Origin of the sequence: Pandoraea pneumonica (genome assembly GCF_902459645.1) — a bacterium.
Lineage (GTDB): Bacteria > Pseudomonadota > Gammaproteobacteria > Burkholderiales > Burkholderiaceae > Pandoraea > Pandoraea pneumonica.
This window is the reverse complement of record NZ_CABPSK010000002.1, coordinates 971,467-1,084,162: the sequence shown is the minus strand read 5'-3', so window position 1 is coordinate 1,084,162 and position 112,696 is coordinate 971,467. Positions and strand designations below refer to the sequence as shown.

Annotated in this window: 112 protein-coding genes (2 of these 112 running past the window's edge); 56 read left to right on the top strand and 56 right to left on the bottom strand. The window is 61.7% G+C overall.

Going from position 1 to position 112,696, the window contains the following annotated elements:
* The 7 genes from PPN31114_RS14060 to PPN31114_RS14030 form a co-directional block, all read left to right on the top strand.
* A protein-coding gene (locus PPN31114_RS14060; RefSeq protein WP_150680076.1) for an ABC transporter ATP-binding protein crosses the window boundary here: on the top strand, window positions 1-66 show its end. Its footprint begins 693 nt before the window's first position; 66 of the gene's 759 nt are visible here — the last part of the coding sequence; the start codon falls outside the window, past its left edge; it ends in the stop codon at window positions 64-66.
* Window positions 67-78: 12 nt separating this feature from the next.
* Entirely contained in the window at window positions 79-861 is a 783-nt protein-coding gene (locus PPN31114_RS14055) for an ABC transporter permease (RefSeq protein ID WP_150680075.1), read from the top strand.
* 3 nt (window positions 862-864) lie between these two features.
* Window positions 865-1,623: an ABC transporter permease gene (locus PPN31114_RS14050; protein WP_150680074.1), complete on the top strand. Its 759-nt coding sequence runs from the start codon at window positions 865-867 to the stop codon at window positions 1,621-1,623.
* 16 nt (window positions 1,624-1,639) lie between these two features.
* Window positions 1,640-3,178, top strand: a complete 1,539-nt coding sequence (locus tag PPN31114_RS14045; RefSeq protein ID WP_174988029.1) for an FAD-dependent monooxygenase — start codon at window positions 1,640-1,642, stop codon at window positions 3,176-3,178.
* Between the two features lie 12 nt (window positions 3,179-3,190).
* On the top strand, window positions 3,191-4,054 hold the full coding sequence (locus PPN31114_RS14040; protein WP_150680072.1) for an SDR family oxidoreductase: 864 nt from the start codon (window positions 3,191-3,193) through the stop codon (window positions 4,052-4,054).
* 196 nt (window positions 4,055-4,250) lie between these two features.
* A complete protein-coding gene (locus PPN31114_RS14035) occupies window positions 4,251-5,297 on the top strand; it encodes a porin (RefSeq protein WP_174988026.1) in 1,047 nt (348 codons plus the stop codon).
* A gap of 471 nt (window positions 5,298-5,768) precedes the next feature.
* On the top strand, window positions 5,769-6,107 hold the full coding sequence (locus tag PPN31114_RS14030; protein ID WP_150680070.1) for a hypothetical protein: 339 nt from the start codon (window positions 5,769-5,771) through the stop codon (window positions 6,105-6,107).
* Window positions 6,108-6,236: 129 nt separating this feature from the next.
* On the opposite strand, the gene PPN31114_RS14025 is transcribed toward PPN31114_RS14030, so the two are convergent.
* Both PPN31114_RS14025 and PPN31114_RS26625 read right to left on the bottom strand, forming a co-directional pair.
* On the bottom strand, window positions 6,237-7,148 hold the full coding sequence (locus tag PPN31114_RS14025) for a TniQ family protein (protein ID WP_150680069.1): 912 nt from the start codon (window positions 7,146-7,148) through the stop codon (window positions 6,237-6,239).
* Between the two features lie 3 nt (window positions 7,149-7,151).
* Window positions 7,152-7,496, bottom strand: a complete 345-nt coding sequence (locus tag PPN31114_RS26625; protein ID WP_150680068.1) for a helix-turn-helix domain-containing protein — start codon at window positions 7,494-7,496, stop codon at window positions 7,152-7,154.
* A 380-nt stretch (window positions 7,497-7,876) separates the two neighbouring features.
* On the opposite strand from PPN31114_RS26625, the gene PPN31114_RS14015 reads away from it, so the two are divergent.
* The 4 genes from PPN31114_RS14015 (at window position 7,877) to PPN31114_RS14000 (ending at window position 13,066) form a co-directional block, all read left to right on the top strand.
* Entirely contained in the window at window positions 7,877-8,674 is a 798-nt protein-coding gene (locus PPN31114_RS14015) for a PDDEXK family nuclease (protein WP_150680067.1), read from the top strand.
* Between the two features lie 98 nt (window positions 8,675-8,772).
* Entirely contained in the window at window positions 8,773-10,677 is a 1,905-nt protein-coding gene (locus tag PPN31114_RS14010; RefSeq protein WP_150680066.1) for a hypothetical protein, read from the top strand.
* Between the two features lie 32 nt (window positions 10,678-10,709).
* Window positions 10,710-12,146: an AAA family ATPase gene (locus PPN31114_RS14005; RefSeq protein ID WP_150680065.1), complete on the top strand. Its 1,437-nt coding sequence runs from the start codon at window positions 10,710-10,712 to the stop codon at window positions 12,144-12,146.
* A 164-nt stretch (window positions 12,147-12,310) separates the two neighbouring features.
* A complete protein-coding gene (locus PPN31114_RS14000; protein WP_150680064.1) occupies window positions 12,311-13,066 on the top strand; it encodes a hypothetical protein in 756 nt (251 codons plus the stop codon).
* Window positions 13,067-13,236: 170 nt separating this feature from the next.
* Here the strand turns inward: PPN31114_RS14000 and PPN31114_RS13995 are convergent, their stop codons facing one another.
* From PPN31114_RS13995 to PPN31114_RS13975, 5 genes are all read right to left on the bottom strand, one after another.
* Window positions 13,237-14,031, bottom strand: coding sequence for a hypothetical protein (locus PPN31114_RS13995; protein WP_246182541.1), 795 nt, complete (start codon window positions 14,029-14,031; stop codon window positions 13,237-13,239).
* 134 nt (window positions 14,032-14,165) lie between these two features.
* Window positions 14,166-14,447 (bottom strand): hypothetical protein, encoded by a 282-nt coding sequence (locus PPN31114_RS13990; RefSeq protein ID WP_150680062.1) that lies wholly within the window; start codon window positions 14,445-14,447, stop codon window positions 14,166-14,168.
* Window positions 14,448-14,908: 461 nt separating this feature from the next.
* Window positions 14,909-15,736: an HpcH/HpaI aldolase/citrate lyase family protein gene (locus PPN31114_RS13985; protein WP_150680428.1), complete on the bottom strand. Its 828-nt coding sequence runs from the start codon at window positions 15,734-15,736 to the stop codon at window positions 14,909-14,911.
* A gap of 11 nt (window positions 15,737-15,747) precedes the next feature.
* Window positions 15,748-16,926: a CaiB/BaiF CoA transferase family protein gene (locus PPN31114_RS13980; RefSeq protein WP_150680061.1), complete on the bottom strand. Its 1,179-nt coding sequence runs from the start codon at window positions 16,924-16,926 to the stop codon at window positions 15,748-15,750.
* A 40-nt stretch (window positions 16,927-16,966) separates the two neighbouring features.
* Entirely contained in the window at window positions 16,967-18,337 is a 1,371-nt protein-coding gene (locus PPN31114_RS13975) for a 2-hydroxycarboxylate transporter family protein (RefSeq protein WP_174988023.1), read from the bottom strand.
* 210 nt (window positions 18,338-18,547) lie between these two features.
* Here PPN31114_RS13975 and PPN31114_RS13970 point away from each other — a divergent pair, with 210 nt between their 5' ends.
* From PPN31114_RS13970 to PPN31114_RS13960, 3 genes are all read left to right on the top strand, one after another.
* Window positions 18,548-19,537: a LysR substrate-binding domain-containing protein gene (locus tag PPN31114_RS13970; RefSeq protein WP_150680426.1), complete on the top strand. Its 990-nt coding sequence runs from the start codon at window positions 18,548-18,550 to the stop codon at window positions 19,535-19,537.
* 106 nt (window positions 19,538-19,643) lie between these two features.
* Window positions 19,644-22,013 carry a mechanosensitive ion channel family protein gene (locus PPN31114_RS13965; RefSeq protein WP_150680060.1) on the top strand — a complete coding sequence of 790 codons (2,370 nt, stop codon included), beginning with the start codon at window positions 19,644-19,646 and terminating at the stop codon, window positions 22,011-22,013.
* Window positions 22,014-22,315: 302 nt separating this feature from the next.
* Window positions 22,316-22,870 (top strand): hypothetical protein, encoded by a 555-nt coding sequence (locus tag PPN31114_RS13960; protein WP_150680059.1) that lies wholly within the window; start codon window positions 22,316-22,318, stop codon window positions 22,868-22,870.
* Window positions 22,871-22,904: 34 nt separating this feature from the next.
* Here the strand turns inward: PPN31114_RS13960 and PPN31114_RS13955 are convergent, their stop codons facing one another.
* Complete coding sequence (locus PPN31114_RS13955) at window positions 22,905-23,798, bottom strand: LysR family transcriptional regulator (protein ID WP_150680058.1); 894 nt, start codon at window positions 23,796-23,798, stop codon at window positions 22,905-22,907.
* A 99-nt stretch (window positions 23,799-23,897) separates the two neighbouring features.
* Here PPN31114_RS13955 and PPN31114_RS13950 point away from each other — a divergent pair, with 99 nt between their 5' ends.
* From PPN31114_RS13950 to PPN31114_RS13940, 3 genes are read left to right on the top strand one after another with little or no spacing between them, the layout of a single operon-like run.
* Entirely contained in the window at window positions 23,898-25,196 is a 1,299-nt protein-coding gene (locus tag PPN31114_RS13950) for a CitMHS family transporter (RefSeq protein WP_150680057.1), read from the top strand.
* 31 nt (window positions 25,197-25,227) lie between these two features.
* A complete protein-coding gene (locus PPN31114_RS13945; protein WP_150680056.1) occupies window positions 25,228-26,586 on the top strand; it encodes an acyclic terpene utilization AtuA family protein in 1,359 nt (452 codons plus the stop codon).
* Window position 26,587: 1 nt separating this feature from the next.
* Window positions 26,588-26,908, top strand: a complete 321-nt coding sequence (locus PPN31114_RS13940) for an AtuA-related protein (RefSeq protein ID WP_150680055.1) — start codon at window positions 26,588-26,590, stop codon at window positions 26,906-26,908.
* Here PPN31114_RS13940 and PPN31114_RS13935 read toward each other — a convergent pair.
* Genes PPN31114_RS13935 through PPN31114_RS13910 form a run of 6 tightly spaced genes read right to left on the bottom strand, consistent with a single transcriptional unit; the run spans window position 26,905 to window position 31,286 of the window.
* Window positions 26,905-27,312: a RidA family protein gene (locus PPN31114_RS13935; RefSeq protein ID WP_150680054.1), complete on the bottom strand. Its 408-nt coding sequence runs from the start codon at window positions 27,310-27,312 to the stop codon at window positions 26,905-26,907. The genes PPN31114_RS13940 and PPN31114_RS13935 overlap by 4 nt on opposite strands.
* Before the next feature lie 6 nt (window positions 27,313-27,318).
* A complete protein-coding gene (locus PPN31114_RS13930; RefSeq protein ID WP_150680425.1) occupies window positions 27,319-28,047 on the bottom strand; it encodes an amino acid ABC transporter ATP-binding protein in 729 nt (242 codons plus the stop codon).
* 26 nt (window positions 28,048-28,073) lie between these two features.
* Entirely contained in the window at window positions 28,074-29,045 is a 972-nt protein-coding gene (locus tag PPN31114_RS13925) for an agmatinase (protein ID WP_150680053.1), read from the bottom strand.
* Window positions 29,046-29,090: 45 nt separating this feature from the next.
* Window positions 29,091-29,753 carry an amino acid ABC transporter permease gene (locus tag PPN31114_RS13920; RefSeq protein WP_150680052.1) on the bottom strand — a complete coding sequence of 221 codons (663 nt, stop codon included), beginning with the start codon at window positions 29,751-29,753 and terminating at the stop codon, window positions 29,091-29,093.
* On the bottom strand, window positions 29,743-30,423 hold the full coding sequence (locus tag PPN31114_RS13915) for an amino acid ABC transporter permease (protein WP_150680051.1): 681 nt from the start codon (window positions 30,421-30,423) through the stop codon (window positions 29,743-29,745). Before PPN31114_RS13915 ends, PPN31114_RS13920 begins: the two co-directional genes overlap by 11 nt.
* A gap of 11 nt (window positions 30,424-30,434) precedes the next feature.
* On the bottom strand, window positions 30,435-31,286 hold the full coding sequence (locus PPN31114_RS13910; RefSeq protein ID WP_150680050.1) for a substrate-binding domain-containing protein: 852 nt from the start codon (window positions 31,284-31,286) through the stop codon (window positions 30,435-30,437).
* 163 nt (window positions 31,287-31,449) lie between these two features.
* Between PPN31114_RS13910 and PPN31114_RS13905 the strand changes: the two genes are divergently transcribed.
* Window positions 31,450-32,322 carry a LysR family transcriptional regulator gene (locus PPN31114_RS13905; protein WP_150680049.1) on the top strand — a complete coding sequence of 291 codons (873 nt, stop codon included), beginning with the start codon at window positions 31,450-31,452 and terminating at the stop codon, window positions 32,320-32,322.
* 9 nt (window positions 32,323-32,331) lie between these two features.
* Here the strand turns inward: PPN31114_RS13905 and PPN31114_RS13900 are convergent, their stop codons facing one another.
* A complete protein-coding gene (locus tag PPN31114_RS13900; RefSeq protein ID WP_150680048.1) occupies window positions 32,332-32,793 on the bottom strand; it encodes a GNAT family N-acetyltransferase in 462 nt (153 codons plus the stop codon).
* A gap of 72 nt (window positions 32,794-32,865) precedes the next feature.
* On the bottom strand, window positions 32,866-33,774 hold the full coding sequence (locus PPN31114_RS13895) for a LysR substrate-binding domain-containing protein (RefSeq protein ID WP_150680047.1): 909 nt from the start codon (window positions 33,772-33,774) through the stop codon (window positions 32,866-32,868).
* Window positions 33,775-33,996: 222 nt separating this feature from the next.
* Between PPN31114_RS13895 and PPN31114_RS13890 the strand changes: the two genes are divergently transcribed.
* Window positions 33,997-34,542 (top strand): GlcG/HbpS family heme-binding protein, encoded by a 546-nt coding sequence (locus PPN31114_RS13890; protein WP_246182540.1) that lies wholly within the window; start codon window positions 33,997-33,999, stop codon window positions 34,540-34,542.
* Window positions 34,520-36,130, top strand: coding sequence for an MFS transporter (locus tag PPN31114_RS13885; protein WP_150680046.1), 1,611 nt, complete (start codon window positions 34,520-34,522; stop codon window positions 36,128-36,130). The genes PPN31114_RS13890 and PPN31114_RS13885 overlap by 23 nt, the downstream gene beginning before the upstream one ends.
* Here the strand turns inward: PPN31114_RS13885 and PPN31114_RS26180 are convergent.
* Window positions 36,127-36,555, bottom strand: coding sequence for a cupin domain-containing protein (locus PPN31114_RS26180; RefSeq protein ID WP_174988020.1), 429 nt, complete (start codon window positions 36,553-36,555; stop codon window positions 36,127-36,129). The genes PPN31114_RS13885 and PPN31114_RS26180 overlap by 4 nt on opposite strands.
* Before the next feature lie 123 nt (window positions 36,556-36,678).
* Between PPN31114_RS26180 and PPN31114_RS13875 the strand changes: the two genes are divergently transcribed.
* Both PPN31114_RS13875 and PPN31114_RS13870 read left to right on the top strand, forming a co-directional pair.
* Window positions 36,679-37,578 carry a LysR family transcriptional regulator gene (locus PPN31114_RS13875; protein WP_174988017.1) on the top strand — a complete coding sequence of 300 codons (900 nt, stop codon included), beginning with the start codon at window positions 36,679-36,681 and terminating at the stop codon, window positions 37,576-37,578.
* Between the two features lie 118 nt (window positions 37,579-37,696).
* Complete coding sequence (locus PPN31114_RS13870; RefSeq protein WP_246182539.1) at window positions 37,697-38,572, top strand: VOC family protein; 876 nt, start codon at window positions 37,697-37,699, stop codon at window positions 38,570-38,572.
* Between the two features lie 12 nt (window positions 38,573-38,584).
* Here PPN31114_RS13870 and PPN31114_RS13865 read toward each other — a convergent pair whose 3' ends face one another.
* A complete protein-coding gene (locus tag PPN31114_RS13865; protein WP_150680043.1) occupies window positions 38,585-39,532 on the bottom strand; it encodes a 2-hydroxyacid dehydrogenase in 948 nt (315 codons plus the stop codon).
* Window positions 39,533-39,992: 460 nt separating this feature from the next.
* Between PPN31114_RS13865 and PPN31114_RS13860 the strand changes: the two genes are divergently transcribed.
* Window positions 39,993-41,312: an MFS family transporter gene (locus tag PPN31114_RS13860; RefSeq protein WP_150680042.1), complete on the top strand. Its 1,320-nt coding sequence runs from the start codon at window positions 39,993-39,995 to the stop codon at window positions 41,310-41,312.
* A gap of 248 nt (window positions 41,313-41,560) precedes the next feature.
* Window positions 41,561-42,586, top strand: coding sequence for a MerR family transcriptional regulator (locus PPN31114_RS13855; RefSeq protein WP_150680041.1), 1,026 nt, complete (start codon window positions 41,561-41,563; stop codon window positions 42,584-42,586).
* Window positions 42,587-42,627: 41 nt separating this feature from the next.
* On the opposite strand, the gene PPN31114_RS13850 is transcribed toward PPN31114_RS13855, so the two are convergent.
* The 11 genes from PPN31114_RS13850 to PPN31114_RS13800 form a co-directional block, all read right to left on the bottom strand.
* A complete protein-coding gene (locus PPN31114_RS13850; RefSeq protein WP_150680040.1) occupies window positions 42,628-43,539 on the bottom strand; it encodes a LysR family transcriptional regulator in 912 nt (303 codons plus the stop codon).
* A 37-nt stretch (window positions 43,540-43,576) separates the two neighbouring features.
* Window positions 43,577-44,158: a Holliday junction branch migration protein RuvA gene (ruvA, locus tag PPN31114_RS13845; protein WP_150680039.1), complete on the bottom strand. Its 582-nt coding sequence runs from the start codon at window positions 44,156-44,158 to the stop codon at window positions 43,577-43,579.
* An 82-nt stretch (window positions 44,159-44,240) separates the two neighbouring features.
* Window positions 44,241-45,203, bottom strand: a complete 963-nt coding sequence (locus tag PPN31114_RS13840; RefSeq protein ID WP_150680038.1) for an amidohydrolase family protein — start codon at window positions 45,201-45,203, stop codon at window positions 44,241-44,243.
* Window positions 45,204-45,288: 85 nt separating this feature from the next.
* Window positions 45,289-46,227 (bottom strand): VOC family protein, encoded by a 939-nt coding sequence (locus PPN31114_RS13835; RefSeq protein WP_150680037.1) that lies wholly within the window; start codon window positions 46,225-46,227, stop codon window positions 45,289-45,291.
* Window positions 46,228-46,252: 25 nt separating this feature from the next.
* Window positions 46,253-47,173 (bottom strand): fumarylacetoacetate hydrolase family protein, encoded by a 921-nt coding sequence (locus tag PPN31114_RS13830; RefSeq protein ID WP_150680036.1) that lies wholly within the window; start codon window positions 47,171-47,173, stop codon window positions 46,253-46,255.
* Between the two features lie 47 nt (window positions 47,174-47,220).
* Window positions 47,221-47,622 (bottom strand): RidA family protein, encoded by a 402-nt coding sequence (locus tag PPN31114_RS13825; protein ID WP_150680035.1) that lies wholly within the window; start codon window positions 47,620-47,622, stop codon window positions 47,221-47,223.
* A gap of 31 nt (window positions 47,623-47,653) precedes the next feature.
* Window positions 47,654-48,727 (bottom strand): Ldh family oxidoreductase, encoded by a 1,074-nt coding sequence (locus PPN31114_RS13820; RefSeq protein WP_150680034.1) that lies wholly within the window; start codon window positions 48,725-48,727, stop codon window positions 47,654-47,656.
* The gene (locus PPN31114_RS13815) at window positions 48,717-49,139 is read right to left on the bottom strand and encodes a cupin domain-containing protein (protein WP_217426947.1); all 423 of its coding nucleotides are present in this window, start codon (window positions 49,137-49,139) and stop codon (window positions 48,717-48,719) included. The genes PPN31114_RS13820 and PPN31114_RS13815 overlap by 11 nt, the downstream gene beginning before the upstream one ends.
* Before the next feature lie 84 nt (window positions 49,140-49,223).
* The gene (locus tag PPN31114_RS13810; protein ID WP_150680033.1) at window positions 49,224-49,994 is read right to left on the bottom strand and encodes an ABC transporter permease; all 771 of its coding nucleotides are present in this window, start codon (window positions 49,992-49,994) and stop codon (window positions 49,224-49,226) included.
* Complete coding sequence (locus tag PPN31114_RS13805; RefSeq protein WP_150680032.1) at window positions 49,982-50,818, bottom strand: ABC transporter ATP-binding protein; 837 nt, start codon at window positions 50,816-50,818, stop codon at window positions 49,982-49,984. The genes PPN31114_RS13810 and PPN31114_RS13805 overlap by 13 nt, the downstream gene beginning before the upstream one ends.
* The gene (locus PPN31114_RS13800) at window positions 50,815-51,846 is read right to left on the bottom strand and encodes an ABC transporter substrate-binding protein (RefSeq protein WP_150680031.1); all 1,032 of its coding nucleotides are present in this window, start codon (window positions 51,844-51,846) and stop codon (window positions 50,815-50,817) included. The genes PPN31114_RS13805 and PPN31114_RS13800 overlap by 4 nt, the downstream gene beginning before the upstream one ends.
* Window positions 51,847-52,454: 608 nt before the next feature.
* On the opposite strand from PPN31114_RS13800, the gene PPN31114_RS13795 reads away from it, so the two are divergent.
* Entirely contained in the window at window positions 52,455-53,201 is a 747-nt protein-coding gene (locus PPN31114_RS13795; protein ID WP_174988014.1) for a GntR family transcriptional regulator, read from the top strand.
* 12 nt (window positions 53,202-53,213) lie between these two features.
* On the opposite strand, the gene PPN31114_RS13790 is transcribed toward PPN31114_RS13795, so the two are convergent.
* On the bottom strand, window positions 53,214-54,164 hold the full coding sequence (locus tag PPN31114_RS13790; RefSeq protein ID WP_150680029.1) for a LysR family transcriptional regulator: 951 nt from the start codon (window positions 54,162-54,164) through the stop codon (window positions 53,214-53,216).
* Between the two features lie 191 nt (window positions 54,165-54,355).
* Between PPN31114_RS13790 and gtdA the strand changes: the two genes are divergently transcribed.
* From gtdA to PPN31114_RS13760, 6 genes are all read left to right on the top strand, one after another.
* Window positions 54,356-55,393, top strand: coding sequence for a gentisate 1,2-dioxygenase (gtdA, locus tag PPN31114_RS13785; protein WP_150680028.1), 1,038 nt, complete (start codon window positions 54,356-54,358; stop codon window positions 55,391-55,393).
* Window positions 55,394-55,455: 62 nt separating this feature from the next.
* On the top strand, window positions 55,456-56,154 hold the full coding sequence (locus PPN31114_RS13780; protein ID WP_150680027.1) for a fumarylacetoacetate hydrolase family protein: 699 nt from the start codon (window positions 55,456-55,458) through the stop codon (window positions 56,152-56,154).
* A 13-nt stretch (window positions 56,155-56,167) separates the two neighbouring features.
* Entirely contained in the window at window positions 56,168-56,809 is a 642-nt protein-coding gene (gene maiA / locus PPN31114_RS13775) for a maleylacetoacetate isomerase (RefSeq protein ID WP_150680026.1), read from the top strand.
* A gap of 46 nt (window positions 56,810-56,855) precedes the next feature.
* A complete protein-coding gene (locus PPN31114_RS13770; protein ID WP_150680025.1) occupies window positions 56,856-58,073 on the top strand; it encodes a 3-hydroxybenzoate 6-monooxygenase in 1,218 nt (405 codons plus the stop codon).
* A 175-nt stretch (window positions 58,074-58,248) separates the two neighbouring features.
* Window positions 58,249-59,592: an MFS transporter gene (locus tag PPN31114_RS13765; RefSeq protein ID WP_150680024.1), complete on the top strand. Its 1,344-nt coding sequence runs from the start codon at window positions 58,249-58,251 to the stop codon at window positions 59,590-59,592.
* Between the two features lie 189 nt (window positions 59,593-59,781).
* Entirely contained in the window at window positions 59,782-60,690 is a 909-nt protein-coding gene (locus PPN31114_RS13760) for a 2-hydroxyacid dehydrogenase (RefSeq protein WP_174988116.1), read from the top strand.
* Between the two features lie 17 nt (window positions 60,691-60,707).
* Here the strand turns inward: PPN31114_RS13760 and PPN31114_RS13755 are convergent, their stop codons facing one another.
* The 3 genes from PPN31114_RS13755 to PPN31114_RS13745 form a co-directional block, all read right to left on the bottom strand.
* Window positions 60,708-60,959 carry a zinc ribbon domain-containing protein gene (locus PPN31114_RS13755; protein WP_150680022.1) on the bottom strand — a complete coding sequence of 84 codons (252 nt, stop codon included), beginning with the start codon at window positions 60,957-60,959 and terminating at the stop codon, window positions 60,708-60,710.
* A 46-nt stretch (window positions 60,960-61,005) separates the two neighbouring features.
* On the bottom strand, window positions 61,006-61,659 hold the full coding sequence (locus PPN31114_RS13750; RefSeq protein WP_246182538.1) for a hypothetical protein: 654 nt from the start codon (window positions 61,657-61,659) through the stop codon (window positions 61,006-61,008).
* A 157-nt stretch (window positions 61,660-61,816) separates the two neighbouring features.
* Complete coding sequence (locus tag PPN31114_RS13745) at window positions 61,817-62,788, bottom strand: AraC family transcriptional regulator (RefSeq protein ID WP_150680021.1); 972 nt, start codon at window positions 62,786-62,788, stop codon at window positions 61,817-61,819.
* A gap of 356 nt (window positions 62,789-63,144) precedes the next feature.
* Here PPN31114_RS13745 and PPN31114_RS13740 point away from each other — a divergent pair, with 356 nt between their 5' ends.
* Window positions 63,145-64,194, top strand: coding sequence for an aldo/keto reductase (locus PPN31114_RS13740; RefSeq protein ID WP_150680020.1), 1,050 nt, complete (start codon window positions 63,145-63,147; stop codon window positions 64,192-64,194).
* A gap of 30 nt (window positions 64,195-64,224) precedes the next feature.
* Here the strand turns inward: PPN31114_RS13740 and PPN31114_RS13735 are convergent, their stop codons facing one another.
* The 6 genes from PPN31114_RS13735 to PPN31114_RS13710 form a co-directional block, all read right to left on the bottom strand.
* On the bottom strand, window positions 64,225-65,367 hold the full coding sequence (locus tag PPN31114_RS13735; RefSeq protein ID WP_370865872.1) for a porin: 1,143 nt from the start codon (window positions 65,365-65,367) through the stop codon (window positions 64,225-64,227).
* Between the two features lie 122 nt (window positions 65,368-65,489).
* Window positions 65,490-66,830: an MFS transporter gene (locus tag PPN31114_RS13730; protein ID WP_150680019.1), complete on the bottom strand. Its 1,341-nt coding sequence runs from the start codon at window positions 66,828-66,830 to the stop codon at window positions 65,490-65,492.
* Window positions 66,831-66,927: 97 nt separating this feature from the next.
* Complete coding sequence (locus PPN31114_RS13725) at window positions 66,928-67,674, bottom strand: class II aldolase/adducin family protein (RefSeq protein ID WP_306439721.1); 747 nt, start codon at window positions 67,672-67,674, stop codon at window positions 66,928-66,930.
* A gap of 75 nt (window positions 67,675-67,749) precedes the next feature.
* Entirely contained in the window at window positions 67,750-68,613 is an 864-nt protein-coding gene (locus PPN31114_RS13720; protein WP_150680419.1) for a VOC family protein, read from the bottom strand.
* A gap of 222 nt (window positions 68,614-68,835) precedes the next feature.
* Entirely contained in the window at window positions 68,836-69,756 is a 921-nt protein-coding gene (locus PPN31114_RS13715; RefSeq protein WP_150680418.1) for a LysR family transcriptional regulator, read from the bottom strand.
* A 161-nt stretch (window positions 69,757-69,917) separates the two neighbouring features.
* A complete protein-coding gene (locus PPN31114_RS13710) occupies window positions 69,918-70,814 on the bottom strand; it encodes a LysR substrate-binding domain-containing protein (protein ID WP_150680018.1) in 897 nt (298 codons plus the stop codon).
* Window positions 70,815-70,993: 179 nt separating this feature from the next.
* Between PPN31114_RS13710 and yfcF the strand changes: the two genes are divergently transcribed.
* A complete protein-coding gene (yfcF, locus tag PPN31114_RS13705; RefSeq protein ID WP_150680017.1) occupies window positions 70,994-71,665 on the top strand; it encodes a glutathione transferase in 672 nt (223 codons plus the stop codon).
* Here yfcF and PPN31114_RS13700 read toward each other — a convergent pair.
* Window positions 71,662-72,015 carry a hypothetical protein gene (locus PPN31114_RS13700; protein WP_150680016.1) on the bottom strand — a complete coding sequence of 118 codons (354 nt, stop codon included), beginning with the start codon at window positions 72,013-72,015 and terminating at the stop codon, window positions 71,662-71,664. The genes yfcF and PPN31114_RS13700 overlap by 4 nt on opposite strands.
* Window positions 72,016-72,359: 344 nt before the next feature.
* Here PPN31114_RS13700 and PPN31114_RS13695 point away from each other — a divergent pair, with 344 nt between their 5' ends.
* A complete protein-coding gene (locus PPN31114_RS13695) occupies window positions 72,360-73,457 on the top strand; it encodes a branched-chain amino acid aminotransferase (RefSeq protein ID WP_150680015.1) in 1,098 nt (365 codons plus the stop codon).
* 171 nt (window positions 73,458-73,628) lie between these two features.
* Window positions 73,629-74,276: a YitT family protein gene (locus PPN31114_RS13690; protein WP_150680014.1), complete on the top strand. Its 648-nt coding sequence runs from the start codon at window positions 73,629-73,631 to the stop codon at window positions 74,274-74,276.
* Here the strand turns inward: PPN31114_RS13690 and PPN31114_RS13685 are convergent.
* A complete protein-coding gene (locus tag PPN31114_RS13685; protein ID WP_150680013.1) occupies window positions 74,261-75,160 on the bottom strand; it encodes a LysR substrate-binding domain-containing protein in 900 nt (299 codons plus the stop codon). The two genes, PPN31114_RS13690 and PPN31114_RS13685, sit on opposite strands and share 16 nt — an antisense overlap.
* 180 nt (window positions 75,161-75,340) lie before the next feature.
* Between PPN31114_RS13685 and PPN31114_RS13680 the strand changes: the two genes are divergently transcribed.
* The 3 genes from PPN31114_RS13680 (at window position 75,341) to PPN31114_RS13670 (ending at window position 79,389) form a co-directional block, all read left to right on the top strand.
* The gene (locus PPN31114_RS13680; RefSeq protein WP_150680012.1) at window positions 75,341-76,366 is read left to right on the top strand and encodes a DUF1338 domain-containing protein; all 1,026 of its coding nucleotides are present in this window, start codon (window positions 75,341-75,343) and stop codon (window positions 76,364-76,366) included.
* Window positions 76,367-76,518: 152 nt separating this feature from the next.
* Window positions 76,519-78,018 (top strand): L-piperidine-6-carboxylate dehydrogenase, encoded by a 1,500-nt coding sequence (gene amaB / locus PPN31114_RS13675; protein WP_150680011.1) that lies wholly within the window; start codon window positions 76,519-76,521, stop codon window positions 78,016-78,018.
* 165 nt (window positions 78,019-78,183) lie between these two features.
* The gene (locus PPN31114_RS13670; RefSeq protein WP_150680010.1) at window positions 78,184-79,389 is read left to right on the top strand and encodes an aminotransferase-like domain-containing protein; all 1,206 of its coding nucleotides are present in this window, start codon (window positions 78,184-78,186) and stop codon (window positions 79,387-79,389) included.
* 345 nt (window positions 79,390-79,734) lie between these two features.
* Here PPN31114_RS13670 and PPN31114_RS13665 read toward each other — a convergent pair whose 3' ends face one another.
* On the bottom strand, window positions 79,735-81,189 hold the full coding sequence (locus PPN31114_RS13665; protein ID WP_150680009.1) for a 2-hydroxymuconic semialdehyde dehydrogenase: 1,455 nt from the start codon (window positions 81,187-81,189) through the stop codon (window positions 79,735-79,737).
* Window positions 81,190-81,381: 192 nt separating this feature from the next.
* On the opposite strand from PPN31114_RS13665, the gene PPN31114_RS13660 reads away from it, so the two are divergent.
* The gene (locus tag PPN31114_RS13660; RefSeq protein ID WP_306439720.1) at window positions 81,382-82,143 is read left to right on the top strand and encodes a GntR family transcriptional regulator; all 762 of its coding nucleotides are present in this window, start codon (window positions 81,382-81,384) and stop codon (window positions 82,141-82,143) included.
* A gap of 21 nt (window positions 82,144-82,164) precedes the next feature.
* Here PPN31114_RS13660 and PPN31114_RS13655 read toward each other — a convergent pair whose 3' ends face one another.
* The 3 genes from PPN31114_RS13655 to PPN31114_RS13645 form a co-directional block, all read right to left on the bottom strand.
* Window positions 82,165-83,331: a M20 aminoacylase family protein gene (locus PPN31114_RS13655; RefSeq protein WP_150680008.1), complete on the bottom strand. Its 1,167-nt coding sequence runs from the start codon at window positions 83,329-83,331 to the stop codon at window positions 82,165-82,167.
* Between the two features lie 63 nt (window positions 83,332-83,394).
* A complete protein-coding gene (locus PPN31114_RS13650) occupies window positions 83,395-84,600 on the bottom strand; it encodes a diaminopropionate ammonia-lyase (protein ID WP_150680007.1) in 1,206 nt (401 codons plus the stop codon).
* Between the two features lie 52 nt (window positions 84,601-84,652).
* Window positions 84,653-85,966, bottom strand: a complete 1,314-nt coding sequence (locus PPN31114_RS13645) for a Zn-dependent hydrolase (protein ID WP_150680006.1) — start codon at window positions 85,964-85,966, stop codon at window positions 84,653-84,655.
* 172 nt (window positions 85,967-86,138) lie between these two features.
* Between PPN31114_RS13645 and PPN31114_RS13640 the strand changes: the two genes are divergently transcribed.
* On the top strand, window positions 86,139-86,612 hold the full coding sequence (locus tag PPN31114_RS13640; RefSeq protein ID WP_150680005.1) for an Lrp/AsnC family transcriptional regulator: 474 nt from the start codon (window positions 86,139-86,141) through the stop codon (window positions 86,610-86,612).
* 46 nt (window positions 86,613-86,658) lie between these two features.
* Here PPN31114_RS13640 and PPN31114_RS13635 read toward each other — a convergent pair whose 3' ends face one another.
* Entirely contained in the window at window positions 86,659-87,624 is a 966-nt protein-coding gene (locus PPN31114_RS13635; RefSeq protein ID WP_150680004.1) for a GlxA family transcriptional regulator, read from the bottom strand.
* Between the two features lie 138 nt (window positions 87,625-87,762).
* Here PPN31114_RS13635 and PPN31114_RS13630 point away from each other — a divergent pair, with 138 nt between their 5' ends.
* Window positions 87,763-88,704: a PLP-dependent cysteine synthase family protein gene (locus tag PPN31114_RS13630; protein WP_150680003.1), complete on the top strand. Its 942-nt coding sequence runs from the start codon at window positions 87,763-87,765 to the stop codon at window positions 88,702-88,704.
* Between the two features lie 15 nt (window positions 88,705-88,719).
* On the opposite strand, the gene PPN31114_RS13625 is transcribed toward PPN31114_RS13630, so the two are convergent.
* Window positions 88,720-89,691 (bottom strand): bifunctional helix-turn-helix transcriptional regulator/GNAT family N-acetyltransferase, encoded by a 972-nt coding sequence (locus tag PPN31114_RS13625; RefSeq protein WP_150680002.1) that lies wholly within the window; start codon window positions 89,689-89,691, stop codon window positions 88,720-88,722.
* Window positions 89,692-89,901: 210 nt separating this feature from the next.
* Here PPN31114_RS13625 and PPN31114_RS13620 point away from each other — a divergent pair, with 210 nt between their 5' ends.
* Window positions 89,902-90,606 (top strand): response regulator, encoded by a 705-nt coding sequence (locus PPN31114_RS13620; RefSeq protein WP_150680001.1) that lies wholly within the window; start codon window positions 89,902-89,904, stop codon window positions 90,604-90,606.
* Window positions 90,607-90,660: 54 nt separating this feature from the next.
* Entirely contained in the window at window positions 90,661-91,776 is a 1,116-nt protein-coding gene (locus PPN31114_RS13615) for an ATP-binding protein (RefSeq protein WP_150680000.1), read from the top strand.
* Between the two features lie 26 nt (window positions 91,777-91,802).
* Here PPN31114_RS13615 and PPN31114_RS13610 read toward each other — a convergent pair whose 3' ends face one another.
* Complete coding sequence (locus tag PPN31114_RS13610) at window positions 91,803-92,597, bottom strand: SDR family NAD(P)-dependent oxidoreductase (RefSeq protein WP_246182537.1); 795 nt, start codon at window positions 92,595-92,597, stop codon at window positions 91,803-91,805.
* A gap of 123 nt (window positions 92,598-92,720) precedes the next feature.
* On the opposite strand from PPN31114_RS13610, the gene PPN31114_RS13605 reads away from it, so the two are divergent.
* The 6 genes from PPN31114_RS13605 to PPN31114_RS13580 all read left to right on the top strand — a co-directional run bounded on the left by PPN31114_RS13605 (window position 92,721) and on the right by PPN31114_RS13580 (window position 97,638).
* The gene (locus tag PPN31114_RS13605) at window positions 92,721-93,167 is read left to right on the top strand and encodes a MarR family winged helix-turn-helix transcriptional regulator (protein WP_150679999.1); all 447 of its coding nucleotides are present in this window, start codon (window positions 92,721-92,723) and stop codon (window positions 93,165-93,167) included.
* Window positions 93,168-93,262: 95 nt separating this feature from the next.
* Window positions 93,263-93,895 carry a class I SAM-dependent methyltransferase gene (locus PPN31114_RS13600; RefSeq protein ID WP_150679998.1) on the top strand — a complete coding sequence of 211 codons (633 nt, stop codon included), beginning with the start codon at window positions 93,263-93,265 and terminating at the stop codon, window positions 93,893-93,895.
* A 66-nt stretch (window positions 93,896-93,961) separates the two neighbouring features.
* Window positions 93,962-94,750, top strand: a complete 789-nt coding sequence (locus tag PPN31114_RS13595) for a hypothetical protein (protein WP_150679997.1) — start codon at window positions 93,962-93,964, stop codon at window positions 94,748-94,750.
* 133 nt (window positions 94,751-94,883) lie between these two features.
* A complete protein-coding gene (fmdA, locus tag PPN31114_RS13590; protein WP_150679996.1) occupies window positions 94,884-96,122 on the top strand; it encodes a formamidase in 1,239 nt (412 codons plus the stop codon).
* A 25-nt stretch (window positions 96,123-96,147) separates the two neighbouring features.
* Window positions 96,148-96,492: an FmdB family zinc ribbon protein gene (locus tag PPN31114_RS13585; protein ID WP_150679995.1), complete on the top strand. Its 345-nt coding sequence runs from the start codon at window positions 96,148-96,150 to the stop codon at window positions 96,490-96,492.
* A 111-nt stretch (window positions 96,493-96,603) separates the two neighbouring features.
* Entirely contained in the window at window positions 96,604-97,638 is a 1,035-nt protein-coding gene (locus PPN31114_RS13580) for a dienelactone hydrolase family protein (protein WP_150679994.1), read from the top strand.
* 46 nt (window positions 97,639-97,684) lie between these two features.
* On the opposite strand, the gene leuB is transcribed toward PPN31114_RS13580, so the two are convergent.
* Window positions 97,685-98,767 carry a 3-isopropylmalate dehydrogenase gene (leuB, locus tag PPN31114_RS13575; protein ID WP_150679993.1) on the bottom strand — a complete coding sequence of 361 codons (1,083 nt, stop codon included), beginning with the start codon at window positions 98,765-98,767 and terminating at the stop codon, window positions 97,685-97,687.
* A gap of 210 nt (window positions 98,768-98,977) precedes the next feature.
* Here leuB and PPN31114_RS13570 point away from each other — a divergent pair, with 210 nt between their 5' ends.
* Genes PPN31114_RS13570 through PPN31114_RS13560 form a run of 3 tightly spaced genes read left to right on the top strand, consistent with a single transcriptional unit; the run spans window position 98,978 to window position 100,507 of the window.
* On the top strand, window positions 98,978-99,499 hold the full coding sequence (locus tag PPN31114_RS13570) for a helix-turn-helix domain-containing protein (protein ID WP_150680415.1): 522 nt from the start codon (window positions 98,978-98,980) through the stop codon (window positions 99,497-99,499).
* A complete protein-coding gene (locus PPN31114_RS13565; protein WP_150679992.1) occupies window positions 99,496-99,912 on the top strand; it encodes a VOC family protein in 417 nt (138 codons plus the stop codon). The genes PPN31114_RS13570 and PPN31114_RS13565 overlap by 4 nt, the downstream gene beginning before the upstream one ends.
* Before the next feature lie 34 nt (window positions 99,913-99,946).
* Window positions 99,947-100,507 (top strand): sugar O-acetyltransferase, encoded by a 561-nt coding sequence (locus PPN31114_RS13560; protein WP_150679991.1) that lies wholly within the window; start codon window positions 99,947-99,949, stop codon window positions 100,505-100,507.
* Between the two features lies 1 nt (window position 100,508).
* On the opposite strand, the gene chrA is transcribed toward PPN31114_RS13560, so the two are convergent.
* From chrA to PPN31114_RS13535, 5 genes are all read right to left on the bottom strand, one after another.
* Window positions 100,509-101,696, bottom strand: a complete 1,188-nt coding sequence (gene chrA / locus PPN31114_RS13555) for a chromate efflux transporter (protein WP_150679990.1) — start codon at window positions 101,694-101,696, stop codon at window positions 100,509-100,511.
* On the bottom strand, window positions 101,696-104,044 hold the full coding sequence (locus tag PPN31114_RS13550; protein ID WP_150679989.1) for a patatin-like phospholipase family protein: 2,349 nt from the start codon (window positions 104,042-104,044) through the stop codon (window positions 101,696-101,698). Before PPN31114_RS13550 ends, chrA begins: the two co-directional genes overlap by 1 nt.
* A 118-nt stretch (window positions 104,045-104,162) precedes the next feature.
* Window positions 104,163-104,867: a polysaccharide deacetylase family protein gene (locus PPN31114_RS13545; RefSeq protein ID WP_150680414.1), complete on the bottom strand. Its 705-nt coding sequence runs from the start codon at window positions 104,865-104,867 to the stop codon at window positions 104,163-104,165.
* Between the two features lie 27 nt (window positions 104,868-104,894).
* Window positions 104,895-106,031 carry a glycosyltransferase family 4 protein gene (locus PPN31114_RS13540; protein ID WP_150679988.1) on the bottom strand — a complete coding sequence of 379 codons (1,137 nt, stop codon included), beginning with the start codon at window positions 106,029-106,031 and terminating at the stop codon, window positions 104,895-104,897.
* A 167-nt stretch (window positions 106,032-106,198) separates the two neighbouring features.
* Window positions 106,199-107,077, bottom strand: coding sequence for an endo alpha-1,4 polygalactosaminidase (locus PPN31114_RS13535; RefSeq protein ID WP_150679987.1), 879 nt, complete (start codon window positions 107,075-107,077; stop codon window positions 106,199-106,201).
* Window positions 107,078-107,256: 179 nt separating this feature from the next.
* Here PPN31114_RS13535 and PPN31114_RS13530 point away from each other — a divergent pair, with 179 nt between their 5' ends.
* The 3 genes from PPN31114_RS13530 (at window position 107,257) to PPN31114_RS13520 (ending at window position 109,541) form a co-directional block, all read left to right on the top strand.
* Window positions 107,257-107,826: a TetR/AcrR family transcriptional regulator gene (locus tag PPN31114_RS13530; protein WP_150679986.1), complete on the top strand. Its 570-nt coding sequence runs from the start codon at window positions 107,257-107,259 to the stop codon at window positions 107,824-107,826.
* A 166-nt stretch (window positions 107,827-107,992) separates the two neighbouring features.
* Window positions 107,993-108,859, top strand: coding sequence for an SDR family NAD(P)-dependent oxidoreductase (locus PPN31114_RS13525; RefSeq protein WP_150679985.1), 867 nt, complete (start codon window positions 107,993-107,995; stop codon window positions 108,857-108,859).
* A 4-nt stretch (window positions 108,860-108,863) separates the two neighbouring features.
* Entirely contained in the window at window positions 108,864-109,541 is a 678-nt protein-coding gene (locus PPN31114_RS13520; protein ID WP_150679984.1) for a Rossmann-fold NAD(P)-binding domain-containing protein, read from the top strand.
* Window positions 109,542-109,638: 97 nt separating this feature from the next.
* Here PPN31114_RS13520 and PPN31114_RS13515 read toward each other — a convergent pair whose 3' ends face one another.
* Both PPN31114_RS13515 and PPN31114_RS13510 read right to left on the bottom strand, forming a co-directional pair.
* A complete protein-coding gene (locus PPN31114_RS13515) occupies window positions 109,639-110,157 on the bottom strand; it encodes a single-stranded DNA-binding protein (protein WP_150679983.1) in 519 nt (172 codons plus the stop codon).
* Window positions 110,158-110,187: 30 nt separating this feature from the next.
* Window positions 110,188-111,351, bottom strand: a complete 1,164-nt coding sequence (locus PPN31114_RS13510) for an MFS transporter (RefSeq protein WP_150680413.1) — start codon at window positions 111,349-111,351, stop codon at window positions 110,188-110,190.
* Window positions 111,352-111,900: 549 nt separating this feature from the next.
* Here PPN31114_RS13510 and uvrA point away from each other — a divergent pair.
* On the top strand, window positions 111,901-112,696 hold the 5' end (the start) of the coding sequence (uvrA, locus tag PPN31114_RS13505) for an excinuclease ABC subunit UvrA (RefSeq protein WP_150679982.1). Its footprint extends 2,069 nt past the window's final position; 796 of the gene's 2,865 nt are visible here — the first part of the coding sequence; its start codon is at window positions 111,901-111,903; the stop codon falls past the right edge of the window.

The following is a 112,696-nucleotide window of genomic DNA, read 5'->3' as shown; positions in this document are numbered from 1 at the left end:
GATCCCAAAGTACTTGAATATCGCGCACATCTCGGAAATCTCGTGCGCCACGCGGCCACCAACTGACTGGAGTCCGCGATGAAGAAGAGAATTCAACGGAAAACAAACGAGCTGTGGGGCGTAACGTTCGGCTTCATTGCGTTTCTCCTGATCAGTTGGGAGTTCGCGAGTCGGCGACTCGGTGCCCCCGAATATCTCCTAGGTCCTTGGGAAATTGTTGGGGCCACTTTCTCAAGCATTACGCAGACAGATGTGCTGGAGCAATCGGGGCAAAGCCTAGCGCGGATTTTCACGGGTTTCCTGATCGGCAGCTCGATTGGCGTTCTCCTGGGCCTGCTTTCGGGGGTGTCACGCGGAGTGAGAGATTTCTTTGATGTCCCTCAATCGTTCCTGCATGCGGTACCCAAGATTTCGCTATTCCCGGCGATTGCTCTGTGGTTGGGGTTTTCGGACGCTTCGCGAATTCTTGTGATTGCGCTGAGCTGCTTCTTTCCAGCGTATCTCAGTTCCATGAGCGGCGCTCTCGGGATGAATCCAAGGTACCTATGGCTTGCCAAGAACAACGAGATTGGGCGAATCAAGACGTTCACACAAGTCGTTTTGCCCGCCAGCCTTCCTCGTACGATGGTCGGGTTGAGAATCAGCTTGATGGTGGGATTCATCCTTATGGTTTCAACGGAGGTTGTTGGGCATGCGTCCGGTGTAGGGGCAGCAGTGATGCTTTCCTACCAAGACGGTGATTACCGAAATATGTACTCGGGAATATTGATAATTGCCTTAATGGGATTCTTTTCAAACCTCGCTCTCACGAGGCTCTCCAACTGGCTTTGTCGCGGCCACAACCTTGATTTTGGGGCGTAAATCGTGCCGAGTTTTAATAGAGGAGTCATCAAGGTCGCGGGGTTGGCAGCGGTTGTTGTTGCCTGGCAGGTGGTTGCAATAGCGAGTGATAGTCGGATGCTCCCCGGTGTAGGGGCAATCCTCACACAGCTCTTCGAACTGCTGCGGAGCAACGAGCTACTCACAAACGCACAGGCGACACTAACAAAAGGTTTTGCCGGCCTGACGTGCGCGATTATGGCGGGTTCCGTCGCTGGTATAGCGTGCGCTCGAAATAAGGTGATCGATGCTGCTCTTCACCCCTTAGTGTCGGTGCTATATCCAATTCCAAAATTGTCACTATATCCGGTAGTAATCCTAATTTTTGGATTAGGAGCATCTTCAAAAATTGTGCAGGTTTCGATGGAGTGCTTTTTCCCGATATTCGTCCAGATGTATGCGGGAGCAAGAGCCGTACCGAGAAACATGATGTGGTTGGCGGCAAACAATGAGGTTGGGCATCTGCGCTTAGTGACGGACGTGTTACTGCCGTCCATGCTGCCCTACTTGCTCACAGGCGTTCGTGTTGCTACGCCGATCATGCTGATCGTGATGTGCGTCACTGAGTTTGTAGGAGAGTCGCAGGGACTTGGATACTTGATCGTGCGATTTTCCTCCTACTTTGACGCGGCGTCCGCGTTTGCCGTCGTGCTGTTCTTTGGCCTACTAGGTCTTGCAGCGGACCGCCTAATTGTTTATGCGAGATCACGCCTGGTGTTCTGGGAATCAGGCGCGAATATTTGATTTTGAAGGAGATGAAATGAGCACGAAAAATCATGATGTTGTTATTGTCGGCGCCGGGTTGGCGGGGCTGTCGACTGCAGTATTCCTCGCACTCAACGGCGTTCGGCCATTGGTGATTGAACGCAACGCGACGACATCAATCCTGCCGAAGGCGCGCGGACAGAATCCGATCACGATGGAAGCAATGCGAGTGGCCGGAATTACAGAGGCGATTTATGCGGCTAAGCCCCCTGGCAAGCCGGGTATTACCTCCATGGTCTCCGAGAGCTTAACTGGACGAATTATTTACGATCATGTCGCTCACCGACCAGACTTCTCGAAGTTCTCTCCGGAACGCCCTGGAATGGCGAGTCAGGCGCGAGCTGAGGAAGCGCTGCTTCAACGTGCAAGTGAATTGGGCGTGGAGATCAGATTCAATTGCTCATGCGAAGAGATTCGAGAGCTTGCTGATGAGGTCCAGATGAAGCTGAAGGATCTCGTCTCCCAGACTGACTATGCAATTACCGCCAAGTATGTCGTCGCTGCCGATGGTATTCGAGGCGGAATTGCGCCGCAGGTTGGGATCGGTTCACACGGCGTTGGACACCTCAAGGCCGTCACCGCAGTACGTTTTACCGCTGACCTTTCAAAATGGTGCGGCGACAATGCTATGACGATTCACTACGTCAAGAATGAGGGCCTGCCTGACGGTTCCGGGATTCTTGTGAGCACAGACTATGAGAATCAGTGGGTTGGGAACTTTTCGGCGGATCCGTCTCGGTCCGAAGAGACGACGCGAGAGCTGATCAAGATTCTTGTCGGAGTGCCGGATCTTCAGTTCGAGATCACGGGTGAACAAACGTTCAACTACTCGCATCGGATCGCCGATCAGCTTAGCACCAAGCGAGTGTTCCTCACGGGCGATGCAGCCCACGTAATGCCGCCGACGGGCGGCCAAGGTGGCAATACGGCCATGCAGGATGGCTACTATCTGGGATGGAAGCTCGCCTACGTTGTGCGAGGGCTCGCAGGCCCTAGCCTTCTCCAAACATATAACACCGAGCGGGCTCCATACGCCGAGATCGTTTGCACATGGCAAGCCGCCAACCTCGCGGAACGCCGAGACATGAAGAATCTCGCCACGCTAATCGGTGAGCCGATTGACCACGCGAAAATGATGTTTGGATATGTCTGCGCAGAAGGGGCATTCGTGCGCTCGTCTAACGATAAGGTCCTGCCGAATAAGGACCCGTTTGATGATCCAGCAGATCCGTCGGGTGTTCCTGGCTCCCGTATTCCATATGTGAATCTAGTCGCAGGTGGCGCGGAAATTAATACCCGACGTGTACTTGGCTCACACTTCCAAATCTACACAGAATCAGAGGACTTCGCGAGCGCGGCAGGAGCCGTCGCTGAGGCACTGGGCGTTCCGCAAAACGTGACGATTGTTGAATCGACAAAACCTCTTCGCACCTCCGAGTCTGTATTGGTTCGCCCCGACGGAATTATCGCCTGGAGAGGTGGGGACGCTGGCGAGCTAAAAGCGGCCTATCAGAAAATCTTGGCCGTCAACTGAGGCGCGCCCGCTATGTCCAAGATATTGGTTACCGGCGCCGATGGCCGGGTTGGTCATCAAGTGACGCGACACCTCGCTTCCCGGGGCGCGGAAATTCGCTTGCATTTCCAAGGGGCTCCAGCGGCGACTACTCGCGAGCAATACGAAACGGTCAGTGGCGATTATGGCGACTTGGAAGCGATGTCCCGCGCTTTTGACGGTGTCGAAAGCGCATTTCTGTATGCGCCCGACAGTCGCATTAGCGCAGCGCTGTTCAAAGCTGCAAAAGCGCGAGGCGTAACCAAAGTCGTGCTTCTTTCTTCCGCATCCGTAGTAAAGGCTCCGCCAGGGAACAATCCAATCGTTGAGCGGCATCGAACTGCCGAAATCGAAGTTGCATCGGCTGGCCTCGATTGGACGTTCATTCGCCCGGACATTCTGGCCTCGAACTGCCTTCAATGGGCTGATTCGATAAAGCGGAGTGGGTCTGTATTCACGCCATTCCCTCATTCTCTCAGGAGTCCGATTCATGAGTCAGATGTTGGATTGGCAATCTCCGTTGCCTTGTTTGACGCCAGGACCAATCAACAGGCGTTCAACATTACGGGACTGAGTCTGATCTCAATTAGGGAGCAGGTGGAGAGCATCGCAAAGTATCTCGGACGCTCGATCAAATGCGTTGAAATTTCCGATAGTGAGGCGGTCCAGCAAATGGCAGAGACGGCACCAAATCTGACGTTGGAGGCACGTCAGAAGCTAGTCGACTACTTGAGAAAGTGTGTCGATACGCCGCCACCGCTGACCGAGGATTTTGAGCGGCTGGTTGGACATTCGCCTCGACATTTCGACGAGTGGGTTTCGGACAACATTATGTCCTTTAGTGGCTCACCGAGATAGCCGGACGGCAAGCCTGGGCGGCAGGTTCGCTCGGGCATGTCATCAAGTGGCGACCCAATTGGAGAACTAAAAAAAACATGTAAGCAGAATCCGCCGCGGCCCTCCCCGTTCCACCTCAAAGAAGAGGAACTTCCGTCCTATGGCAGATGCGAGGCTGCAAGGATGGGCGCGTTCGCCCTCGCTACGGATAAATCCAATGAAAATTACACACCCGCTTGTACTCGGAGCGCTTATGGTATCCGCATCTTCCGCTATCGCGCAATCGAGCGTTCAAATGTACGGAATAGTGGATGCGATGGTCTATAAGAAGCAGTACGCCGGAGACGCAAGCTCCACAGCCCAGGTGTCGAGCGGAGGACTGAATACGTCGTTTTGGGGAATGCGCGGTAAGGAGGATCTTGGCGGAGGACTAAGTGCGTTGTTTGAACTCACGTCGTTCTTTCGCGTAAATTCCGGCGCTTCTGGTCGGTACGATACCGACCCACTTTTTTCAAGATCTAGCTGGGTCGGGCTTCAATCGCAATGGGGCACAGTGCGCATCGGGCGACAAAGCTCGCTGGCGTTCTTCAATACGGGCAGATTCAGTGCGTTCGGAACCTCGCTAAATTTTAGCCCGAGCTTCTTACAAAACTATCAGTCCAGTGCAACGCAACCGTTGATAACAGGAAGCGGTGCCGCCGACTCGGTCTGGAATAACGTATTTAGTTATACGACGCCCAACATAGTGGGATTTACGGGCGCGGCCTACTACGCGCCGAAGGATTCAACATCTTCCGGTCAACGTATGGGGGCCAGTCTGCTGTACGCGAACGGGGGATTTGCAGCCGGGGCCGTTTTTGAGAGCATCAAAAGTATGTCTCTGAACTACGCGAAGCCACCTGGCAGTCTGATAATGAACGAATCTCAACTGTGGAACGTCGGCGCGTCATATGACTTCAGAATCGTGAAGCTCTTCGCCCAGGCCACCGGGACACAACTGAGCAATCCGACCACTAGAGCTGACTTCCTAACCTACAATGTCGGAGCATCGATTCCCATTGGACCCGGACATGTATTGCTGTCATACGGGGTCGAGTCAAAAGAGCAGACGCGTCTTCCCGACGCTCATCGAAAGACGTTGGTGGCGGCGTACGACTACAGTCTCTCGAAGCGAACTGATCTTTATGCGGCGGTGATACACGATCGGGCCACGGCTATGTCAAGCGGCACCGGCTTTGCCACGGGGGTACGCCACCGCTTTTAAGACATGTTGAGCGTGCGGCCGTGCGGCAAGCGCTTGCCGCAGGTCGTGTGCACGAAATAACCAGGGCGAATTGCTGCACGTTGAGTCGGCCGTCTTCCGAACAAGGGCCGGAAACAACTCGACGTGCCCCCCCCAATTGTCAGCACCACTTGGCTTTAATACTTGTTTCGCCGTTTGATTCCAGACGTGGCTTGCTGGTGTTAGTCCGTAGAATGATCCTCGGACGTTCGTGGTCATGTTCTTGCCGCTAGGCTTCGATCACCACCTTGAAATGCAACAGGCTAGTGGGCCAGTGCTCGTTCAAGCACTCGTCACGGAAGCGCGTCTTAACGAACGAGATCCGATGGGTGACGTGCACGGATGGCTTCAGCGGATAGGAGAGATGTCGTAACCACCTCGCGAACCATACGGGAAGCGGCCGGCTGGACTATCCTTGGGGGGTAGAGCACCATCTCCCAAGGCGGTCATCACATGGCAATAGATCAAAAAATGCGTCTTCTCGGCAATTTCATGCCGATGGGTTTTCACACTTTTGAGCGCAACGGGCAATGCTATATTCCGTTGACGTGCATTCCCTATGAATGGTCCGAGATCCTCCCTCGGTGGCTGCTGTTACAGCCTGGCCGCCTCGAACATGACTCGCCGGACTGTGATCTCATGGAAATCGAGCCCGGCGACAGCAGCGCAGGTATGGCGTTGACAGAGAACGCATGGGGCGACTTCATCTGTTGGATGTCAAGTGTCGCTCGTGAACGCCTGGTCGATCTCGAGGCAAGAGCTTATAACGGGGAACACATCGGACCGCTATGAGCCCGGGAGATACGCACCAGCGCATACTTTACAGGTCTGTCACTTTGATGTGAGTTTGCTCCCAGTACTACGGCTTGTGCTATCGCCATGCCCCATCGACTAAGTCAGCAGCATGCAGGAAATTGCAAGCTAGGAACTCAGTTCCGAAACACTCGAAAAAAGGAAAGCCATGCACAAGGTGACGCCTCGACCGCTTGCCTGAGAGCGCCAAGGCTCATCACGGTCTATATCGGGATGGTAAACCGGGTCGGTGCCCAAGAATAAGTTGGGGAAACTTGCACGCAACCATCTTTCAGGAAAGTCCTGATGAATGTGAGTACTGATTGTCTTTGCATGCGGACAACGCCTCCCCTTGTACTGAGCATAGACAAACTCCACTCCGACTTCATACTTCCTTGCCTCCACCAGTTGTCCGAGACCGACATCCATGGCTCGATCGCGATAAAGCATATATCGGGCGAACTGCGCGTATCGCAACACCATCGGATGGTCGACATGCTCATGCAGATATGGCAGCGCCAATCCCGACGATAGAACTTTATGCGGCGCGGCAAAAAAGCTCTCCAGCCCCCTCACGAAAAGCAATGGCTCTCCGTGGACAAAACAAGCACAGATGCCGCCCAGTTGGTGGTCTCGTCGCCACCAAGAAAAACCATGTTCGCGCACATCCCCTGTGGCGCAACTCGCGCAAAACTTGGCGATGTTCATGTCCGGTCCGTCAATCAATCCACGAAACTTTAAAGTACTTCTCCGAACAGCGCCTGCGTCGTCTTCTGAATGTCCATCGAGGCCCTCCCATTCCAGCCCTCTACGCGCAGGAATAAGCGTGTGTTTTTCGATGTAATCGCTCAAAGTTATGTTCGTTCGGTGCGCAACGAACTCGACATGCTGCAGACCAAAATGCGGCTCGGTATAGCCCATGCCAGATCGTCGCAACCATCGTTGAAAATCGTTAAGCGATGCAAATCCGCCAAAAAATCTTGAAAACCGGCCAGCATGGCCGAGCCCGATTTCATCATTCATTGGGTCGACGGCAATCAATTTTTACCTCCTGGACGACTCACTTTTTCGCGGAAACGCCCTCAAACTTCGAATGACCCTGGCTATCGCAGATGCGTGGGCCTCTGATCCGTCCCACACGTCCGCCAACGCCTGCATCAAGGTGTCGTTGGTTCGAGGACTCCGACGACGCGCGTCGGGGGAGATGCGGTCGGCAAACAAGAGCAGCGCATCGAAACTCTCCGTCCGCCGGGTTACCTTCCCAGAGAATATTCGACTCACTTGGGATTGAGAAATCCCGAACCTCGCTGCGATTTCCGTCTGCGTCATCCCAGCACGCCGCAGTTTCTGCCCAATTTTGATTCCAATTGAAGAATTATCTTCGCTCATTTTTATTCCATTATGTGCATAACAGCATAGTACAAAATTCCTTTCTTCCTTGATGTTTTTCGTTGACGGCCTATATTCGTCAGAAGGGAAGAGCGAAGATCAGGAAAACACCCACCTTGCCGCCGTACGTGTCCAGCGATAGCAAGGTTCGTGCGTCAACTGAGACGACTGCTGTGGGGAAGACAGCGATGAATCATCGAATAGCGACATACGCTCGTCGTTGGTCCGAGCGACAGTCGGAGGGTGGGATACGAGAGAAATACGAACCGGTCATTCGAGCGGTAAGAGGGGAAGCCCCTTCTATTTCCCGCTGTATGACGCTGCAGGCTCCGACCTTAGGTCGACGCGTACATGCACTTAGCGGAGCCGAGATAAGTGCGATGCTTTTCGCGCTGTACCACCCTGCATTGATAGATATTCAGGAGCAACGGGGACTGCCGTTAGACACTGCGGCCAACCCAATCGGGGCATATCGCACGCTACGCCCTACTGAGCCGCAAAACCAGACCGGCACGATTTTCATTGCCGAAGATCTTGGTGACGTTTCAAAGCATCCAATGTTTCTTGCTGAGATTCCCGACCCAGTCTCCGGCTCAGTTAGAAGAACGTGGTCTGCACTGCCCTTAACGGGTGATCTTCTTCTGATTCTTCGCTCGGACGTTGATGATATCTATGCCGTCAATTGGACTATCAAGAACAACGCCGAGGCTTTCACCCACCAACTGGCCCGCGACCGATCGAGCGTGTCACCCGCTTCAGAAGCGAAAGCACGACTGCGCCATGAACTTGAAGCTCGTTCCTACGCCTCGGTCGGAATTAGAACGATTCGAGTGACGAGCGCCTCATTTGACAGAACCCTCATCAGAAACTTTGGGATGCTGCATACGTTCGCATGCAGAAAAATCGGTGTTTCGCCGCGTGTGCGACACAAAGTTATCGATGGTCTACGCTGCGTCGTTGGTACCAAGACCGCACCCCTTTCTGTTTTTCCTGCTTTCGAAAAGGAGTACGGGATATCCGCTGCCACATGTCGAGACGTCCTCTTTGAGGCGATTTGGCATAGGGATATCCCAGTAGATCTCTTTACCCCTGTACAGGTCGACAAGCCCCTTCGTCGCAAAGAAGTGGACGAACTGGAGGTTTACTCAGGGTACTTCTCCCCAAAGGGGGCCGACTGATGCACGTGGGAGCGAAGCTTGAGTCCGCGGACCGATTCCAAGGGCGTTCAGCAACCCGATATGCTCACTTCCTAATGAGCTCTGAGCGATACAAGTCTGTGGCGCTTGTCACGTTCGAAAAGAGGGCGGAACCATTTGCCGAATTGCTGCGCCTTCCACGAAGCGACTTCGAGACACTAGTCGCATCGGGGGCGATTTTTGAAACACCGGATCAACCCACGCTCCCCCCCGGGTTGGAGGATCTTGAAGGTCGCGACATATATTTGATCGAGCGATGGCGCGAAGAAAAGGGACGCCTGCGAAGCAACTTGAAGGTTATGGAGCAACGTAGAGACGTTGTCGATACGTTGTGCGAAGGCGACTTAGAGAAACTGCTCTTTGGCTCCAGTGATCCGATCGCATCGATAGCTAAGGCAGTCAAAGAACGAACGCACAGAAAGGACACAACGAGGGTCAGATACTGGCTCCTAGCATATTTGACATTCGGGCGCCGCGAACTTGCCTTGTACCCAGCCACGATAAAGAACGGTCGCTGGGACAGGTCATCCTTACCAAGCGACGCGCGACTCGGACGCCCCCCCCTTGAGGACCCTTTGCCTCAGCTCCGAATTTCCGCCGAACTCGCCGAGAAAATGGTGAAGTCATACTCTTCGAGGGTCATTGACGGGCATACAAGTTCCACAGCGTACACATCTTTTGTGAGAAAGCATTTTGGGGTCACGGTGAAATCCCGACCTATTGGCGACATGCTCTGTCAACCGGAGGGTCTCCCATTTCCATCCAAACGGCAATATGACTACGCCATTCACAAATTGCTGAAGCGATCCGAAATTGACGAACTCCGCCTCGGAAAGCACCGGTACAACAACACGTTGTCCCCAAGAGAAGGCGCATTCTCCGAAGGCGTGGGAAATGTTTTCCAGGCGGTGCAACTAGACGCCGCCCAAGCACCAGAACTGCCCATCGGATTTCTCGGTGAGATCCAACAACTCCCGCTTCAGGTGGTGCGCATGATAGACGTGGCATCGGGGATCGGCTTGGGAATCGGGTTCAGCCTTGGTGCAGAACGTGCATCGGCATATCGGATGGCCCATTTCTGTTGCTCGATATCAAAAGTAAAGTTCGCACGCCTTTTAGGCTTGGAAATCGACGAAAACGATTGGCCGTGCGTCGGTACACCCGGGGGCGCGGTTTATGACAGAGGTCCAGGCGCCACGATAGAACATGCCGACGCGACGTCAACTGTTGAGATGACCCCGTCGTATGCGCCAAAAGGCAAACCCAACGTTGAGGGATCCCACCCGAAGAAGCGAGCGCGCCAGGGCCCTCCACAAGTCAGAATTAGCAACTTGAACCCGATCGAAATGGTTAAGCGAGAAATTCTCAGACAGATAAAAGATAACAAATCCAGTGACGCCTTCAGCCGAATGACTCCCGAGATGATTCGGAGCGAGGTTCTGCCGATACCTAATGATATCTATGCTTGGCTCGACGGACGTGGCCGGAGCTCTGCTGGGAGGATCTCGTTTGACGAGGCTGTACGGGAATGGCTTGATCCCGTGATATTTACAGTATCGAGGAATGGCTTAAGTTATCGATCTGCTGAATACAGAGATATGGGGATTTTGCTCCGGAATTTTCGGGAGAAATTACCACGACACTGCACATTCAATATCCCCGGATTTGTGCTTCCCTTTTGCGTCCGGTATGCGTGGATCGAGATTTCCGGCCACCTTGTGGAAGTTGAAAGAGTTCTTCCTCTGACCGACGATCCCACATTGTTGTTTGAGTCTTTACAGGACTTGGAACGCGAGGAGGTCACGGCCAGAATGCTGGCGCGCCGCGGAAGGAAGGCTGCAGCGGCTGCAGAGCTCGAATACCAATCAAAACACGAATCACAGATTGGTCTCTCCCCTCACGATTCAAATTCGATACCCCGGCGGGCCGTTAAGAAAAGGAATAAACAGAAAGAACGTGCCCTGCGGGATACAGTGCATTCGTAACCCCCGACGACGTGTCCGGACGGAGGAAAAAGATGAACCCGTGGTTACGACCGTACGATGATCTTGCGGACGACCGAAGCCTAGCGTCGAACATGGAACATGTGCCAGCCACGGTGGGGCAGCTTAGCCAACGCTCTGCAAGCTTAGCGTCGTTGGAACTGGAGCACTTTCTGAACGAGATATTTCTTTCAACGCCAAACACCTTGGCTATCGCGCGAAAGATTCTGAATAGGGCAAGACTCCACATTGAAACTGTGTATTCAGACGCTGCGGCCTATCGTGAGAAGATGTTCGACTATCGTCCCGACAGCTTTAGCGTTCTTCCAATGTGTTTGACGGGGCTGGCCGGAGTCGGAAAAAGTGCCCTCCTCAAAGCCTTAAAACGTTCCCTGGATGTTGTTTCTTATGTCGACGTCGGAATGGGGTACAAGACCGTCATTCGGCCATGCATCTATTTCCCGGTCTGCTCGCATGGCTCAGTGTCCAACGTAACTCGCTCAATCGTCGCGCAGTTCATTGACCCAGCGGTTGAACACGCCGCTCACGATCGCCCAAGCACTCCTCATGAGTCGCGCCGCCCAACCGGATATTCGATGAATTCTCAGGAGGCAGCCAAATGGCTCGCTTTTCGAGATGGGACGGGGGTCATACTGCTAGACGAGCTGCAGTTCATAACACACAGTGAGACCGCCAACACATTGGCAACGAAGGTGATTTATGCGACCGGCTACATCGGACCACCATTGGTCTTTGCGTCAAACTACGACATGGTCGTTCGCATTCAACGAAGAGGACAGCAAGACCGCGATCGATTGCTGACAGATCCGGCCGTCTTGCGCCCGGACTCGCTATATCACACCGACGATGTGGAAAGCTGGCAACGCTACCTACGGGCTTGCGTTACTGTTTCAGGTGACGCTCTGGCTCCCGACTTCGACTACTTTTTCGAGGAAATTCATCACATGTCATACGGCCTGAGACGAAAGACAGTTACGTTACTGTCGCTTGCTTACGGAATTGCCAGAGAACACTCGCGCAACACAGCGACGATCAAAGATCTACGAGACGCATACTCCTCCCAGAATTTCAGCACCCATCGCCTTGACGTCGAAGCATTGCGAAACATTGACGCGAATGGTGGCCGAAATCCGCGCGCGAGAATTGATGGAAATAGTTCCTCTAGCCTCATCTGCCCATTTCCCGAAGCTCAAGCAGACACATTCGTTCGTCAAGTTGCGGAGCTCGGCCGACAGACGCTTGATCTGTCTAACAAGGCTACGCTGTCCGCATATTCTCCCAAAGAGCGGAGTGAATATAAGGCCAGCGGAGGAGTAGTTGAGACGGCAGCGGACGAGAAAAAGAAACGGAAAGCGCCAACCACCCGGAGGCCAAAGAAGGCTGGCGAACTGATAGCTGGTACCCGAGATCTATTGAATAGTGGCTCGAGGCGAAAACCAACTATGAAATAAGATCTCAGCTCATCAAACAACGGCCGAGATATTCACCGACCCAAATTGGGTGCATGCGGACAACGCAACCTTTACGTGAACGACCTCGGTTACCATCGAGTTCTGGGCGAGCTCTAACCCCCTCCCCGTAACGTCAACGTCTCATCTATTTGCGCGAGCTCTTAATGCTCTCTCAAGCAAAAATACTCACCAGATCGATCAAACGGAAAACCCTCCGTTCAAAGGTCATGCTTTACATAATGCTAACGTTTGCCCCCTGGTATGTGCTACCCCGGCACTTTATAACTCCGGAGGGTCGTCCGGCGTTTACGCGTCACCCCGGCCTATTCACCAGTCCTCTTACGGCTGCGGCAGTTGCGAAGTTCGGGGCCGCCAGCCTGTTTAGTTGGATCGCATTTAATCAGATCAAGAAGCTACCTCCTGCGGGTCCCGACGCATATGATATGTACAACCACTTTGTGTCGTACGGGGCTTACAGCTTTTTCTTTCTGATCGCATTTGGCATATACGTTTGGGCCGCCTTCGAATGGGGCTTTCATCGAGTCGCATTCCATGCGTGTCAGCGCATGGATCTTGTCGCCCACAAAATTCCGTTTCAGTACTTCGTGTTGACAAGTGCCGCTAGTGGCCTGTGGCTCGCACTTTTCATCCATGCCGTTGCGTGGGTAATGCGCCACTCAGGGGGGAACTTTGTTGCGTATGTGCACGCGCTTCAGGCTCAAGCCATGGAGGTGCAGTCAATTGCATTTTGGGCCTTTTTGGGATCGGCCTACTTACTCCAGTATGCGAACCGTCGACGCGCGAAAGGGATTAGTGAAGTTTACGGAAATTCAAAACTTATACCGTTCTTGATCGTCGCCACAAAGATCGCGCTATTTATTATGGTGACCTTTGCCATCAGTTATCTCTCATCCCGATGAGTACACCCATGAGGAGCTACGGCTCGCGAGTATGACGCGAGCGCTGTGTCATTACGAGTATTCTCGACAAGATAAATGCTCGGGAGAGCTGACCATTACACTTTGATCTGACAGAGAGGGTGCCGTGGCGTCAACGTCGAGAATTTGTGCGGAACTACCGGGGGAAAAACTTATCGTTCAATCCGCTGCGAAGGGATAGCGTTCAAAATCCAACACTCCTGATGAACGTACAAGATCTCGAGGTGCTTCTTGTACAGAGTAGAGGCCGCCTCAAGCTGAGCGAGCGTGGTTGGCGAAGCGTCATGGTTATGGGCGTCGTTAGCGGCGGCCCACTTCTTCTGCAAATCGTGAGTCTTAGGGAAAGCCAGGGCCTTCAGCTGCTTGTTCGATGCATTTGAGATTACGCCAGCGAATTTGTATGAGTCGATGATTGTGTACTTGCCGTCGCCATCTACATCAACGGGGTTCAAAAACCACTTGAAGGCAAAAAGCAAGAATAGATTCGCAGGCCAACTCTGAGGACCTGAGATCAGCGTCTCAGACGTTGAGTGGCTGAGGCTTTCATGAAGATTCGTGGCACCAATAAGGATGACTTCGGGATCGATCTCACCGTTCGCGAGAGTCTTGCTCCCTGCTCCAATGTAGTTGAAGATACCCGCATAGCATTGCCCAAGATACACGACGGCACGCTTGAGGTTCGGCGACGATTTGATGCTATTCAGCAATCCGTGCGGGGTTATGGGTGGGTTGGCGTCAAGCCCCTCGAGACCTCCATGCCCCGTCACGAACATGACCAAGTTTTCGTGAGTGTTGTTCTTCTGATCGATGAAAAAATCTTTCGACTGCTTCACCGTGACAGGGGAAGCGGTACCGCTCCTTATGAAATTATCGATGGAGACGCGATCAGATCCATCAACGTAAATATCAATATTCTTGATGTTTACGCCGGCACTCTCGAGACACATGAGTCCGAACGCGAGGTCCTGGACGTGCCTCGGCTCAGAATCTGCTTGTGAAGATAAAAATAGAACCCACCGGGTATTGCCACCAATTAGACTCATTATTTTTTAGGTGATTCAAAACGCCCGACGCCACACGCTTAGAGGCTCATGTTGCTCAAGGAAATGGGCTTGCGGATATCCGAAAAATAAAAAAGCTCGTCAATCTCAAGCTTTTCAACACCATCCTTTACTTCATGCAGCACTCTTCCACTGTCGCTTAGCTCGAAAACGCTCGTAGCTGTCTTGAGGTAAAACGACGCTTCCTGCCCATCCATAGAAGACTCAACCTTGAATAGGAGCCACTCGCCAAGGTTGACACACTCCTTGACGGAATCGGCTATTTCGGGAAGACGGGATGACTCAATGTCGTGTAATTTCATTTCTGTGCTCCTTGGCTCGTTTGACGGACAAAAAAACTATCGCGTCGCCGCTTCAATAGCCCGGATGTTGTGCATTGCATGTTGATGCGAGACATTGTGGCACAAACTACTATAGCCAACTTCGTTGTATTCGCTAGTGGTAGTAACCACCTAACTTCGCCCTTGTCGCTGCTTCGAACACACGGCGCGGCGCCCCCTCGCCCGCCGTTCGGATACGGCTGTCGTAGCGCACCGCGTACGGACGTACGTGGACCTAGCCCAGCCCGCTGGTATTTAGCGGAGATATGTCGGGTTACTGAGTTTATTGTTGATCGAACACTTCGTAAGCAAGGTATCCTAGGTCATTACGGAGTAAATTTATTTTCTTTACCCCGTCGGAATGCCCGGAAATACAAGGCGTGCTGTTACGGAGTTAGTTGTTTCACATCAGAGGGCCGTGTCACCGCCCTCGCCGACCAATATCACTGCGCCAAACTGGCCAAAATTTCCTGCGCTTTCAAAAGCACCGGCGTATCGACCATCTTCCCGTCCAGTGCGACGGCCGCCCCGCCGCTCGCTTCGGTTGCCGCGATCACGCGCTTGGCCCACACCACCTCGTCGTCGCGCCACGCAAAGGCGGCGTGCACCGCTGCGATCTGCTTCGGATGAATGCACAGCTTGCCGCGAAAGCCCAAGCGGCGGGCGCGGCGGGCCTCTTGTTCGATCAAGGCAGCATCGTCGAACACCGTCGTCACGCCGTCGACCGGCGCGCCAATGCCCGTGAGCCGCGACGCCAGCGTCAGTTGCGAGCGGAAGTAGAGCAACTCGTCCCCGTCCCCCTCGATACCGATATCCAGTTGAAAATCGATCGTCCCGAACATCAGCCGCTCGACGCGTGGCGCCCCCGCAATCGCTTCGAGTGCGCCAAACGCCTTTGCCGTCTCGATCAACGGCACGATGCGTAGCGCTTCGTGTGCACCGGCGGCTGCCGCGATCAGCGTCGCCGCATCTTCGGTTTTCGGCACGACCAAACCTGCCACACGCGGCAACGCCGCCAGCGCACGCACGTCGTCGGCAAACCAATCGGTAGTCAATGCATTGATGCGCACATAAACGGGCGTGCCAGGTGCTGACGAATCACTCGCCAGCCATTCGCGCACTGTCTCGCGTGCAGCCAGTTTGTCCGCAATCGGCACCGCATCTTCGAGATCGACGATCACCGCGTCGGCCCCCGCAGCGAGTGCCTTATCGAAACGCTCCGGGCGATTGCCCGGCACAAACAACCATGAACGTGAGGGCATGCCCGGCATCTCCTTAAGCGTCAAACCGCGTGCTCGCGGTGCATCTCGGCAATCTGCTCCGGCGAAAGCCCAAGCTCCGAGAGAATCGCATCGGTGTGTTGCCCCAGCGCGGGAATCGGGTCCATACGCGGCGCGAACGACGCAGGCACGCCCGGTGGCAACGGTGCCGTGACCGGGCCATTAGGCGTCTGAACTTGTGTCCAGCGACCGCGCGCGGCCAACTGCGGATGGTTCCACACGTCGTGCATCGAATTCAGATTGGCGTTGGCGATCCCCACCGCATCGAGGCGCTGGACCAACTGCGCCGCGCTCAAATGCATGAAAGCGTCGTCGATGATGCCGCGCAAGACATCGCGATTCTCGAGCCGCAGCGGGTTCGAGCGAAAACGTGCATCGTCGGTCAGGCCCGGGTTCTCCAACACCTTCTCGCAGAACACCTTCCACTCGCGCTCGTTCTGCAAACCGAGCATCACCGTCTTGCCGTCGCCGCAAACAAACGGCCCATACGGAAAGATCGTGGCGTGTGCAGCGCCCGCGCGCGGCGGCGGCGTCTGGTCGTCGATCGCGTAGTACAGCGGGAAGCCCATCCACTCGACCATGCATTCCAACATCGAGACGTCGATGCGGCAGCCACGCCCAGTCTTCTGACGTTGCAGCAGTGCCGACAAAATGTTGGTGTATGCGTACATCCCCGCCGCGATATCGGCAATCGAGCACCCCGCCTTCGCGGACGCCTCGGGCGAGCCAGTCACCGACAAAAACCCCGACTCACTCTGAATCAGCAAGTCGTATGCCTTCTTATCGCGATACGGGCCGTCGGGGCCATAGCCCGAAATGCCGCACACGATGATCTGCGGATACTTTTCCGCGAGCGCTTCGTACGACAGGCCAAGCCTGTCAGCCGCGCCCGGCGCGAGGTTCTGCACCAGCACGTCCGCATCCGCGAGCAAGCGATGCAACACGTCCTGCGCGGCCGGTTGCTTCAGATCCAGCGACAAGCTCTCTTTCGAGCGATTGGTCCACACGAAGTGCGACGACATGCCTTCGACGCGCGCGTCGTACGCCCGCGCGAAATCGCCCACGCCAGGGCGCTCGATCTTGATGACTCGCGCGCCGAGGTCGGCCAGTTGACGGGTGCAGAACGGCGCCGCAATGGCGTGTTCGAGCGCGATGACCTTGATGCCGTCGAGGGGCCTCATGACAACGATCTCCGGATGAGAGTGAAAGATGGACGGGGCGTCAGACGATCTTGGCGAGCACGATAAGGCTCAGCGTGATCGTGATCGCGCCGCCGATACGGGTGGCAATCTGCGCAAAGGGCATCAGACGCATACGATTCGCGGCGGTCAGAATGGCAACGTCGCCGGTGCCGCCGAGGCCGCTGTGCGTGCCCACGACAATGGCCGCATCGATGGGGTGCATGTCCATGCGGCGCCCCACGAAGAAGGCCGTCACCATGAGCGTGGCCACGGTTGCGACGATGGTCACGAGCGTCGGCACATTGAACGAATCGATGATCTTCTGCCACGGCGTGATGACCACGCCGATGGCGAACAGCAACGGATACGTGACCGCTGTCGCAAAGAACTTGTAGACCACGCCCGCGCCCTGCTCCAAACGCGGCGAGAAGACGAAGAACACCTTGGCGGCGACCGCAAGCACCAGCATCATCACCGGGCCCGGCAGGCCCAGCGTGTTCTGGGCGAGCATGCCGACGAAGTACAGGCACACGGCGATCATGCCCGCAGCGGCGATGTCGGTGGCATCGACAGGCATGGCGGATTTGGTGGCCTCCGGCAGTTCGTCGTCGCCCGAGCGCATCAGTTGGCCGTTACCGGTCAGCGACGGATAGCGCTTGCCAATGGCATTGAGCACACCAGAGAAAACGATGGCCGTTACGTTGCCGAGCATCACAGCGGGCAGCGCCTGTGCCAGCAGTTCACCAGCGGGCTGATGCAGCACTTCGGAATAGCCCAGCGTGAGCGGAATCACGCCCTCGCCCAGACCGCCGGACATGACCGGAATCACAACGAAGAAGATCGTATGGAACACGCCCATGCCGAGCAGCGTGCCCACGGCCGTGCCCACCGCACCGGCGAGCAACGAACCGATCACCAGCGGCACGAAGATGCGCAAGAACCCGCCGATCAGCACCTTGCGGTCCATGCTCAAGATGCTGCCGACGATAATCGCGGGAATGAACAGATACAGGAAGTTGCCAGCCTTCCAGAACGAGACGATCGGCGTGACCACCGATGGCGGCAATGCATGCGTGAAGACCAGATAAGACGGCAGAAACGTCACCAAAATCACCGGCCCGCCAATGCTGCGGAAGATCGGAATACGCTGGCCGATTTCCATGCAGGTGAAGCTGCACACCGCGAGGAGCGCGATGATCGGCGAGAGCTCCGCCGAGAGTTTGCCGGTGACCGCCGTTGCAATCAGCGCGAGCGCTAGCACGATGTGCACGGGCAGCGGCACGATGCCGATGCGCATGTCCATGAGCCGCCACCACGCGTCGCGCCACGGGTGCGCCGTCCCGGTCGAAGCGAGGCCGCCCGAGGGCGCATGTTCGGCCGTACCAAGGGGAGTGCGTTCACGCATCTGCATTTGTTTTGTCTCCGATTTATGCGTTTTCCTGCCGCACTATAGGCGCGCAAAACGGCGAGGAGGAAATACCGATTTCGGATACTGGCATAGGCTGAACCTATGGCTCGCCGCCGGAAACGTTCGCATTCGCTGGGAAAATCAACCGTCATCGGCATTTCACCCAGATGCGTATAGGGGTACGCTATGGCTTTCCCTTATTCCCGATCGATCATGGATGTCCGGCAACTGCGCAATTTCGTCGCCATCGTCGACAGCGGCAGCCTGTCGAAAGCCGCCGAACGGCTGTTGATCGCGCAACCGTCGCTCAGCCAGCAACTGCGCACACTCGAAGAGGAATTGGGCACGCAGTTGCTGATTCGCAGTGCACAAGGTGTTGTGCCAACCGAAGCGGGCAAGACGATGTACCGGCACGCACGCGTCGTGCTGCGCCAAATGGAGCAGATTCGCGAAGAAGTCCGCGATGGCGGCGGCAGCGAGGCGGGGCCAGTGGCGGTGGGCTTCCCAACGACGATTGCCGCGATTCTTGCCGTGCCGCTATTCCAACGTGTTCGCACGCAATACCCGGGCATCCGCTTGCAGATTTTCGAGAGCATGAGCGGCTACATCAGCGAGCTGCTCGCCAACGGGCGGCTCGATCTGGCCATGCTGTTCCGCGACTCGGAAACACGCGGCATTTCGGTCATGCCGCTGTTCGACGAGGAGCTTTATGTGATGGGCGGGCATTTGGTCTGCCCCGAGATCTATGCCGATGCGTCTCGCGGGCCGCGAGCGCGCGGTAACGACGTGGCAAGCGGCACCTGCGCGTTGGCACGATTGGCGAATGTGCCGCTGGTCGTGCCGAGTGCGTCGAATGGCTTGCGTCTACTGATCGAGCGCAGCTTTTCGCAGGCCAATGTGGAATTGAATATCGTCGCCGATATCGATTCTCTGCCGACGCTGATCGACATCGCGCGTGCAGGCGAAGCCTGCGCCATCTTGCCGTCGTCGGCACTGGCACCGCGCGATCCGAGCCTGCGCCCCAAGGCGTTGCGCATCGTCTCGCCGCAATTGCAGCGAACGGCCAGCGTCTGCTGGTCGAACTCGCTGCCGGTAGGCTCCGCGACGCTCGCAGTACGGCAATGTATCGCCGACCTGATCCGCGAACTGCAATCCGAGGGGCATTGGACCGGGATTACGTTGCGCCCAGCGGTTTCTCCGTAAGCCGAATCTGGCAGAACGTTTCAGTCGACGGCGTGGTCATGTTAAGTTGTGCCCATCGCTCATTCCGACGAGCCCGCGCTTGCGCGTGCCCTGTTCTGCCAATCCAATGCGACATGTCTTTTTCGGCTGGCTGCTAACGCTCTTCGTCATGGCTGCCCATGCGGCCACTCCCACGACACCTGCCCCGCCCGTCCCCTCGCCCGCATCCGCGAGCGCACCGACCAGCACCGCGCCCGCGCTAACACCGCAGCAAGCACAACAAGCGCTCTCCGTGCTGGAGAATCCGCAAGACCGTGCCCGCGTGGAAACCACATTGCGGGCCATCGCCGCCGTCGGTGCCTTGAGCGCACCACCGGCCTCGGCCAGTGCCCCGAGCGCCGCGTCGGCAGCCTCCGCGTCTTCCGCCCCTGTCGCGTTGCAGTCGAACGGACTGGCGTCGATGTTGGTCCATCAAGGCGCGCGCTGGGCGGCCCAAATCGGCGCCGGATTGCGCGAATCGCTGCACTCGCTGCTCGACGTCGGTTCTGTCGGCGGCTGGTGGCGCGACACCGTCAACCATGCCGATGCACGCGCAGGGTTCGCCCATGCGCTGCTGATCATCTTCGCCGTGCTGCTACCGGCGTTCGTCATTGAATGGGGTGCCAAACGGTTACTACGACGTTTGCTCACCGAACTTGCCGCACGCCACGAGAGTGCCGCGCAGCGCTTTGCAACGGGCGAGCGGCACGACACCGCTGACGCCACTGGTGCCGCATCAACCGACAACGCAGCGACGTCGCAAGCCCAAGGGCGTGCGCTGATGCATAAAACGCTGCTGGGCCGTCTGCCGCGCGCGTTTGTGACGCTGCTACTGCGCCTGCTGCCTCTGATGATCTTCGCGGGCGTGGCCAGCCTCATGATGTCGCTGCTCGTCGACGACGACACGCCAACGGCCGCCGCACTCGGTTCGCTGATCGACATCTATGTGATCTGCCGCCTCGTCACACTGGCCAGCCGGTTGTTCTTCCAGCCCGATGCACCGCAACTGCGGTTGCTACACCTCGGCGATCAATGGGCCGCCTTTGCACAACGATGGATCATGCGCATCGCGCTCGTCGTCGGTATTTGCACGGCACTGGTGGAAATCGCGGCGAACTTCGGCCTCAGCGACGCGGGCCACACGGCACTCATCAAGACGGTAGCGCTCATTGGCCACTTGCTCGTCTCGGTGCTCATCATTCAGTGCGCGCGCCCCGTGGCGACCCGCATTCGCACGTATTGCGCGAAGCACCCTTCGCTGAACGCCGTCGGCGGCACACTCGCGAACGCGTGGGCACCGGCGTCGATCTTTGTCGTGATGGCGCTCTGGTTCATTTGGGCGCTCGACGTACACAACGGTTATCGCGTGTTGATTACGCTGGGCGGGCGCACGCTGGCCGTCATCATCGGCATGCGGCTGCTGTCCATTCTCCTGTTCGGCGCCCTCTCGCGCGCGTTCGAGCGGCGCGACGAAGACCGCACGCTCGTGCATCGCCACGCCTACCGCTATTACCCGCTGTTGCGAGGCTTGTTGTCGGTCGTCGTCGGCATCATCGGGCTAGTGCTGCTGTTGCAGGTCTGGGGCGTGCCGGTCTGGCAAACGTTCGAATCGAGCGCGATCGGCCACCGTTTGGCGGGCGCACTCGTGACGATCGCCATCGCCGCCGTGATTGCCCTCGTCGTGTGGGAAGCCGCCAACATCGCCATCGAGCGCCGCCTTCAACAATGGACTCACCAGGGCGACGTGATGCGCGCGGCGCGCCTGCGCACGCTCTTGCCGATGCTGCGCACGCTGCTCTTCTCGTGCATTGCCCTCGTGGTGATACTCACTGGCATGAGCGAGATCGGGGTGAACGTCGGGCCGTTGGTCGCGGGCGCCAGCATCTTCGGCGTGGCGCTCGGCTTCGGCTCGCAAAAGCTGGTGCAGGACTTCATCACCGGCATCTTCCTGCTCATGGAGAATGCGTTGCAGGTGGGCGATTGGGTCACGCTCGCGGGCGTCTCGGGCACCGTCGAGTATTTGTCGATTCGTACTGTCCGGCTGCGCGCCAGCGACGGCTCGCTCTACACGGTGCCGTTCAGCTCCGTGACGACGGTCAACAACACGAATCGTGGGCTGGGCAATGCGGCGGTGAAGATTAGCATTGCGTACGGAGAAGATGTCGACCTTGCCGTCGCCACGCTCAAGGAAATCGGTGCGGCACTGCGGGAAGATCCGGCCTTCCGCGACGGCATCAAGTCGGACTTCAGCTACTGGGGCGTCGATCAGGTCGATGGCGCGGCGCTGGCACTTAGCGGACAAATGCAGTGCACCGACACAACTCGTTGGGGAGTCCAGCGCGAATTCAACCGTCGCATTGCTGACACATTCAAAGCCCGTGGCATCCGCATCGCCAACCCGCAGCGCAGCATGGTCGCGTTCGAAGACGGCAAGCCGCTTGAAGAACCGCATCAGTGAATTCCCTCACGGGTAAGCCATCACTCCGCTGGAGACGCTGACGCTGCGGGCCTCGCGGCGTGGGCGCTTGTATCGGCACCACCCGATCAGCACAAATTGGGGTGGCGAAGCGCAATTGGCTGACTACAATTTGTACGTGCAGTCCACACGATCAGCATTGATCAGCACTGACGACAAGTAAGCATCTGGACGCTCGCCCGCAAGGGCGGTCAGCCCGGAGAGGCGGGGCCCTCACATGACGTTTCAACCGCTCCAGGGGAGGCATGTCCATGACGTGCCTAAACGAAACGATTGTCGGCGCAATGCTTCTATCGCTCGGCGGCTTCGCATTTGCGGGCGGCCCCGGTACCGACTCATCCGAAGGGATGATGATGGCCAACATTGCCCCTACCCTGCCGGAGACCGCTGCGATGGCCCCCGAGCCTCGCCGTTATCTCCACCATTTCGAAACCACGCCGCAACAGCCACCACCAGCGGTTGCCAACCAAGGCCCTGCGTTGTTTCCTTACGCGCCATCGGTAGCGCGCGTTGAGGAGACGGTCGGCAGCGCGTACGTTGTGCAGCCCGAGTACGACGTGCGGCATCTCTCGGCAAGCCCGCCCGCAAGCACGGGACCGCTGGGGCCGCTGGGACAGACGGCCGAACAGGCCAATGCGGGCCTGCTCCATGGGCTGCCGTCTTCGGTCGCGCAGGTCTCCATCGTGCAGTGGAACAACGAAGATTCGAAGCTCGGCTCGAACCCCACGCGCGGCTTGCAAGTGCGCACCGATGACTGGACCGTCTCGGCCAGCGCACGGGTTGCCTTGTTCCGCTCGCACGATACCGGGGCAACGGTCTACGTGCGACGACGCTTCTAAAACGCGAGCCTCCTACGCCGCCACGCCCCGCCGCTCAGGTTGGTGATAACCGTTCGATCAGCATCGAGACAAAGGTGTCCGCCACCGGCGGCAGCGTGCGCCCGCGTTTCTTGATCAACGCGATGGGGCGCAGGAACGCGGGATCGTCAATCGCCTTGACGCGCAAGTCGGGCTCGGCCCGCACCTCGCGCGCGGACGCGGGCAGAATCGTCACGCCGAGCCCAGCGCGCACCATCGCCACCGCCGTCATCATGTAGGTCGCCTCGCAGGCAATCTCCGGCGTATGGCCCGCATTGGCGAGCGCGCTATCGACCACGGCGCGCACACTCGTGCCAGGCGACGTTAAGACCAGCGGCTCTTTGGCAAGGTCGGCTAGCGTAAGACGCCTTCGTCGCGCCAGCGGATGCTGCTGCGGCAGCACCGCGACCAGTCGATCGCCGCCCGCATGCAGCACTTCGAATACGGGGTCGGTCAGATCGCCGCCCGTCAGGCCGATATCGACCTCTTCATTACGCACGAGCGTATTCACCATCCCAGCGACCGCATCGCGCACGTGGAATCCGGCACGGGGCACCACGGCCTTCACTTCCTGAATCAACTCCGGCAGCACGCTCGCCGCGAACGTGGGCAAGCAGGCAATGCGTACCGTCCCCGTCGAACCGTCGCCTAGCGAGCGCGCGTCGACCAGCACCTGCTCCATATCGAGCAGCGATTTTTGCAGCAACGGAAGCAGGTCGCGGCCGGTCGGCGTGAGTGCCACGTTGCGGCTGTTGCGATCGAAAAGCCGCACGCCCACCGTCTCCTCAAGCCGCCGGATTTGCACCGTCAACGCCGGTTGCGACAAGTGCAGCCGCGTCGCCGCTCGCGTGAAGCTGCCGGTCTGCGCCACGGCGATGAAAGCGCGTATGTCTCGGAGGTTCAGATCCATTATGGTTTGTAATGACTGCAATCAAATCATTTCAATTGATTTATCACAGTGCCGAACTTACGCTCCATCGCATTAAAAGACAATATTGGAGACAAGCTCATGCTGCCATTACTGGGGCTGGCGACCATCGTCGTGCTGCTCGGCGCGATTCTCTCGAAGCGGATGTCGCCGCTCGTCGCACTCATCATCGTGCCGATTGCGGCCTCACTCATCGGCGGGTTCGGGTTTCAGACCAGCAAGTTCGTGATCGACGGGCTCAAGAGTCTGGCCCCGGTCGTGGGCATGTTCGTCTTCGCGATTCTCTATTTCGGCACGATCACCGACGCGGGCACGCTCGATCCGATCATCGACCGCATTTTGCGCGCGGTAGGCACCCGCCCGAGCCGCATCGTCGTCGGGACGACGTTGCTCGCGCTGCTGATCCACCTCGACGGCTCCGGCGCGGTTTGCTTCCTCGTCACCATTCCGGCGATGCTGCCGCTCTACGACCGCTTGGGGATGGATCGCCGCGTGCTGGCGGCGGCGGTGTCGATGGCCGCAGGCATCAACTTCCTGCCGTGGACCGGCCCGATGATTCGCGCGTCGGCCTCACTCCATTTGCCGGTGTCGAGCCTGTTCAATCCGTTGATCCCGGTGCAGGCCGTGGGTCTGGTGTTCGTGTTCGGCATGGCGTATTGGCTGGGCCGTCGGGAAGAAAAGCGTCTCGGCCTGACCGGCGGCGGCACATCGGTGCCGATGCCGAAACGCGAGCTCACGCCGGAAGAACAGGCGCTGCGCCGCCCGAAAAACTTCTGGTTCAACATCGTGCTCACGCTGATCGTGCTCGGCACCATGGTCGTCATGGGCGAGAAGATTCCGCCCGCGATCATGTTCATGGTCGGGCTGTGTATCGCGCTGATGGTGAACTATCCGAACGTCGACATGCAGCGCAAGCGCATCGATGCCCATGCGCGCGCTGCCCTGATGATGGCCGGGGTGTTGCTTGCTGCTGGGGTCTTTACCGGCATCATGCAAGGCAGCGGCATGCTCAAAGCGATGGCGCAGGCCGCCGTCGGCTTCGTGCCGCCGGAAATGGCTGGGCATATTCCCGTCGCGCTCGGTTTCCTCTCCATGCCGCTGAGCATGTTGTTCGATCCCGACTCGTTCTATTTCGGCGTCTTGCCTGTCATTGCGGAAGTCGCCGGACAACTCGGCGTGCCGGCGGTGCAAGTCGGTCAAGCCGCCCTGCTCGGTCAGATGACGACGGGCTTCCCGGTGAGCCCGCTCACCCCCGCCACGTTCCTCGTGGTTGGCCTGTGCGGCATCGATCTCGCCGACCATCAGAAATTCACGTTCCCGTTGCTGTTCGGTGCGTCGATCGTGATGACGATCGCGGCCGTCGTCCTCGGCGTTTTCTAGTTCTCAGCCTCACTTACCGGATGCCATTCGCATGACAGCCCATCAAGACACTCGCCGCGTCCGGATCGGCGCGGGCGCGGGGTACTCCGGCGACCGGATCGAACCGGCCGTCGAACTCGCGGAACACGGCGCGCTCGACTATCTCGTCTTCGAATGCCTCGCCGAGCGCACGATTGCCATCGCGCAACAAGCGCGCCGCCGTGACCCGCAACTCGGCTACGACCCATTGCTCGAAGCGCGCATGCGCGCGGTACTGCCCGCTGCGATTCGCAACGGCGTGCGCATCATCTCGAACATGGGCGCGGCCAATCCGGTCGCTGCCGCCCAGAAGACGGCACAAATCGCCCGCTCGCTTGGGCTCGATCACGTGAAAATTGCCGCCGTCACCGGCGACGACGTGCTCAATGTCGTATTGCACAGCGATCTGCGTTTCGAAGAATCGGGCGAGCCGGTCGCGGCGTACCGCGAGCGCATCGTGTCGGCCAACGCCTATCTGGGGGCGTCGGGCATCGTCGATGCGCTCGCCGCCGGCGCGGATATCGTCCTGACCGGCCGCGTAGCCGACCCTTCGCTCTTCGCCGCGCCGCTGATTCACGCCTTCGGCTGGTCGATGGACGACTGGCGCACGCTCGGTCAGGCAACCGTCGTTGGCCATTTGCTCGAGTGCGCAGGACAGGTGACCGGCGGCTATTTCGCAGACCCGGGCGCGAAGGATGTTGCTGATCTTGCGCGGCTTGGCTTCCCCATTGGCGAAGTGTCGGCCGACGGTGCGGTCGTAATCACCAAAGTGGCGGGCTCGGGCGGGCGCGTCACACCCGCGACCTGCAAGGAACAGCTGCTTTACGAAATTCACAATCCGCAGCGCTATCTGCAACCCGACGTGGTCGCCGACTTCTCCGAGGTTGTCGTGGCCGATGACGCCACGGATCGTGTGCGCGTCACGGGCGGGCTTGGCACGCCGCGCACCGGCACGCTGAAGGTGTCCGTCGGGTATGTTGATGGCTACATCGGTGAAGGGCAGATTTCGTACGCCGGGCCCGGCGCCGTCGCGCGTGCACGACTGGCGCTCGACATCGTGCGCGAACGCCTAGCGATGACGGGCGTGCAGACTAGCGAGTTGCGCTTCGACCTGATCGGCGTGAACGCGCTGCATGGCGAAACGTTGGGCGCGCAGCATGCCGATCCCTACGAGGTTCGGGTTCGGGTTGCGGGGCGTACTGCGTCGGCAGACGAGGCCGTGCGCATCGGCAACGAAGTCGAAACGCTGTACACGAATGGTCCGGCGGGCGGTGGCGGCGTGACCAAATCGACACGAGAGGTACTCGCCGTGCAATCGGTACTGCTGCCGCGCGAACATGCCACCCCGGCGTTCACCTTTGTCGAGGCCTGAAATGAAACTACGTGAACTCGCGCATTCGCGCACCGGCGACAAAGGCAATACGCTGAACATCTCCGTCATCTGCTACGACGCTCGCCACTATGAGCACCTGCGCACGACCTTGACCCCGGAATACGTGAAGGCATTCCTGAGCGACGTCGTCCGTGGGGAGGTGGTTCGCTACGAGTTGCCGCGCCTGGCCGCATTCAACTTCGTGCTTGGCAACGCGTTAGGCGGAGGCGTCACACGCTCGCTCGCGCTTGACGCCCACGGCAAATCGCTGAGTTCGGCGTTGATGGGTATCGACGTACCCGACTTGCCGCCGTCGCCTTAAGGCTTGACCGCCGTCACGTCGATTTCCACCAGCCATTCCGGGCGCGCCAGTGCCTGCACGACGATGCCGGTGGAGACAGGGAACACGCCCTTGAGCCACCGGCCCATCACGTTATAAACAGCCTCACGGTAGCGCGGGTCGACGATATAGACGGTGACCTTGCAAATGTCTTCGAGCTTGCTGCCGCATTCTTCCAGCAGCATCGCAACGTTTGCCATCGCCTTCTCGGTTTGCGCCGAGACATCGCCAATGCCGACGGACTCGCGCGTGTCCAGATCCTGACCGATCTGGCCGCGCAGATAAATCGTGTTGCCCGCGACGACCGCCTGGCAAAGATCGTTGTCGAGCTTTTGCTCCGGATACGTTTCGCGGGTGTTGAATTTGCGGATTCGAGTGTGCGTCATGTGGTATCAGTGCGTCAGAATTTTCGAGAGGAAGCGTTTGACCGCCGGGTTAGCGGTGTCCTGAAAGAACGCGCCGGTGGGGCAATCTTCGACAATGGCGCCGTCTTCCATGAAGACCACCCGATGCGCCACCCGCCGCGCGAAGCCCATTTCGTGCGTGACCACCATCATCGTCATGCCGTCGCGGGCGAGTTCCACCATCACGTCGAGGACTTCGTTGACCATTTCGGGGTCGAGCGCCGACGTCGGTTCGTCGAACAACATCGCTTTCGGGTCCATCGACAACGCGCGCGCAATCGCCACGCGCTGCTGCTGACCGCCCGACAACTGCCCCGGGTACTTGTGCGCATGGGCCGACAGCCCAACCCGATCGAGCAGTGCCCGGGCCTTGGCGCGCGCCGCACCGGCGTCGCGCCCCAACACGATCTGCTGGGCCAGAGTGAGGTTGCGTGTCAGGTCGAGATGCGGAAACAGCTCGAAGTGCTGAAACACCATGCCGACCTTGCTGCGCAGTTTGGGCAACTGCGTCGTCTTCGCCATCAACGACAGCCCGTCGACCACGATGTCGCCCTTCTGAATCGGCTCCAGCGCGTTGACCGTTTTGATCAGCGTCGACTTGCCTGAGCCCGACGGCCCGCAGACCACCACGATCTCGCCCTTACTCACTTGTGTGGAGCATTGCTTGAGCACGTGATGCGTGCCGTACCACTTGTCGATGCCCCGGATATCGATCACCGGCGCGTTGGCCGTCGATGGCGCGCTCATTTTTCGACCTGCTTGTCGAAGTACCCTGCGCGAATCGACGCGCCGATCAGGTTCAGAATCAATCGCCCCGCCGTCACGCACGAAATCAGATTGGCGTCGTCTTTCTCGGGCTGAATCTCCACGATATCCATACCGATCACGCGGCCCTTGCGTACCAAACCGTGAATCAGCTTGCGCGCCTGCACGAAGGTCACGCCACCCGGCGCTGGCCCGGCGACCGCTGGCATCGTCGACGGGTCGAGGCCGTCGGCATCGATGGTGAGGTAGTAGTTACCGCCGTCCGGAATGCGGTCGAGCACGGCATCCATGCCGATGTCGTGCAACTCGTACGCCGTGACCAAGTCCGCGCCATACGCGCGCGCCGCCACGAGTTCGGCTTCACGTCCGCTGCCCTGAGCGCGCAGACCAATTTGAATGATGCGATCCACGTGCGCCATTTCCGACGCGCGGCGGATCGGGCTGGACAGCCCCTCGCGCACGCCGTTCACTTCGTCGCGCCAGTCCAGATGCGCGTCGATGTGCACGAGCGTGATGGGCCCCTTCTGATCGAGCCCGCGCAACACCGGTGTGGTGATGCCGTGGTCGCCGCCGAGCACGATCGGCATGGCGCCGCCCGCCGCAATCTTTCGCACAGCGGCTTCGGCACGTGCGTAGTGTTCGCCGGGCTTCGTCAAGTCGGGGATGATGTCGCCGCAGTCGACAAAGCGGATATCGGTACGGCCTTGCAGCAACGGGCCATCGATATCGAAGTCGTAGTGATCCGGCTTGCGCGCCACACGGTCCGTCGCTTGACGAATCGCCGACGGCGCATTCGTTTGATCGTTACTGAAGTCGGACGCCGCATACGGCGCGCCATACGGCATGCCGAGCACGGCGATATCGGCCTTCAGATTGTCGATATCGAGATCGAGCTCCGAATACAGCAGTGTCGGGTGGCCGACGCGCGGCGCAACGGTATAGGTAGTCATCGTGTTGTCCTTGGGTGGTGATATTCGAGAGGGGGCGACGAGAGATCAAACGTGCCGGGCGCGTCGCCCGATCACCGTCTCAAGACGCCGCCCGACGCTGGCCAGCACCACGCTGCTGGCCCAGTAAAGCAACGCCGTGGTGCCGAGCACTTCGACGTAGGCAAAGGTATTGGCGGTGAGCAAATTGCTCTGGTAGGTCATCTCCGGCAGGCTCATCACCGAGAAGATGGCAGAGTCTTTGAACATCATGATCACGAGGCTGGTGGTCGGCGGCACGAGAAAACCGAACAACTGCGGCGCGATGATGTGACGCTGTGTCTGCCAGTACGTCATGCCGAGCGAGAGCGCCGCATGGGTCTGCCCGCGCGCCACGCTGCGCAATGCCGCGCGCAGAATTTCGCAGAAGTAGCCGCCGGTGTAGAACGCCGTGCATCCCACGGCCACCGTCATGGCCGATGCCCCGACACCCAGCTTGGGCAAACCGAAGAACGACAGGTAGACGAGGATCAAGTACGGGATGTTGCGCACCAGTTCGACATAGGCGAGTGCCACGGGCTTCAATAGCGAGCGCGACTGCGTGGCGTAGGCCGCCACAATGCCGATCAGAATGCCCAGAGGAATACCGATCGCACTGACCAGTGCACTCACGCGCAGCCCTTCGAACAAGACCGGTACGGCGTCTTTGACGATTCCGAAATCAATGACCATGGGGCAGCATCCTCGACACCCGGCGCTCGCACAGTCGCGATGCGGCCGAGATACAAAACAGAATGACGAAGTACACGGCAGCGGTCACCGCAAACACCTGCAACGGCAAATCGGTTTGCAGGGTTGCGTTGCGAGCCACGGTCGCCAGTTCCGGCACCGCGATGATCGACATCAGCGACGACGCCTTGAGCAGAATCGTGAACTCGCTCGTGAGCGGCGGAATCGCCCGATAGATCACCTGTGGCAGCAGCACATGCCGCCAGACATACGGCGCGCGCATGCCCAGCGCGTAGGCGGCGGCGCGTTGTCCCGGCGAAATGGTGCCGAGCGCCCCGCGCAGAATCTCGACGATGTAAGCACTCGTGTTGCAAGCGAGCGCCGCAACCCCGGCCGTGATCGGCGAGATCGAGATGTCGAGCATCGCGGGCACCATGTAGTACGCGATCAGCATGTGAATCAGCGCTGGCGTGCCACGGATCAGACTCACCCACAACACCACGAACGAGCGCACCGGCGCGAACGGCGCAATACGTGCAATGAGCAGCACGATGCCGAGCGCCATACCGATCACGAAGGCGAGCGCCGATGCGCCGATGGTCACCGCCGTGCCCGACACCACGCCCTCGAGAAACGGCGCAATGACCCCGCTTTTATCGAACCCTTCCCACATGGCGGCGGCCGTCAGATCGCGCCCGCAGGCAGATAGTTTTCGTGCGGCGTTTCCATCGGCGCGCCGAACCACTTCTTCTGCAATGCAGCGAGTTTTCCGTTCGCGCGGAATTCGTCGAACGAGTCGTTGATGAACTTGCGAATTTCGAGATCGTTGGGGTTAGCCACCCACGCGAGCAATTTCGGCTGGCCGATCGCGCCTGCGATGCGGAATGCATTGGGCTGCTTGCGCATCTGCACGGCGGCGATGTTCGACGGCATCAGCGCCACGTCCACCGTTTTGTTCGCCAGCGCGTTCGACACGTCGGGATACGCCTGAAACAGCTTGGTCCCCGCGTAGCCCTTGCCCGTCTTCTCTTTCAATTCTTTTTCGAACTCGTCCGCGACCGGTTGCGACGACGAGCCCATTTGCGTGCCCACGGTCTTGCCGCCGATATCCATGTCGCGTTTGATCGAGGCGTCGTCGGCGCGCACCATCAGCACCGAGCGCACGACGCCCACCGGCTGACTGAACGCGAAACGTTTGGCGCGCTCGGGCGTGATGCCCACGCTCGTCGCCACGAAGTCGAACTTGTGCGACATCAGGCCGGGCAGCAGGCCTTGGAACGGCAGGTTCATCTGTTCGAGCTTCACACCGAGCTTCGCGGCCATCAGTTCGAGCACGTCGTGACCGTACCCCACGACCTGACCGTTCTCGACATATTCGAACGGCTCGTAAGCGGCTTCGGTGCCGACAGTGAGCTTGCCGCGCTTCTTGATATCGGCCAGTGTGCCGCCTTCGGCAAACGCCAGCGTCGGCAGCGCCAACACAGCGCCCGAGGCCAGCGTGGCCTTCATAAAGGTTCGTCTGGAGAAGGTCTTCATAGCGTGCCTCGCGTTTTGGGGGTGTTATCAGATGTCCTGCGATCGACTGTATGCGGGCAAAAAGATCATGAAAAATGATTTTTTTATTGGTATGGTTTCAAAAAACGAAACCTTTTGAAGCGAGCAACAACGTTCGCTTATTCACGCGTACAGGAGCCGACGCATGGCCGGACGGGACTTCAACGAACGGGATTTGCGCTCATTGCGCATCTTCTGCGCGGTGGCACAGGCGAGCGGCTTCGCGGCGGCGGAAAAGCAACTGAACATGTCGAAGGCGTCGATCAGCCGTCATATCCGCGACGTGGAGGAGACGCTGGGCGCGCGGCTCTGCGAGCGCGGGCCGTCGGGCTTCGTGCTGACGCACGCGGGGAAGGTGGCGTTGGAGTTGGCGCGCGATGCGCTCAAGTCGTTGGAACGGATTCGGCCCGAGATCGACGCGGTGCGTGGCGTGCTGTCCGGCACGCTGTCGATCGGCATGGTCGAGCACATCGTGTCCGACGTCGGTTGCCATATCCCGGAAGCGCTGGCCGAGTTCAAGGCGCAAGCCCCGGACGTGAAGGTCGAGTTGACGGTAATGACCTTCAACGAACTCGATCTCGCATTGCGCGAGCGCCGGGTGCAAATTGCGATTCGGGGAATGTACCGGCGTGAAGCCGGATTCAACTACCAGCGACTCTTCATCGAACGGCATCAGCTTTTCGTCGCCCGCCATCGCCTGCAAGACGCGAAGTCGTTGCCGCTGGTCTATCGCTCGCAGCCGTTCGTGCATGAGGCGCTCAACACACTGGGCCTCGAGCGCGGTCCGGCGGCTTCGGGGCTGGAGGCGGTTGCGATGCTGGTGCTGTCCGGGCATTACGTCGGGTTGCTGCCGCAGTACTACGCGGCCCTATTTTCCAAGCGCCATGCGCTTGCGCGGGTGCCCGCCGGGCCGGAGTACGAGAACACCATCAGCGCCATCACCGAAACGTCGCGGCCTCGCACGCGTGCACTGGACTTGTTTCTAGAGCTGCTCGCCCGGTTTCATCCCGACGAATGAGATGACACCTCAGCGCGGCTGCGCAAACTGACGGCGGTACTTAACGAACCCGCGCTTGATGTCGCCGCGAAAGCCAGAACGCTCGAAGAATTGATGAGCATCGGCGCGCGACGCCGAACTGAGCAGCATCATCTTCGAGCAGTTTTTCGCCAGACAGAATTGCTCCACCTCGCGCAACAACGCGTAACCCACACCGCTTCCGCGGCATTGTGTGTCCACGACGATGTTCTCGACCACGGCAAACGGCTGGTCGGCATACATGGCATCTGGGCAGATCGTCACGATGACCGTTCCGCGCACCGCGCCATCCACCTCGGCAACGAAGAGCCGCGCGCGACTGTCGTCCGCCAACGCCTGAATCTGCGCTTGCGTGACGCTCACCCTGTCGTCGTCGACCAACTGACGATAAAGCGACTGAAGCGCGCTACGATCAGAGGGCGCGGCAATGCGAACGAGGGTAGAGGATGGCATGAGGGGTCGAAACGAGACTTGCGGCGTGAATTAGGGACCTGCACGATACTTCCGCGATATGACAATCGCGACTCACCCCGCCTGATCGAACAGCGCATACGAGGTGACCGCAGGCGTCTGCGTGATCTGCGCGATCAGGCGCGTGACCGCCAGCGACGGCTCGAAGCTGCGGAAAACGGCAGCGATCTCGGAGTGGATCGGCGGCCCGGCCAACGGCTTGAAGATCACACCGGGAATCGCCGTCGTGCCCACGAGTACGTCTGGCACGATGGCCACGCCTTCGCCTAGCGTTACCTGCGTGAGTACCGCGATAAGCGAGCCCGGCGTCGAACCGCCCGCCGGGGTGAAGCCGCCACGGCGCGCCACTTCGTACGTGCCAAGCGGCTGTTCCGGCACGATGAAGCGCTCGTTCTCCAGCGCATCGGCATCGATAGCGCCCGCCTGCGCCGCAAGTGCATGGCCCGCAGGCAACGCCACGCAAAAACTATCGCGAAACAGGACGTGCGCACGGTGACGGGTATGCAGATTCATCGGCATGCGCAGCAATGCGATGTCGATGCGATTCTCCGCAAGCATCATCGGCAATTCGCCTTGCGGCACCTCGCGCGCATTCACGATGACCCCGGGCCATGCCTGCCGAAAGGTCGCGAGTTGTGACTGCAACACGCCTGAAAACACGGCCGAGCCGATGTAGCCGACTTCCACCCGCCCCGTCTCGCCACGCCCTGCGCGCTGGCCCGCGAGTACCGCGCGCTCCGCCTGCGCGAGGACCAGCAGCGCCTCCTGCAAGAACATCTCGCCCGCCGGGGTGAGTCGCACATCGCGACGACTGCGCACGAAAAGCTGCACGCCAAGATCCCGCTCGATGTCCTGAATCTGCACCGTCAGCGTGGGCGCGGCAATGTCCAACGCTTGCGCCGCGCGGCCGAAGTGCAGCGTCTGGGCAAGCGTCACGAAGTAGCGAAAGTGCCGAAGTTCCACGGAGTCCTCGATGTTGAGACAGGCGTTGGCATGGGCTGACCGCCATGCTACCGCGCCCGCCTTTGCGACGTCACGGTGCATTTCATTAGGTTGAACCTAATAACTTCGCCGCCGCCCGGCAATGACTGTCTCTGCCCTGCGTGATCGAATAACGGCATGCGATTTGCGTTCATTTTCGCGCGCAATTTCGTGCTTTTTTTCATCTTTGCAGAGGGTCTCACCATGATGTCGATATCTCGTTTCAACACCCGCCGCGCAGCACAAACCGTCGCGGTATCGATTGCCTTGTGCGCGGGCGCAGCGCCCTTCACCGCACGTGCCGCCGAATTGCCCACGCGCCCAGTCCTCACGCTCGACGCCGCGCAAAACGTGATTCGCGCGGCACAGGCCAAAGCCAATGCCGAAGGCTGGCCGTGTGTCATTTCCGTGGTCGATGCTGGCGGCCTGCCCATCGCGCTCGTGCGCATGGACAACGCGGCCGTGCCCGCAGGCGTCGATCTCGCACCGGGCAAGGCCCGTACTGCGGCGCTGTTCCGCCGTCCGAGCGGCGTGCTCGAAGATGCGCTGAACGGCAGCCGCCGCGCCGTGGGCACAGCGCCCGGCTATGTGCTCATGCGCGGTGGTCTGCCGCTGGTTGTGAACGGCACGGTGGTCGGTGCGATTGGTGTGTCTGCCGACACGCCGCAGCACGACGAAGAAATCGCCAAGGCCGGTGTGGACGGTCTGATGCAATCGGATAGCAGCCATGGCAACGCCCAGTCCCGCTAAGCCGACGGGCACGGCGGAAGCTGGCGCGGCGACAACCGGCAGCCTCGCGCTGCTGTTGACCGCCTCGACCGGATGCGCGATGACCGTGCTCGACACCAACGTCGTCGGCGTCGTGCTGCCCACCATTTCCGCGCAACTGCATGCGAGCTTTGCCGACGTGCAGTGGGTCATCGGTGCCTACGTGCTGTGCTTCGCCGCGCTCTTGCTGCCCGCGGGTTCGATCGCCGATCGCTTTGGCCGACGCCGTGTGTTTCTCTGCGGCATTGCCGGGTTCGCGTTGGCCTCGCTCGCTTGCGGGCTCGCCCCAACAGCACAGTGGCTGTACCTGGCGCGTGCGGCGCAAGGCGTCGGTGCTGCCTTCCTGCTTGCGCCAGCGCTTGCCATCATCGGTCACGGCTTTCATGAAAAAGAGGCGCGCGCCCGCGCATGGGGTCTATGGGGTGCGGTGATGGGACTGACGATGGTGCTCTCGCCGCTCATCGGCGGCATCATCGGCGACACACTCGGCTGGCGTTGGGCGTTTCACGTCAACGCGCCAATCTGCGCGGCACTGGCGTTCGCCGTCGTACGCATCGTGCCGGAATCCAAGGCAGAAGTGCAGCGCCCGGTAGATGTCCCCGGCATCGCGCTCTTCGCTTCGGCGATGTTCTGTGTGACGTGGGCCTTTATCGTCGGCCCGGCACAGGGCTGGTCTAGCCCCGGCATTCTGCTGCGCATCGCAGCGGGCGTCGTACTGTTCGTCATCTTCGCCAAGGTGGAACGCGCACGGCAGCACCCTATGCTCGACCTGTCGCTATTTCGCTCGTGGCCCTTCGCGGGTGCAACACTTGCCATGTTCTCGTATGCCGCATGCGCGCAAGTGATGGCCTCGCTGCTGCCGCAGTTTCTTCAGAACGCGCGCGGCGAGTCGGTCTTGGGGGCCGGTGTCGCCATGCTGCCGTTCGCGCTAGCCATGCTGTTGCTGCCGCAAGTGGGCAAACGGCTCGCCGCGCGCCTGCCGTCATACCGCATTCTCGTGATCGGATTGGGGCTCACGGGCGTGGGTAACGTGGCGATGTCGTACGTGTCGTCGCAGGGTATCGCGCACTCGGGTCTGCCGCTGATGCTGGCGATGTTCGTGCTTGGCAGCGGGGGCGGCTTGCTCAACGGCGAAACGCAGAAAGCGATCATGGGCACGATTGCCCGCGAGCGCGCCGGGATGGCGTCGGGCATTAGCACGACGTTCCGCTTCTCGGGCATTCTGCTCGGCTATACCGCGCTCGGTGCCGTGCTGACGGCGGGCGTGCATCGCAGCGTGGCGACGGCGGTGCCGCAAGTGTTGCGCACGGCGCAGGTCAACGGTCTTCACGACGTCGCCACCCGCCTCGATTTTGCCGACGCCATTTCCGCTGGCGACTTCGCACAAGCGCTCCATCTCTATCCGCCAGCGCTCGCCACCCCGCTGCTCGATGCCGGACGTATGGCATACCGCCACGGGTTCAGCGGCGCGTTCCTTGCGGCGGGGGCCTTTGCGTTTCTGTGCGCGTTTGCAGTGCAGATGAGCATGGGCCGAGCAGCGCAACCCGAAGCGCTCGCGAACGCGAATTAAAGCCCCACAATCACCTGCCGGTACGTCTCGCACACCTCTCGCACAGCGTTGGGGTCGTGCGGGACCGGCAGCGCCGCCATGGCGCGGAAGAAAGCGTCGTGACGCGCGGGCGTCGAGACGAGCAGCATGCGTGCCGGGGTCTCCATGAGGTTCGTGAAACCGTGCACATCGCCCTTCGCCACGATCACGGTATCGCCCGCAGCAACGTCGCGCGTCACCTCGCCCACCGTGAACTGCAAGCGGCCTTGCGTCATCACGAACGTCTTCGCCTCGTCGAGCGAGCGATGCATCGGCGCACCGCCGTGAGGGTTGACGGTCATATCCATGATCGTGAGATCGCGCGGGCTGCCCACGCCCTCGATGAGCCGCACGTCCATATTGGCGAACGACACGATATCGGCATGCGGATTGAATTCGGATGGCATAAGACGTCTGGCTCCTTCAGTGCTTTGGAAACTCACGCAACGTGAGACTGCCTTCATTTTGCGCAGATGCCGCTTGCAAGAAAAGATGTCTAAAATTGGCAAGACTTGCCAATGGATTGGACAATGGATCTGAACACCACGCTGGCTTTCGTGACTGTCGTCGAGTGCGAGTCTTTCTCGGCCGCGGCGCGCACGCTGGAAATTCCCCGCTCCACAGTGAGCGCTCGCGTGGCCGCGCTCGAAGCGCATTTGGGCACGGTGCTGCTGCGTCGCACGACACGGCGTATTGCGTTGACCGATGATGGACGCGACTACTTTGAGCGAGTCGCGCCTGCGATCGCCGCGTTGCGCGAAGCGGCGCATTTCGGCGCCGCCCGTGCCACGGTGCTAACCGGCTCGATTCGTATGAGCGTGCCGTTCGACTTCCCATTCGACGCTCTGAGCGAAGCGATCACCACGTTTCGCGCGTCGCATCCGCAGGTTCGCTTCGACGTCGTGGTCGACGACAGCGTGAGCGATTTCGTGGACGACAACCTCGATATGGCGATTCGCGGCGGTCACCCGGGTGGCGATCACGTCATCGCCCGCCGCATTGCCAGCTTCCGCTTCGCAAAATTTGCCAGCCCCGCCTTCGGCGTATCGCGCAAGCACGCCACGCCGGATGTGCCGCAACTGGCGTTCAAAAGCCGCGCTGCCCCGGTCGCCCCGGCCCGATCGACTGCACTGAGTCCGCCCGCACACTACGCCGTGGCGACGAACAGCTTCGCGCTGCTCAAGCAACTCGCGCTCCGAGGCGCAGGCGCGGCGGTTTTACCGGAGCACACCTGCGAGGCGGAGCTCACGCGCGGCGAGCTTGTGCGTTATCCGCTCGACACCACAAACGGGAAGTCCTCGGCGGACGCGTCGCAAGCCGGGCTTTATCTCGTGTACCCGTCGCGGCGCGAGCTGAGCCCTCGCGTCAAGGCGTTCTCCGACCATCTTGTAGTCACGCTCGAAAACGCCGCCCACGCGTCGGCGTCATAACGGTGTCGTGACGGCGTGGTGACGGACGCATCGCTATGCAAAGTAAATTTGGTCAGTTTGTCCGGCGCGCACTTCCCCATAGAATGGACACGTCGTCCAATTTCCCTCGGGAGTTTTTGTGTCCAGTCGTATTGATCAAAGCGTTGCCATCCCCGCCCCGGTGCTCGATCACGTTGTCGTCAACGTCAAAGGCGACCTCGAAACCTCGGTCGAGACCTATCGCCGTCTGGGATTCACCCTGACCGAACGCGGTCACCATTCGCTCGGCTCCAGCAACCATCTGGCCATCTTCGGCGAGAACTATCTCGAATTGCTGGGGTTTGAGGCGGGCAAATCGACGGTCCGCCCCGACGTGATGCAGGCCCCCCTCGGCCTCACGGGACTCGCCTTCAAGACGCAAGACTCACACGCGTTGCACGCGGGTTTGGAAGCGCGCGGCGTGTCTGCGCAAGCCCCTGCCGAATTTTTCCGCCCGGTGCGCCTGCCCGACGGCACGACACAAGACGCGCGTTTTAGCACCGTACGCCTCGCGACGGAACTCGTGCGCAACGGCCGCACGTTCTTCTGCCATCACTTCACGCCGGAACACGTGTGGCGTGACGAATGGCGTGAACACCCGAACGGCGTGACCGATATCGTCGGTTACGTCATCTCGACGCCGAATCCGGTTATTACCGCCGCGCTCTACGACCGTGTTTTCGGCCCCGGCGTGCTGACGGCCTTCGGACAAGACGGCTACGCGCTGCAAGCCAGCCGTGCCCGCGTTGAGTTCGTGACGCCTGCCGAAGCCGGGCGACGCTTCGGCGAAGTCGAAACGACCGACGACGGTAGCGAGCGCGGCGTCGCGCTGATTCTGCGCACTCGCTCACTCGCACAGGTGCTCGCCACGCTCAAAGAAAGCCGCATCCCGTCGACGACGCTGGCCGACGGCAGCGTACTCGTCGCCGCCGTCGAAGGCTTTCACGTTGCCCTGCAATTCGTCGAGGGGGCATAACCGTTCGTAGTCTCAATAGCCGCGCGTAGCGTCGTAGACAAACGGCAGCGGCGCACCGCGCAAATGCGCGCCGAGGACATTCGCCACCTGCCTCGCGCGCGCCGCATACGACACTGTCGAGGCAATGTGCGGCGTGATGACGATCTTCGGATGGCGGCGCAAGGCGTCGTCCGGCGGCAGCGGCTCGATATCGAAGACATCGAGCACTGCCGAACGCAATCGGCCGCTATCCAGCGCATCGAGTAGCGCCTGCCGGTCCAGATGCGCCCCGCGTCCCACCTGAATCAGACTCGCACCCGTCGGCAGCCGGGCGAATAGCGTGCGATCCAGAATGCCGCGCGTGGCGGGCGTGTCGGGGAGCAGATTGATGAGAATGTCGGTCTCGGCGAGCATCGCGTTACGCTGGGCCTCCCCAGCGAAGACCGTCACGCCGTCGAGCGATTTCGGCGTCCGTGCCCAGCCGTTCACCTGAAAGCCATGGGCGCGCATGCGTGTCGCGACCGCCCGGCCCAATTCGCCCAAGCCGAGGACGCTCACGCGCGTATCGCGAGCCAAACGCCCTGTGTGCGCGCTCGCCCACTCGCCGTCGCGCTGCGCCGCCACCAACACCGGCATGTCGCGCAGGATGGAGAGCGCCGCCCATGTCACGTAGTCGCTCATGCGCTCGCGTGTCTCGTCGGTCATCATGCGCACGATCGGCACGTTCGCGGGCAAAGCCGGGTCCGCCAGAATGTGGTCGACACCCGCTGCCGCGCTCAAAATCAATCGCAACTTGGGGTAATCGGCCAGCCGCCCGTGATCGGGCTGATAGACGAGTGCGTATTTCACGCTGCGCGCGTCGACGAATGGATCGTCCCATCCGTACACACGCAGTCCTGGCATGAGCCGGGCGAAGTGATGCTGCCACTCCGTGAGCGCGGCCTCGCCGCCCGATTTAATCAATAACGTATCGCCTTGCATCGCTTCACCGCTGGTTTACTGCGTTGTCATGCTACTGACCCGCTTGCCCGCTGCTAACCAACGGATATCGAAAAGCAAATAAGTCCCGGCGAGAAATACGCTTTGCGTTCAAGTCATAACGTCGGCATTTGGCCTGCGTCGTCTCGCATGGCGAGAAATTCCAAGATTTTTTACGCCTTGGTACTTCCTGCTAAAACGGACCGTCACCCCGTGCAGATCTCCGCCCCATGCGGCCGATCACCATGCTGCAACGCAACAATGTCGCGCATTATTTCCAATTCTGAAACGATCAATCCAGCGCGCAGGCATTGCCCCGGCCCGCGGGGAACCGCTATAGTTGCCCCGCCCCCGCGACGCGATGCGCTGATTCCTTAATGTGTGAAGTGCATATTGGCTGGACGAATCGCATTTGCGTCATGTTGCAACGTGGTTAACGCGATGCCGCCCATCGCCAATAGAAATGAGAGACACAGTCACAACGAGCGCCGATACCACCAACGTCCCGCCCACCCCTGAAGAAGTGCGCAAACGCGTCTTCGCCATCGTGGCGGCCTCGTCCGGGAATCTGGTCGAGTGGTTCGACTTCTACATTTACGCGTTCTGCGCGATCTACTTCGCGCCGGCGTTCTTCCCCAGTTCCGACCCGACCGCGCAGTTGCTCAACACGGCGGGGGTGTTCGCAGCAGGCTTCCTGATGCGCCCGATCGGCGGCTGGATCTTCGGCCGCATCGCCGACCGTCAGGGCCGCAAGAACTCGATGGTCATCTCCGTGATGATGATGTGCTTCGGCTCGCTGCTCATCGCCGCGCTGCCGACCTACGCCAGCATCGGTAACTGGGCACCGGCGCTGCTGCTGTTCGCGCGTCTGCTGCAAGGTCTGTCGGTCGGTGGCGAGTACGGCACCACGGCCACCTACATGAGCGAAGTGGCGCTCAAGGGCCGTCGCGGCTTCTTCTCGTCGTTCCAGTACGTGACCCTCATCGGCGGCCAGTTGCTCGCCGTCTTGGTGGTCGTGATTCTTCAGCAGTTGCTCGACGAGGCTGAACTCAAGGCCTGGGGCTGGCGTATTCCGTTCGTGGTCGGTGCGATCACGGCCGTGGTGGCGCTGATGCTGCGCCGTACGCTGCACGAAACGTCGACGGCGGCCAGCCGTACGAATAGCGAAGCCGGTACGCTGGCGGGTCTGTTCCGCAATCACAAGGCGGCATTCTTCACCGTGCTGGGTTACACCGCTGGTGGCTCGCTGATCTTCTACACGTTCACCACTTACATGCAGAAGTATCTGGTGAACACCGCGGGTATGCCGATCAAGACCGCCAGCTACATCATGACGGGCTGCCTGTTCGTGTACATGTGCATGCAGCCGCTGTTCGGCGCGCTGTCGGACCGCATCGGCCGCCGCAACAACATGCTGCTGTTCGGGCTGCTCGGTGCGATTGCCACGGTGCCTATCCTGACTGCGCTCAAGACCGTGCAAAGCCCGATCGCCGCTTTCCTGCTGATCTGTCTGGCACTGGCGATCGTGAGCTTCTACACGTCGATCAGCGGTATCGTGAAAGCCGAAATGTTCCCGACGGAAGTCCGCGCCTTGGGCGTGGGTCTGGCCTACGCGGTCGCTAACGCGATCTTCGGCGGCTCGGCGGAATACGTGGCACTGGGCCTGAAGAAGGCCGGTCAGGAACCGACGTTCTACTGGTACGTGACCGCTATGATGGTGATCGCATTCTTCGTCAGCTTGCGCTTGCCGCGAGAGGCGAAGTACCTGCATCACGAGCATTAATGCTCACAACTCGGCGCGCTGGGCTCGCGTCGGGTTGTCTTGCAAGACGTCCCGCCTCCCCGGCGGGACGATTCGGCTCTCCCTTGCTTCCCCCCCGCCTTACCTCCCGCAGTCCCCTTCCGTGCTTGCTTCTCCATGCCCCGAGTGTTGTCATCGGCGCAACCCATGCTGTCGCATAAAATCGCTTGACCCTCACGTTACGTGAGCCTTCAGCCTTGTCGTATGCCAGAAGACACGGGAGTGCCCAGATGTTGCTCAAAGTCGGTGAACTAGCCAAACGTTGCGGCCTGACGGTGCGCACGCTCCACCACTACGACACCCTCGGCTTGCTCACGCCTTCGGCACGCTCCGATGCCGGTTATCGGCTCTACGACCGCGACGACATCTCGCGCCTGCACCAGATTCAGGCGCTGCGCCGCTTCGGCATGTCGCTCACCGACATCGGCACTTGGTTGGCAAGACCCGACGTACCGCTCGCCTCGCTGGTCACCCGACAGATCGAAATGCTCACGCATCAGATCGACGAGGCGGCGCGCCTTCGCGACCGGCTCACCGGATTGCGCGCGCAGTTGGACAGCGGCGACACACCGGATCTTGCCGAATGGCTGACGACGCTGGAGTTGATGACCATGTACGACAAGTACTTCACGCAAGACGAACTCGCCCGCTTACCGCTGTACCAGAACGATATCGCGCGGGAAACCGAATGGCCCGCGATGGTGGCGCACGTGCAGGCGCTCATGGCGGCTGGAGACACGCCGCAAAGCGACGCTGCACAAGCGGCGGCGCGTCAGTGGATGGCGATGGTCGAGCGCGACACAGGCGGCGATGCCCGGCTGCTCGCCAAGCTCAATCACATGCACACCACCGAGTCGGAGATGGTGACGCAAACGGGCATCACTCCCGAACTGATGCGCTTTGTGCAGGAAGCCTTCGCGCAGACGAAGTTCACGCTATACGCGAAGTACCTCGATGAAGCCGAGATGCGCTTCTTGCAGACGAACTATCTGACTTACACATATGAATGGCCGGTGCTCATCGGCGCGCTTCGCGATCAAATGGAGAAAGGCACGCCGCCACAATCGCCCGAAGTTCAGACGCTCGTCCAACGGTGGATGACGTATTTCCGTTCGTACGCTGGCGACAACCCAGCGACGCACGCGAAGATTCGCGCGGCGCACATGAACGAACCGGAATTGATGGCGGGCACGCTGGTCGATGCGCGTCTGATCGAGTATCTGAAACAAGGGATGGCGCATCTCCGGCCGCAGTAATGCGAGCGCTCGCAACCAGCCTCGGGGACACGCGTGCAGCGTTAGGGCGCGTCGTCTTCCGCCGCGCGCTGCGCTGCCTGCCAAATCGCATCAAGCACGTGATGCGGCTGGTGGCGCCGCCGGTATAGCGCGATATCGAACCCGATCTGCCAGTCTTTACCGCCGACGATGGCGAGGGTGCCTCGGCTTACGTCGTCGGCGACCAGCCGCTGCGGCAACCACGCGATGCCGGCGCCGCGTCGCGCCATCGCAAGAATCGCTTCGTATGAATCCGCCTGATACACCGGCTTGAGCATCGGCCGGTTCGGCATTTCTGCCAGATGACGCGCCAGCACGGCACGCAACGTCAGTGTGCGGGCAAACGCCAGCCAAGGAATTGGCGTCGGCCCTGCGGCCAATCGGTACTTCGCGCGCCCCTTCGCATCGAGGGCGCTCACGGGTACCAACACCTCGCGCGACACCGTCAGCCAGTCGAATCGCTCCCGATCGATGAGCAGCCGCGTGTGCGGACTGGAATAGACGAGCAGCAGATCGACCTCGCCCGAGGCCAGCCGCAGAATGGCCTCCTCGGCCCCGCTGGTGGACAGCGTCGCCGTGAAAAAGCCGATGCGCGAAACCGTCTGATCGTACCAATCGGGAAAGAACGTCGCCGCGAGCGTGCGGCCCGTCGCGATCTTGAGATTGTTTTCGAGTGTGGGCGCGGCGTCCTGCAAATGCGTTCGCGCGCCGTGCAGAATTTCGAGCGCGTTGGTCGCGGCATCGAGAAAGACGGTCCCGGCAGCAGTGAGTTCGAGCGGCTTGGTACGCTCGATGAGCCGCGTGCCGACCCACTCTTCGAGTGCACGAATGCGGCGCCCGAATGCCGGATGCGTGACGAAACGGTTCTCGGCCGCCCGCGTAAAACTGCGCGTGCGTGCGAGTTCGACGAAGTCTTCAAGCCACCGGAGTTGCATGCCGTTTCCTCACGCCAACAGGTTTGCGAGCGTCAGATCAGCCCTTCGAGAGCGATTTGAGCGCGTGCTTGATACCGTCGGACACGGTCGTGCCTTCGGGCACCGTCTTCACGGCAGCCAGCGCTTCTTTGTCGGAATAGCCCAGCGCAAGCAGCGCATTGACCACATCGCTCTTGTGATCGTGCGGCGTCGCCGTACCCGGCACCGTGCCCAGTTGCGCGCCAAGTTTGCCCTTGAGTTCGAGCAACAGACGCTCGGCGGTTTTCTTGCCGATCCCCGGAATCTTCACGAGGCGGCCCGACTCTTGCAGCGTCACCGCCTGCGCAATGTCGGCCACGCTCATCCCCGAGAGAATCGCCAACGCCGTACGGGCGCCAACGCCCGAGATCTTGAGCAATTCGCGGAAAGTGTTGCGCTCATCGACGCTGCCGAAGCCGAACAGCAATTGCGCGTCCTCGCGCACGATGAACTGCGTGAGCAGCGTCACACGCTCGCCAATGTTAGGCAAATTGAAGAAGGTGCTCATGGGCACCGAGATTTCATAGCCGACGCCCTGACAATCGACCAGGAGGTGCGGCGGATTCTTTTCCAGCAAGGTGCCGGAGATGCGGCCAATCATTGACGCCCCGAGAGAGTGACTTTTCAGGCGGCAAGTGTAGCAAACGGCGGGCGTCGGGGCGCGCAAGCCCGGCCAGCTTGCCTCAGCGCAGGCTGTCGAGCAGCTTGTGCGCGTTTTCCGTGCGAATGCCTTCGGCAAGCGCCGGGTCGGCGTCGGCCAATTGGGTATGCGGCGTGAGCAGCCCCATCGGAAACGGCCAGTCCGATCCGAACAGCACATGATCCCGCCCGAATACCGATGCACTGAGTGCGAGCGCCTGCGGATCGTGCACGATGCTATCGACGTAGAAGCGCCCGAGCACGGTGCGCGGCGTCGGCAGCGAGGTATCGACGCCGGGCCGCGCCGTTCGATATCCGCGCTCGTACCTGCCCGCGAGCATCGCCGTCGCGCCGCCGCCATGCGCCAGACAGAAGCGGATCTTCGGATGCCGTGCCGCCACGCCGCCAAAGACCAGATGCGAGGCGGCGACGGCCGTCTCCACTGGGTTGCCCATCAGATTCTCGAGATAGAAGTTGGCGAGCCGCGTATCGCAACAATGCCCCGGGTGCAGAAAAACGAAGGCGCCTTGCCGGTCGAGCACCCGCCAGAGCGACGCGTAGCGGTCGTCGGAAAGCGTGCCGTCGTATCCGCCAGCCGCCGCGGCGTAGCGTGCGTCTCGTGGGTTCGACGCCGCAATTTCCTGCGCGAGTTCGGGATGCTCCAGTGGCAGGTGCACCAGCGCCGAGAGACGCGTGTCGTGTTTCGCACAGACGTCGGCCAGCGCGTCGTTGACGTACCGGCACCATGCGCGCGACGCCTCCTCAGGCAAATGCGCGCGATACAACGGTGGCGGAATCGATACCCACGCGCGTTCGATTCCCTGTTCGTCCATCCACGCGATGAGCGACTCGGGAGAGAACAACGCGCCGATGCCGACGATATGCCCGTCGACGTCGAGCTTGCGTTGCGAGGCGTCCCAGCGCACGCCATCGATGCCCGCGAGCCGTGACGGCTCGATGGGGGCGAGATGCGCGTGCACGTCCAGCGCAATGCGAGGTATTGTCATGGCCCTTACTCCGTTGTGTTACCCGCCGTTTGCCTGTCCCGGCAAATCTGTCCGACAGAAAATCCGCCGACGAATGCTGCGCTCGTCAGCGAGGTTCCAGATTCGCGTTCATGTCTTTGCCCCAAAACTCGGGAGACCAACGCGGCCCCCACGTGTAGGGCAAGTCTTTCCAGTCGCGGCACACCCATGCGCTGGTGATCTTGTCCATATCGGCATAGAACTCCACCCAGCTACCCCACGGGTCGCGGACGTAGTGAAACAAGTTCGACGCGATGGCGTGCCGCCCCGGGCCGAAGCCGTCGCCATAGCCCGCGTCGCGCATACGCCAAGCGCCATAACCGATGTCGTCGAAACCCGGCACTTGAAAACTCGCATGCTGAAAGCCGCGATGGGTGCTATTGATCAGCCCGAAGCAGTGATGGTCGATCACGCCGACACCCGCCGCCATGAAGGCGACCTTGCCCGCGGCACGGTCGGTGGTGCGCAGACCAAGCACCTTGGCGTAAAAGAATTCGGCGCGCTCCCAATCGTTCGTGAAGATCAGCAGATGGCCGATACGCAGCGGCACGCGCGCTTTATCCAGCGATTGCCAAAGATTGACGTCCACCCGGCGCGACTCGCCACCGAAGTTGTACGTAGGCATCGCCACGCGCGGCTGGGCCTGCGCCGACTCGGGCAACAAATGAATCCACGTGCCCCACGGGTCTTCGAACCACAACCCCTCGCGTTGCCAGCCCGCAGGCGCACGCGTGTGAACCTTCAAACCGTTCGCCTCGATTTGCGCCGTGAACGCGTCGACGGTGTCGGGCTCGATGCGAAACGACAAGTGATGCAAACGCTTCTCGTCGCCTCGTGTGAGCACGATTTCATCGCCACTACGCCCCTGGCAGTTGCACAAGAGCGCTTGTCCATCGGCGGTGGGCTTCACGTCGAGGCCGAAGGTGCTGTAGAACTTACTCGCGGTCTCCAGATCGGGCACCGTCATGCCGAAACCGTTGAGCCCGCTGACTGCTACCGTTTCCATGGAAATCCTTATCGGGTTGCCGTTGTCAGGCCTGCACCGGGGCGTCGATTTTCACGCCCGACTCGCCGCGCAGATTCGCCTTCACCAGACGGTTGCGCAGCTCGCCCAGCCCGCTGCCACGCACGATGACTTCGTCGCCTTCGTGCAGGAAAATTTGCGGCTCGCGCGCGTTGCCCACACCGCTCGGTGTGCCGGTCAGCAATACGTCGCCCGCACGCAAAGTCATGCCGAACGACAACTCTGCAATGAGTTCGGGAATGGAGAACGCCATTTGCGCCGTGCTTGCCGATTGCAACACGGTGCCGTTCACCACGCATTCGAGATGCACGCGCGCCGGGTCGATTTCGTCGGCGGGAACCAGCCACGGTCCGAGCGGCATCGTGGCATCGAGGCTCTTTCCCTTGAGCCACTGCCCGCCATGGCGACGCTGCAAATCGCGTTGCGACACGTCGTTGGCGAGGCAATAGCCCCACACGTGCTCCATCGCGCGGTCCACCGGAATGCTACGCCCCGGCTTGCCGATCACGACGACCATCTCCGCTTCGTAGTCCCACTTTGCAGAGACGGAGGCGTCGTACGCGATGTCGTCGTACGGCCCGAGTACGGTGTCGGGGCCCTTCGTGAAGAAGGTCGGCGCAGTGGGCTTCGGAACGTCTTGTCCATCGCGTTTGCCCTTGCCTTCCTCGAAGTGATCCCAGTAATTCCAGCCCGTGCACAGCACGTCGCGCCGAAACCGCGTGATCGGGGCGAGCAAATGTGCGCTGTTCACCGGCACACGTTCGGCCTGCGGGGAAGTGGCGTACTCACGCGCCTGCGCAAGCGCCGATGCGCCGCCTTCGATCAGGCTCACCATGTCGCCCGTCGAGGCGGGCAGTAATACCCATGCGTCGTCATGCCGGATGGCAATGCGTTGTTGGTTTTGATGCAGCAGCGTAGCGAAAGCCATGACTTGTCTCGGTTTCTCGGTTGTGTCTTGCGGGCGGTTTGTCGACGTTAGGCGTTCGGCAGCACGGCGATGGCGTTGATCTCGATGAGATAGTCGGGCGAGACCATCTTCGTGACTTCGACCATCGTCGATGCGGGCAGCGGCGGGCGGAAGTATTCGCGGCGCACCTTATGGATGGCCTCGAAGTGCTCCATGTTGCGCACGTACACATCGACGCGGCACACATCGTCGAGCGTGCCGCCTGCCGCCGTCACGGCGTTCTTGATGTTCTCGCACACCTGACGCGTCTGCGCTTCGATGTCGCCTACCCCGGCAATGGAGCCATCGGGACGGCGTGCCGTCATGCCCGAGATGAACACGAGCTTGCCGCGCGCTTCGATCGTTGTCGCCTGCGAGAAATGCCCGTTGGGAGTGCGCAGGGCGTCGGTGCTGATCTGTTCTTTTGCCATGATGAGAGTCCTGTTCTGCTACGAGAAAGCGTCAAAGGGATTGCCATTCGGCAGGCACGTCGATGCCCGCTTCACGCGCGAGCGCCGTCAACTGTTTGGCGGTGTCCAACGACACCGGACACCGCTCGCAATGGTCTTGTGCAAACTGCCAACTCTGTTCGCCGGGGCTGAAGACACGCTCGATGCCGGGGGCGGGTGTCGACTCGCGCACCGTGCGCGCAAAGTCGCTCGCGCGTTGTGCAAGCGGTCGCTGCAAGCCGAAGTGCGATGCGTCGATGGCGAGAAACGCCTGCGCGCTGCCGTAGGGAATGGCGTTGTCGCCGTAAAGCGGTTGAACTTCCCCGCCGACCGCGCCATCCGACAGCCCGCCGCACAACAAATCGACCATGAACGCCAGTCCGAAACCTTTCGGCCCGGCAGCGGGCAGCAACATGCCTGCGATGGCGGTAGCCGGGTCTTGCGTCGGCACGCCTTGCGCGTCGGTGGCCCAGCCATTGGGTAACGTCTTGCCTGCGCGCTCAGCGAGGCGAATCTTGCCCATCGCGCTCGCACTCATCGCCATGTCGAGCACGACCGGAATGTCGTCGGTGTGCGGCATGGCGATGGCGAGCGGGTTGTTGCCCACGCGCCGTTGTGCGCCGCCAGGCGCGGGCATCAATGGCCGCGTGTTGGCCATGGCGATGCCGACACAACCGGCGTCGGCCATGCGGCGGGCCCAGTAGCCCGCTTCACCGAAGTGAAACGCGTTGCGCACGGTCACCATGGCAAGGCCGTATTCGCGCGCGCGTGCCGTCGCGAGATGACACGCCTGATGCGCACTCAGTTGGCCAAGCGCGTTGGCAGCATCTAGCACCAGCGTGGTCTTGCCGTCGTGCACGACCTCCGCCTCGTCGGCACACGTCACCGAGCCAGCCTTCATTCGCGCGAGATACATCGGCACGAGCATCACGCCATGCGATGCCTTGCCGCTGATGTCGGCCGCGACCAACGCATGCGCCACGATCTCTGCGCTGCGCAACGACACGCCTTCGGCCGCAAACAGCGCGGCGATCAGCGTGTGGAGTTGCGCGGGCGGCAGACTGCCGGGAATCGATTCAATGGGCATCGCGCTCGTCCGTGTACCAATCGGGCTTTTGCGGGTAATGCGGCCCGTCGTAGATCTCGACAACGATGGTTTCCTCGTGCGCGAGCGTCGGGCCGTGCACGTTGCCCTTCGGGTTGCAGTAGAAGCTGCCCGGCAGCAGCGTCACGCCCGTCGAGGTGTACTCGTACTTGCCGCTCAGGCAGTACATGAACTGGTTCGAGGCGTGCGAATGCGGTGCGGGAATGCCCGCGCCTTTCGCGAACTTGATGAGCGCGATGGACGCGCCCGTCTCCTCGTCGCGCCAGAACATCTTTTCGGCAATGCCCGCGAGCGACTTGTCGCGCCACGGCATCGCTTCACTGTGCAGCAGGATCTCGGCAAGCGAGGGCATCGGGGCACCGGCGGGTGCGGACTGGCGATCTTCACTGCTCATAGAACCTCTCCCTGTATGACGCGTCGGCGCGCCGGCGCTTGTGTTGATGCGTAATCTTTCGCGGGGTGTCGCGGGGTTTTCCGGTTATGCAGCCTCTGCGGTATGCGGCAGCCACGGGCGCAGCGCCACTTCGATGAGCGCCACTGCGCCGTACAGCCCGAGGCCGAGAATGGCGAGCGAGATCAGCGCGGCAAACGCGAGCGGCGTGTTGATCTGCGAATTCGCCACGAGCAGCAAATTGCCAAGTCCCTCGTTGCTTCCCACGAATTCACCGATCACGGCACCGATGACAGCGAGCGTCACCGCGATCTTCGCGCCCGAGACGATGTGCGGCAGCGCCGCAGGCATCTGAATCTTGGTGAAGATTTGCATACGGGTCGCGCGCAGCGATGTCGCGAGTTCAAGCAGGCTCACGGGTGTGGTGCGCAGCCCGGCTGCGGTATCGACCACGATGGGGAAAAACGCCACCAGCCATACGAGCGCCAGCTTCGATTCGATGCCCGTCCCGAGCCACACGAGAATGATCGGCGCGAGCGCCACCTTAGGCACCGACTGCATCGCGATCAGCAGCGGGTAGAACATACGGTTGAGGACGGGCGAGTTCGCGATGATGAAAGCGATGGGCACGCCCACGATGAACGCGAGCCCGAAGCCGTAGACGCATTCCTGCAACGTCACCCATCCCTGCGAGACGAGTGCCGCGCGATCTTCGATGAACGACTGCGCAATCTGGGCCGGTGTGGGCAGTACCGCGATCGGTACGTGAAACATCGTGACGTAGGCTTGCCAGAGCACGATGACGACTGCGATGCCCAATGCTGGATAGGCCACCGCGCGCAAATTCATTTTTGACATTTCACGACTCCCAGCGACGCGCTCGCATGACGTTCGTATGCGGTGAATTGCGATGTGAAACGCATTTCCTGCGTGCGCGGATACGGCAGATCGATGTCGATGCGCTCGGCAATCTTGGCGGGGCGGCGGCTGAACACCAGCACCTGATCGGAGAGATAGATCGCCTCGGAAATGCTGTGCGTGACGAACATCACTGCTGCGCGGGTGTGCTCGCGCACGTTCAGCAGTAAGTCGTGCATCTCCATGCGCGTGAAGTCGTCGAGCGCGCCGAAGGGCTCATCCATCAGCAGCAGTCGCGGCGCGTGAATCAGCGCACGGCACAGCGCCACACGCTGCTGCATCCCGCCGGAGAGCTCATGCGGCCGGGCATCGGCGAATGCCGCCAGCCCAACCAGCTCAAGCAATTCGCGCGCTCGTGCTTTCGCGGCAGCGTCGGCGCGTCCGAGGATTTCCATCGGAAACAACACGTTGGTCAGCACGTTGCGCCACGGCATCAAATTCGCGCTCTGGAACACGATGCCGAAGTCGCGCTGCGCACCCGTGATGGGCTGCCCGTCGATGCGCACCACGCCCGTCGTCGGGCGTGTGAGCCCGGCAACGATGCGCAGCAGTGTGGTCTTGCCGCAGCCGCTGGGGCCGAGCAGTGCGACGAGTTGTCCGGCTTCGAAACTACAGCTCACACTTTCCAGCGCGACAGTCTGCGCATTCTTGCCGCGCGGTGGATAGACCTTGCTGACGCCTTCGATTTCGGCAAACGGTTGAGCAGCGGGAGCCGCGCCAGCTTGAGACGCAATGGCATGCGCGGCGTCGCGAGGTGCGTTCATGCGCCCACCTTCGGCAGAAACTCGGTCGTGTAAAGCTCGGCCGCGCTGGGCGCTTTGCCGGTAATGCCGATGTTCTGCGCGATGAAGTCGAGGCTGCGCGTCATGCGATCGGCGTCGATCCAGCCAAGCCCGTTTTGCTGCGTGGCCGGGCTCTGCGCCAACGTGCCCAGCAACTTGATTTCGCCGACGGCGACGTCGTGATTGAGCCCCGGCACGTAATTGGCCATGACGTTGGCCGCGCCTTCCGGGTCGGCCAGCGTGTCGCGCCAGCCCTGCATGGCCGCTTTGACGAAGGCACGCACGGTATCGGGCTGTGCTTTGATCATTTCGTCTTTCACCAGCAGACCGTTGGCATACAACTCGAGCCCGTTGGCCGCGAGCAGCAGTGTGGTGAGTTGTCCCGGCGGCAGCACTTTCTCGATACCGACCTGACTGAAGATGAAGTTCTCGATGGCCGGGACTTTCTTGCTGAGCAGCATGCTCACGCGCGCCGAGCCGTCGACGTTGACGAACTTGATCGACCCCGGGTCGAGCTTGTGCTGCTTCATGAAGCCCTGAATCACTTTCGGCGAGAAGCTGCCTGCGCCGCTCGCGACTTCGAGGCCCGTGAGCTTGTCGGGGGTGCCCGCGTTGGCGCCAGATGCCAGCGAGAAGACGGCGTAGGGGGCGCTCTGGTAGTTCATCGCGACGAAGCGTGCGCTGCTAGCGCCGCGTGCCCGTGCCAGGGCCAGCGATACCACGTCGGAAAACGCAAACTGTGCGATGCCCGATTCGAGCGCCTGAATGGCTTGTGCCGTTCCCTGCCCCGGCACGATCTTGACGTTCAGACCCGCTTGCTTGAAGTACCCCTTGCCTAACGCGACGTACCACGGCGCGTGACGCCCGAGCGCGGTGAAATCGAGCGACAGCGTGAGTTCGCCGGGGGGCTTGTTCTGCGCCTGCGCGCTGCCCCACTGCCCCGCCATCCACCCGACAGTTGCTGCTCCGATCGCCTGTACGACCTGCCGACGCTTGCTGTTCGTTGCCATTACCCGACTCCCAAGGAGATACCAGCCGATGACACTTGCACGCCAATGCTCACGCCCCAGCCGCGGGTTGACCTTCACCCTTCACACTCCCCAGAAAAGCAGTTGTGTGCGCTTGCGGGTCGTAATATAGTTGGTGAAATGTTGTGTGATATGTTACAGAATTGCAACCGAAAAATTATTGATGGCGAAGTCGCCGGTCATAGGGAAGCGTCGATGAGGTTTCTGTACGTTCGCAGCGCAGTCCGTTGCACTACGCGTTGGTGTCGTCGCGCGGCGGTTGGTCTGCTCACGCGGCGGTTGCGGGCAGCGGGAGTTTGCGCAGCCTCGCTGCGAGCTTGCGCCGCCGTGCCGGTCGCGACATCACCCAATACACGCGGGCCTCGGCAGCGGGCGGACGACGCTGCGATAGAATGCGCGCAGCCTGTCGTGGCCGACGCCCTAACAGCGATGCGAAGCGTGCGTATGCGCTTTGCCGAAGCCATCGTTATCTGGCACGACGTACGCCGCTCGATCGCGTTGGCTCGGTTTGCGATCTGCCTCACGCCAAAGCGTTCGAAGCCACACGCCGCTGCCGTGCCCCGCAGGCGTCATTCCGTTGGAAAGAGTCGATGAAAAGCTTTAAAGAGATGCCAGCAACGGCAAGCGCTTCGCAACCGGTCCGGGCTTCGCGCGCCGCGCCGTCACGCGATGTGAACGGCAATGCCTCGACGCGCATTCGCAAGGGGCCGTCGCTCGCCGAACAGGCTTACGACGAAATCAAACGCCGCATTCTGTCGCTCGAATTCGGCCCCGGCCAGTTCTTCAACGAGTTGATGATTTGCGAGCTCATTGGCTTTAGCCGCTCGCCGGTTCACCATGCGATTCAACGCCTGAAGCTCGAAGGACTGATCGACATCATTCCGCGCAAGGGCTTGCAGATTCGTCGCGAATCGATGGACGAGATTCTCGATCTGCTCGAAGCGCGTTGGGCCGTCGAGGCGAATGTCGCGGCCCTCGCGGCGCAGCGTCGCACCGACGAACAACTCGCGCGCATGCGAGCACTGCTCGATGCCTCCAGTGAACTGAATCGCGACGATGACCGCGACCGGTTCATGCAGATCGATCACGATTTTCACGCGGTCATTGCCGAAGCGGCAGGCAATAGCGCACTGACCGACATCATGCGGTCGTTGCACGAACGCTCGGCGCGGCTGTGGAAGTTGCGCGTGCTCGCGCCCGGCGATCTGCCCCACACGCAAGACGAGCATCAGGCGGTGCTCGAAGCTATCGAAGCGAAAGACAGCGTCGCGGCATCGAACGCGATGGCCGCGCACCTCGCCTCTTTGCGCCGCAGGCGCGTCGCCCCGGCAGGTTGAGGCAAGTTGAGATCAGCCGTCGCTCTCTATCCCAGCGACGGCGTCGCCTAGCGAACGATTCGCGGCACTGCGCAGACAATCGAGCGCAGCAACCACTGCCGCGCGGTTCGCGCCGTCGTCACGCCAATACATCGAAATCGCCCCGAACCCCGCTAAGCGCAGCGGCACGATGCGCAACGCGCCAAGCGCTTGCAATCGGCTTGCCGTGCGATGCGATGCCAAGCCGATCATGTCGCTGTTGTTGAGCAGCGTGAGGTTGAGAATCGTGGAATTCGATTCGACCGTATCGCTCGGCAACGGGTAACCAGCCTCGGCAAGCGCTGCCTCCAACGCATTGCGAATCGGCGTGCCTCGCGGCCACACTACCCAGCGATAGCGCTGCATGTCCGGCCAATCCACCTGATCGAGCGAGAACACCGGGTGACGCGCGCGCGCCACGAAGTGCAGCGGTTCGAGATAAAGCGCTTCGGCGCGCACGGTGCGATCCTGCAATTCCGGTGCTGAGCGCCCCACCACGATGTCGATTTCGCTGTGCGCCAACTGATTCATCAGCCGGTCCATCGTGTTTTCGATCACACGCGCCTGTACCCGCGGCATGCGCTGTAACAGCAGCAACACGGCCAGCGGCACCGTATCTGCCGACGAGGCCCCCGACGTTCCGATAGCGACCAATCCACTGCCGCCTTCGCGCATGGCATCGAGATCGTCGCGTGCCGTATCGAGTTGCGCCTCGATTCGGCGGGCGTGTTCGATCAGGGCTTCCCCGTAGGCCGTCGGACGCAAACCGCGCGCCTGACGCTCGAACAGCGGCAGGCCGATATCGTCTTCCAGATCCTTGAGCCACTTCGACAAGCCGGGCTGCGTCGTGTTGAGCAGCGCCGCCGATTGGCTCATGTTGCCCGTCTCAGCAAGGGTCAGCAGCATTTGCAGGTTGCGCAGCCGCAGGCGATGGGTCCAATCCATGCGCAGTCTCCGGGCACCGGCGGGTGCCTTTCAATCGAAATTCAAGTCACCGAGCCATACGTTTTTTCGTATGGATCCGATGATTTTTTCATTTCATAAGTTATGTCTCGCCGAGTATAACGCTATCCATAGACCAACCGGGGCCCCGTCCAGCGGGCCACCGAGCCAAGAACATCCATATGGAGACACGCATGAACGATCGCGCCCCCAGCGCCGAGCGCGCTGCTTATTACGAACACATCGGCCGCAACCACATGGCCCCGCTGTGGGAATCGCTGCACAGCCTCGTGCCGCCCCAGCCGCGCCCGCGTGTGGTGCCCGCCATCTGGAAATACAACGAAGTGCGCCCGCTGGTGATGGAAGCCGGCCGCGTCATCAGCGCTGAAGAAGCGGTGCGTCGTGTGCTGATTCTGCAAAACCCGGGCACGCCGGGCTCGTCTAGCATCACGGGCTCGCTCTACGCCGGTTTGCAGTTGATTTTGCCGGGCGAAATTGCGCCGAGCCATCGTCACACCCAATCGGCGCTGCGCTTCATCGTGGAAGGCAGCGGCGCGTGGACCGCCGTGAATGGCGAGCGCACCACCATGCATCCGGGCGACTTCATCATCACGCCGTCGTGGACGTGGCATGACCACGGCAACCCGATGGACGGCGAGCCGGTAGTCTGGCTCGACGGTCTCGATATTCCGCTGGTGCAGTACTTCGATGCCGGTTTTGCCGAGAACTACCCCGAGTCGCAGCAACCGGTGCAGCGCCCCGAGGGCGACAGCTTTGCGCGCTACGGTTTCAACATGCTGCCGGTGCGTCATAAGGTGAGCGATCCGACGTCGCCGATCTTCAGCTACCCGTATGCCCGCTCGCGCGAAGCCCTCGACACGCTGTATCGCAATGGCGAACTCGACCCGTGGGACGGCATCAAGCTGCGCTACGTCAACCCGGCCACCGGCGGCTGGCCGATGCCGACGATGGCGACGTTCATGCAGTACCTGCCCGCCGGTTTCCAAGGCAAGACCTATCGCAGCACCGACGCCACCGTGTTCTCGGTGGTCGAAGGGCGCGGCACCGTGCGCATCGGCGACGAGCAATTCCAGTTCGAGCCGCGCGATCACTTCGTCGTGCCGTCGTGGGCACCGGTGCAACTCGCCGCACTGGAAGACGCCGTGCTGTTCAGCTACTCGGACCGCCCGGTGCTCACCGCACTGAATCTGCTGCGCGAATCCCGCACCTGATTACGCCCCTGATTGCGCATCGCATACGACACTTTTTCCATTTCTTCGTCGAGTCAAACACTATGTCTTTCGTCTTCGCTCCGCCCGCCACCGTCGCCGTTCCCGTTGTCGGCAGCACCGATCAATTTGCCGTGCGCCGTGTGTACTGCGTGGGCCGCAACTATGCCGCCCATGCCCGCGAAATGGGCTTCGATCCGGACCGCGAACCGCCGTTCTTCTTCTGCAAGCCGGCCGACGCCGTGCTGCCGGTCGCTTACGGTGAAACGCTGGAATTGAAGTACCCGGCACAAACCAGCAACTATCACTACGAAGCAGAACTCGTCGCCGTCATCGGCAAGGCCGGTTCCGACATTCCGCTCGAGCAGGCACTGGAACACGTGTGGGGCTACGCCGTCGGTCTGGACATGACGCGCCGCGATCTGCAAATGAAGATGCGCGAAATGGGCCGTCCGTGGGAAATCGGCAAGGCGTTCGATGCCTCGGCGCCGATCGGCCCGATCCATCCGGTCTCGAGCGTCGGCCATATCGCAAAGGCAGCCATTTCGCTGACCGTCGACGGCGTACAAAAGCAGAAGAGCGACATCACGCATCTGATCTGGTCGGTGGCGGAAACGGTGTCTTATCTCTCGCAATTCTTCCGTCTCGAACCGGGCGATCTGATTTACACGGGCACGCCGGAAGGTGTGGGTCCGGTCAAGGCAGGCGAGACGATGGTTACGGCCGTCGAAGGTCTGGGCGAGATCACCGTCGCCGTGGTCTGAGGCAAGTACGGTCATGCAGCTCTATAGCTTCTTCAACAGCTCGACGTCGTACCGCGTGCGCATTGCGCTGGCGCTCAAGGGCGTGGCGTTCGACACCATCCCGGTGAACATTCGCGTCGGCGAACATCGCGCTGAAACGTATGTCGACGAGGTCAATCCGTCGGCGGTGGTGCCTGCCATCGTCGATGGCGACTTCTCGCTCGGGCAGTCGCTGGCGATTCTCGACTACCTCGACGCGAAGTACCCCACGCCGCGTCTGGTGCCGCAAGACGTCGAAGCGCGCGCACGCGTGCTGGAATTGTCCGCGCTCATCAGTTGCGATATTCATCCGGTCAACAACCTGCGGATTCTGAAATATCTGCAAGGCACGCTCGGGTTGTCGCCGGAACAGAAAGACGCGTGGTATCAGCACTGGATCGCCGAGGGCATGGCGGGCGTGGAGCGTCTGCTGGAAAAGCATGGCCACGGTGCGTGGTGCTTCGGCGACGCGCCGACGCTTGCCGACGTGTGTCTCGTGCCGCAAATCGCGAATGCCCGGCGCATGGGTTGCGACTTGTCGCCGTATCCGCGTGCGGTGGCCGTATTCGAGCATGCGAGCGCGCACCCAGCGTTTGCAGCAGCAGCGCCTGATAAGCAGCCTGATTTTTCAGCGTGAGATCGGCGGCTAAGTAAGACAGCAGAAGAGGCCGTAGGAGACAACCATGACACAACCCCATCAACCCAAAGCGCTCGTCGTCGGCGGCGGCATCGGCGGTTTGGCCGCCGCGCTCGCCCTCGCGAATCAAGGCGTGCGCATCGAGCTGCTCGAACAAGCCGAAACCATCGGCGAGATTGGCGCAGGCATCCAGCTTGCCGCCAACGCGTTTGCCGCCCTCGACGCCTTGGGTGTCGGCGACGCCGCGCGCGCACGCTCGGTGTTCACCGATCACATCACCTTGCGCGACGCGATCGACCGTAGCGTGATCGCAGAAGTCGACGTCGGCGCACCGTATCGCGAGCGCTTCGGCAACCCGTACGCTGTGATTCACCGCGCCGACATTCACCTCTCGATTCTGGAAGCCGTGCAACGCAATGCGCTGATCCAGTTCAAGACCGCAACGCGCGTCGTCTCGCTGGAGCAGGACGATAACGGCGTCACCGTGATCGACCAGCATGGCGAACGCCATACGGCCGATGCCGTGATCGGCTGCGACGGCGTGAAGTCCGCGGTACGCGACGCGCTCATCGGTGACGAGCCACGCGTAACCGGCCATGTCGTGTATCGCGCGGTGGTCGATGTCGAGAACATGCCGAAGGATTTGCAGGTCAACGCCCCCGTGGTGTGGGCCGGGCCGCATTGCCATCTGGTGCACTACCCGTTGCGCGGCGGTAAGCAATACAACCTCGTGGTGACGTTCCACAGCCGCGAGCAGGAAGTCTGGGGCGTGCGCGACGGCAGCAAGGAAGAAGTGCTGTCGTATTTCGAGGGAATCGACGCGCTGCCGCATCAGATGCTCGACCGTCCGACCTCGTGGCGCCGTTGGGCCACGGCGGATCGTGACCCGGTCGAACAATGGAGCTTCGGGCGCGCCACCATCCTCGGCGACGCCGCGCACCCAATGACGCAGTACATCGCACAGGGCGCATGTCAGGCGCTCGAAGATGCCGTCACGCTCGGCGCCGCGTATGAAGCCGCCAAGGGCGACTTCGTTGACGCGTTCCGCCGCTACGAACACGCGCGCATTCCGCGCACGGCACGCGTGCTGTACGGCGCGCGCGATATGGGCCGCGTTTATCACGCCAAGGGCGTGGATCGCTGGGTGCGTAATTCGCTCTGGAAAGGCCGCACGCAAACGCAGTTTTATGACGCCCTGCAATGGCTGCATGGCTGGCGCGCAGAGAACTGCCTGTCGCAAACGCCTTGGCTGCGCGACGCCTGATCGACCTATCGGCGACGCCCCCGCAAGCCGAACCGCAGCACCGTTCACATAACAAAAAATTGCGCGACTAAACGCACAAATAAGCACACAAATAAGCGCACGAATAAGCGCGCGATGTATTCGCGTCGGCGGCAGGCTTGCCCCGACGCTTCTGGCACCTTCGAGGAGACACCCCATGCCAGCTAGTCCCATCAACGTTACTGCGTTCATCGATCGGCATCGCATCTCGCCGTTTCAAGTGATGATCGTCGTCTTGTGCTTCCTGATCGTGGCCATCGACGGCTTCGACACGGCAGCGATCGGCTTCATCGCCCCGGCGATTCGCGCTGAGTGGTCGCTCACGCCAGCGCATCTCGCACCGCTGTTTGGCGCAGGTCTCGCCGGACTGATGGCGGGGGCGTTCTTGTTCGGGCCGCTCGCCGACAAGTTCGGACGCAAGACGATTCTGATCTTCTCGGTCTTGTTCTTTGGTCTAGCCAGTCTCGCGTCGGCTTGGTCGATGGAACTGTGGCAACTGATCGCCCTGCGGTTTCTGACGGGGTTGGGTCTGGGCGGCGCCATGCCGAACGCCATTACGTTGACGTCGGAGTACTGCCCCGAGTCGCGCCGGTCGTTTCTCGTGACGACGATGTTTTGCGGTTTCACGCTGGGTTCCGCGTTTGGCGGGCTGGCCTCGGCTGGGCTGATCGAAGCGTTCGGCTGGCGTTCGGTGTTGATCGTGGGCGGCGTGATGCCGCTCGTGCTCGGCGCGGTGCTGGTGCGTGCGTTGCCGGAGTCGGTGCGCTATCTCGTGATGGCAGGCAAGTCCGCGGAGCGTATTGCGGCGTCGTTGCAGCGTATCGCCCCGAATGAAGACCTGCGCGGTGCGACGTTCAATGTGGCGACGAAGCCGTCGACGACTTCGCCGGTGGGCCACTTGTTCAAGCCCGCGTTGCTGCGTGGCACGCTGCTCTTCTGGCTCACGTTCTTCATGAGCCTGCTGGTGATCTATCTGCTCTCCAGTTGGTTGCCGACGCTGTTGCGGACGAACGGTTTGACGCTGCGCAATGCGGCGATCGTCACCGCAATGTTCCAGGTGGGTGGGACGCTCGGCGCGATTGTGCTCGGCTGGCTGATGGACCGCTTCAATCCGCACTACGTGTTGGCAGGTGCCTATGCGCTCGCCGGTGTGTGTATTGCTGCGGTTGGGCCACTCGCAAGTTCGCCGGTGCTCGCGTCGGTCGCGGTGTTCTGGGCGGGGTTCTGCGTATCGGGCGGACAAGTGGGCGCGAACGCGTTGTCGGCGGAGTTCTATCCGACGGATTGCCGCGCGACTGGTGTGAGCTGGGCGAACGGTGTCGGGCGTTTGGGCTCGGTGGTCGGTTCGGTCGGCGGCGCGTCGATGCTGGCAATGGGGTGGTCGATGCCAGCGCTCTTCGCCACTATCGGCGTGCCCGCCGTGTTGGCTGGCGTGACCATGCTGACGTTGGGCCGCCTGCGTCATCGCGAAGCTGCGCTGGCGATGCGAGCCCCCGCCTGAGGGGTGAGCAAGCGTTGAGTGGGCACCGCCTCTCGTCACGTTGCACGCAACGAAACGAGAGGCCTGCTGGCGATGCTGCGTTGCGCAAAGCGTCGCAGATAGGAATAAAGTAGCGGCTGTCGTTGCGCTATTTCACCCTACCGCCGGAGATTGAAGGTGTCGCTGCCCCCACTGCTGGTCATTATCCCGATGCATCCTGAGCAGTTGTCCGAACTGCAAACCCATTTCGATGTGATTTACCGTCCGAGCCATCACGCCACGCCCGAGGGCTGGGGTGACGAAGGTGCCCGGGCTCGCTTCGTTCTCACCAATGGTTCGCGCGGGATGAGTGCTGCCGAATTGGTGCATCTGCCGAACGCGGAACTCGTGAGTGCGCTGGGTGCGGGTTATGAAAACCTCGACCTCGATGCATTGCGTGCGCGCAAGATCGTTGCCGTGAACGGTGCCGGTGCCAATGCGCCGACGGTGGCCGATCAAGGTTTTGCGTTGTTGCTGGCCGCCGTGCGCCGTATCCCTGAATACGATGCGGCCTGCCGCAAAGGCGTGTGGCGCGATGCGCTGCCGATGCAACCGGGCGTGTCGGGCAAAAAACTGGGCATTGTGGGGCTGGGTGCGGTCGGCAAGCAGTTCGCCAAGCGCGGCGAAGGCTTCGATATGCAGATTGGCTATCGCAACCGTAAGCGCCGCGATGACGTGCCTGCGCATTACGAATATTTCGAAAGCGTCGTCGCACTGGCGGAATGGGCCGACTACCTTGTGGTGACCGCGCCGGGCGGCGCAGAAACGCATCACATGGTGAATGCCGAAGTGTTGCGCGCGCTGGGGAAGCACGGGTTTCTCGTGAATCTCGGACGCGGCAGCGCGGTAGATACCGCAGCCCTTGCCGAGGCGCTGCGCAACGGCACCATCGCCGGTGCTGGGCTCGATGTGTACGAGGGCGAGCCGTCTCCGCCTAAGGCACTCATCGACTTGCAGAACATCGTGCTAAGCCCGCACGTGGCGGGCCGGTCGCCGGAAGCGGAAGCCGCGACGATCGCCATGTTCATCGAGAACACGCGTCGTTATCAGGCGGGGGAAGCGGTGATGACGCCGCTGTAATTGCAGGCTAATCAGCGTCAGTGATTATCGAGCCCGTCGATGCTCCGCTCGGGAGACGGCGAGAGCGTGACGCCGTCGTTGACGGGTTCGAATTCAATGCTGCTTTTCGCACTTCCCGTCGTGAATACGGTGTCGCAGGTGGGGCATTTCACCTGCGCATCGGAATGGAGATAGTCGTGCAAGGCTTGCACGGTAGGCTCGCTAGCAGCGACGGAAAAGCGGGCTTTGCAGGTCGGACATACGACGAAACCGGTGTGAATCGACAACATGGCGAGCCTCCTGCGAGGTAGGTCGATAAAGCATACACGGATTCGCTTATAGCCAATCGGTGCGACGCGGTCGACCGCGCGGGGGCGTCGATGTAGCCGAGCGATCGTTGGCTGCCACGCCGACAGTCGGCTCGCCCGGGCCATCGGTCGCCGCGGCATTACGCCCGCGCTGACGCGGATCGAAGTCGCGCCACTCGCCGTCCTCCCAAACACCATTCGCCTGCTCGATAGCCGCTGCGCCTGCATCGCGCAATACCGAGATTGCCGTGTCTGCGGTGGATTCGCTCACGTGCGTGGCTAGCATCACCCCCGCATCGCGCATGCCAGCCTGTGCGGCCGAAACGCGCTGTCGTCCACGCAAACGGCGCAATGCCCCGAGAAACGCGCCCAGGTACGCGCCAGCCATCATGCCGACGACTGGCACGAGCCAGAATCGCCACACAATCACGAATAGCAACGCACCGACGGCCAGCCCGAACGCACCGCCAGCAATGACGCCCTGTGCGGCGCCCTTCTCGGCGGGACGCGCCGCTGCATCGGCGTCGACATCACCACCGGTCGGGAAGGTGGCGTGCTGCCCGGTTGGATTGAGAAAGAAAACCGAAACATCCGTCGGCCGGAACGCCCGGTCGTACAACCGCCGCGCTACAAGATTCGCCTGATCGAACGTCGTGAAACGGCCTGCCACGATCATCGCCATCGAAAACCTCCCGTTAGTTTCTGGTGCTGACCTACGACACCTATTCCTGTGGGATGGAAGGTTTCACGCTTTGTTTCATTGAGGAATCCTTGCGCACTTTGCGCAGGCATTGAGAAAACTAATATCAGGGGGCTTGGGGATGATCCGCCCGGCCGCTCTAGCGCCCCCCCGCCCCCGCATCCCCGTCCTGCAACCATTTCCGTTTATCGCGCAGCGGTGCGTCGCCGAAAACACGCGCATATTCGCGGCTGAATTGCGATGCGCTCTCGTAGCCAACCGCCTGCGCCGCCGCGGCGACCGCGATATCCGCTGCGAAGATCAGGCGGCGGGCTTCCTGCAACCGTAGTTGCTTCTGATACTGCAACGGACTCATCGCCGTCACCAGCTTGAAGTGGTGATGCAGTGACGACACGCTCATGTGCACTTCCTGCGCCAGCGCCTCCACCCGCAACGGCTGCGTGTAATGCTCACGTAACCACCGCACCGCATGGGCCACGCGATTCATCTGGCTATCCTGCAACGCCATTTGCCGCAGCAACACACCCTGCCCGTTCATCAGCAAACGGTAAATGATCTCCCGCCGAATCATCGGCGCCAGAATCGGAATGTCGCGCGGAGTCTCGAGCAGACGCAGCAACCGCAACACCGCATCAAGCAGCAACGCATCTAGCCGATTGACGTACATCCCTCGGCCACTCTGCGCAGGCGCAGGCGGCGGCAAATGCTCGTCGCCAATCAGCGCCGTCACGTCGTCGACCGCCAGGTCGAGCCGCAGCCCAAGATACGGCGCATGCTCGCTCGCGCCGCTCACTTGCGCGACCACCGGCAAGTGCACCGACGACACCATGTAGTGCATCGGATCGTACGCATAACTCTCGTCGCCGATCTGCACCCGTTTGGCACCCTGCGCAATCACGGCAAACGCCGGTAATTGCAGCGCTGGCTTCGGCCCACCCGGATGCAGAATCCGGTGGACAAAGAGACCATCGACCGCCGTGGGCGTCGTGCCCTCTAACCCGTGCGTCGCCCGCTCCAGCAATCGCACCAACTCATCTCGCGCCGCGCGCGACGGATCGTCGGCAAACTCGCTCGCAGGGACCGCCGGTGGTTGTGTTTTGACCAGATGCATTCGAGAAGCTCCACAGGCAAAGCCGTGCAAGACAGCAATGACGCACAGCATACGCCCGCCAGACGAATTTGCCTGATCCTCCATCGCCGGATCGGCACGATCGGGCATGAAATCCGGAGAATCTGACAATTTCCGCGCGCACACGTCACCCCGACCGTCATCTCCTCGCCATATTTCGCGCCGCATTTCTCTCCATTTCGGGGCATACGGATGCCCATTGCAGAATCAGGCAGGAAATGTGCAGGAACAGGTACTGCTTGCCTGATGCCCCGCGACGCATAATGCATCCCATCCCGTGCCAGTCGTCTCCCCCGATGATTGGGCGCAACGGGTGGCGACTTCAACGGAGCAATGCAATGCGACAAAGAAAACTCGGCAACACCGGCCTTTTCGTCTCGGAACTGTGCCTCGGCACGATGACCTTCGGCGGTCAGGGCGAGCTGTGGAGCAAGATCGGACATTTGCAGCAGAACGACGTCGACACCCTCGTGGGGCGCGCACTCGACGCCGGTATCAACTTCATCGACACGGCCGACGTCTATTCGGAAGGTCAGTCGGAAATTCTGACCGGCCAAGCCCTGCGCAACCTCAAGGTGCCGCGCGACAGCGTCGTGGTCGCGACCAAAGTGTTCGGTGCGACCGGCGCGCAAGGCACGAACTCGCGCGGCCTGTCGCGCTATCACATCATGGACGGCATCAAGGCCAGCCTGAAACGCACCGGCCTCGAGCACATCGATCTGTATCAGGTGCACGGTTTCGACCCGGCCACGCCCATCGAAGAAACGCTCTCGGCACTCGATACGCTCGTGCGTCATGGCGACGTGCGCTACATCGGCGTGTCGAACTGGGCCTCCTGGCAAATCACTAAGGCGCTCGGCATCTCCGCTCGGTTGAATCTCGCAAGCTTCGCTTCGCTTCAGGCCTACTACACGGTCGCCGGACGTGATCTGGAACGTGAAATCGTGCCGATGCTGCGCAGCGAAAACGTGGGCCTCATGGTGTGGAGCCCGCTCGCGGGCGGCCTGCTTTCGGGCAAGTACACCCGCGACGGGCAAGCAGAAGCGGGCAGCCGCCGCCAAGCCTTCGACTTCCCGCCAGTGGAAGTGGAGCGCGCTTACGACGTCATCGACGTGATGCGCGGCATCGCCACGGAGAAGGGGGTATCGGTCGCGCAGATCGCCCTCGCGTGGCTGCTGCATCAACCGGCGGTCTCGACGGTCATCATCGGCGCCAAGCGCACCGATCAACTCGACGACAACATCGCCGCCACCCGCGTCACGCTCGATACGCGTGAGTTGGCCGCCATCGACGCCGCGAGCGCCCTGCCCGCCGAGTATCCGGGCTGGATGCTCTCGCGTCAGGGCGACCCGCGCCGTGCCCAACTGGCCGAAGCCGGTTTGCTGTAAAGCGCGCCGCAGGGCATGCGGCGCACGTCATCAGAACGTGTGCCGCATGCCCACGTTCACGCCGAGCTGATTCGTGCCCGGCGTGGGCGACCCGCCTGCACCGCCCGAGCTCACGGAATACGCCGCGTGCTCGCTGTTGGCGAGATAACCCACCTGCGTGTAGAGCGCCGTGCGCTTCGACAGGAAGTACGTGCCACGCACCGTCGCCATCGTGGCGCGCGTGTTCTGGCGTGCATTGAGCATGCGGAACACTTCGCCATCGACCGCGAATGACGGCGTGAACTGATACAACGCCCCCACGTAGAACATGTCGGAATTGACGTCGGCCACCGCTGCCGACGCCGTCTGCACACGCCGCCCCAGCCAGCCCCCGCCCACCTTCCAGCTACCGCCCTTCACATAGCCGTTCAACTGCCAGCGTGTGTCTTTGTCGGCAGAACTCGTGAGCGGCAACGCCGCCGCGCCGTTGAAGAAACTCGCGGCAGCGCCCGCACCGCCGCGCTGCTCGTCCCACGCGCCCGCCACACCGAACCACGGCGTGTCGTACTTGAGCATCGCGGAGACTTGGCGGCAGCTTGTCATCTGCCCCGGCACCTGCCCCGCGCACGTGCCCTGCCCCGGCGAATTGCCCGTGCCACCGCTGTCGCGTCCGAACGAGTAGGTCGCGCCCACGGTCAGGCCACTGAACACGCCTTTGTACGCCACCGTGTTGTCGCTGCGTGCGTTCGGAATGTAGCTATCGAGCGAGCCGCTGCCGTAGAGGTCCGGGCCGAGAATGTCGGCATCGCTCATCACCCAGAACGTCATCGAATACTGACGGCCGAACGACAGCGTGCCGTACTGATTCGACAAGCCGACCCACGCCTGACGGCCGAACAGGCGCCCGCCTTGATTCAGGTCGCCTGCGCGCACGTTGAAGCCGTTCTCCAGCATGAACAGCGCATGCAAACCGCCCCCCAGATCTTCATCGCCACGCAAGCCCCAGCGCGACGGCAACGAGCCGGTATTGGCAGGCATGCGCACGAGTGAACTGTTGTTGGTGCCCGCGTGAGAGATATATTCGACGCCGGTGTCGAGAATGCCGTAGAGCGTGACGCTTTGCGCCATGGCCGGGGTTTGCGCCAACGCGAAGCCGGCGGCCAGCGCGAGCGCGGGCAGTACCTTGTGGGTCACGGTGTGTCTCCTGTGAAGCGTTGTGGTGGTCCGGCCTGTGTCGGCCAGTGAGATGTGAAACACCACGCGAGCGTCGGGGGACGCACGCTTGGCGGGTGCTGCAATAAGGGAAAGGGTGCCGATCAGACCGCGCGCGCTGCGGGCTTCGCCGTGCCGGGGGTTGCGACGCCGTCGCGGCCCACGCGACGACGCATCACGAGCATGAGCCCCGCCGCGAGAAAGGCGGGAATGGCGACGATCTGGAACGCCTGCGCCGTGCTCGATGCCGTGGCGATCAACACACCGCCCAAGCTCGAACCGAGAATCGAACCCAGCCGTCCGACGCCGAGCGCCCATGCCACGCCGGTCGCGCGCGAGGCCGTCGGGTAGTAGGCCGCCGTGAGCGCGTTCGCACCCGTCTGCGACCCGGCAATGCCGAAGCCCGCGAGGAAAACCACCACCATCAGCCAGCCGGACTGATGCGTCACAGCGCCAAGAATGCACAACGCAATGCCTGCCATCACGTATGACGCAGCCAATACGCGATACGGGCTGGTGCGGTCCATCGCAAAGCCGATCATCACCGCGCCGACGGTGCCGCCCAGCGGCAGCATCGCGCCGATACGCGCGGCTTCTGCCAGCGTGTAGCCCGAATCTTTGACCACCAGCGGCAGCCAGCTCGTGAGCAGGTAGAACGCACACAGCGTGCAGAAATACGTGGCCCACAGCAGCAATGTGCCGATCACATACTGACGCGTGAAGAGCCCGCCAACGGCCGAATTGGATGCCCCCGCCGGTGCCGCTTCGGGATCGATACGCGTGACCGACGGATCGATCTGCTTCGCGATGGCCAGCAACTGATCACCGCGATCGCCGCGTGCCGCAAGGTAACGCATCGACTCTGGCAGCCAGCGCATGAGCACCGGGACAATCGCCAACGGCACCACGCCACCCGCGATCAACACCCCGCGCCAGCCGATGTGCGGCAGCGTCTGCGCGACGATCTCACCGCCGATCGCAAAGCCCAGTGTGAAGCCGCAGAACGTGGCCGTCACCAGCAGCGATCGAATGCGCTCGGCGCAGTATTCCGAGCTAAGCGTGATCGCGTTGGGCATGGCACCGCCGAGTCCGATGCCGGTAATGAAGCGCATGATCGCGAGTTCGGTCGGGCTGTTGACGTACGCCGACGCAATGCTGCCCAGCGAGAACATCACCACCGAGACGATCAACACACGCTTGCGGCCGATGCGGTCGGCCAGCGGTCCGAAGATGAAGCAGCCGAGCATCAGGCCGCCGAGTCCGGCGCCGAAGACCGTGCCGAGGCTGGTTGTCGCCATCGCCCATTCGCTGCGAATGGCCGGGGCCAGATAGCCGATGGCGGCTGTGTCGAAGCCGTCGAGCGTCACGATTAAAAAGCACAGGGCAATGACACGCCATTGAAATGGCGTGATGCCCCGTCGATTCATCAAAGCGGTGATTTCCATGTCTGTCTCCTATACGGCGAACGCCGTGGGCTAACGTCATCGGCTATGGCGTCTGTGGACGACGCTCTTGGTTGGCCAATGCCGGGGGGGGGGCGATTCAGGTTGCGGTAGTTGCCATGTGAAGCTCCGGGTCGCCTGCTGAGAGGTATTCCCACATGCGCTCGATGATTCGGCCCGAACGCGTCGCGCGGGCGGCGCACTCGGCGGCGTCGAGCACGGCGGCGGGCATCGCAACTTCGAGCGCAAGTACATCGAGATCGACGCGGGCGGCATCCTCCAGATACCAAGTGAGGGCCACCATCGCTTCGAGCGTGTCGGCCGCAACCACCGCGCCATTGCCGCGCATCACTACCGCGGCGTTCTCACCCAGGGCGTCGATTACCGCCTGCGCTTGCGCATCGGAACGAATCAGTTGCGGGTCGTCCCAAAGCGGCACACCCGGCGCGAAATAGGTGCCCGGGCCGTGCAATGCGCGCGGCGTACGGCGCAGCGTAGAGAGCGACATCGTCTTCGGCGGCATGGTGCGCGCCACCGCGCCGATGTCGGGGCGGCGGCGATATATCTGCTGGTGCAAACGCACTTCGCCGAGCACGCCATCGGGCAACGGACCGTCGATAGGCACCACCGTGCCCGCTTCGCCCACGCCGATCAGGCCCATCGGACGCGCAGCGCACACGAGAAATCGCGCATCGTCGAGCCGCACACTGCAATGCCCGTAGGCGTGAGCCAGACCCGCGCGCGCCAACGTGCGGGCGGCCACACGAACGGCGCGGTCGGCATCTGCAATATCGGTGCGCATGGCGGCGCGCGCCTGTGCAGGCGCAGCTTGGAAGTTCTGTGTCATGGGGAAACCGGGCGTCGCCGCCTCGCTTAAGTCAGCGGCAGCCGGGGAGCCCCCGGCGCGCGCCTTATGCGGCTATCAGGCCGAAAACTCGGGAATCTCGGGCTTCGCGCCCCACATGCAGAACCCGGTCGGATCGAACGGGAACTGACGCGGCACGTAGGTCGCTTCGTCTTCCGGGGCGATCTTGCGCACGCCGGTGGAGTACTCGTAGACCATGCCGTCCGGCCCCGCGAAGTACAGGAACATCGCGTGCGATGTCGGGTGACGCCCCGGGCCGAATCGAATCGGCACCCCTTGCTCGCGCAGGAAATACCACGAGCGCATCAGATCGTCGATGCCGTTGACCTGAAAGTTCACGTGCTGGATACCCGCGCGTTTGGCCGGGAAGAGCGCGATTTTGTGATGCACGTCGTCGATGCGCAGTAATGGGGCGTCGCCGATGCGATCGGACACACGGGCATTGCACACGCTCGTCCAGAACGCTTCGTCACGGCGCGCGTCGGTCGTGCACAGCCCTACGTGGCTGAACGAATCGATACCCGCATCGCGCTCGCCGTGATAGCCGCGCCCGGTCTGTGCGGCGCGCAGCACGAGCTCGATCTGGTTGCCCGTGGGATCGCGAAACGTGAGGAAATCGGCCACGCGGCGCATGTCGGATTCGTCCCGCGTGCCGCGGCGGAAGTCGATGTGCATCGCTTCAAGCTGCGCAGCGGCGGCGTCGAAATGCGCATCGCTCGCGATGTCGAACGCTACGGTGTGATCGGCCGGATCGCCTTCGAAATAGCACACGGAATGGTCGCGGCTGTCGCTGCGGAGGTATACGTAGCCGGCTTCACGGCGCACTTCTTGCAACCCGAGAATGGTGCGCGCATAGCGCGTAGCCCCTTCGAGGTCGCGTGTGCCCAGCCGCACGTAACGAATGTCGTGCAGATTGATCACCGCCTGTCTCCTGCGGATGTTGTTCGTGTCGCGGGCCAGTGCCCGGTTTGTGATGAACACGATAAGGAGCGCCGCCGCATGACGCCAACGAATTGCGTAAATGCGGGGTATTTACGCCGTGAATCAGGCGTGCAGCATTCGCGGCAGAGCGCGTGCGGCGTGGACGTGTGTGAGCGGGGTCGTGCGCTGGATGAGGCGCAGGTGCGGCTTCGGGCTTAGGGTTTAGTCTTCGCCGTGGAAGAGACGGAACATCGTGCTGCGCAGCCACCGATGGCCCGCGTCGGCATGAAAGCGCTCATGCCAGAGTTGCGAGATATCGAACACTGGGCTCTCGAACGGCAATGCGAAGGTGCGCAGTTCTGCTGCGGCTTGGAGCGCGCGGCCGAGCCGGGTCGGCACACACACCACGAGGTCGCTCGCCGCGATCAGCGCCGAGAGCCCCATGGAGTGCGCCATGCGCAGCGCGACGTGGCGCTGTCGACCGGCGTGGGCAAACCACTGCTCGACCGCCGTCTCGAAGACGTCGTGATTGCCCGCCGTGGGGCGATACACCGCATGCGCCGCACTGAAAAACGCCTCGGCGCTCAGACTTTCCTGCACGGCAGGATGCCCGTCGCGCACCAGGGCGACGTAGTGTTCGCGAAAGAGGCGTTGCTGATGAAAGCCCGACGAGAAACGCGTGAACAGGCCAAGCGCGAGATCGATATCGCCCATCGCCATGGCGGTCTGCGCTTCGCGCGGCGTCGTGTCGACGGTGACGATACGCACACCCGGCGCTTCTTTCGCCAGCGTGGCCATCAGCTTCGGGATGAAGATCAGTTGGCCGATATCGCTCAGGTAGAGGCGGAAGGTGCGTTGCGCGTTTGCGGGGACGAAGTCTTGCGGCGCTTCGACCGCGCCGCGAATCAGACTCAGGCCATCGGTGACCGGTTGCGCGAGTTGCAGCGCGAGGTCGGTTGGCAGCATGCCTTGCGGCGTTTTCACGAACAGCGGATCGCCGAAAGCCAGACGCAAGCGCTTGAGCGCGTTGCTCACGGCGGACTGCGTGAGGTTAAGCTCCTCGGCCGCCACGGTCGTGCTGCGCGTACGCAACAGCGACTCGAAGACGAGCAACAAATTCAGATCGAGCGAGCGTAAGTTCATCCCCTGCCGTGCATCCATGCCAAAACGGTGACGCATTTTAGGCAACCTGCGCCGTCGTGCGCATTGCGGGAAACCCCCGCCAACGGCGCGGTGGGTTCGTGGTATTTGCGTGCGCGTTGATTGACTAGCGCGACGCGTAACAGTGTTCTCAGCGCTCGGCCTCAGTACCCGCTCGCGGCGACGGCAGCCTGCAACCGCGCGATCACGTCCAGCACTTCGGGGCGCTTCTCGCGCTTGGCCGTCACGATGTTGTAGCGCAGCGGGCACTCCACTTCCACGTCGGACACTCGCACGAGCTGGCTTCGTTTGAGCCACGCATCGGCCAGCGGTGTGCGTGCCAACGCGAGGCCTAGCCCGGCTTCGGCAGCGGCAAGCACAACGGTGTAGTCCTCGAAGCGCCGGTCGCGCGCTCGCGGGCGCAGCGATACCCCCTGCGCGCCGCACCACGCGCGCCATCCCGTGAGATCGGAATCGTGCAGCAAGGGGAGCGCCAGCATGTCGGACACGCTGGCCCCTTTGAGACGTGCGGCGACTTCGGGCGATGCCAGTGGGTAGAGCGTCTCAGGCAGCAGCGGCTCCCAGTCGACATTGGCCCAGGCACCCCGCCCGTAGCGAATGGCAATGTCCACTTCCCCCGCGCCAACGTCGGCATTGCGATGCTCGGTGGTCACCTGAATATCAATGAACGGGTCGCCCGCTTCGAGCGAGGGCAAGCGTTCGAGCAGCCAGAGCTTGGCGAACGACGGCACGACGCTGATACGCACGGCCGGGGTTTTGCGCGATTGATGCCACTGGTCGGCGGCGGCGTCGATCACGTCGAAGGCATGCTCGACGCGCCCGAGAAAACGCTGGCCGTCGCACGTCAGGCTCACCCCGCGCGCATGGCGCTCGAAAAGCGCGCAACCGAGCCAGTTCTCGACCGCGCCAACCCGGCGGCTGATAGCACCGTGCGTCAGACCGCTGGCCTCGGCGGCGGCACTGAACGAGCCATGCCGCGCGACGAGACACACAGTTTCGAGGTTGGCCAGTGGCGGACGGGCGCGTAGCGGTGCGTTCATAGGGGTTGCGCTGGGAGCGTGAAGGTGTGAGTTTGATTCACACCTTGCTATCGAATAGTGCAGTAGCTTATCACCCCGTAGGTGCGGCAACATGAGGGCTTGCAGGCGATGTTTGCCTCGCAGTTTTCTGCCGTCGCGCGTGGTCGTGCGGCGGATCCCTTTTCCGTCAGGAGTCCATCGTGTCAGCCGCTGCCCCCGCCAACTTCACCCTCTACGCGGACGCTCAGTTCACGAGCCCGTACGCTTTGTCCGTCTTCGTCACGCTGCGCGAAAAGGGGTTGCCGTTCGATCTGCGCACCGTCGATCTCGCGCTCGGGGCGCATCACGAAACCAGCTATGCCGACCTGTCGCTCACGCGCCGCGTGCCCACGCTGGTGCATGGCGACTTCACGTTATCGGAGTCGTCGGCGATTACCGAATACTTGGAAGCGATCGCCCCTGCGAACCCCGTGTACCCGACCGACGTGCGCGAGCTGGCTCGCGCTCGGCAGGTGCAAGCGTGGTTGCGCAGCGATCTGGGGGTGTTGCGTGCGGAGCGTTCAACCGAGGTCATCTTCTATGGGCCGACGCGCGATCCGCTCTCGGACGCCGGTTACGCGGCGGCGAGCAAGCTCATCGCCATCGCGCAAAGTCTGCTGCCCGACGGCCGGATGTCGCTGTTCGATAAGTGGTGTATTGCGGATGTGGATCTGGCGCTGATGCTCAATCGTCTGGTCTATAACGACGACGTCGTGCCGCCCGCGTTGGCCGAGTTCGCCCGCCGGCAGTTTGCGCGTCCCGCAGTGCAGGAGTGGATCGCCATCAAGCGCCCGGCGCGCCCGGGCGATCCCGTGGAAGACAAGGCCGCCTAAGCCGCCAGCATCGTCAAACGCTGACGATGGATGTTGATGTGAAAGAGAACGAGCAGGCGGTGCGGACAGTCGTCGCGCAATGCGACTCTGGCGCCGTCTTGCTCGCCTTCTTGCAAGGCGTGACGGCTATTGAGCGCGGCTTGAAACGCCACGCCAGCGAGGGTGCGCGTGGCGAAAATCAGCAGCGCAAGCGACGCCGCCATGGCCAGGCGAAAGTCGGTGGTCGCGAAAATGGTTTGCGGCACGTCGAACACCAGCATGGCAATGACCACGCAGGCGTCGATGCAAGTGGCTCCGAGCGACGCCACGAGCAGATAGGCGCGCAACATTCGAATCGTTGTCGATTGCATGTGTCCTCCCTCCCATTGCTCACATCATCCGCCGACGATGTTAAATGTCGAGCGTCTCTTGGCGAGTGACCGAAACCATTTTTTACACACTGTTACCGTACGTGGCTACCGCCCCATGTTAGTCACCGGCTTGGCGGCGATCCGCTAAATTTCGCATTTTTATAGCAAAAATCCACCAAATTGCGAGAATTTCCAGCGTCAGGCACGCGAGAAGCCCGCCGAGACGCTTCGTGCGGTGAATTCAGTCGACAGGCAGGCCCCGAAAGGAGGAAAATATCGCCACCTTGCCGTTTACGTTAACGGCATAGACGACCAAGCCAACTCTGCCGAGACACTGAAGAAACATGAGCGCTGACAACCAACTGCGTTTTGTCGTGGAGCCGCACGCCAACCCCACCCCCGCCGACCAGATCGCCGCCAAGCTGGCCAACCCGGTGTTCGGCCGTGTATTTACCGATCACATGGTCACGATCCGCTGGACCGAAGGCACGGGCTGGCATGACGCCAAGGTCGAAGCACGCCGTCCGTTCGAGATCGATCCGGCCTGCGCCGTGCTGCACTACGCACAGGAAATCTTCGAAGGCATGAAGGCCTACCGTGGCGAAGACGGCAAGATTTCGCTGTTCCGCCCGCAGGCGAACGCCAAGCGTTTCCGCGAGTCGGCCCAGCGTATGTCGATGGCCGAGCTGCCGGAAGCCCTGTTCCTCGAAGCCGTGGAAAAGCTTGTCGATATCGACCGCGCGTGGATTCCGGGCACCGAAGGCAGCAGCCTGTACATCCGCCCGTTCATGTTTGCCTCGGAAAGCTTCCTTGGCGTGCGCGCGTCGCATGAGTACATCTTCTGCGTGATCGCCTGCCCGGTGGGTCCGTACTTCAAGCCGGGCAAGTCGGCTGTGACCGTTTGGGTGTCCGACCAGTACACGCGTGCAGCGCCCGGCGGTACCGGCGCAGCCAAGTGCGGCGGCAACTATGCCGCCAGCCTGATCGCGCAGACCGAAGCCAGCGGCAAGGGCTGTGACCAGGTCGTGTTCCTCGACGCTGCACAGCATCGCTGGATCGAAGAATTGGGCGGCATGAACGTGTTCTTCGTGATGGACGACGGCTCGCTGCAAACGCCGCCGCTCTCGGGCACGATTTTGCCGGGCATCACCCGCGCGTCGATCATCGAACTGGCCCGCCGCAACGGCCTGACCGTGAACGAAACCCCGTACGAATTTGCACAATGGCAAGCGGATGCTGCCAGCGGCCGCGTGAAGGAAACCTTCGCGTGCGGCACGGCAGCCGTGGTGACGGCCATTGGTCAGGTCAAGCATGCCAAGGGCGAATTCACCATCGGCGACGGTGGCGAAGGTGCCGTGACCAAGCGCATTCGTGACGAACTCACGGGTATCCAGCGCGGCAAAGTGGCCGATCCGCTGGGCTGGGTCCACCACGTTGCCTGATGGCGCGTTAAGTCTTAATTAGGTCTTAAACAAGCGCCTGAATGGGCGCTTGAACATAACAGGCAGTGAAGCTGCGCGTCGCCCGAGACAGCGACGCGGGAAATTATCGGCGGCGCGTGACGACACAAGGAGAGTCGCACGCGCCGTCTTGTTGTTCCTGACTTACAGATCATGAAACACGAATCGGGCGCTATATCTGGCGCCATCGCGGCCACCGACACAATCGGCGTGCCGCATTCCGTGCTTGAAGACATCTACGCGATGATCATCGGCATGGCATTTGTGGTGGTCGGTCTGGTGCTGCTCAAAGCTGCCGGGTTAGTCACCGGTGGCGTCGCAGGCATCGCGCTGCTCGCCTCTTATATCTTTCCGCTACCGGTGGGCACCATCTTCACGCTGGTGAACATTCCGTTCTTCCTGTTCGCGTACTTCACGATGGGGCCGGGCTTCGCGCTCAAGTCCACCATCGCGAGCTTCGGCATCACCTTTGCGCTGGCGGCCATGCCGCAGACCCTCCACGTCGCGTTCGTCAACCCGCTGTTTGCCGCGTTTGTCGGTGGCACGCTGTGCGGCATGGGCATTCTCGCGTTGGCGCGTCATGGCGCGGGCGTGGGCGGCACCGGCATCGTTACGCTCTGGCTGCAACGCCGTCGTGGCATCAATGCTGGGATTTCTCAGGTGTGCATCGACGCGACCATTCTGCTTGTCTCGACCGCCACCATCCCGCTCGGACGCGTGGGCTGGTCGGCACTCTCGGCCGTTGCCATGAGTGCCATGGTCGTGGCGTGGCACCGCCCGGGTCGCTATACCGGACGGTAAGCGCTCGCTTGCGTGAGCAGCCATTGGCGGAACACCGTCAGTGGCTGGCCGTGCGTGAGTTCCGTCGGGTAGACAAGGTAATAGGCCGACTCGGCCACGCTTTTCACGTCGAACGGAATCGTGAGGTCCAGCGCGCCAAGCTGGGCCTCGACGAAGAACTTCGGCACCAAGGCGATGCCAAGCCCGGCCGCGGCGCCCGCAATCAACATCGTGTGCAGTTCGTAACGCAGACCTTGCACCGTGCGGTTGTCCTCGATGCGTTGCTCGGCGAACCAGCGCGTCCATGCCGAGGGGCGCGTCGTCGAGTGCAACAACGGGTATTGCAGCAAGTCGGCCGCCGTATTGACTGGCCCCCGCAGCAACGACGGGCGGCACACCGGCACCACCTCTTCCCCGAATAGATAGTCCGACGACGTTCCCGGCCACGTCGGCTGGCCGAAGTGAATGGCCGCTTCGAAGTGTGTCTCGTCGAACGTGAACAGGTCCGTGTGCACGCCCATGTTCACGCGCACGTCCGGGTGCCGATCGTTGAAGTCTTTCATGCGCGGAATCAGCCATTCCGAGGCAAACGTCGGCAGCACCGCCAACTCCAGATACCCCCCGCCACTGCCGTGCGCCATGATCGACAGCGTGTCGCGGTCGAGTTGCTCCAGCGTGCGGCGCACTTGCGTGCTGTACAGGCGCCCGGCGCGCGTGAGCACCACGCGCTGCTTGGCCCGCACGAACAAGCGAACGCCGAGTTGCGTCTCCAGCGTGGCGATCTGGCGCGAGACGGCACTTTCTGTCAGAAATAGCTCGCGGGCCGCGTGGGTAAAGCTTTCGTGCCGGGCGGCCGCCTCAAAAGCGAGCAGCGCCCCCGTGCTTGGGGTTCTGAACTTGCGCATATTGATTCCAAAAACGCATCAAGTGGCAATTTTATCTCGCTTTACGCGAGTGACATCCCTTTCAATAATGCTGTCACTGCAAGAAGGCGCGGCCTGACACTCCGGCGCGCCTGCCCCGACACCCTGCGGCGCCGCGCGACATGAGAGGAGCGACGGCGTCCACCCCTGCGAGACATTCCGATGCGCAATGCCAATGTGCAGTCCTTGCTGGTTTCCCTGCTGGGAGAGGCGCGTACCGACGCGCTTTTCGCCACACTCAATACGCCGTCGATTCTGGCCGTGTTCGAGCCGGGTCAGGTGACCCGAGCCGAGTTGGCCCAGGCCATGAACATGGCCTTGTTCGAGGGGTTGCTGGCGCGTTCGGCCAACGGCCGTCAATACACCGAAGAAACCATTGCCGCCGGTGGCAGCGTTTACTTCGATCATGGTGCGTTGCGCACCGTGCGCTGGGCTAACAACGGCGCGTTGCCGCCGGGCGAAGCGGCGTTCACGCGCATTCTGCGCCCGCTCGGCTTCCGTCCGAACGGCCGTTATCCGCTTGACCGACTGGGCATGACCGGCCGCGCGTACGCGCATGAAGATGCGCCCGAAGAGATTTCGCAATTCTTCGTAAGCGAATTGCATCCCGAGCGCTTCTCCGAAGCGTTCCAGCAGGCAGTGTCCAACGTGGTGGGTACGTCCAAAGACCCGCTCACGCCCGCAGCGGTTGGTCAACTGTGGGAGCTGGAACGCGACGGCACGCTGCCGCTGGAAACCGCACAGGCACTGCTGCCCGTCATCGTGGGGGCATTCGAGCGTCAGCACGATGTGCCCAGCGAGGCCGATTACGACGCACTGCTGGCCGAATCGGCCGAGATGGCGTGGATTGCCACCGAAGGCAACGCCTTCAACCATGCGACCGACCGTGTCGAAGACGTCTTTGCGTTGTCGGATGCCGAGAAGGCCAAAGGCCGTCCGATGAAGCCTGAAGTCGAGCGTTCGCGCTCGGGCCGCGTGTTCCAGACGGCATACCGCGCCGACGTCGTGCGCCGTGAGTTTCGCTCGGCTAGCGGCGAGATCGTGACGCGCGACGTGCCGGGGTCCTTTTACGAATTCATCACGCGCCGTCGCGAATACGACAACGCCAAGCATTGCTGGAAGATCGACCTGCGTTTCGACGCGGGAAATGCACAGGGCATCTTCAAGATGACCGCTAACGCCAAATGACCGTGGGGCGCGGCATGCGTATTGCGACGGGCGCACAATAGGCCCACGCGACGCTGGCTGCGTCCATTGCCTGCTACTACCGACTGTTACCACCGGCTGCTGCTACCGGCCACTAACTGGCTGCAACAACCGGACTACCTAGGGATATCAACGTGAACGCCACCTCCATCCTCAACGAACTGGGCATTGCCAAGCTGGCCGAGACCGGCGACATCGCCGTGCATTCGCCGATCGACGGCGCCTTGATTGGCCGTGTGGCCAGCGCCAGCGTGGCCGATGCGCAAGCGGCACTTGCCCGCGCGCAAACCGCCTTCACCGCGTGGCGCAACGTACCGGCCCCGCGTCGCGGCGAGCTGGTTCGTTTGCTGGGCGAAAAACTGCGCGAACGTAAGCAGGCACTGGGTGCCCTCGTGACACTCGAAGCGGGCAAGATCCTGCAAGAGGGTCTGGGCGAAGTGCAGGAAATGATCGACATTTGCGACTTCGCCGTCGGGCTGTCGCGTCAGTTGTACGGCCTGACTATTGCGTCGGAGCGTCCGGGCCATCGTATGGCTGAGACGTGGCATCCGCTGGGCGTTTGCACCGTCATTTCCGCGTTCAACTTCCCCGTGGCCGTGTGGTCGTGGAATGCGGCGCTCGCGCTTGTGTGCGGCAATGCCGTCGTCTGGAAGCCGTCGGAAAAGACGCCGCTGACTGCGTTGGCCGTCAACAAGCTGATGGAAGAAGTGATTGCCGAATTCGGCGACGCCCCCGAAGGCCTGACCGCACTCGTCATCGGTGGCCGTGATGTGGGCGAGGCACTGGTTGCCGATCCGCGTTCCGCCATCGTGAGCGCGACGGGCAGCACCGAGATGGGCCGTAAGGTCGGCGTGGAAGTCGCGCGTCGTTTCGGCCGTTCGATTCTCGAGTTGGGCGGCAACAACGCTGGCATCGTGACCGGCAGCGCCGATATGGAACTGGCGTTGCGCGGCATCGTGTTCTCTGCGGTGGGCACGGCGGGTCAGCGTTGCACCACGCTGCGCCGACTGTTCGTGCATGAGAGCGTGTACGACAAGACCGTCGATCGTCTGAAGACCTTGTACGGCAAAGTCTCGATCGGTAACCCGTTGGAGCGTGGCACGCTGATGGGCCCGCTGATCGACGAAGGCTCGTTCAAGCGGATGCAGGCTGCGCTCGAGAGCGCGCGTGCGCAGGGTGGCAAGGTAACGGGTGGCGAGCGTCATGCCGTTGCGGGTGCCGAGAACGGCTTCTATGTGAAGCCCGCGATTGTCGAGATGCCGAAGCAGACCGAAGTCGTGTTGACCGAAACCTTCGCGCCGATTCTGTACGTGCTCAAGTACAGCGATTTCAACGAAGCGATTGATGGCAACAATGCGTCGTCGCACGGTTTGTCGTCGTGCGTGTTCACGACCGATTTGCGTGAGGCCGAGCGCTTCACGTCGTCGGCCGGTAGCGATTGCGGTATTGCCAACGTCAACATTGGCCCGAGTGGCGCGGAGATTGGCGGCGCGTTCGGTGGCGAGAAAGAGACGGGCGGCGGGCGCGAGTCCGGTTCCGATGCCTGGAAGGGTTACATGCGCCGTGCCACCAACACCGTCAACTACTCTTCCGCCCTGCCGCTCGCGCAAGGCATCGACTTCTCCATCGAGTGATATCGCGATAAAGCGTGCCTGGCGCCATGGACTCCCACGAGCCATCCGCCGGGTGCGCAGCGAATCTTGCGAGCGCCTGCCCGCCACGTTTAGCGCGCAGCGTTTGCCACCTCCTGAGTTTCCTTTTCACGTCACACGCACCACGCTTTCGAAAGCGAGGCCTACATGTACGCCTTCACTTCAGTGTTTGCCAATCCGGCGGGCTCGCCCATTCGCGAGTTGTTCAAGTACTTGTCCGAGCCGGGCATGATTTCGTTCGCTGGGGGATACCCGGCCAGTGACTTATTCGACGTCGACGGGTTGGCGGCGGCGCAGGCGCGAGCTTTCGCGCAGCCGACGCGATGCTTGCAATATGGCCCGACCGATGGACTGGCCGAACTCAAGACGCAGATCGTCGCGTTGATGGCGACACGTGGCGCAAAGTGCGCGAGCGAAGAATTGTTGGTGACCACTGGTTCGCAACAGGGTCTCGACTTGTTGTTGCGGGTGATGGTGGCCCCGGGCGACGTGGTGGTGACCGAGCAGCCAGCGTATCCGGCGACGTTGCAGGCGCTGAGACTTGCACAGGCGCAGATCGTGACTGTGCCAGTCGATGCGGATGGGTTGGACGTCGACCATCTCGCGACCTTGCTGCGCGAGGGAAAGATTGCGGTGCCGAAGTTGTTGTACACCGTGCCGACGTTTGCCAACCCGACGGGTGCGACGTTGTCGCGCGAGCGGCGTGTCGCGCTGTTGAAGTTGGCGGCCGAGTATCGCTTCATCGTGATCGAGGACGATCCGTACGGCGACTTGCGGTTTGCGGGCGAGGCGTTGCCGACGTTGTTGGCGTTGACGGACGAGGTACCGGGTTCGCGGGCGTGGGTCGTGCACTTTTCGAGCTTGTCGAAAATCGTGGCACCGGGCTTGCGCGTGGGTTGGACCATTGCGCCGCCGGAGATCGCGCGACGCTGCGTCGTGGCGAAGCAAACGGTGGATTTGTGCAGTGTGCCGTGGACGCAGGCGGTGGCGGCGGAATACTTGGCGGACGGTGCGTTGGCGCGGCATTTGCCGAACATCAAGGCGGCGTACAAGCGCAAGTGCGACGCGATGTGCGAGGCGTTGGACGGCTTGCTCGGTGACGAGATCCAGTTCCAAGCGCCTGAGGGTGGGATGTTCGTGTGGGCGCGGTTGTCGGCGGTGCGCACGAGCGAGTTGTTGCCGCATGCGATCGAGCAGAAGGTGTTGTTCGTCCCGGGGACGGCGTTCTACGCGGAGGATGCCGATGCGTCGTCGTTGCGCTTGTCGTTTGCAGCACCGGGTGTCGATGCGATCGAGGAAGGCGTAAAGCGGTTGCAGCGTGCGATGCAGTCGGTGGGAGCAAAGCAGGAATAAGGCGAGTGCACCGATGGTTGCAACGAATCGGGTGAGCGGAAACGAGTCGGCGGCGCATCCGACCGTTTGCTGATGCGGAGTGACGCGAACGGTCGGATGTGACGACGACCGACCGGCGGGGTGTGAAGAAGCGGCGGCGAGAAGTTTTCGGGGGTATGCCGTAGAGGTGTGTTGCAACGGATAGATGGGAGATGACGAGCCGTCGGCGCGCTACCCGTTTTCCAAAGCGAATTTCGTGGAGCGACGAAAACGGGTAGCGTGCCGGCGGCCGACCGCGAGAGTGAAAGGCGGGGGTCCGCGCCGTGAAAACCAGCGCGGGGAGAACCAGTCACCAACCGCGGTGAATCACAGCTTCAGACACACATTACGAAGCTCGGTATAGAACTCAAGCGAGTGAACCCCGCCTTCGCGGCCGATGCCGGATTGTTTCGCGCCACCGAAGGCGGTGCGCAGATCGCGCAGGAACCACGCGTTGATCCAGCACACACCGACTTCGAGGGCGGCGCCCATGCGGTGAGCGCGGCTGACGTCGGAGGTCCAGACGGTTGCGGCGAGGCCGTAGGGTGTGGCGTTCGCCAGCGCGATGACTTCTTCTTCCGTATCGAACGGTGCGATATGGCAGCACGGCCCGAAGATTTCTTCGCGAATGACCGAAGCGGACTCGGGCAAACCAGTCCAGATAGTCGGCTGCACCCAAGCACCGTCCTTCATTGAGGCGGGCATATCCGGCACACCGCCACCGGTCACGACCGTCGCGCCTTCTTCGCGAGCCTTCGCGTAATAAGACAGCACTTTCTCGCGATGCACTTGCGAGACGAGCGGGCCAAAGTTCGTGCCTTCAGCGTACGGATCGCCTAGCTTCAGTGATTCGGCGCGTTCCTTGAGCGCCGCCACGAAGCGGTCGAAAATCGGCCGCTGCACGTAGACGCGCTCTGTTCCCAGACACACTTGGCCGCTGTTGTCGAAGCTCGAACGGGTGATACCCGCGACCGCCTTATCGAAATCCGCATCGGCGAACACGATGCCGGGATTCTTGCCGCCCAGCTCGAACGACACCGGGCGCACGCCATTTGCGGCGGCCTTCATGATCGCTTCGCCCGTACGCGTCTCGCCCGTGAACGTGATCCCGTTCACCCCCGGGTGCTCCGTCAAAAACGCCCCCGCCGATTCCGGACCGAAGCCGTGCACCACGTTGTAGACACCGGCTGGCACGCCAACTTCATTCATCACTTCGCCGAGCAACGTCGCCGTCGCAGGCGTTTCCTCCGACGGCTTCACGACGACCGTGTTACCGAAGGCCAACGCCGGACCGACTTTCCACGTCATCAGCAAGAGCGGCAAGTTCCACGGACACACCACCGCGATGACCCCGCGCGGCGTGCGCACACCGTAGTTCAACGCGTTGCCGCCGTCCGGCGCCACCATCGCGAACGACTCGGTCGGCACGTTCTTGATCATGTCCGCGAACACCTTGAAGTTCGCAGCGCCGCGCGGGATGTCCAGATGACTCGCCAGCGAATGCGGCTTGCCCGTATCCGCAATTTCGGCGGCCAGAAAATCATCGAAACGGCGATTAATGCCATCGGCCACCGCGTGCAGCAACTCGACGCGTTGCGCCACCGTCATCTTGCCCCACGGGCCTTGCAGCGCGGCGCGGGCGGCGCGAACCGCAGCGTCCACTTCCGTGCGGCCCGCTTCGTGCACGAGACCGATCAGGCTGTTGTCCACCGGGTTGCGGTTCTCGAACGTGCGGGCGCTGGACACCCACTCGCCGTTGATGAAGTTCTGGAAGTCTTTCATGTCTCGCTCTCGATTTATTGGGAATGACGGCTACCGGGCACATGCCGGGCGACATGGCCACACGATAAATCCACCTCCCGGCCCGCGTCAATATTTTCTCGAGAATTTTTATTTATCTCGATTTTTATTGTCTTTTGCGACAATTCAAACCAAGCTGCTTATAATCGCGAGACTCGACGCCCGGCGCATCGCATGCCCCGAGCGCGCTACAACATCGAAGACCCCATGCTCAGCAACGCCGCCTCGCCTGCCCAGACACCTGACGCCACCCTCGCGCAAAGCGCTTACCTGCGCTTGCGCAGCGACATCGTCGAAGGCGTACTGGCCCCGGGCGAGAAGCTCCGTGTCGAGCATTTGAAGGATCGGTATGACGTGGGCGCTGGCACGTTGCGTGAAGCGCTGGCACTGCTGGTCGCCGATGCGCTCGTCGTGCAGCACGGGCATCGGGGGTTTCGGGTGACGCCGATCTCGCTGGCCGATTTCATCGACATCACCGAGACGCGGGTGCAATTGGAGACAGAGGCGCTACGTCAGTCCATCACGCTGGGTGACGATGCGTGGGAAGCCAACCTGACGAGTGCCTTCCACCTGCTCTCGCTCGCGGAAGAACGGCTGGCCAACGGTGGCGCGGAAGCCTTCGCACAATGGGAAGCCCGCAACCGCGCGTTTCATGAAGTGCTGATTGCCGCGTGTCCGTCACGCTGGCTGCACCACTTTCTCGCGATTCTTTATCGGCAGTCGGAGCGCTATCGCCGCTTGTCGATCACCCACCAACCCGTGCCGCGCGACGTGCATGAGGAGCATCAGGCCATCTTCGACGCCTGCCTCGCGCGCGATGCGGGCAAAGCGGCCGAATATCTCGCCGCCCACATCCGAAAAACGCTCGAAGCTGTGCGCGAACTCCCCGATGCGGTGATCAACGCAGGTACAGCAGCGCTGGCACCGGTGCGCTGATCCACCGGCAGCGCGGCAAGTTCAACGCGGCAAACTCTCGCGCACGATCTGCGCAAAGTACTGGGCACCCAGCGGAAGAATCGCGTCGTTGAAGTCGTAGCACGCGTTGTGCAGCGGGATCGCACCGGGCTCATCCTGCGTGCCGTTACCGATAAACGCGAAGTTGCCCGGCAGATGTTGCAGAAACACGCCGAAGTCTTCCGACGCCATCACCGGTGGGATGTTCGCCTCGACCATTGCGTCACCGGCTACGGCCTTCGCCGCCCGCACCGCGACCTCGGTGTTCGCCTCCCAGTTCATCGTCGGCGCGAACTCGTGCGTGTACTCGAACTCGCAGTGCGCGCCGTGCATCGCGCAAATCCCCATGCAGATATCGCGCATGCGAATTTCGAGCAAGCGCTGTACCTCGGGCGTGTAGCTGCGGGTATCGCCTTTGATGACGACGTTCGTGGGAATCGCATTCCGAATGCCGTCGGTGATGAATTCCGTGCAGGACACCACTGCCGACTCACCTGGATCGACGCTGCGCGACACCACCGTTTGCAACGCCACGACAATCTCCGCGCCGATGACCAGCGGGTCGATGCCCATATGCGGACGCGCAGCATGCGTACCCTTGCCGCGAATCCGAATCACGAAGTTGTCTTCGCTCGCCATGATGCCGCCCGTGCGCGTGGCGATCTGCCCGGCCGGAATGCCCGGCATGTTGTGGATGCCGTAAATCGCATCGATGGGAAAGCGCGTGAGGAGCCCGTCGGCAATCATCGCTTTCGCGCCTCGCCCATGTTCCTCAGCAGGCTGAAAAATAAAGCGCACCGTGCCGTTGAAATCACGTGAATCGCACAGCAACTTGGCCGCGCCCAGCACCATCGACATGTGCCCGTCATGCCCACACGCGTGCATCTTGCCCGCCACTTGCGAAGCATGGCCGCGCCCGGGCGCCTGCTCGTTGATCTGCAAGGCATCCATATCCGCACGAATGCCGATAGCCCCCGAGCCATTACCAACGCGCAAACTCGCGACGACACCCGTGCCGCCAATACCTCGGTGCACATCCAGTCCGAAGCTCTCGAGGATCGTCGCCACCGTCTGCGATGTTGCGACCTCTTCAAATCCCGTCTCGGGCAGACGATGGAACGCGTGCCGCCAGTCGGTCAGCGCCTTCGCGAAATAGGTGTCTTGCGTCATGGTCAGTTCCTTGGAATCTAGAAAGGCAGGCGCCTGCGCCCCGCATCAGCGATATCAGCGATATCAGCGAGACAGCCACGCGCGTTGACGATCTGCAACGACCTCAGCCGTTTCCCCAACAAGTTCCGCATAGACGGACGGTGCCGTCGCCCCTTCGGTGTTGATCAGCAGCACACGCGAACCGGCATTCAGGCCGAGCGCCGAAGCCTTCTCAGGCGATGCTGCCGCGGCCATCAACCCGGCAAGCCCGGCCACGCCCGACTCGCCAGCAACGAACGGCGCATCGTTCTCGCTTCCTTGCGCAAGACGCCGCATCGCGTCCACCGCTTGCGCATCGCTCACGGTCATGAAGCCGTCGACCGACGTTTGCAGGAAGCGCCACGCCAGCGGCGACGTCTCGCCGCACGCCAGTCCTGCCATCACCGAATCGACGGTGCCTGTCGCCTGCGCCGGTTGGCCCGCGATCGCGCTTTGGAAAAGACAATCGGCTTGCACCGGTTCAACCACGACAAACGTCGGACGCTGCGCGCCCCAGCGTTCCCACAAATAACTCACGACGCCTGCGGCCAATCCACCAACGCCCCCTTGCAGAAAGACATGCGTGGGCGGTGCCGCCAACGCCTCCACAACCTCAGCAGCGATGGTGCCATAGCCCTGCATCACGTCGCGTGGGATGGCTTCGTAGCCTTCGTAAGACGTGTCCGAAATCACGTGCCAGCCATGTCGCTCCGCCAGCGCCGCCGCCTCCGTCACCGAGGCGTCGTAGTTGCCCGCGATACGCACGATCTGCGCGCCGTAAGCGGCAATCGCCTGTTCGCGCTCTTCGCTCACGTGAGCGTGCAGCACGATCACACAGGGACAGCCAATGCGTTGCGCCGCAGCCGCTAGCGCCCGGCCATGATTGCCGTCCGTCGCACTGATCGCCGTGAACCCGGCGAGCGCATCACTATGGGCACCGGCAAACAGCGTCTGCGCCGTGAACCCACGCCCTTCGAACGTGCGCAGAATCTGACGCACCAGCGCGATGGGCGCCCCCAATGCCTTGAAGCTGCCCAGCGGCGAGCGCAGCGCTTCGTCCTTCATCTGCACGCTCTGCACCCCCAGCGACGCCGCCAAATCCGGCAGATCGCGCAACGGCGTGCTGCCCTCGCGCAAGCCATCCCATTGCATCAACCATGCGCGGCTCTCGCTCGCACGCGCCATGCTCATGATGTCTTGAAGTTCAGCCGGATACGGCACGCGCGACGCGCGGGGGTTGAGATACAGCATGGGGGGACTCCAGTATTGCGATATTGGGGGGCGACGATGCCGCGCAGGTCGATTACAGCGCGGGCGACGCGACGCCGAGCCGGTGCGCGACCACGTCGAGCAACACGTGTGCGCCGTTCACCAGTTGATCGTCGTCGGTATGCTCGCGCGGGTTGTGGCTGATACCGCCACGGCTCGGGACGAAAATCATCGCGGCGGGTGCGATGCGCGCAATCATTTGGGCGTCGTGCCCCGCGCCCGAGGTCATCCGCTTGTAAGACAGCCCTCGTTTTTCCGTGCACTCGGCGATGACGTTGGCCAATGCGCCGTCGAACACAACCGGCGAGAAGCGCGCGAAACGCTCCGTCGTGACGCGCACGCCTTCTTCCTGCGCGATCTGCGTCAGAAACTCGCTCAAACGGGCCTCGCTCGCCGCCAAGCGTTGCTCGTCCGGATCGCGCATATCCACCGTGAACACCGCCCGGCGCGCAATCACGTTGATCACGCTCGGCGAAAGTTGCATCGTGCCAACCGTCGCCAGCGTGGTGCCCGATTCACGCGCGAGGCGGCGCAACTCGGTCACCGTGGCAGCAGCGACATAACCGGCGTCGTGGCGCAGATGCGTGGGCGTTGTCCCGGCGTGATTGGCGTTGCCGTCGATCGTGATCTGCTGCCACGAAATGCCTTGCAGGTTTTCCACCACACCGATTTGCAGCCCCTCGGCCTCCAGAATCGGCCCCTGCTCGATGTGCAGTTCGAGATATTCGTGCGGCACCAGCGTGCCCGGCGTCATGTCTCCTGCGTAGCCGATACGAACCAACTCGTCGCCGAGCCGCGCACCGTCCGTACCGACCGCATCCAGTGCTTCGTCGAGCGAAAACCCGCCCGCGTGCACGAGCGAACCCATCATGTCGGGATGAAAACGCGCGCCTTCCTCGTTAGTGAAAGCCACCACCGTGATCGGACGCGACGGCACGATGCCAGCCTCGCGGAACGCACGCACGACGGCCAAACCGCCGAGCACGCCATAGCAACCATCCAGCGCCCCTGCGTTGACGACGGTATCGATATGCGAGCCCATCATGAGCGGGCGCAACGCATTGCCGTCGGCATCCATCGCGTCGGACGGCAGCGTACCGAAGATGTTGCCGATGCGGTCGACGCGCACGTCGAGATCGAGTTCGCGCATCCACGCGACGACTTGATCGCGGCCCGCTTTCTCGGCGTCGGTCAGCGCGACGCGGGTGCGGCCACCGTTGACGGGATCGGCACCGATCTCGCCCAATGCGCGCAGTTGTTGCAGCAGCAAGGGGCCGTTCAGGCGGAGTGAAGCGGTTGAAGAAGCCGTCGAAGCAGCGGCGGCGGAAGTGGGTTCGTTGTGGGACATGAGACGGTGCTGTCGTAGACCTGCGTGTGACTTGGACGCCCTCGGAGCCCCGCCACCCGGGCAGATGGCGCGTTACCGCTGGCGGAGTATCATCGGATGACCTGAATAATATTCCGGACGACGCGTACGAATTGCGCGTTTTCGCTAACAAAATCGAATTTTTATTGCGCCCATGACGCTCGACAGCTACGACATCGCCTTGCTCGCCGCGATTCAGCAAGACGCCACGACGCCCCAGCATGCGCTCGGCGCGCAGGTGAATCTCTCGTCCGCCGCCGTCAACCGCCGTCTGAAGAAGCTCACCGACGAGGGCGTGACACGCAAGACCGTATCGCTGATCGACCCTGCGCGCGTGGGCTATCCGCTCACGATCATCACGGAAGTCGAAGTCGAGAACGAACGGCTCGATCTGCTCGACGCCATGCGGCGCAGCTTTCTCGCGTGCCCGCAGGTGCAGCAGTGCTATTACGTCGCGGGCGAATGCGATTTCGTGGTCATCATGGTCGTGCAGAACATGGCGCAGTACACCGAACTGACGCGCGCGTTGTTCTTCGAGAGCAACAACGTGAAGCGCTTCAAGACGCTCGTCTCGATGAGCAACGTGAAGGTCGGTCTGGAAGTGCCGATGGACGGCGTGCTTGGGTAAGCGCTTCCCCGATGCACCGATGCTCCCGATACCCCCGATACCGCGATCACCGCATTTCCGCGCGAAGCTCGCGCACACCGCGCCCGAGCTTACGCCGCAGCAGCGTGCGCAAGGTGGCGGAATCCGCGTAGCCCACTTCGGCCGCAATCGATTCGAGATCGCGGCCCAGCGAGACGAGGTGCTGTGCCCGCTCGATGCGCAAGTCTTGAAAAAAGGCCAACGGCGATTTGCCGAGCACCGCCTCGGTACGGCGTTGTAGCGTGCGCGGCCCGACGGCGAGTGCATTGGCGGCGTCTTGCAGCGAAAATCCCGACGACAACCGCTCACGCGCCCAGCGCTCGAACTTCGCAATCAGCGGATCGGCATTGGCCAGAAAGTCGGGAATAACATACCGGGCTTGCGACGAGCGGGTATCGACGAGCATCAGACGCGCCACCAGCGCCGCCAATTCAGGGCTTGCCTGACGCACCAGCCAGAGCGCGAGATCGAGATGCCCCATCATCGCGCCCGCCGTGACGATGCGCGCCGACGCCACGAGCATCTTCGAGTGATCGAGATCGACCGCCGGATATCGCTGCCGGAAGAATGGCGCGAGCGACCACGTCGTCGTCGCGGTGCGTTGATCGAGCAAACCGGTTTCTGCAAGCAGGAACGTGCCGATACACGCGGCGGCCACGCCGCTACCGCCGACATCGTGCCAGCGCCGTAGGTGCCCAATGGCGTCGCGCACGTCGGGGCGCGCTAGCGCTTCGCTCAAGGCGTCGGGTTGCTTGGCATTGAGTGCGGGCACGACCACCCAGTCGGCTTGACGCAAGGCGCTCGCAGATTCCACCGGTAACGAGAACCCGAGCGCGGTACGGATACGCTTGCGCACGCCAACCACGTGCACGTCGAACGGCGGCACGGGAAAGCCCTGCATGGCGGCCAGTTCGTTGGCGGTGGAGAAGGTATCCATCAACACAGTGAGGCCCGTGTCGAATACGCCGTCGAGCGCGAGAATGGCAAGCTTCATGTCGTAAATGACTCGAATAATGTCATTCCCGACTATAGTTTGTGACGGCAGCCGGGTCTAGACTTTGTCGTGTTGCGGCTATCACAGCAGATGGACCGCCCCCTGAACGTCATGACGAGACACTAGCGAGCGCCCCCGATGAACGCCTCCCCGACTTCCATTCTCGACACCATCGGCAACACGCCCTTGTTGCCGCTTCAGCATGTCGTGCCCGCGAACAGCGCGCGCATCTTCGTGAAGCTGGAAACCCAGAACCCTACCGGCAGCATGAAAGACCGCATGGCGCTCGCCATGATCGAAGCGCCCGAGTCCGACGGACGGTTACCGCCCGGCGGCGCCGTCGTCGAGTACACGGGCGGAAGCACCGGCGTGTCGTTGGCGCTCATTTGCGCAGTCAAGAAGCATCCGCTGCACATCGTGACGTCGGACGCGTTCTCGAAAGAGAAGCTCGATCACATGCGTCTGCTTGGCGCGCGGCTCACGCTGATTCCCAGCGAAAACGGCAAACAGACCGAGCGGCTGACGAAAGACATGATTCGCGAAGCCCATCGGATTGCCGAGCAGACCGGTGCGTATCTCACTGCGCAAATGGAAAACACCGACCAACTGCATGCCTACACGCTGATGGCCGATGAAATTTGGGCGCAGACAGGCGGCCGTATCGACGGCTTCGTGCAAAGCGTCGGCACGGCAGCGTCGTTGCGCGGTATCGCCGAGACGCTGCGCCAGCGCGACGCCGACATCCGCGTCGTTGCCGTGGAACCCGCAGAGTCGGCGGTGTTATCGGGCGGACCGTCGGGCGCGCACAAGATCGACGGCATCGGGGCGGGGTACGTCGTGCCGCTTTGGCGCGACGGGATTGCCCATCACATCGAGCGCGTGTCGACCGACGAAGCGAAAGCTATGGCGTTTCGGCTGGCTGCGGAAGAGGGTTTGTTTTGCGGTACGTCCACGGGCGCCAATGTGACAGCAGCCTTGCGACTTGCCGAACAACTCGGGCCCGACGCCACTGTCGTCACCATCATGTGCGATACCGGCATGAAGTACCTGAAGACGTTTGCCGAACACTTGACTTCATGAGGCCGTGCCCGCCCTTCAAGACGGACGCGTGCGAGTAAAGCGCTGCTCGGTGACCTCGGTCCCCCACTGCGCGCCCGACGACTCGGAGGTGAGCTGGAAGCCGAACGACTCGTAAAGATGGCGCGCGGCGTCCAGCCCCTTGAACGTCCAGAGATAGGTTTCCCGGTATTGCGCGTCGACGAATTGCATCGCCTGCGACATCAACTGGCGTCCAATGCCGGTGCCGCGCAAGGCATCGTCGACGATGAACCACCGCAGGTGCGCCACACCAGTGGCGAGGTCTCCGTCGATGGCTAGCGATGCCAGCGTGCGGCCGTTCTCGACGCAAAGCCAGATCGCTTTGCCGTCCGTCGGCAACGCCCCGGCAAACGCCGCCAATTCCGTCGCCACCCGTTTCTCGAAAAACGCCCCGAAGCCCCAGTGCTCGGCGTAGAAGCGCGCGTGCAGGCTCGCGATATCGCCGATGCAGCCGGGCACGTACCCCTGCTGCACGGTGGGCGCGTCGGCATTCGCGGCATTGGGCTTCCCCGCGTTGTCGACCGCCAGCGCATCGGCGTACAGCGCCAGCGAGCGGACCAGGGCCTGCTGATCGGCCGGCACCAGTCGCCGCAGCGCATTGGACACCTGATCCGTGGCAAACCGGTCGATGCGTTTGCGCAGTGCCTGCCCGGACGGCGTCAATTGCAGCGTGGAAGTGCGCGCGTCGTCCTTCGATGCGACGCGCGTGACAAGCCCCGAGGCCTCCAGTTTTGCCAACTGACGGCTGGTATTCGACTTATCGAGCCGCAGCAATCCGCCCAAGTCCTTGGCGTTGACACCCGGATGCGCGCCGATTTCGATGACGGCATGAACGGCGGAAGGCGCCAGATCACTATCGGCCAATGTCGTGCGCATGAAGCCTAGCTCACGCACCAGCTTGCGCGAGAACTCCCGCAGTTCGAGAATCGTGGCTTCTCGCGAGCCGGCGTTAAGATCGGAAATATCCATGGCTTGCCTGCATTTCGGTTGCGCTTCGCAACAATATAGTTGCACATTACAACTTTAGCAAGGCGGAAATTTTCGTCACTGTGCGAATCGGTCGGTCGCACTTCATGGAGAATTGTCGCGTTTTGTCGACAGAGCGTCACAACGCGCGAGAACCCACTACACTGCTGGCCGAAGCTGCCCCCTCCCCCTTCGCCTGCCGCCATTTCGAACATGCCCACCCGGATTCTTCTCGTCGAAGACGACGCTCGCCTCTCAGCGCTGGTCGCCGGCTACCTGCAAAAGCACGGGTATCAAGTCGATACCGTGCTCGATGGCGCGCGGGCGGTTCAGGCGATCGTCAAACGCCGCCCCGATCTGGTCATTCTCGACGTGAACCTGCCCGGCAAGGACGGCTTTCAGGTGTGCCGCGAGGCGCGTGAGCATTACGACGGCATCGTCATCATGGTGACCGCGCGCGACGAAGAGTTCGACGAAGTGCTCGGGCTGGAATTGGGGGCCGACGATTACGTGCACAAACCCGTGCAACCGCGCGTGCTGCTCGCGCGCATCAAAGCGCAATTGCGCCGTAACGTGCAACGTCCGTCGTCCGCCGCACAGCCAGAATCGATCACCTTCGGCAAGTTCAAGATCGACCGTGGCAACCGCACGGTGACGCTGCCCAACGGCACGACGCCCGATCTGACGTCGGCAGAGTTCGACTTGCTCTGGGCGCTGGCGCGCTCGGCCGGTCAGGTTGTCACGCGAGACGATCTGGTGCGGCAACTGCGCGGCGTCGAATTCGATGGGGTCGACCGCTCCGTCGACGGCGGTATCTATAAACTGCGTCGTAAGCTGGGCGACGACACCACACCGCCGCAGCGCATTCTGACCGTGCGCGGCAAGGGCTATCAGCTCAACAAGTCGGACTGGGATTGAACGCCGGGCGACACAACATCACCAGTCTTCACGTCACACTTCGTCGGAACCCACATGCGCGGCCACCCTTTTCAGCCCTACCGCTACTGCCGCCTCCGATGGCAACGCTTCCGGCGCTCGTGGACCGATACCCGCGCCGACCGGCGCCCCAGTTGGTCGCGCCTCTACGTGCGCACCTACACGCGCATGTTGTCGCTGTGTCTGCTGGTGCTCGCGGTACCTGCCGCATTGCTGATCGTCAGCCTGCCGGGTGCTTGGCTTCACGAACATCTGCTGACGGCGAAGTTTCTCGTCCCGTGCATTCTCGCCACCTTGGCGTTGCCCGCGTTCGTCGCTTATCGCTGGATGCGCCCGGTATGGGTCGATCTGGTGATGGTGCGCGAGCGGGCCATCGACTTTAGCGGTGGACGGTTTCATACCCGGGCGCGCGAATCCTACAGCGTGATCATCGGCCCGCTCGCCCGAACGCTCAATGCGCTGGCCGAGCGCATGGAGAAGTTGATTGCCACGCAACGCGACCTGACCAACGGTATCTCGCACGAACTGCGCACGCCGCTGGCACGGTTACGGTTTGCACTGGAAGTGTTGCGCGATCCGTCTTCGCCAGCGGATGCGTGCGAACAGGCGCTCGAGAGCATCGATCAGGACGTGACCGAACTCGACGAATTGATCGACATGAGCCTGACTTTCGCGCGCTTGGAGTACAGCTCGTTGCAATCGCACGTCGAAGCCACGTCGGTAGCGAATTGGTTCGCAGCACAGGTGCAAGACGCCACGCTGCTATACGCCGATCGCGACATCACGCTGGAAACCGAATTGGACGCCTCGTTGCAGGTCGTGATGGACAAGCGCTTGATGTCCTATGCGATGCGCAATCTGCTGCGAAACGCGAGCCGGTACGCCGCATCGCGCATCGTCGTCGGGCTGCGGCTGCGGCACGGCAATGTGGAAATTTACGTGGAAGACGACGGGCCCGGTATTCCCGAGAGCGAACGCAAGCGCATCTTCGACGCGTTCGTTCGGCTGGACCGAAGAACGGGCGGCTATGGCTTGGGCCTCGCCATCACGGAGCAAGTCTTGCGCGCCCACCACGGCCGAGTGGTGGCGACAGACCCGATGACACTGGGCGGCGCGCGTTTCGAGATGAGTTGGCCTGCCGTGACACGGTGAGCTTCACGGCCACTAGGGCGCAGGGCTCACGACGCCATAAACCCGCCGTCCGCCGCCAATACGTGGCCGACGACGAACGACGCCTCGTCCGACGCCAGCCAAACGACGGCTTCGGCGACTTCGTCAGGCCGCCCCATCCGTCGTAGCGGCAGCCCTGCGGCCACTGCCGAAATATCCGCGATCCCCGATGCCAGCATCATGTCGGTCACCACGCGTCCCGGCGCGACCGCATTGATGCGAATGCCACGAGGCGCGCATTCCATCGCGGCCGAGCGCATCAACGAAATGACCGCCGCCTTGGACGCGGCATAGAGCGCCAGCCCCGGGTTCGGATTGCGCTGCCCGCTCACGGACGCATTGATGACGATGCGGCCACCGCCCTGCGCCTCCATGGCGGGGACTTGATACTTCAGACAGAGGAAAACAGAGCGGACATTGGCGTCAAATACCGTCTCGTAGACGGCCGTGTCCTGCACCTCCACCGGCGCGCGTCGCTCCTGATACCCCGCATTGTTGAATGCGACATCAAGGCGGCCGAACTGCGAGAGCGTCGTGCGGACAAGATGCGCGACATCGGCTTCGCGCGTCACATCGGTTTTCACATACAGCGACTGCGCGCCCGCAGCGCGACATTGCGCTGCGACGGCTTCGCCTTCCTGCTCTCGACGGCCTGCAATGACGACGGCGATCGCCCCTTCCCAAGCCATCAAAAGCGCTGTGGCGCGTCCAATGCCGCTGCCGCCACCAGTCACCAGCCCCACGCGCCCCGTCATACGGCCCCGGCGCGACGTCGCATTCTCCAGCTGTGTCGATGTTTCCATGGCGTCCTCAGAACGTTGCCATTCGCACGAACCGCGCAGCGTCCATGGCGGAATTCGATAGCCACAGACTCCAATTGGTTGTATCGTACAACATTATTTTCAGAAAGCTATCGGAAAACAAAAATGTCGGATCTCGACACTGCATTGATCGATGCCATCCGCGCGGCGTCGCGCAAAATGGTTCGCGAGCTTGGGTTCATGCGCACGACGTTGGCGGGCACCGATTACTCACCATCGGCCGTGCACGCCATGATGGAAATCGGCGCGCGCCAATCGCTCACAGCGGCCGAGCTTGCCGAGTTCTTGAATCTGGAGAAATCCAGCATCAGTCGGATGGTTCGCAAACTGATCGAAGCCGGGGAGTTGAAGGAAACCGTGAGTCGCGGCGATGCACGAGCCAAACTGCTTTCGCTGACGCCGCGTGGCAAACGCACGGTGGCCGCCATTCACGCGTTCGGCAGACAACAGGTTACGAATGCGCTGGCGAAAATGACGCTGGAGCAGCAACAAGCCGTAGTGGCCGGTTTGACGGCCTACGCTCAGGCGCTGGAAGATCACCGCGTGGGCTAGATCGGCAGTTCGTCAACGCGGCGTGATGCCAAGGGGCTTGGGTGGGTCGGTGGCATACTGGCGATCATCATTGGCATTCCCCCCATCGCCCCCTTATGACACACACGCCCCCCGAACCCGACGACATCAGTGCCGGTACTTTGCGGCACTACAACACGAACGCCGACGATTTCCGCGAAGGCACGCGCGACCACGACGTCTCGCAGAATATGTCGGCGCTGTTGCGCCATATCACTGCCGCACCGCCGCTGACGATTCTCGATTTCGGTTGCGGACCGGGGCGCGATCTCAAAGCCTTCACTGCAATGGGCCATCACGCCATCGGCCTGGACGGCGCCGAGCGCTTCGTTGCGATGGCGCGCGAAGACTCCGGCTGCGAAGTGTGGCATCAAGATTTTCTTCACCTCGATTTGCCTGTCGCGCACTTCGACGGCATTTTCGCCAACGCCTCGCTTTTCCACGTTCCCAGTCAAGACTTGCCGCGCGTGCTTCGCCAACTTCACGCGACGCTCAAACCGGGCGGCGTGCTGTTCAGTTCCAACCCACGTGGCACGAATCAAGAAGGTTGGCAGCGTGGCCGCTATGGTGCGTTTCATGATCTCGAGTCGTGGCGCGCCTACGTGGTCGATGCCGGTTTCGTCGAACTCGAACACTATTACCGCCCGGCAGGCCTGCCGCGCGAGCAGCAGCCGTGGCTCGCGAGCGTGTGGCGTAAGCCGACAGCCTAACGCTCGCCCTCGCCCGCGCGGGCCGAGCGACCCGTTGCCCCTATACTGGGGCACTTGGAGAATTCAATGGCCGATCACGACAAGCTGCATCCGCTACGTCCGTTTCTGAAGAATTGGGTTTGGGAGCATGGTCGGATCGGCACCCGCTATCTGGACTGCGCCGACGGCGAGGTGAAGTTCGACGAAGGCAAGAAGTCACACTTTGCCGCCGAAGACTATCTCTACGTGCCGCTCGACAAGAACGCCGTCGACGACGCGTCGGTGCACGGACCGGCCATTCAAGAAGCGGGGCTTGCCCGTTTTCTGAAAGCGGCGCAACTGGGTAAGCCGGAAGAAGCGGGCTCCGCTGCCGAGGTGCAACGCGCCGTGGCCGATTGCCTCGCACTCGGCCTGTTCAGCGCCTATCAAAAGCCTGCCCGCGAAGCCGTCGCCCGCTATTCCGAAGAGGCGATGTTCGATGACGAAATCCGCGCAGCGGTCGTCGCCGACATCCGCCGCCTCTATTTGGGCATGAGCGAACAACTGGCGCTGTACGACTTCACCGTGCTTTACGGATTGCCCACCGCGCTGCTCATCGGCGACGCGCCGTTTATCGATTGGCGCGTGTGTACCAGCCCGGGGCTCCCGTTCGTATCGCTGCCGCTCGGGCCGCACTGCCTGTTGGTCGGGGCCGCGTCGGGCCGAAAGAGTAAGACGGCACCCGTCGTCTGGAAGGCGGCTGCCGCCATGGGCCCGCTAAAAGATCACAACCGTCACATCGTCGAGCAAGCCAGCCTTTGGCTCGTCGCCACCACGGACGACGCACTCGTCGCCGTGCAAAGCCGCTTTGCAAAGGCCGAAGACGCGAAGTCCTGAGCGTCGCGCGGCTTGGAAGCTTTGAATGTTTCAGTACGTCATCGAACACCTCTCTGTGTAGATTTGGCGCCGCACGGCGCCCGTTTGAGCGCTGGTGCTTGCGCACCGGCATTTGACAACAGGAGCGAGCGCAATGGCAGAAACTCTCATCAAGGTCGACCTGAAGCAGTCCGCGTATGAAAACGAGCAGGTACATAACCGATGGCACCCCGACATTCCGATGGCGTGTTGGGTGAAGCCCGGTGACGATTTCATTCTGGAGACGTACGACTGGACAGGCGGGTTCATCAAGAACGATGACAGTGCCGACGACGTGCGCGACATCGATCTATCGATCGTGCATTTTCTGTCGGGCCCCGTGGGCGTGCGCGGCGCAGAACCCGGCGATTTGCTGGTGGTCGACCTGCTCGACATCGGCGCGAAGACCGATAGTCAGTGGGGCTTCAATGGCTTCTTCTCGAAGACGAACGGTGGCGGCTTCCTGACCGATCACTTTCCGCATGCGCAAAAATCGATCTGGGATTTCCATGGGCTTTACACGAGCTCTCGCCACATTCCGGGCGTTAATTTTGCCGGGCTGATTCACCCGGGGCTGATCGGTTGTCTGCCGGATCCGAAACTGCTGGAAACGTGGAACGCGCGTGAAACCGGGTTGATCGCGACGGCACCCGAGCGCGTGCCGCCGCTGGCGAATCCACCATTTGCTGCGACGGCGCATATGGGGAAGTTGTCCGGGGCTGCCCGCGAGAAGGCGGCAGCGACGGGGGCACGGACCGTGCCGCCGCGCGAACACGGCGGCAATTGCGACATCAAGGATTTGTCGCGCGGCTCGAAAGTGTTCTTCCCCGTGTATGTGGATGGCGCGGGCCTCTCGGTGGGCGATCTCCATTTCAGTCAGGGCGACGGTGAAATCACGTTCTGCGGCGCGATTGAAATGGCCGGTTGGGTGCACATGCGCGTGAACCTCATCAAGGGCGGCATGGCGAAGTACGGCATTCGCAACCCGGTGTTCCAGCCCAGCCCGATCACGCCCGCCTACAACGACTATCTGATTTTCGAAGGCATCTCGGTCGACGAACACGGCGGCCAGCATTATCTCGACGTGACCGTGGCTTATCGTCAGGCTTGTCTGAACGCAATCGAGTATCTGAAGAAGTTCGGGTACTCGGGATCGCAGGCCTACTCGATTCTCGGCTGCGCGCCCATACAAGGACATATCAGCGGCGTGGTGGATATTCCGAATGCCTGTGCAACGCTTTGGCTCCCCACGCAAATCTTCGATTTCGATATCCGTCCGAATGTTGATGGGCCGGTGCGACATGTGAAAGGCGGCGTGGATATGCCGTGTTCGCCCGATCTCGTGAAGTTCTGACGCGTTGCATCGAACGGAGAACGATATGCCGATATACGACTTCGAATGCGGGGACTGCGGGCCGTTTGTAGTAATGAGACGGATCGCAGATCGCGACGCACCGTGTCATTGTCCGGACTGCGGCAGCGAAGGCACGCGCGTGATTACGGCGCCTTCGCTTGCGTTGATGGGGAACGCCAGCCGCACGGCGCATGCCACCAATGAGCGAGCCGCCAATGCACCGCGTCAGAGTGGCGATGGGCCGTCGCGAAGCCACCGGCCCGGATGCCAATGCTGCGCAGGCGGCAAGGTCTCGTTGGCGGGGGCTAGCCAAGGGGCATCGGGCGGCCTCAAACGGCCTGCGGGACGGCCTTGGATGATTAGTCATTAGTGAAATTAACGTCGCCTGAACTCGCATCGATTGTCATGCGAGCGCCCCATGGGCCATAACGGCCTGTGGGGTTTTTTCTGTACTTAACGCGAAAGAAGGAACGCATACCCGATGAAAGCGAGGATCGTTCGTTTCGTTACGAGTGCCGTGCTGACGGGCATCGTTGCCTGTCTCGTCACCGCATGTGCGTCGAACGCGTCGAGCGACGCTCACGTCACGAACTCACTGGCAGACGGTCGCAGCGGAGTCATCACCTTCGCCTCGGTAACGCCTCGCAGCACCGGCGATTTCCTTGCGAACTACGCCAGCAACGATAAAGCGGTTATCGAAGGGAGTTTATCGTTGCCCGAGAACGCGGCGTCTACGGTGCCTGCCGTCATCATCCTGCACGGCAGCAGCGGCGTGAATCCGGGCGAGCGAGTGTGGGCGCAGCGCATGAACGCGTTGGGTTATGCCAGTTTCATCGTGGACAGCTTCACCGGACGCGGCATCCGAAACACCGAGAAAGACCAGACGCAGCTTTCGATGGCAGCCGATATTGCCGACGCGTATGCAGCGTTGCGTTTGTTAGCGACGGACCCGCGTATCGATCGGCAGCGCATCGCCGTCATGGGCTTTTCGCGTGGCGGGTTTGCCGCGCTCTATTCCGCGTTAGCGCCCTTCCAGCAGACCGCCTCCGATGGCGATTTACGCTTTGCCGCGCATGTGGCGTTCTATCCGTCCTGCGGGATCTCCTACACGTCGGCGCATTTGGACGGCGCGCCCGTCCTCATGCTCGTGGGCGGTAAAGACAACTACACGCCTGCTGCGCCGTGCTTGGCGTATGCGGACACTCTGCGTGCGAAAGGCGCGCGTGTCGAGGTCAAGACGTATCCGAATGCGTACCATGCGTTCGACCGGCCCACGGCCCTGCGCTCGGTGCCGCTCGCGACCAGCGCGCGCGATTGTCATGGCGTATTCGATCTCGATAGCCGAAAATTCACCATGATTCGTGATGGCGCAACGCTGACTGGCGCGGCGGCCACCGCCGAATCGAAAAGCTGCCTGACACGAGGTGTCACGATGGGCGGTGACGCACAGGGCCGCGAGGCGTCGCCCACCGATGTTGCGGCCTTTCTTAAAGCCGCGTTCACTGCGGGCGAATAGACGCGCTCAGGCAAATGCTCGCGCCGCTGCTGCGCAAATCCAAACGTCAGGCCGCCCGACAAGCCGCCACAACAGCGGCCCCCATCTCGGCAGTGCCGACGCGTTGCATGCCGGGCTCCCAGATGTCGGGTGTGCGCAAGCCCGACGCGAGAACACGCGTTACCGCAGCCTCGACGCGTGCCGCTTCGTCGGCAAGCCCCAGCGAATGCCGCAACATCAGCGCCGCCGAGAGAATCGTCGCCAGCGGATTGGCGATGTCCTTCCCTGCGATATCCGGGGCCGAGCCGTGCGAGGGCTCGTACAGCCCTTTGCCATCGGCATCGAGCGACGCCGATGGCAGCATTCCGATCGAGCCGGTCAGCATCGCGGCTTGGTCCGACAAGATGTCACCGAACAGATTGCCCGTGACAATCACGTCGAAAGCCTTGGGTGCACGGACTAATTGCATCGCGGCGTTGTCGACGTACATATGGGTCAGTTCTACATCGGGATAGTCTTTCGCCACGGCGTTCATGGTGTTGCGCCAGAACTGCGATGTCTCGAGAACGTTGGCCTTATCGACGCTGCACAATCGCTTGCCACGCGAGCGGGCGGCGCGAAACGCAACATGGGCCACGCGCGCGATTTCCGACGTGCTGTACCGCATGGTGTCGTACCCCTCCTGCTCGCCTTCGAATTCGCCATCCGGCGCGGTGCGCACGCCTCGGGGTTTGCCGAAGTACACGTCGCCGGTCAGGTCGCGAATGATGAGCAGATCGAGCCCGGACACGACTTCCGCCTTCAGCGTCGACGCGCCGGTGAGCGCGGGTTGAAGCACCACAGGACGCAGATTGGCAAAGAGCGCCAGATGTTTGCGTAACCCCAGAATGGCTTGCTCGGGACGCAGCGCGCGCTCGAGCGCGTCGTATCGCCAATCGCCCACGGCACCCAGCAGAATCGCATCCGCCGAGCGCGCTAACGCCAGCGTCGCGTCGGGCAAAGGGTGGCCGCTCGCCGCATAGCCCGCGCCACCGACCGGCGCCTCGTCGAAAACAAAATGACAGTCGAGCGCCTTGAGGACGCCGACCGCCTGCGCGGTGATTTCCGGCCCGATGCCGTCGCCGGGGAGGACTGCAATGTGATGTGCCATTTGACGTCGCTTTTATCGTGGGAACGCCATCAGCATAGGCACGTCGTTCTGCCGCAGATAGTTGTCCGCTTATCCCGGTACCAGAACTGCCAGGAAGCCAGGTGCCGGGTGTGGCATCTAGCAATTGGTTACGTCGCCCACCCGGCAAGGCATGGATTGAGAAAACGCGAGATAAACTACGCCCATCCTCATCGCGTCCCCTTGACCCTCATGGCCTCTCGCGAACGCCGCAGCACCCCGCCTACGGATCTGCAAGACCCCGCCCTGCTGCGCCGGTTGTTGCGCGCTAAAGACCGGATGGACGCTGCGTCGCACGAGGCATGGCCGGTCGACCGTCTTGCCGCCGTCAGTGGCACCTCGACCGCGCACTTCGCGCGGTCGTTCAAGCAGGCTTTTGGGCTGCCGCCGCATCGCTATCTGCTCACGCGGCGTATGGAGCAAGCCAACACGCTGCTGCGAGATACCGAACTCAGCATCACCGAGATTGCCTACGCAACCGGCTGGGAAAGCCTCGGCACCTTTGGTCGCATCTTCCGCGACATCACCGGCATGAGTCCGGGCCAGATGCGGCGCGAAGCGCAGGCCAGCAAGCCGCCGCTCGCCCCCGTGCCCGCCTGCATCCTCAAGGCCGCCCAACGGCCCGATCTCAACATCGCAGTTTTGGAGAAGCGCCGCCGAACGGCCGACAGTAAAGTTCGGCCATCACCCGCGCTAACCAAGGAGGATTTATGAACCAAGGCATCAATGTGGTGGGCTTGTACGTCGATGATCAAGATGCGGCGCTCGCGTTCTATGTCGAGAAACTCGGCTTTCGCGTGCACACAGATGTGCGCAATGGGCCGTACCGATGGCTGACCGTCCAGCATCCGGACCAGCCCTCGTTCCAACTCGGCCTGTTCACGCCCGGCCCGCCGATTCACGACGAAGCGACCGCGCAAACGCTGCGAGCGATGGTTGCCAAGGGCGCCATGCCGCCGCTCGTGCTGCATGTGGCCGACTGCCGTGAGACGTATGCGCGTTGGAAAGCCAATGGCGTCGAATTCACGCAGGAGCCCGTCGAGCGCTATGGCAGCATCGATGCGGGGTTTCGTGATCCGGCCGGTAATGGCTGGAAAATGATTCAGGCACCGCGCGGCGCTTCCTAAGCGTCGCCGCCACAGTGATTCAAGGAACTGACGCATGTGCAACGACGACCGCACCAGGATCATCCACGCCAAGACGGCAGCATCCGCCGCCATGGTGGCGAATGTTCGACGCGCCGTAGCGATCACCGCACGGCTCAACCGTTTGACGTTCGACGACGCGGATGAGGTGCGGGCGTTGTTCAGCGAGCTGATCGGCAAGACGGTGGACGACACCTTCCTGCTGATTCCGCCGTTTTACACCGTCGGCGGCAATGAGACGGTCATCGGTCACAACGTCTTTATCAATCAGAACTGCACGTTTCACGACCTCGGTGGCCTCGACATTGCCGATGACGTCATGATCGGACCGAACGTCAGTCTCATCACCACGAGCCATCCGCTTGATCCGTCTTCGCGTCGATCGACGACGATCGGCAAGCCCATCGCGATTGGCAAAGGCGTATGGATTGGGGCGGGCGCTATCGTCATCGGCGGCGTGAGCGTTGGCGAGAACGCCGTCATCGCCGCGGGTGCCGTGGTCACGAAAGACGTGCCGTCCAACACGCTTGTCGGCGGCAATCCTGCCCGAGTGATTCGCGCGATCGACAACATCTGACTTAGTGCAGCATCGCCTGCGCTACGCCCGCGACCGCGCAAAGCACCACAACGGCCAACGGTGGCACCTTCCAACGTGCGAGCAGAAGAAAGCCGATCACGGCGATAGCGAAGTCCGGTGTCGATACGACGGCACTCGTCCAGACCGGGTTGTATAACGCGGCCGCCAGTAACCCCACCACCGCGGCATTGACGCCTGCCAGCAGCGCCGCCATCGAGGGGCGCGCACGCAGCGTTTGCCAGAAAGGGAGCGCGGCAAGCACCAGCAATATCCCCGGCAGGAAGATGCCGACCGTGGCGAGCATGGCCCCTGTCCAATGGTTCGGCGTGCCGGTGTTCATCCACCCGAGAAACGCAGCGAACGAGAACAACGGACCGGGCACGGCCTGCGCAGCCCCATACCCCGCCAGAAAATCGTTTGACGAGACCCATCCGGTAGCCACGGTCTGCTGTTGCAGCAACGGCAGCACAACATGGCCACCACCGAAAACCAATGCCCCGGACCGATAAAAAGCTTCGAATAGGCCGAGCGCGTGCCCTGCGCCCCGCTCAGTCAGTGCGGGAAGGCCGAACAACAAGACGCAGAAGAGCATCAACGCAATAACACCGGCGGCGCGCGAGATCTTCACCTCGTGCGTCAGGGCAGGCGAGCGCGCAATGCCGCTTGACGATGCGTCGCGGCACAGCCACAGCCCAAGCCCGGCACCCAGTGCAATCACGAATAGTTGCGCATACACCGTCGACAGCGTGCTGATGGCGATGACGGCGATCAACGCAATCCCGGCACGGCGGCTATCCGGGCACAGACGCCTTGCCATATCCCACACCGCTTGCGCCACCACCGCGACCGCGACGAGCTTCAGGCCGTGGATCAAACCGGCCCCGGCCGGACCGCTCAGGTCGGGCGCCACCGCCGCAAAGCCAATGAGCAACAGCACCGACGGCAGCGTGAAGCCCACCCACGCCGCTAGGCCGCCCAGCCAACCGCCCCGCAGCAGTCCGATCGAGAAGCCCAACTGACTACTCGCCGGGCCCGGCAGGAACTGACAAAGGCCGACCAGATCGGTGAACGCGGCATCGTCGAGCCAGCGCCGCCGCTCGACGAACTCTCGCCGAAAGTACCCCAGATGCGCGATCGGGCCGCCAAAGGACGTCAGCCCGAGTTTGAGAAACGCGATGAAAACTTCCATCAATACGTCCGTCCCAACTGGAAGTAGAAGTTGTTGCGCCCGCCCGGCGCGAACGCCACCCCGAGATAGATGGGCCCGAACGACGTCGTCAGCGCCGTGAACGCCGTAATGCTTCGCCGCAGCGTTCCGCTGCCGAAACTCGCATCGCCGCCCCACACGTTGCCCGCTTCCAGACTCAGCCCCACGAAGAGGCGCCGAATCGGCGATGCGGAGAACGTCGCCAACTGGTTCATGTACGTCACCTGACTGTAGAACATCGAGTTGCCAGCCAACTGATCTGCCGCATAGGCCGACAGGTGCTGAAAGCCGCCCAGGGTGAAGCCGAACGGGTTCGTGGGATTCACGCCGCCGAAGTTGTTACCGGCTTCCACGCTGGCGTTGACGCTGTGACGTCCGTAGCTCGCTGCGACCAAGGCTTTGCCGTACACCTCGGTGTAGCTGTCGTCCCCGGCGAACAACGAACGCTCCGCACGCAACTCGAGAAAGTAGCCTTTGCGCACGAACTGCGGATCGTCCAACTGATCGATCACCAGCTTCGCGCGTGCGCTGAGCTGGCGGCCGTATATGTCGGGGAACAGCAGGTCGCGGGTCGACACCTCGTCGTCGAGCGGGATGTTGAACTGCGGCGTCGCGGTGCCGTGCGCGTAAGCAATCCCAAGTCGGAAGTCGCCCAGATGCGACAACGGAAATCCAACATCGAGACCGGCACGCTGCGTCGTCAGGCGGTATCGCGTGAGTTTGATATCCCCCGACGCGTCGTAGACGTTAGCGTGCCGACGTTGCAAATCGATGTAAGGCGCGATGTAGGGGCCCCATGCGTTCGCGATCGGCTGGCGCAACTCCATGTGAAGATCGGCCTGATCGCTGCCCACCGTGGCATCGACGCGCGCTTCAAGGCCGCTATCGGTCAGCCACGGGCGGCGATACCCGACGTGCAGGCGGAAGTTGCCCTCCTCCTTCGTCGTGGCCGAAAGCCCCAGCCCGAAGAGCAGGAAGTTCGGCCCCCAGCGCTTCTCTTGCGCGGTGACCACCAGCTTGTGCTGTCCGTTGTCTTCGACGATTTGCTGCGTCACGCTTTCGAAGTCGTCTTCGTTGGTCAGCGCTTGCAGATCCTTGTTGATACGCGCCGGGTCGTAGACATCCCCCTCTTTCACGTGAATCGCCGCCCGGATCTTCTCGGGCGGCACCACGCCGCGCGATTGAATTTCGATCTTCGCAATTCGCACCGTCTGGGGCGCGGGAATTTCATGGCGTGCGCGCCACGCGGCGTACGCCGTCGGCGACAGGGCGAGCCGCTGCAATTGCGGCAGCGCCGCGCGCGTGGCGGCCGCCCCCGCGTCGATCGCGCTGGCCGCGCTCTGAAAGTCGGTGAACGTCAGGCGGCCCAAGTCGGGCTGAATCAGCACGTCGCCGTTGTGCAACTGGTCGCGCTGCCTGGCGACGTTCTGCCGAATCAAGATGCCGATCATCTGCTGCATCACATCCGCAGGCGACGACAGTGAGTCAAGCGGGCGCAGCGGCGAACCGATGTCGACGGCAATGACGATGTCCGCGCCCATTTCACGCACGGTCTCGATCGGCAAATTGCTGGTAATGCCCCCGTCGATCAGCGTGCGGCCGTCGACATCGGTGGGCGAGAACAGGCCGGGCAACGCCATGCTCGCGCGGATGGCCTGCGGCAGCGACCCGTGATCGAGCACGACCATCTGGCCGGTGCGTAAGTCGGTCGCAATAGCGCGAAACGGAATGGGCAGGCTGTCGAACGTGACCTTGCCCGTAATGGTCGGCGTCCACTCCTGAAGCAGCGCTTGCAGACGATTGCCGTGTACCAGCCCCGAAGGCAGTTGGAAACCGTTGTTGCCGAAGCCCAGCGAGAAGCTGTCGACGTAGTAGCGCTCGTCCTCGCGCAGCGACTGCGGCAAATCGCTGCGATCCACCACGTCGAACGCCACATCGGCCAGATTCACGTTTTCGAGCCGGTGGCGCATGTCTTGGGTGTCGAGACCGCTCGCATACAGGCCGCCGACGACCGCGCCCATGCTCGCGGCGGCAATGCAGTCGACCGGGATGTGGTTTTTTTCCAGCACCTCCAGCACACCCAGATGCGCGTAGCCTCTGGCGCCGCCGCCTGAGAGCACAAGGCCGATGGACGGGCGCGTGGGGTCGCTGCCTTCTGCGCGGCAGGCTTTCGCCTGTGCCGCGCCGGGCAATGCGAGGGCGACGACGCCCGTTACGAGGGTCGCCAGCAGACCGGCGCCACAGCGGCCCCATAGACCGCAAAGGCCGATCCAGCCGACGCGGCGGGTCAGCCCCCCATCGTGCGGGGTAGGTATGCGGTGACGGCTCATCGATGACAAGGTTTCCTGAAAACCGCAAGGTTACCCGTTTCCCCTTTCCATCAAGGGTCGATGAAACGTCAGATACCCCGTGAATTCCTCCCCGTAAGGCCGGAGACTGCGCCCGTCGTTAGACGCTCAGGCATTTGTACAACAACCGGTACGGCCCGACGCCCGCTGCGACGGTGATACGGGCGAGCATGAATGGGTCGTCGTCCGCGCACACGCGTCCACGCCGCGTGGTCGTGGCGTTGCCATAGCCGGCTCGCTCCACCAGATCGCGCACTTCGCGGTTGACGTTGCCGTAGGGGTAGCAAAACGACGCCACGCGCGCGTTGCAAATGTCTTCGAGACGGCGTTTCGCGTCACCGATTTGCTGCGCGGCCGCCTGAGCCGAGACGTCGGGCAGCGACACGTGATCGACCGTGTGCGAGCCGACCTCGTGGCCATGACGCATCCACGTGAGCAGTTCCTCCCGGTACATCAGGCGGGCACGCTCGGTGGGGAGATGCGCGTCCCAATCGTTCTCGCCACCGAGGCGTCCTGCCACGAAGTAGCAGGTCGCGGTGAAACCCAGTTCGTTGAGGACCGGCATCGCATTCGTCAAGACATTGCTGTATCCGTCGTCGAACGTAATGCCGAATACGCGGCGTCGGATGGCATTGGGTTCGCGGCCGTGTTCACTCGTCAAATAGGGCTGAAGATCGCGCATGCTCAGCCCTTGATAGCCGAGACGTTTGAGCAGACGCATCTGACGGGCGAAGGTCGCGGGATCGACGCTCAAGCCGCGCAGCGGGTCGGTCGCGGCGGGTACTGGGCGGATGTGGTGATACATCAGAATCGGGAAACGCACGCGGTGACCTCATGCCAATTGCTTCGATGCGATGAGATGCACGGACAGTGCATCCATATACACGCCGTGCGTCGCCGCCGCGAAATTCTCGAAGCAGAATTCCGAGCGCGCTTTCATCGCCGCCATGTGGCCCATGAGCCGCACACGCCCCGGGTCGGCGGCGACTTCACGAAGGACTTGGGCGATGGCGCTGGCGTTGCGTGGCGGGACAATCCAGCCGTCCACACCATTCGAAACGTTCTCGGGCAGACCGCCCACATTCGATACCAGCATCGGGCACCCCATCGCCATGGCTTCACGACAGGCGTAGGAGAGGCTCTCGTGATAAGAGAGCACGAACGACACGTCGGTCACGGCCAGCAGGTCCTGCACGCTATCGAGCGAGCCGGTGAAGACCACCTGCTCGTCCAAACCGCAGCGCGACACCATCGCGCGCTGGGCATCGCTGGGGGCCGTGCCCGCAAGCCAAACGCGGAATCGGCTGCGCAGATCCGGCGGCAGCAGCATGAGTGCTGCAACCAAGTCGGCCCAGCCCTTCGAGGCCCCGGTGCCTGCCGCACTGCCGAGGAGGATCGCATCGGCCGAATTCTCGCCGAGCAACGCGGTGCGGCGTGTGCGAATCGCGTCCCAACTCAACGCCTCCTGGCCGACGGCGCGCACGCCGTGCTTGATGACGACGACGTTTCTGTAAGGCGATTTACGCTCTAGCATTTCGCGCACATAGTCGCTCACGGCAATGGTCAGACTCGTGCCGAACTTCGCGCGCAACCAGTTGCCCAGCGAGTTGGCCGCATACGTGTTGTGCTTGGTGAAGATGACTTCCGGACGCTTGGCTAAGCCGGTGATCGCGAGCATGACTTGCCGATGATCCGCCGAGCCGTTCACGTGGACGATGTCGAAACGACCCGCCTCGATCAGGCGTCGCAGCTTCAGCGTCTCGCGCAGGAAGTTCTTCCAACGCAGTTTGAAATGGATTTCGACCGTTTCGACGCCGGGAATCGGCTTCAGCTTTTCCGACAAATGACTACCGGGCGGTGACGCCACCGTAACCTGATGGCTTCGGCTCATGGCCGTCGCAAGATCGCGAATATAAGTGTCCTGGCCGCCGCCGCAGCCGACGTGAAAGTTGGTGTAAAGAATCTTCATCGGGATGGGGGGCTAAGACGACTGCGAGGTGATGGCTTCGCAAATGTTACGTATCCCGATGCGCAGATAGTGTGGAGTCCTGACGAGAAATATTTCGATTTGTCGCGGCGCTCACATTGCTGAACCTTCATTGCATTACCACGACATTTTCGCGATGTTTCACGCGTTCAGTCGCAACTGAATCGGAAGCTGTCATCCAACGCTTTCGGCAAGACGAGTGTGCGCAGATTCGCTTTTTTGGCCGCAGTACACAGCGCTCGCCGCCCCGCTTCGGTGCGATAGCTCGCGTGATATTCGGCGTTGAAGACGGGCTTTTGCTTCGCTGTGAATGCGACATAGCCCGAGCATTCGTTCTGCTCGTGACATTCCTCGTTCACCGCGAAATCGAAGAATGGCTCGAGCGCCGCCAACTGGTTGACGTCGTTCTTCAACCCGATGGCAAGACTGCGTGCATGCGCTTCTTCGGCGAGAAATCGATTGAAGTCGAGCTGATCTTGCGCGGTGAGCGCGAAGCCGGTGTCGTTGTCGTAGCCGTCTACGTTGTCGGGTTCGACGCCGTCGCAGCCTTTCACGGCGGCATGATCGAGGCGTTGCTTCATGATTTGGCGGACGTTGCCGGATCGCACATCGAGCCAGTTTTCACCCGCCCAGCCACGCATGGCTTTGCCCTTGTCCGCTGGCTTGAACGCTCCGAAATCGGCGCGCCAAGACTCCGAGCTGCCTGCGGAGAAGTAGCAAACGACTTTTCGTCCGGCGCGCTTGAGTTGCGCGATGGTGGCAGCGTCCGTATCGAATAGATCGATGTCGTAGACATTGACGTTATAAGACGTGTTGACCTTGCCCCGAAGCTGCCACTGCCACGTGTCGGCGACCGAGGGCTGCCACCGCACCGTGCCGCTCTCGCCCGCCCAGATCGCGGCTTCGTTCGAGGCAAAGATCGGCTCGCCGTGTGCCGTCGACATCTCCAGTGCGCACGCTTGCAGCGATATCGCGATGAGTGCCGCGGCCCAGATACCTATTGCTGCGCGCGCGCCGATCGTTGCCATGTTCGTTCTCCCAAATCATCGACGCCGAGGGTATGACGGCCTCCGCGCCAAGACAATTGACGCCGCGTCGGCTTTTGTCGCGATTTGTCGCCATACATCGCGCTTCGTCCAGGGCATTTGCACTTCACCGCAAGTTGCGTATAATTGAGCGCGCACTCACTCTATTTAACGGTATCGCCATGGCTCGCCCGCTTAGCCCCGAGAAACGTAACGCCCTGCTTCAGTCAGCAACGCTGGCTGTGGCCGAACATGGCGTGATGGCGACCACCTCGGCGATTGCCAAGGGCGCGGGGGTGGCGGAAGGCACGTTGTTCACGTACTTCGAGAGTAAGGAGACGCTGTTCCGCGAGTTGTATTTGCATCTGAAGGAGCAGTTGGCGCAGGCGCTGATGCCCGACTATCCGCACGGCGGCGGCTACGAGGCGCGTATGGCGCACGTGTTCGAGCGCTTTGTCGGTTGGGGACTCGACAACCCTGCGGGGCGGCACGCGATCGCGCGCCTCTCGGCGTCGGGTCTGATCCCGCAGACGACCCGGCTGCAAGGCATGGAGCCGTTTCTCGCCGTGTCGAAAATGCTGGAGGACGGTGTGCGCGAAGGCGTGCTGATCAAGGCGCCGATCTCGTTGCTCGCATCCGTCTTCGAGCAAATTGCCGATGTCACGATCGACCATGTGAATCAGCAACCCGACGCGCGCGAGCGGTTCCTGAAGCTTGGGTTCCAGATGGTGTGGCGCGGGATCACGACATAAGGCGTTTCGCCTTACGTTTCGCCTGACGTTTCGTTTTTCAAGCGATGGGGCTTCAAGCCGTTACGTTGCCCACATTTTTATCTTTTAATTGAGTGCGTGCACACGCATTTATCGTTACCGGCAAGTCCGGTTTATCTCCGCAGTAAGTCTTCAAAAGGTGACTGTCATGTCCAAAGTTTGGTTGATTACCGGTGCCGCGCGAGGGTTGGGACGTTCCATCGTCGAAGCGGTACTTAAGCAAGGCGGCAAGGTGCTCGCCACGGCCCGCGGCGACGCGCAACTCGCAGCGTTGCAGGCGCACTTTCACGCGTATGGCGAACAGCTCGCGACGTTTCCCCTCGATGTCACCGACAGCGCTCAAGCCAGCCGCGCCGTGGCAGAAGCGGTGCGCCGCTTCGGACGGCTCGACGTTCTCGTCAACAATGCCGGTTATGGGCATATCGAACCGTTCGAATACACCGCGGAAGCCGACTTCCGCGCGCAGATCGAAACCAACTTCTTTGGTGTCGTGAATCTGACGCGTGCTGCGATTCCGGTCATGCGCAGCCAAGGTAGCGGTCACATTTTCCAGGTGTCGTCGGTCGGTGGCCGGATCAGTAATCCGGGGCTCGCCGCGTATCAAGCCGCGAAATGGGCTGTAGGGGGATTCAGCGATGTGGTGGGCAAGGAAGTCGCCCCGTTCGGCGTTCGCATCTGCACGTTGGAACCCGGCGGGATGCGTACCGGTTGGGGCCAAGAGGCGCGCGAAACGTTGACGGATCTGCCGCCCGACTACGCCCCTTCGATGGGTGAATTCAAAACGCTGATCGACGCTTACGTCGGGCACGAGGTCGGTGACCCGCAGCGCATCGGCGCACTGATCGCGCAACTCGCCACGCGCGCTGACGTACCTGCGCGTCTGGTCTTGGGGTCCGACGCGTGGCAGATTTTGCAGGCGCAGGAGCAGGCGCGTTCAGCGGCCATGCAACAATGGAAACCCGTCACGATGGCCGCCGACTTCGATGCCGCGGCGCCCGAGTGGCCTACGGAGTAACGTCATGCGTATTGTCCTGTTTGGCGCGAGCGGCATGGTGGGTCAGGGTGCACTACTCGCTTGCCTGAAAGCACCCGATGTCACTGAAATTGTCGTGGTCGGCCGACAGGTGCTGGAGGGCTACGACGACCCGCGAATTCGGGTTGTCGTAGCGAGCGATTTGAAGGCGTTCGACGCATCGGCTGATGTTTTTGCCAACGTCGATGCGTGCTTCTTTTGTATTGGGGTGACGTCGTTCGGCATGTCTGAGCCGGACTATCGGGCCGTGACTTACGACCTGACGCTGCATGTTGCACAGCAATTGCTGGCGCGCAGTCCGGGAATGGCGATGGTGTATGTGTCCGGCGCCGGTGCAGACAGCAGCGAGCGCGGCAAGACGATGTGGGCTCGCGTGCGCGGACAAACGGAGAATGCCTTGCAACGCCTGCCCTTCGGCCGAGTTGCCATCTTCCGCCCCGCCGCCATCGTGCCCGAAGACGGTATTCAGTCGCGAACGGCCAGCTACCGGTGGTTGTATCTCTTGTTCGGGCCAGTGTTGGCACTTGTGCGGCGTTTTTCGCCGTCTAGCGTGCTCACGACACGCGTGGTCGGCAACGCGATGCTCAACGTCGTGCGGCGCGGCGCACCGTCGGCGATTCTCGCGCCAGCGGACATTTACCGGTTGTCGCTCGCACAGCCCTGACACTCAAGCTCGCATTGCGCTGAAACGAAAAACCCCGAGGGTCTGAGACCTTCGGGGTTTTGTTCAAGCGTGATGCTTGGTGAGGCTCGATGACGCTTTAGAACGGAATATCGTCGTCCATGTCGTCGAAGCCGCCCGACTGCTTGGCCGGGGCTTGCTGCTGACGGCCACCGCCACCACCGCCGCCACCGCCACGCGAGTAACCGCCGCCACCGCCGCCGCCTTCATCGCCGCCGCCGCGCGAATAACCACCGCCGCCGCCACCACCACCGCCTTCGCTACCACGGCCACCCAGCATTTGCATCTGGTCAGCCACGATGTCCGTGCTGTAACGGTCCGTGCCATCTTGCGCTTGGTACTTGCGCGTGCGGATCTTGCCTTCGATATACACCGACGAGCCCTTCTTCAGGTACTCATTGACGATTTCCGCGAGACGGCCGAAGAACGACACACGATGCCATTCGGTCATCTCCTTGAATTCGCCAGACTGCTTGTCCTTGTAGCGGTCGGTCGTTGCAAGACGAATGTTCGCTACCGCATCGCCGCTCGGCAGATAGCGCACTTCGGGATCGGCGCCCAGATTGCCGACCAGGATGACTTTGTTGACTGATGCCATGAAACTTTCTCCGGTATTGCTGAAATCCGTTCAGGATTGACGAGGCGCTGGTGCCTTCATCGGTGCGGCGATTATAAGCCACAGGAAAGCACCCGCTGCACAAGTCAGGAAGATTGCGTTCTGACCGTAGTGGGTCATCAGATAACCCCCTAGTGCGCCACCGCAGAACAAACCCAGCGCCTGCGTCGTATTGTAGACACCCACCGCCGCGCCCTTGCGCTGCCCCGGCGCCAGTTTCGACACCAGCGACGGCTGCGACGCTTCCAGCACATTAAAGCCGAGGAAATAAACGAACAACACGGTCGCGATCACCGCCACCGTCGGCGGCAAACCGCCCAATGCCAACTGTGCAATGGCCACCAGCGCAATCGCCGAGAGCAACACCAATTTCATCTTGCCGCGCTTTTCCGCAGCGATGATCGCGGGCACCATCGCGACGAACGAGAGCCCCATCACCGGCAGATAAATCTCCCAGTGCTGCGCCACCGGCAAGCCCGCCGCGACCAACATGCGCGGCATCGCAACAAACAGTGCCGTTTGCGTCGCATGCAACACGAAAACGCCGAAATTGAGACGCAGCAACTCCGGGTTGTGCAACACCTCGGAGAACGGCGCCGGACCGGCCTTGGCGTGAACGGGCGGGGTGGGCACCACCCACAGCACCACGAAGATCGCCACGACCGCCAAAATGCCGATGGCCGAGAACAGGCCGCTCATGCCCAGCCAGTGATAAAGGAACGGCGCACATACGATGGCGACTGCAAACGAGATGCCGATGCTGCCGCCGATCATTGCCATCGCCTTGGTGCGGTTGGCGTCGCTCGTCAGGTCGGCCACACAAGCCATCACGGCCGACGAGATCGCCCCGGCGCCCTGAATGGCACGCCCGACGATAATCCACGTCAGGTCGTGCGCCAGCGCCGCGATCAGCGAGCCGATAGCGAAGATGATCAGCCCGAAAATGATGACCGGCTTACGCCCGAGGCGGTCCGACGCCCAGCCATACGGGATGTACAGCAGCGACTGCGTCAGGCCGTAAATGCCGATGGCCAGCCCAACGAGAAACGTGTTGTTGCCGCCGGGAATGGTCTGCGCGAAAACGGAGAACACCGGCATGATCAGGAACAGGCCAAGCATGCGCAGCGCAAAGATGCTCGCCAGCGAAGCACTCGCACGCACTTCTAGCGGCGTCATGCGGCCACCACGGCCGCTGGTCGTGGCAGGGGATGCGGAAGTCACGGAATCGGTAGACATTACGTCCTGAGAGATGAAAAAGCTCGTCCAGCCTCGGATTGATCTGATGGATTGCCTGCTTAATTGTCTGACTGAGTTGCCTGACTAAGTACCTGACTGCGCGTTCGATCGCCGCCCCGCGAAACCACCGGTGCACGGCCTTCTCGGAGGCCATCTGCCCGGTCTCGGACGACATCTTGCGCTGCCATGGGGTCAGCCTCTGGTAATCGGGCCGTTCGTCCCCATCTGTCCCCACGTTGGCCACCCGCCCGCACTGTGCGATCAGCAGGTTCTGCCCCAGAAATCAAACTTAGGTATATTAGCAGGTTTAGCCGCCCGGATTTCCCCCCTGCGGTCCGCCCGACCGCTCCCGCCGCCTGCTGTGCCGATGCCCGGATTTACCGTGCCGGCGCGGCCCGACGTCCCGGGAAACCAGGGCACTTGGGGGCCGGAACCCGCTCCCGCGACAATTCGCCGCGCGGGTTCATCGGCGACGACTCCGGAACCGTCATGGAAACCATTCGTATTCGTGGGGCTCGCACCCACAACCTCAAGAACGTCAATCTCGACCTGCCCCGTCATCAGCTTGTGGTGATCACCGGCCTGTCCGGTTCTGGCAAATCGTCGCTCGCTTTCGACACGCTCTACGCCGAAGGTCAGCGCCGCTACGTCGAGAGCCTGTCGGCGTACGCCAGGCAGTTCCTGCAATTGATGGAAAAACCGGACGTCGATCTGATCGAAGGCCTCTCGCCTGCGATTTCCATCGAACAGAAGGCTACGTCGCACAACCCGCGCTCGACCGTCGGCACGGTCACGGAGATTCACGACTACCTGCGTCTGCTGTACGCCCGCGTGGGTACGCCCTACTGCCCCGATCACGGTCTGCCGCTCGAATCGCAAAACGTGTCGCAAATGGTCGACGCCGTGCTGGCCCTGCCCGAAGACACCAAGCTGATGATCCTCGCGCCGATCGTGGTCGATCGCAAAGGCGAGCATGCGGACTTGTTCGAATCGATGCAGGCACAGGGCTTCGTGCGCTTTCGCATCCGCTCGGGCGGCGGCGCGGCCAACGAAGGCACCGCGCGCGTCTACGACATCGAAGCGCTGCCCAAGCTCAAGAAAACGGAGAAGCATTCGGTCGACGTGGTGATCGATCGCGTCAAGGTCCGCCCGGATCTCAAGCAACGTCTGGCCGAATCGTTCGAGACGGCACTGCGTCTGGCCGATGGCCGCGCGATTGCCGTGGAGATGGACACCGACAAGGAACACGTTTTCAGCTCGAAGTTCGCGTGCCCGGTGTGCTCGT

Coding starts and splice junctions, on each gene's coding strand:
- leuB (WP_150679993.1), bottom strand. CDS start 98,767: ATGGCACATCACATTGCAGTCCTCCCCGGCGACGGCATCGGGCCGGAA.
- PPN31114_RS13875 (WP_174988017.1), top strand. CDS start 36,679: ATGGATCTGAACACCACGCTGGCTTTCGTGACTGTCGTCGAGTGCGAG.
- PPN31114_RS13525 (WP_150679985.1), top strand. CDS start 107,993: ATGTCCAAAGTTTGGTTGATTACCGGTGCCGCGCGAGGGTTGGGACGT.
- PPN31114_RS13900 (WP_150680048.1), bottom strand. CDS start 32,793: ATGCCATCCTCTACCCTCGTTCGCATTGCCGCGCCCTCTGATCGTAGC.
- PPN31114_RS13945 (WP_150680056.1), top strand. CDS start 25,228: ATGACAGCCCATCAAGACACTCGCCGCGTCCGGATCGGCGCGGGCGCG.
- PPN31114_RS13835 (WP_150680037.1), bottom strand. CDS start 46,227: ATGGAAACGGTAGCAGTCAGCGGGCTCAACGGTTTCGGCATGACGGTG.
- PPN31114_RS13640 (WP_150680005.1), top strand. CDS start 86,139: ATGACGCTCGACAGCTACGACATCGCCTTGCTCGCCGCGATTCAGCAA.
- PPN31114_RS13925 (WP_150680053.1), bottom strand. CDS start 29,045: ATGACTACCTATACCGTTGCGCCGCGCGTCGGCCACCCGACACTGCTG.
- gtdA (WP_150680028.1), top strand. CDS start 54,356: ATGAACGATCGCGCCCCCAGCGCCGAGCGCGCTGCTTATTACGAACAC.
- PPN31114_RS13570 (WP_150680415.1), top strand. CDS start 98,978: ATGGCCTCTCGCGAACGCCGCAGCACCCCGCCTACGGATCTGCAAGAC.
- PPN31114_RS13745 (WP_150680021.1), bottom strand. CDS start 62,788: ATGCATCTGGTCAAAACACAACCACCGGCGGTCCCTGCGAGCGAGTTT.
- PPN31114_RS13655 (WP_150680008.1), bottom strand. CDS start 83,331: ATGACGCAAGACACCTATTTCGCGAAGGCGCTGACCGACTGGCGGCAC.
- PPN31114_RS13795 (WP_174988014.1), top strand. CDS start 52,455: ATGAAAAGCTTTAAAGAGATGCCAGCAACGGCAAGCGCTTCGCAACCG.
- PPN31114_RS13755 (WP_150680022.1), bottom strand. CDS start 60,959: ATGTTGTCGATTCACACCGGTTTCGTCGTATGTCCGACCTGCAAAGCC.
- PPN31114_RS13940 (WP_150680055.1), top strand. CDS start 26,588: ATGAAACTACGTGAACTCGCGCATTCGCGCACCGGCGACAAAGGCAAT.
- PPN31114_RS14040 (WP_150680072.1), top strand. CDS start 3,191: ATGTCCAAGATATTGGTTACCGGCGCCGATGGCCGGGTTGGTCATCAA.
- PPN31114_RS13565 (WP_150679992.1), top strand. CDS start 99,496: ATGAACCAAGGCATCAATGTGGTGGGCTTGTACGTCGATGATCAAGAT.
- PPN31114_RS26180 (WP_174988020.1), bottom strand. CDS start 36,555: ATGCCATCCGAATTCAATCCGCATGCCGATATCGTGTCGTTCGCCAAT.
- PPN31114_RS13560 (WP_150679991.1), top strand. CDS start 99,947: ATGTGCAACGACGACCGCACCAGGATCATCCACGCCAAGACGGCAGCA.
- PPN31114_RS13630 (WP_150680003.1), top strand. CDS start 87,763: ATGAACGCCTCCCCGACTTCCATTCTCGACACCATCGGCAACACGCCC.
- PPN31114_RS13725 (WP_306439721.1), bottom strand. CDS start 67,674: ATGACACAGAACTTCCAAGCTGCGCCTGCACAGGCGCGCGCCGCCATG.
- PPN31114_RS13695 (WP_150680015.1), top strand. CDS start 72,360: ATGAGCGCTGACAACCAACTGCGTTTTGTCGTGGAGCCGCACGCCAAC.
- PPN31114_RS13950 (WP_150680057.1), top strand. CDS start 23,898: ATGCTGCCATTACTGGGGCTGGCGACCATCGTCGTGCTGCTCGGCGCG.
- PPN31114_RS14000 (WP_150680064.1), top strand. CDS start 12,311: ATGCTCTCTCAAGCAAAAATACTCACCAGATCGATCAAACGGAAAACC.
- PPN31114_RS13690 (WP_150680014.1), top strand. CDS start 73,629: ATGAAACACGAATCGGGCGCTATATCTGGCGCCATCGCGGCCACCGAC.
- PPN31114_RS14055 (WP_150680075.1), top strand. CDS start 79: ATGAAGAAGAGAATTCAACGGAAAACAAACGAGCTGTGGGGCGTAACG.
- PPN31114_RS13990 (WP_150680062.1), bottom strand. CDS start 14,447: ATGAAATTACACGACATTGAGTCATCCCGTCTTCCCGAAATAGCCGAT.
- PPN31114_RS13635 (WP_150680004.1), bottom strand. CDS start 87,624: ATGAAGCTTGCCATTCTCGCGCTCGACGGCGTATTCGACACGGGCCTC.
- PPN31114_RS13805 (WP_150680032.1), bottom strand. CDS start 50,818: ATGAACGCACCTCGCGACGCCGCGCATGCCATTGCGTCTCAAGCTGGC.
- PPN31114_RS13850 (WP_150680040.1), bottom strand. CDS start 43,539: ATGCAACTCCGGTGGCTTGAAGACTTCGTCGAACTCGCACGCACGCGC.
- PPN31114_RS13890 (WP_246182540.1), top strand. CDS start 33,997: ATGATGTCGATATCTCGTTTCAACACCCGCCGCGCAGCACAAACCGTC.
- PPN31114_RS13790 (WP_150680029.1), bottom strand. CDS start 54,164: ATGGATTGGACCCATCGCCTGCGGCTGCGCAACCTGCAAATGCTGCTG.
- PPN31114_RS13960 (WP_150680059.1), top strand. CDS start 22,316: ATGCTTCTATCGCTCGGCGGCTTCGCATTTGCGGGCGGCCCCGGTACC.
- PPN31114_RS13780 (WP_150680027.1), top strand. CDS start 55,456: ATGTCTTTCGTCTTCGCTCCGCCCGCCACCGTCGCCGTTCCCGTTGTC.
- PPN31114_RS13545 (WP_150680414.1), bottom strand. CDS start 104,867: ATGTATCACCACATCCGCCCAGTACCCGCCGCGACCGACCCGCTGCGC.
- PPN31114_RS13830 (WP_150680036.1), bottom strand. CDS start 47,173: ATGGCTTTCGCTACGCTGCTGCATCAAAACCAACAACGCATTGCCATC.
- chrA (WP_150679990.1), bottom strand. CDS start 101,696: ATGGAAGTTTTCATCGCGTTTCTCAAACTCGGGCTGACGTCCTTTGGC.
- PPN31114_RS26625 (WP_150680068.1), bottom strand. CDS start 7,496: ATGAGCGAAGATAATTCTTCAATTGGAATCAAAATTGGGCAGAAACTG.
- PPN31114_RS13510 (WP_150680413.1), bottom strand. CDS start 111,351: ATGACGCCGCTAGAAGTGCGTGCGAGTGCTTCGCTGGCGAGCATCTTT.
- PPN31114_RS13685 (WP_150680013.1), bottom strand. CDS start 75,160: ATGCGCAAGTTCAGAACCCCAAGCACGGGGGCGCTGCTCGCTTTTGAG.
- PPN31114_RS13770 (WP_150680025.1), top strand. CDS start 56,856: ATGACACAACCCCATCAACCCAAAGCGCTCGTCGTCGGCGGCGGCATC.
- PPN31114_RS13625 (WP_150680002.1), bottom strand. CDS start 89,691: ATGGATATTTCCGATCTTAACGCCGGCTCGCGAGAAGCCACGATTCTC.
- PPN31114_RS13885 (WP_150680046.1), top strand. CDS start 34,520: ATGGCAACGCCCAGTCCCGCTAAGCCGACGGGCACGGCGGAAGCTGGC.
- PPN31114_RS13550 (WP_150679989.1), bottom strand. CDS start 104,044: ATGAGCCGTCACCGCATACCTACCCCGCACGATGGGGGGCTGACCCGC.
- maiA (WP_150680026.1), top strand. CDS start 56,168: ATGCAGCTCTATAGCTTCTTCAACAGCTCGACGTCGTACCGCGTGCGC.
- PPN31114_RS13595 (WP_150679997.1), top strand. CDS start 93,962: ATGGCCGATCACGACAAGCTGCATCCGCTACGTCCGTTTCTGAAGAAT.
- PPN31114_RS13585 (WP_150679995.1), top strand. CDS start 96,148: ATGCCGATATACGACTTCGAATGCGGGGACTGCGGGCCGTTTGTAGTA.
- PPN31114_RS14045 (WP_174988029.1), top strand. CDS start 1,640: ATGAGCACGAAAAATCATGATGTTGTTATTGTCGGCGCCGGGTTGGCG.
- PPN31114_RS13915 (WP_150680051.1), bottom strand. CDS start 30,423: ATGTGGGAAGGGTTCGATAAAAGCGGGGTCATTGCGCCGTTTCTCGAG.
- PPN31114_RS13855 (WP_150680041.1), top strand. CDS start 41,561: ATGTTGCTCAAAGTCGGTGAACTAGCCAAACGTTGCGGCCTGACGGTG.
- PPN31114_RS13910 (WP_150680050.1), bottom strand. CDS start 31,286: ATGAAGACCTTCTCCAGACGAACCTTTATGAAGGCCACGCTGGCCTCG.
- PPN31114_RS13700 (WP_150680016.1), bottom strand. CDS start 72,015: ATGCAATCGACAACGATTCGAATGTTGCGCGCCTATCTGCTCGTGGCG.
- PPN31114_RS14005 (WP_150680065.1), top strand. CDS start 10,710: ATGAACCCGTGGTTACGACCGTACGATGATCTTGCGGACGACCGAAGC.
- PPN31114_RS13680 (WP_150680012.1), top strand. CDS start 75,341: ATGCGCAATGCCAATGTGCAGTCCTTGCTGGTTTCCCTGCTGGGAGAG.
- PPN31114_RS13665 (WP_150680009.1), bottom strand. CDS start 81,189: ATGAAAGACTTCCAGAACTTCATCAACGGCGAGTGGGTGTCCAGCGCC.
- ruvA (WP_150680039.1), bottom strand. CDS start 44,158: ATGATTGGCCGCATCTCCGGCACCTTGCTGGAAAAGAATCCGCCGCAC.
- PPN31114_RS13810 (WP_150680033.1), bottom strand. CDS start 49,994: ATGTCAAAAATGAATTTGCGCGCGGTGGCCTATCCAGCATTGGGCATC.
- PPN31114_RS13520 (WP_150679984.1), top strand. CDS start 108,864: ATGCGTATTGTCCTGTTTGGCGCGAGCGGCATGGTGGGTCAGGGTGCA.
- PPN31114_RS13620 (WP_150680001.1), top strand. CDS start 89,902: ATGCCCACCCGGATTCTTCTCGTCGAAGACGACGCTCGCCTCTCAGCG.
- PPN31114_RS13750 (WP_246182538.1), bottom strand. CDS start 61,659: ATGGCGATGATCGTGGCAGGCCGTTTCACGACGTTCGATCAGGCGAAT.
- PPN31114_RS13670 (WP_150680010.1), top strand. CDS start 78,184: ATGTACGCCTTCACTTCAGTGTTTGCCAATCCGGCGGGCTCGCCCATT.
- PPN31114_RS13800 (WP_150680031.1), bottom strand. CDS start 51,846: ATGGCAACGAACAGCAAGCGTCGGCAGGTCGTACAGGCGATCGGAGCA.
- PPN31114_RS13995 (WP_246182541.1), bottom strand. CDS start 14,031: ATGTGTCTCGAGAGTGCCGGCGTAAACATCAAGAATATTGATATTTAC.
- PPN31114_RS13825 (WP_150680035.1), bottom strand. CDS start 47,622: ATGGCAAAAGAACAGATCAGCACCGACGCCCTGCGCACTCCCAACGGG.
- PPN31114_RS13710 (WP_150680018.1), bottom strand. CDS start 70,814: ATGAACGCACCGCTACGCGCCCGTCCGCCACTGGCCAACCTCGAAACT.
- PPN31114_RS13645 (WP_150680006.1), bottom strand. CDS start 85,966: ATGTCCCACAACGAACCCACTTCCGCCGCCGCTGCTTCGACGGCTTCT.
- PPN31114_RS13905 (WP_150680049.1), top strand. CDS start 31,450: ATGGCCGGACGGGACTTCAACGAACGGGATTTGCGCTCATTGCGCATC.
- fmdA (WP_150679996.1), top strand. CDS start 94,884: ATGGCAGAAACTCTCATCAAGGTCGACCTGAAGCAGTCCGCGTATGAA.
- PPN31114_RS13650 (WP_150680007.1), bottom strand. CDS start 84,600: ATGCTGTATCTCAACCCCCGCGCGTCGCGCGTGCCGTATCCGGCTGAA.
- PPN31114_RS13955 (WP_150680058.1), bottom strand. CDS start 23,798: ATGGATCTGAACCTCCGAGACATACGCGCTTTCATCGCCGTGGCGCAG.
- PPN31114_RS13760 (WP_174988116.1), top strand. CDS start 59,782: ATGCATCCTGAGCAGTTGTCCGAACTGCAAACCCATTTCGATGTGATT.
- PPN31114_RS13515 (WP_150679983.1), bottom strand. CDS start 110,157: ATGGCATCAGTCAACAAAGTCATCCTGGTCGGCAATCTGGGCGCCGAT.
- PPN31114_RS13815 (WP_217426947.1), bottom strand. CDS start 49,139: ATGAGCAGTGAAGATCGCCAGTCCGCACCCGCCGGTGCCCCGATGCCC.
- PPN31114_RS13660 (WP_306439720.1), top strand. CDS start 81,382: ATGCCCCGAGCGCGCTACAACATCGAAGACCCCATGCTCAGCAACGCC.
- PPN31114_RS13540 (WP_150679988.1), bottom strand. CDS start 106,031: ATGAAGATTCTTTACACCAACTTTCACGTCGGCTGCGGCGGCGGCCAG.
- PPN31114_RS14035 (WP_174988026.1), top strand. CDS start 4,251: ATGAAAATTACACACCCGCTTGTACTCGGAGCGCTTATGGTATCCGCA.
- PPN31114_RS13865 (WP_150680043.1), bottom strand. CDS start 39,532: ATGCAAGGCGATACGTTATTGATTAAATCGGGCGGCGAGGCCGCGCTC.
- PPN31114_RS13535 (WP_150679987.1), bottom strand. CDS start 107,077: ATGGCAACGATCGGCGCGCGCGCAGCAATAGGTATCTGGGCCGCGGCA.
- PPN31114_RS13860 (WP_150680042.1), top strand. CDS start 39,993: ATGAGAGACACAGTCACAACGAGCGCCGATACCACCAACGTCCCGCCC.
- PPN31114_RS13980 (WP_150680061.1), bottom strand. CDS start 16,926: ATGAGGCCCCTCGACGGCATCAAGGTCATCGCGCTCGAACACGCCATT.
- PPN31114_RS13970 (WP_150680426.1), top strand. CDS start 18,548: ATGGATGTCCGGCAACTGCGCAATTTCGTCGCCATCGTCGACAGCGGC.
- PPN31114_RS13610 (WP_246182537.1), bottom strand. CDS start 92,597: ATGGAAACATCGACACAGCTGGAGAATGCGACGTCGCGCCGGGGCCGT.
- PPN31114_RS13715 (WP_150680418.1), bottom strand. CDS start 69,756: ATGAACTTACGCTCGCTCGATCTGAATTTGTTGCTCGTCTTCGAGTCG.
- PPN31114_RS13730 (WP_150680019.1), bottom strand. CDS start 66,830: ATGGAAATCACCGCTTTGATGAATCGACGGGGCATCACGCCATTTCAA.
- PPN31114_RS13580 (WP_150679994.1), top strand. CDS start 96,604: ATGAAAGCGAGGATCGTTCGTTTCGTTACGAGTGCCGTGCTGACGGGC.
- PPN31114_RS13605 (WP_150679999.1), top strand. CDS start 92,721: ATGTCGGATCTCGACACTGCATTGATCGATGCCATCCGCGCGGCGTCG.
- PPN31114_RS13530 (WP_150679986.1), top strand. CDS start 107,257: ATGGCTCGCCCGCTTAGCCCCGAGAAACGTAACGCCCTGCTTCAGTCA.
- PPN31114_RS13975 (WP_174988023.1), bottom strand. CDS start 18,337: ATGCAGATGCGTGAACGCACTCCCCTTGGTACGGCCGAACATGCGCCC.
- PPN31114_RS13615 (WP_150680000.1), top strand. CDS start 90,661: ATGCGCGGCCACCCTTTTCAGCCCTACCGCTACTGCCGCCTCCGATGG.
- PPN31114_RS14015 (WP_150680067.1), top strand. CDS start 7,877: ATGCTTTTCGCGCTGTACCACCCTGCATTGATAGATATTCAGGAGCAA.
- PPN31114_RS13965 (WP_150680060.1), top strand. CDS start 19,644: ATGCGACATGTCTTTTTCGGCTGGCTGCTAACGCTCTTCGTCATGGCT.
- PPN31114_RS13740 (WP_150680020.1), top strand. CDS start 63,145: ATGCGACAAAGAAAACTCGGCAACACCGGCCTTTTCGTCTCGGAACTG.
- PPN31114_RS13935 (WP_150680054.1), bottom strand. CDS start 27,312: ATGACGCACACTCGAATCCGCAAATTCAACACCCGCGAAACGTATCCG.
- PPN31114_RS13985 (WP_150680428.1), bottom strand. CDS start 15,736: ATGCCGGGCATGCCCTCACGTTCATGGTTGTTTGTGCCGGGCAATCGC.
- PPN31114_RS13820 (WP_150680034.1), bottom strand. CDS start 48,727: ATGCCCATTGAATCGATTCCCGGCAGTCTGCCGCCCGCGCAACTCCAC.
- PPN31114_RS13600 (WP_150679998.1), top strand. CDS start 93,263: ATGACACACACGCCCCCCGAACCCGACGACATCAGTGCCGGTACTTTG.
- PPN31114_RS13765 (WP_150680024.1), top strand. CDS start 58,249: ATGCCAGCTAGTCCCATCAACGTTACTGCGTTCATCGATCGGCATCGC.
- PPN31114_RS13920 (WP_150680052.1), bottom strand. CDS start 29,753: ATGGTCATTGATTTCGGAATCGTCAAAGACGCCGTACCGGTCTTGTTC.
- PPN31114_RS14030 (WP_150680070.1), top strand. CDS start 5,769: ATGGCAATAGATCAAAAAATGCGTCTTCTCGGCAATTTCATGCCGATG.
- PPN31114_RS13840 (WP_150680038.1), bottom strand. CDS start 45,203: ATGACAATACCTCGCATTGCGCTGGACGTGCACGCGCATCTCGCCCCC.